Source organism: Nocardia sp. NPDC051833 (genome assembly GCF_040681225.1).
Lineage (GTDB): Bacteria > Actinomycetota > Actinomycetes > Mycobacteriales > Mycobacteriaceae > Nocardia.
This window is the reverse complement of record NZ_JBFAYK010000005.1, coordinates 86,651-198,179: the sequence shown is the minus strand read 5'-3', so window position 1 is coordinate 198,179 and position 111,529 is coordinate 86,651. Positions and strand designations below refer to the sequence as shown.

The following is a 111,529-nucleotide window of genomic DNA, read 5'->3' as shown; positions in this document are numbered from 1 at the left end:
TGGTGACGTTCTCCAGCGCCTGGTGCGCGGTGATCAGCGCGATGGCGCCCGGCGCCTCGTAGATCTCGCGGCTCTTGATGCCGACGAGCCGGTCCTCGACCATGTCGAGGCGGCCGACACCCTGGCGACCGGCGCGGGTGTTCATCTCCTCGATGGCCTGCAGCACGGTGACGGGACGGCCGTCGATGGCGACCGGCACACCCTTGTCGAAGGTGATGATGACCTCGTCGGGCGCCTCGAAGTTCACCGTCGGGTCGGCGGTGTAGTCGTAGACGTCCTTGGTCGGCGCGTTCCACAGATCCTCGAGGAAGCCGGTCTCGACGGCGCGGCCCCACACGTTCTGGTCGATCGAGAACGGCGACTTCTTGGTGACGTTGATCGGCAGGTTGTTCTGCTCGGCGAAGGCGATGGCCTTCTCGCGGGTCCAGGCGTAGTCGCGGACCGGGGCGATGACCTCCAGGTCGGGCGCCAGGGCGCCGATGCCGACCTCGAAGCGGACCTGGTCGTTGCCCTTGCCGGTGCAGCCGTGCGAGACGGTGGTCGCGTTGTGGAACTTCGCGGCCTCGACCAGGTGCTTGACGATCAGCGGGCGGCTGATGGCCGACACCAGCGGGTACTGGCCCATGTACATGGCGTTGGCCTGGATGGTGGGCAGGCAGTACTCGTCGGCGAACTCGTCGCGCGCGTCGACCACGATGGCCTCGACGGCGCCGCAGTCCAGGGCGCGCTGGCGCACCACGTTCATGTCCTCGCCGCCCTGGCCCAGGTCGATGGCCACGGCCACCACCTCGGCACCGGTCTCCTTCGCGATCCAGCTGATGGCGACGGAGGTGTCAAGCCCACCGGAGTAGGCGAGTACGACGCGATCGGACATGTCTGTTGTGCTCCTCGAAGTGTGTACGTGATCTGCACGGGCTGCCTGGAGCAGTATGAATGCTCCGGCCGCCGGTCGGCTCGCGCCGCTGCTGCAAATGATTATGCACGATGATGCAATCTCATTCATACCCGGGGGTAGAGATACCACATACCGCATCGCCCGGCACGGACGAAATCGCCTATCACCTGCGGTGACGCCCGACAGCAACTTGGCAGCAAGCATCGTCTGTGAGACGCTGGTCACATCAGCTACCCATCGGTCGGGGTCGAGGAGTGGACATGCAGCAGCTACGTGATTTCGCCCAGGCGAACTACGACCTGATCGGGGCCGTCGTCATCGGGCTCGGCAATCTGGGGTTGACGGTCGCCAAGACGGTGATCGACCTCGGCACACCGATCCTCCAGGGCTTCTTCGCCTGATCCCCCGCCCGCACCACCCCACCGGGAGCATCCATGGTTGACGCGATCCTGCAGTTCCTGTCCGACCACTACGAATCCGGCGCCACCGCGGGCCTGCACGTCGGTCGCGTGCTGTTCGACCTGAGCGCCCCGCTGGCGCTGGCCATCCTGAACTTCCTCAACTCCTGACCCGCCAGATCAGCGGTCACCGAGCCGCGCGGCGAGCCCCGCGCGCACCCGCGGCCAGTCCTCCGCGGTGATCGAGAACAGCACACTGTCGCGCACGGTGCCGTCCGCGCGCCGGAACTGACGCCGCAGCGTCCCCTCGTAGCGCGCCCCGAGCCGCGCGATCGCCTGCTGCGAACGCTGGTTGCGCACATCGGTCTTCAGCTGCACCCGGCCTACATGGAGCTCGTCGAACGCGTATTCCAGCAGCAGCAGTTTGGCTTCCGGGTTGACCGGACCGCCCCAGACCGACGGCGTGTAGGCGGTGAACCCGATTTCCAGTGCCGCGTCCCGCGGGCGGACGTCCAGGTAGGACGTGACGCCGAGCACCGCTCCCGCCGCTCGATCGCCGATCCCGGTGCGCGCGCGGACGATCCAGACATGCCAGTCGGAATCGGCGTTCAATTCCTGGAGATGATCGGCGAATTCGCTCGCCCCGCGCGGGCGCCAGGGCAGGTGCGCCCAGACCGCGTCCGCGTCGAGGGCGGCGAAGAGTTCACCGGCGTCCGTTGACGGATCGACAGTGGTCAGCCGCACCGTCTCGCCGCTCAACCGGGCGCCGTCGGGCACCGGCCACACCATGTCCGGCCAGGGCTTGTCGTCGGGCCGGGGATCGGGCACGGGCTGGAATCGGACGGTCGCTGGACTCTCGGTCACCTGTGCAATGTAGTGCCCATGTCGGCGGTGTGTGGCACTCTGGGAGAGCACTATTCGGCTCGCCAACGTGAGGACGAACAAGATGCTCCATTACGTCGCGCAGGAATTCTCCACTCTCGGCAACGGCGTGCTCGATGTCGGCCGGGCCGTCGTCGCCCTGGTGCAGAGCATCATCGACGTCGCCACCCCGAACTCACCCGGCGGCGGCGCGGGCGGCGGGCAGTACCCGTTCACCTGATCCGGCGTGGGCTCCCGCCGCTGAGCGCGGCGCGCCGCTAGTCTCGCCGGCATGGCCGCCGACGACGTGCGACTCCACGCGGGCACCACCGGACTGACCATCGCGCCCGGTGACGGCGGCGCGCTGCACAGCCTCACCGTCGACGGGACCGAACTGCTGCGGCAGGACCCGGGGACGGGCTGCTTCGTCATGGCGCCCTGGGCGGGCAGGCTCGGCTACGGCACGTTCACGGTCGGTGACCGGACCTACGAGATGCCGATCAACAATCCGCCGCACAGCATCCACGGCACCGCGCGCGACGGCACGTGGGAGGTCGTGTCCGCCACGGCGACCGAGGCAACGGTGCGGCACCGGTTGACCGACCCGTGGCCGTTCGCGGGCACCGTCACCCAGCGGTTCACCCTCACCGACACCGGCCTCACCCTCGACCTGCGCATCGCCACCGACGCCGATCCCTTTCCCGCCCAGGGCGGCTGGCATCCCTGGTTCCTGCGCGAGGTCCCCGCGGCCACGGGCCCGCTCGCCCTCCATTTCCGGCCGGCCTGGCAGTACGAGCGCGGGCCGGACTACCTGCCCACCGGCCGCCACATCCCGCCGTCGCCCCCGCCGTGGGACGACTGCTTCGCCATGCCCGACGGCGTCACCGCGCGCCTCACCTGGCCAGGTTTCCTGGAATTCACGATCACCAGTCCCGTCACCGATGTCGTCGTCTGGACCCTGCCGGAGGAGTCGCTGTCGGTGGAGGCCCAGTCGGGTCCACCCAACGGCGTGAACACCGATCCCCGGATGGTCACGCCGGACGCGCCGCTGGATATCCGGGTGGACTGGACCTGGCGCCGGCTGACCCGGGACTGACACCGCGACGGGCGGGATAGCGTGGCGGGGTGCCGATCACGCTCGCCCACCCTGTCGCGGTGCTGCCCCTGGCTCGGCGCCTGCCGCTGTCGGCGCTGGTGGCCGGGGCGATCGCGCCCGATGTCGTCTACTACCTGCCGATTCCGCTGGGTGGCGCCGCGACTCATTCGCTCGTCGGGGTGCTGAGCTGGGATCTGGTGATCGGGGTCGGCCTGCTGCTGTGCTTCCGGCTCTCGGCCGGACCGGCCGCCGCGCTCTTCCCGTTCCGTATCGCCCTTCCGGCTCGTGTGCCCGCCGATGGTCTCCGGCGCCTGTGGGTTCCGGTCGTCGCCATCGCCCTGGGCGCCCTGACGCACCTCGCGTGGGACTCCTGCACGCAGACAGCAGGTTTCGTGGTGCGGCACTGGCCGCTGCTGCGCGCCCCGGTGGTCGGGCCGCACACGGTGTACAACGTGATCGGCTACGCCTCGTCGCTGCTCGGTACCGCCGCGCTCGCCCACTACCTGGTTCGCCGCACCAGCCGACGGTCATCGGCGCCGCCGGTCCGGTGGGGTCGCGCGATCCGCACCGGGCTGATCCTCGCACCCGTCCTCGGCGCCGTGCTCGCCATCGACGACCCGGTGACCCGGGCCAGCTCCTACGACCTGGTCCGGCACACGATCGTCGGCGCAGCCCAGGGACTGGGCTGCGCCTGGACGCTCTACGTATTGCTCTGGCAGATCAGGGGTTTCGGCTCATCGCGGCGACCGGATACTGCGGAAAGTCAGGGCGACCACGAAGGTCAGCGCCGCGATGACGGCGGCGGCGCCGAACGCGGCGGTCATCCCGCCGACGAGGGCGTGCGTCGGTGAACCGCCCGCCTCGCGGGCCGCGGTGCCGAAGACCGTGACCAGGACGGCCAGGCCGAGCGCGCCACCGGTCTGCTGCATGGTCTGCAACGCACCACCCGCCGCGCCCGCCTCGTCCGGCGACACCGTGGACATGATGATCACGTTCAGCGGCGAGAACGCCAGGCCGATCCCGCAGCCCATCGCGACCATGGCGACGAACAGCAGCGGGAAATAGCCGCTGTCGGCCGAGAGCCGGGTCAGCAGCGCGAGCCCGGTGGTCATCGCGACGGTGCCGGTCACGGTCACCGGTTTCGGGCCGAAGCGGGCCAGCAACCGGGGAATCAGCCGGATCATCGCGAACATCAGGGCCGCCGTCGGCAGGAACGCGAATCCCGTTGCCAGCGCGCTCATGCCGCGCACATCCTGCAGATACTGGGTCAGGAAGAAGAACATCGACATGCCCGCCATCGGCCCGAGGAACATGTTCAGGTAGGCGGCGGCCCGATTGCGGTCGGCGAACAGATGCAGGGGCAGCAGTGGTTGCGGCGCACGGAGTTCGATCGCCACGAACCCCGCGAGCAGTGCCGCGCCGACCGCCAGGGAGATATCGGTGCCCGGCGCCCCCCAGCCGTCGGCGGCCGCGCTGATGAATCCGTAGACCAGCGCGGCGACACCGGTGGTCGCGGTCACCGCGCCCGGCAGATCGAGGCGGGCGGCGCGACGCGGCGCGTCGGGCAGGTAGCGCAGGGCGAGCGCCAGGATCAGCAGCCCGAACGGCACGTTGATGAACAGCACCGAGCGCCAGCCGACCCATTCGGTCAGCAGTCCGCCGACGATGAGCCCGATCGCGAATCCGGCACTGGACATGCCGGAGAACAGTGCAAGCACACGGATGCGCGCCTTCGGCTCGGTGAACGTCGTCGTCAGCAGCGCGAGGGTATTGGGCGCGGCCATCGCGCCACCGATGCCCTGCAGCACCCGGGCCGCGAGCAGCCAGCCCGCCGAGGGCGCCAGCCCGCCGGCCAGGGAGGCGAGGGTGAACAGTGTCGTGCCCGCGATGAACAGCCGGCGCCTGCCGAACAGGTCGCCGGCGCGGCCACCGAGCAGCAGCAGGCCGCCGAAGACGAGGGTGTAGGAGTTCATCACCCAGGACAGGCCGGTGGCGCTGAACTCCAGGTCGGTCCGGATCCGCGGCAGGGCCACGTTCATCACCGTGACGTCGAGAATGATCATCAGCTGGCAGGTCAGCAAGGTGACCAGGACGACGCCCGGACGGGCGCGCGCTACCTGGGCTTTCGCCGAAAGTGTGGTGGTGGTCAAGTGCGCTCCATCGAGAGGGAAGCTAAACGGATAGAGTCTCCGTTTATGACAGAGCTAGCATAGGGAGAAAGTCTCCGGTTCCGCAAGCCTAAACGGAGACTTCATCCGTTTCCAGTGGAGGACCGAGTGGACGCACCGTCGCGGCCGATGCGCGCCGACGCGCGCCGCAACTACGAACGCATCATCGAATGCGCGCGCGACGCCTTCGCCGAGCACGGCATCGAGGCACCCCTCGACGACATCGCCCGGCGCGCGGGCGTCGGACCCGGCACCCTGTACCGGCACTTCCCGAATCGCACGGCGCTGATGGAGGCGGTCTACCGCGCCAATATCGAAACACTCGCCGCGCGCGCCGCCGAGCTGCGTGAAACCCGCACTCCCCCAGACGCTTTCACCGAGTGGTTCGGCGAACTGGTCTCCTACATCCTGTACCGGCACGGCCTGGCGGCCACCCTCAAGGCCGCGATCGACCGGACCTCCGACGTCTTCGCCGCCTGCTCGACGATGCTCGCCGAGGCGGCCGAGTCCGTCCTGGTCCCCGTCCAGGAAGCCGGGCTCGTGCGCCGTGACGTCACCCCGCGCGACATCCTGCGACTCGGCCACGGCATCGGCGCGGGCTGCCAAGCCGCCCCCGACTCGGCGCCCCTGCTCACCGAGATCGCCCTGACCGGCCTGCGCACCCCACCCACCCCGGCAGGATGACCCCGATGCGGATCAGCGTCACCGGCCACATGAACCTCACCCCCGCCACCGAAACCCTGGTGCGCGAGGCGATCTCGACCCTCCTCGACGACGTCCCCGACCTGGTCGGCATCACCTGCCTGGCCCGCGGCGCGGACTCGATCTTCGCCGAAGCGGTACTGGCGGCAGGCGGACGCCTGGAGGTCGTCCTCCCCTCCCGCGACTACCGCGCGGCCAAGGTGAAGCCCGACCACGCACCCCTGTTCGACGCCCTGCTCGCCCGCGCGAACACAGTGCGCGTGATGGACTTCGACACCGCGGGCAAGGACGCCTACGAGGCCGCCAACGAAGTCCTCGTCACCGACTGCGACCGCCTCGTCGCGGTGTGGGACGGCAACGAGGGCGAACGCGGCGGCACCGCCACCGTCGTCGAATCCGCCCGCGCCCAGGGCATTCCGGTGGACATCGTCTGGCCGGACGGCGCCACCAGGGTGTAACCCGGCTCTATTTGCGCCGGTGGATCAGTGCATGGCGCGGGATGCCCGGGCAGTCGGCCGCCGGGGGCGGCCATCGACCGTCCGGGTCGGCATCAAGGCGAATCCGCTCCGGCACCGAGGTCAGGAGTTGGCGCCGAGAACGAAACTCCGTGGATCAGGCCAATTCCTCGATGCGGGCGGCTAGTTCGGCGCCGGTGAGGGGTTCGCGGGCGATGACGGCGATGGTGTCGTCGCCGGCGATGGTGCCGACGATGAAGGGGAGGGCGGCGCGGTCGAGGGCGCTGGCCAGGAAGTGGGCGGCGCCGGGTGGGGTGCGCAGGACGGCGAGGTTGCCGCTGGCGTCGGTGGAGACCAGCAGGTCGCCGAGGAGTTTGGACAGGCGGCCGGTGCCGCCGGTGACGCCGCGGACGGGGCTGCCGTCCTCGGGGACGACGTAGACGCCCGCGCCACCGTCGGCGGCGCGGAGCTTGACCGCGCCGAGCTCGTCGAGATCACGCGACAGGGTCGCCTGGGTGGTCTCGATGCCCTCGGCGGCCAGCAGGGTCGCGAGTTCGGTTTGGCTGCGGACCGAATGCGCGGACAGCAGCTCGACGATGCGCGATTGGCGGCCGGCGCGGGTGCGGGCGATGGCGGGCGAGCCCTTCTCGGGAGCGCTCATCGACCGACCTCCGCGCCGGCCCCGATTCGCGGTCTCACGCGGCGGCTTTCGCGAGCAGCCAGACCAGCAGCGCCTTCTGGGCGTGCAGCCGGTTCTCGGCCTCGTCCCAGACCACGCTGTGCGGGCCGTCGAGCACCTCGTCGGTGATCTCCTCGCCGCGGTGCGCCGGAAGGCAGTGCATCACAATGGCTTCCGGGTCGGCGGCGGCGAGCAGCGCCGCGTTGAGCTGGAACGGACGGAACGGGCCGATCCGGTCGAGACCGTCGTTCTCCTGCCCCATCGAGGTCCAGGTGTCGGTGACCAGCACATCCGCGCCGGTCGCGCCCGCCACCGGGTCGTTGGTGACCGACACCGTCGCCCCGGTCTCCGCGGCCCGCTTGGCGGCGGCCTCGAGGATCCACGGCAGCGGTTCGAAACCGGCGGGCGCGGCGACGGTCACGTTCATGCCCGCGGTCACCCCGCCCAGCAGCAGGGAGTGCGCCATATTGTTGGCGCCGTCGCCGAAATAGGTGAGGTTCAGCCCGGCGAGGGTGCCCTTGCGCTCACCGATCGTCTGCAGATCGGCGAGCACCTGGCACGGATGGAACTCGTTGGACAGCGCGTTCACCACGGGCACCGTCGCGGTGGCCGACATCTCGTCGAGGCGGGACTGTTCGAAGGTCCGCCAGACGATGGCCTCGACATAGCGCGAGAGCACGCTGCCGGTGTCGCCGAGGGTTTCCTCCCGGCCCAGCTGGGTGTCGCGGCCGTCGACGACGACGGCGTGCCCGCCGAGCTGGGCGATGCCGAGCTCGAACGAGAACCGGGTGCGGGTGGAGTTCTTCTCGAAGATCACCCCGACCCCGCGCGGGCCGTCGAGCGGCCGGTGCGCGAACGGGTTCTGCTTCAGATCCGCGGCGATGGCGAGGATTTCGGCCTGCTCGGCCTGGGTCACATCGTCGTCGCGCAGGAAGTGGCGCAGGGTCACTTGCTGGCTCCCTTCGCATCGGCGGCGGCCTTGTCGAGGATCTCGGGCAGGTCGGCGACGAAGTTGTCGGCCTGGGTTTCGGTGAGCACCAGCGGCGGCGCCAACCGGATCACGTTCGGCTTGGCGGGGTTGATCAGGTAGCCCGCCTCCCGCGCCCGCTCGTCGACATAGGCGGAGATGTCGTTCTTCAGGACGATGCCGATCAGCAGGCCGGCCCCGCGCACATGATCGATCTCGGGGTGCTCGAGCAGCGCGATACCGTCGCTGAGCTTCTTGCCCACCCATTCCACATGGGAGAGCAGATCCTCGGAGTCGATCGTCCGCAGGACCGCCAACGCCGCGGCGGCGCACACCGGGTTGCCACCGAAGGTCGTGCCGTGCAGGCCAGGGGTGAGCAGCTCCGCGGCGCGGCCCTGCGCCAGCACGGCGCCGATCGGCAGACCGCCGCCGAGGCCCTTGGCCAGGGTGATCGCGTCGGGCACGATGCCCGCCGCCTGGTGCGCGAAAAACGTTCCGGTGCGGCCGATTCCGGTCTGCACCTCGTCGAGGATCAGCAGCGCGCCCGCCCGCGAGGTGATCTCGCGCGCCCGGGCCAGGTAGTCGAACGGCGGGACGACCACACCGCTCTCGCCCATCATCGGCTCCAGGAACACCGCGGCGGTGTCGGTGTCGACGACGGCCTCCAGCGCGGCGGCGTCACCGTAGGGCACGTGCACCACGCCGGGCGGCATCGGCTCGAACGGTTCCCGCTTCGAGGGCTGACCGGTGAGCGCGAGCGCGCCCATGGTCCGGCCGTGGAAGGCCTCCTCGGCGGCGACGATCTTGGTCCGGCCGGTCAGCCGGGCCATCTTGAACGCGGCCTCGTTGGCCTCGGTGCCGGAGTTGCAGAAGAACGCCTTGCCCTCGCCGTCACCGAAGTGCGCGAGCAGCTTCTCGGCCAGCTCGATCACCGGCTCGCTGGCATACAGGTTCGACACGTGGCCGAGGGTGCCCAGCTGCTGGGTGACCGCTTCCAGGATGGCGGGGTGGGCGTGGCCGAGGCTGTTCACCGCGATGCCACCGAGGAAGTCGACGTAGCGCTTGCCGTCGGCGTCGTAGAGCACCGCGCCGGCGCCGCGCACCAGCGCGACCTTCGGGGTGCCGTAGTTGTTCATCATCGCGGCCGACCACCGCTGCTGCAGCTTCTCTACTTCACTCATGCGGTCACCATCGTTCCGATTCCTTCTCCGGTGAACAACTCCAGTAGTACCGAATGCGGCACCCTGCCGTCGATCACATGGGCGCTGGGTACCCCACCCCGCACCGCCCGCAGGCACGCTTCCATCTTCGGCACCATGCCCGCATCCAGGCGCGGCAGCAACTCCGCGAGCGCCGTCGCGTCGATCTCGCTGGTCAGCGAGGAACGGTCGGGCCAGTCGGTGTAGAGGCCCTCGACGTCGGTGAGGACGACGAGCTTCTCCGCGCCGATGCCCTCCGCCAGCGCGGCGGCGGCGGTGTCGGCGTTGATGTTGTGCACCACGCCGTCGGCGTCGGGCGCGATGGTGGAGACCACCGGGATGCGCCCGGCGTCGATCAGGTCGAGCACGGCACCGGGATTCACCTCGGTGACATCGCCGACCAGGCCGATGTCGGTGGCGACACCCTCCACCGTGACCGTGCGCCGGGTCGCGGTGAACAGGTGCGCGTCCTCACCGGAGATGCCGACCGCGTACGGGCCGTGCGCGTTGATCAGCCCGACGAGCTCGCGCCCGACCTGGCCGAACAGCACCATCCGCACCACGTCCATCACCTCGGGGGTGGTGACGCGGAAGCCGCCGCGGAACTCGCCCGCCATGCCGAGCTTCGTCAGCATCGCGTTGATCTGCGGGCCACCGCCGTGCACCACCACCGGGTGCACGCCGACGGTGCGCAGGAACGCCATGTCGGCGGCGAAGGCGGCCTTGAGCTCGTCGTCGACCATGGCGTTGCCGCCGTACTTCACGACGACGACCTTGTCGCGGAACTTCTGCAGCCACGGCAGCGCGTCGGCGAGCACGTGCGCCTTGTCCAGCGCCGAGAGGGACTGCACCACACCGCTGCTCATGAGCTGTACGCCGAGTTCTCTTCGACGTAGGCGTGCGAGAGGTCGGTGGTGCGCACCATCGCGGTGCCCGCGCCGACGTTCAGCTCGATCAGCACCGCGATGTCTTCGCCGGACAGGTCGACCTCGCGCGCGCCGGGCGCGCCGACGCTGTCGACACAGACCGGATTGCCGTTGAACGACACCGCGATCCGGTCCGGGTCCAGCGTCACCGGGGCGATGCCGACGGCGGCGAGCACCCGGCCCCAGTTCGGGTCCGAGCCGAACAGCGCGGTCTTGACCAGGCTGTCGCGGGCGACCGCCCTGGCCACGGTCAGCGCCTCGTCCTCGGAGGCCGCGCCGGTGACGGTGATCTGCACCCGCTTGGTGACGCCCTCGGCGTCGGCCATCAGCTGGGCGGCCAGGTCGTCGCACACGGTGAAGACGGCCGCGTCGAGGTCCTCCTGCGACGGGGCGACGCCGCTGGCGCCGTTGGCCAGCAGCAGCACGGTGTCGTTGGTGGAGCAGGAACCGTCGACGTCGAGCCGGTCGAAGGTGTACTTGGTGGCCTGGCGCAGCGCCCGGTCGAGCTGCTCGGGCGTGGCCACCGCGTCGGTAGTGAGCACGACGAGCATGGTGGCCAGCGACGGGGCGAGCATGCCCGCGCCCTTGGCCATGCCGCCGACGTTCCACTTGTCCTCGTGGTGGAACGCCGATTCCTTCGGCACGGTGTCGGTGGTCATGATGGCGTGCGCGGCGTCGGAGCCGCCGGACATGCCGCCGCCCATCTCGTGCACGATCTCGGTGACGGCGGGGATCAGCTTGTCCATCGGCAGCCGGTCACCGATCAGGCCGGTGGAGCAGACCGCGATCTCGCCCGCGCCGGTCTCGGTGCCCCAGTTGCTCAGCGCGGCGGCGAGTTCCTCGGCGGTCCGGTGGGTGTCCTGGAAGCCGCCGGGCCCGGTGCAGGCGTTCGCGCCGCCCGAGTTGAGGATGACCGCGCGCACGCGCCCCGACTTCAGCACCTGCTGCGACCACAGCACCGGCGCGGCCTTGACCTGATTGCTGGTGAACACACCGGCGGCCGCGTATTCGGGGCCCTCGTTGAGGACCAGGGCGAGGTCGGGCTTGCCGCTGGCCTTGATGCCCGCCGCGATACCGGCGGCGCGGAAGCCGAGCGGGGCGGTGACGCCCTGGGTGTGGATCAAGTTGCCGTGGTCCGTCGAGTGCGGATCAGGGGTCGTCACGGTGCCACTCCTACGGTGGAAAGTCCTGCGGTCTCGTCGAATCCGACGGCCAGGTTCATCGATTGCACCGCGGCGCCCGCGGTGCCCTTGGTCAAGTTGTCGATCGCGCCGATCACCACGAGCAGGCCCGCGTCGGTGTCGACGGCGACCTGCAGGGTGATGGCGTTGGAGCCGAGGACCGAACCGGTCTGCGGCAGAACGCCTTCGGGCAGCAGATGCACGAACGGCTCGTCGGCGTAAGCCTTTTCGTAGACGGCACGCGCCTCGGCCGCGTCCACCTTCACCGGGGCGGTGCAGGTCGCGAGGATGCCGCGCGGCATCGGGGCGAGCACGGGAGTGAACGACACCGCGACGTCGACACCGCCCGCCGCCTTCAGGTTCTGCGCGATCTCGGGGGTGTGCCGGTGCGCGCCGGCGATGCCGTAGGCGCGGACACTGCCCATCACCTCGGAACCGAGCAGGCCGACATCGAGCTTGCGGCCGGCACCCGAGGTGCCGCTGACGGCGACCACGTTCACGGTCGGCTCGATGATGCCCGCCGCGATGGCGGGCGCCAGCGCGACGCTGGACACCGTCGGATAGCAGCCGGGCACGGCGATGCGGCGGGCTCCGGTGAGCCGCGCCCGGCCGCCGGGCAGCTCGGGCAGGCCGTAGGGCCAGCTGCCCGCGTGGGCGCTGCCGTAGTACTTCTCCCAGGCGGCGGCGTCGGTGAGCCGGAAGTCGGCACCGCAGTCGATGATCACCGTGGACTCCGGCAGTGCCTGCGCGATGACGGCGGACTGGCCGTGCGGCAGGCCGAGGAAGACGATGTCGTGCCCGGCCAGGACCTCGGGGGTGGTTTCCTGCAGGATCCGGTCGGCCAGCGGCAGCAGATGCGGCTGGAGCGCGCCCAGCGCGGTGCCCGCGTTGGATCCGGCGGTCAGCGCCCCGATCTCGAGGCGCCCGGTTCGGTATTCGGGGTGGGCCAGCAGCAAACGCAACACTTCGCCACCGGCGTATCCACTCGCACCGGCAACCGCCACCCGCAGCGCGGGTCCTCCCGACGAATCAACCATGTGATGATTATGCACGACTATGCAAGCTCATTCATGGGCAGGTGTGGTCGCGAGTGACGCCTTCCCCCCGATCAGGCGTGCTACCAGCGGGAACAGCAGAACCGTCGTCGCGCCCGCGGCGACCAGGACCGAGGCGGTATCCGCCGTCATCAGCTCCGTCGACACGGCCACCTGGGTGACGGCGACGATGATCGGCAGCCCGGTGGCCGCGAACAGGGCGAGCTGGGCCCGCTCGTGCGGTGATTCCAGATTGCGCCCGTGCGGGACGAACCGCTCGCTCAGCCACACCGGCAACCCGCGGGCGACGGCGATCGCCAGCACGAACGACACCCACAGCAGCGGCCTGTTCGCCACGGCCGACAGATCGATGGCCATGCCCGAGACCACGAAGAACACCGGGATCAGCAGCCCGTAGCCGATGGTCTCGAGCTGCTCGTCGACGCGCGGGTGGCCCGCGGCGATGAGCCTGCGCAGCACCATGCCCGCGGCGAAGGCGCCGAGCACCACGTCCAGGTCGAAGCGTTCGGCCACCACCATGAGCACCAGCAGCAACAGGATCGACCCGCGCACCGGCAGCTGGGAGGTGCCGCCGTCCATCCTGGCCAGCGCCGCCCCCAGATCGGGCACGCGGCCGAACAGCCGCACCGGGATCAGCCCGACCAGCAGCGCCGCCAGCACGAACAGCGCGAGCACCACCAGCGCGGCGCCGACATTGTGGCTGCTCAGCAGCACCGACATGGCCACGATCGGGCCGAGTTCGCCGACCGCGCCGTGCGCGAGCACCGCCCGGCCCAGCGCGGTGTCGAGCAGCCCGGCCTGCTTGATGATGGGCAGCAGGGTGCCCAGCGCGGTCGAGGTCATCGCGATCGCGACGGCGATGTGGTTGGTCGCCGATTCGCTGCTCGCCAGCACGCTGACCAGGCCGAACGCGAAGACGAGACCGGCCAGCCACACCAGCCAGGCCACCCGCCCCGACTTGCCGCCGAGCAGTTTCGGGTCCAGTTCGTAGCCCGCGAGCAGGAACAGCATGCCGAGGCCGAGTTCCTTGATGAGGTCGACGCCGCCGTCCGCGGTGGCCCAGCCGAGCGCGAACGGCCCGAGGATCGTGCCCGCCACGAGCAGGATCACCACGTCCGGCACGAAGCCCCGCAGTGCCCGCGACAGCAGCGGCGCCACCACCGCCACGAGCGCGATCCAGAACAGCGAGACGATCGGCGACGGGGCCTCGGCGGCGGCGAGCAGCTCCATGCGCCTCATCGTGGCACAGCGGCCCAGCCGAACCCCGCCACCTCGCTGGGCGTCCGGACGAGAATCGTTGCACCCGCGAGTGTCGATTCGGCGGCGTCCCGTTCGTATAGGAGATGAACCCCCACGAAAGGACGATCATGAAGCAATACCTGTTGTGCATCTATCAGCCCGACGGCCCCGCGCCGTCGGATATCGGCACGATCCTCGACGAGCTGGCCGCGCTGAACGAGGAGATGCGGGCGGCCGGGGCCTGGGTGTTCGCGGTCGGCCTGCACGCGGCGAGCACCGCGACCGTCGTGCGGGCGAAGGAGGGCGAAGTGCTGATCTCCGACGGGCCCTTCGCCGAGGGCACCGAGCACATCGGCGGCTTCACCCTCATCCAGGCGGCCGATCTGGACGAGGCGATGGACTGGGCGGGCAGGCTGGCCGCGGTGCTCACCCTGCCGATCGAGGTGCGGCCGGTGGCGAGCGGCTAGATGGACATCGAGGCGGTCTTCGCGGAGAACTACGGGCGCGCGGTCGCTTCCCTGATCCGCGTCTTCGGTGACATCGGGGTCGCCGAGGACGCGGTGCAGGAGGCCTTCGCCGCCGCGGTCGTGCGCTGGCCGGTCGACGGGGTGCCGCCGAGCCCGGCGGGCTGGATCATCACCACGGCGCGCAACCGCGCGATCGACCGGCTCCGCCGCGAGGCGACCCGGGCCGACCGGCACGCCGAAGCCGCTCTCCTGCACGTGGATCCGGCGGCGCCCACCGACAGCTTCCCCGACGACCGACTGCGCCTGATCTTCACCTGCTGCCATCCGGCACTCGCCCCCACCGCCCGGGTCGCCCTGACGCTACGACTGCTCGGCGGACTCACCACCGCCGAGATCGCCCGGCTGTTCCTCGTCTCCGAATCGGCGATGGCGCAACGGCTCGTGCGCGCCAAGGGCAAGATCCGCGACGCCCGCATCCCCTATCGGGTGCCCGCCGACGCCGAACTGCCCGCGCGGCTGCCCGCCGTGCTCGCGGTCGTGTATCTCGTATTCACCGAAGGCTATTCGGCCACCTCGGGCCCCGACCTGATCCGCGCCGACCTGTGCGCCGAAGCGATCCGGCTGGGTCGCCTGCTCACCGATCTCCTCCCCGGCGAGCCGGAGATCCTGGGCCTGCTCGCCCTCATGCTGTTCACCGAATCCCGCCGAACCGCCCGCACCGACGGCGAGCACCTCATCCCCCTCCCCGACCAGGACCGCACCCGCTGGGACCGCGATCTCATCGACGAGGCCCGATCCCTGCTCCGAGAATGCCTGCGCCGCAACGCCCCCGGCCCCTATCAGCTCCAGGCCGCCATCAACGCCGTCCACGCCGACGCCCCCACCGCAGCCGCCACCGACTGGCCCCAGATCCTCACCCTCTACGACCACCTCTACACCCTCACGCCCACCCCCATCGTCGCCCTCCACCGCACCGTCGCCCTCGCCGAAGTCCACGGTCCCACCGCCGCCCTCGCCGAACTCACCACCATCGACCTCCCCACCCACCACCTCTACCACGCCCTCCGCGCCGACCTCCTCCGCCGCGAAGGCCGCCTCCCTGAAGCCGTCACCGCCTACGACACCGCCCTCCCCCTCACCCCCAACGACATCGAACGCGAATACCTCCGCCACCGAAGAGACTCCCTCCGGCAAGCATGATCACGACCGGTCCGAATCGCCGAAATTCGGGGAATCACCGGGGATTTCGAGCGGCTCGTCGATCGCGGGTCACCCACGCTCGCCAACCTCACATCGGTGCGATACTGGAGTCCGTGGCCGAGGCCTTCCGGCAAGCCGGAGACCAAGACGAGACGCAGTTGTTCATCGAACTCGTCTATCACGGCCTCGGCCGGACCAAAGCGGGCACGACCTGGAAGGAACTCATGGACGCCGATCTCTCGTACTTCCGCGGACCCCTTGCTCAGGCGTTGCGGGAAGAAGGCCGCGACGAAGGTCGTGAGGAAGGGCTGGACGAGGGGCGGGCCAAGGATGTGCTGCTCATCCTTCGACATCGCGGGGTTCATGTTCCGGAGGATGCCGCCGCACGCGTCACCGCATGCCGGGACCAACAGACCTTCGACGTATGGATGCGGCGGGCGCTGGAAGTCTCCACCGTCGAGGCTCTGTTCGACTGAGCGGTCGGTTCGGCCGTCAGCGTAGGTGGGCGGGGTCTATGCCGAGGGTGTCGGCAAGGCCGGTTTCTCCCGTTGGGGTGACGCGGACGGCGCGGCCGGTTCCGGACGGGGTGATCCAGCTCAGGGCGAGCAGGCGGCGGTGCAGGAGGACCGCGGCGGGGCCGCCGAGGTGGGTGCGGCGTTCGGTCCAGTCCAGGCAGGGGCGGGTCAGGGGGCGGCGGGAGCGGGTGAGGGTGGGCTCGTCGATGCCGAGGGTGGTGGTGAGCCAGGTGGTGCCCGCGGGGGTCAGGGTGTGGGCGTTGTCCGGGTCGAGGAGGCCGCGGTGGGCCATGGCGTCGGTGATGGTGACGCCGAGGCGGCCGGCCAGGTGGTTGTAGCAGGTTCGCCCGCGCGCCAGGGCCGCGTCGGCGGTGGCGGCGCGCAGGTTCTTGGGTGGGTTGGGGGTCGGGTCGAGTTCCGCCAGGAGGGTTTCCAGAAGCTGGGCGATCGCGGGGCTCGCCAGTTCGACGTAGCGGTGCCTGCCCTGTTTGCGTTCGGTGATCAAGCCCGCGGCGCACAGGCGGTCCAGGTGGGCCGTCGCGGTGGACGGGGCGACGCCGGTCAGGCGGGCCAGTTCGCCGGCGGTCCAGGCGCGGCCGTCGAGCAGGGCCAGGCACATGTGGGCTCTGGTCCGGTCGGCGAGGACGGCGGCCCAGTCGGCGAGGGCGGCGGCGCGGGCGGGCATCTCCCCATCATGCGACGGTGATTGTTCGGCGGCCACCGAACTGTCGCGGGCCTACCGTCGATGCCGTGATCAGCGATCCCGAGCTCGTCCGCGACCTTCTGCACTCCGCGCCGATGCCGCCGGTGCCCGATGCGCCCGGTCCTGGCATCGCGTGGCTGCGGGCGCACGTCCCCCGGTTCTGTGATGGTCCCGTCCATCGGCGCCGACGGGCAGCGGTACAGCGCGAGTTGGATCGACTCGACCCCGCCGCGCTTCGTGTCGAAGCCACGGCCCGAGCCGGGCAGCCGCTGGCCCATGTCCGGGTACTGCTGAAGGCGATGGAGCTCCCGGAGAGTGCGGTCACGGCGGTGGCCGTCGTCGCGGCTGCCTATCAACCACACGAACCGACCACGCCGGAGACGGACGCGGCGGTGCGTGAACTCGTGGCCTTGTGCGCAGTGCCCGCACGTGTTTCGGGGTGCACGCACGACAGCGCGGATGTGCCGACGGCCGGATCTGACACCGGCATGCACAGCACGCTCGCGGGAGCCCCGCGCCGACCAGCCCGCACCGCCGCCGGCGAAGCGGAGGTCGGTGACCTCGCTACACCGGGCCGGACAGCCGACACCGACCGGCGCACACTGGGCGACGGAACGTCCGCTTCCGAGGACGAGACCACCGACGACGAGCGGATCGCCGCACGGATCTGCCTCCTGGTGCAGGCGTGCGCGGCGACCGGCGAATTGATCGCGGCCGCCCGCGCGGCGAACATCGGCGCCCCCGCCGACCGGCCCGCGCTGATCATGGCGACCGCGCCGCCGCTACGGTCCACCCGGCGTCTCGTCGACGGTGTGGTGACCGAACTGGATCTGCGGCATCCGGGGCTCGGGTTCGGCGCGGGACCGCACCGGTGCCCCGGGCACGAACTCGCGATCGCCCTCGCCGGCGGCGTTCTCGAATCCGACACCCCAGCCACGCTTTCCGAGCCGGGCGGGGAACCGCCGCTGCCCGGATCGGCACCGCGGCCGACGCCGCATATCCCGTCCGGGCCGAGCGGCCGGCCCGCGACCGGTTCGCTGCCGGATCGGCACCTGCGGATCGACCCGACCATGCCACCCGAACCGACACCTCCCGCGCACCCAGGCCGTCAGCCCGGTACTCACCAACCGTCCGAATCACACCGCACAGAGTCGCACCGTGCCGGTAGCCCGCGCCCGGACCCCGGCCCCGTGGGCTCAGGCGGCATCGAGGGCCCGACGAACTATCGCCCGCGCAACCGAAACCTTGTGGATTCGACCGACTTCCACACACTCCACCATGGCGAGCGGCCACTGATTCTGCCCAATGCCTGGGATTTCACCTCCGGTGCGCTGCTCGCAGACGCGGGATTCCCGGCGATCGCCACCACCAGTCTCGGAGTCGCCGCCGCAGCAGGCCTGCCCGACGGAAAGGCGGCGTCGGCGGACGAAACCTTCGCTCTCGCCGCTCGATTGACGCGACTGCCGGTCGCGGTCAGCGTCGATATCGAGGCCGGGTTCGCCGACGACCCCACGGACGTCGCCGACTATGTCGCTCGGCTGGCCGACCTCGGTGTCGCCGGAATCAATATCGAGGACGGCCGCGACAACACGGCCCTGGCCACACCGGAAACGCAGGCCGATCTCATCAACATCATCAAGGCCCACGTTCCACACGTATTCGTCAATGCCCGGGTAGACACGCACTGGTTCGGCATCGACGAGGACTCGACCGTGCACCGGGCCCGGCTGTACGCGGCGGCGGGCGCCGACGGCTTGTTCGTCCCGGGCGTCACCGACCCGGTCACGCTGCGCACCCTCGTCGCCGCGACCCCGCTCCCGCTGAACACGCTGTACACACCGTCGGGCCCCGATACCGACGCCCTCGCCGCGCTGGGTGTGCGCCGGATCAGCACCGGATCAGCCCTGTACCGGGCCGCTCTCGGCGCGGCGGTCGGACTGGCCCGCACCCTCCGGGGCGATCCGGGCGAGTTGTCGGCGCCGCCCGACTACCGGCGCATCCAGGCCCTGCTCGCGGCGGCGAACACCGCCTAGCGCGCGTCAGTCCTTGCGGACCACCCGCTCGCCCGCACCGGGCTTCCACACGGTGATGTCGAGGTGGTCGTCGTCGACCTCGACCGTGGAGGCGCCGGTCAGATCGGCGACGTAGAAGTGGTCGAACTTCTCGCCGCGGATGTCGAAACCGCTGTCGTCGAAGACTTTCTGGGCGAAGCGCGCGTGCACGGCCTCGTCCGGCAGATCGGTGACGGTGCCGAACAGTTTGGCGTCACCGTCGGTGACCTTGGTGTCGACGGTCGCGGTGTGCAGGCAGAAGCGCGGGTCACGGGCGAGGTCATCGAACTTCCTGGTGTTCGGCATGCCGGCCAGGATCAGCATGCCCTCGAAGATCGTCGGCTCGATCGGGCTGATCCGCGGCGACCCGTCGGCGCGGACGGTGCCGAGCAGGCACAGATTGCCGGTTGCCTGGTGCCTGCGCAGGAACAGGGCGGAGATTCGCGGTGCTTCCTCGGTGAACTGGCTCCATGTGGTCATAGTCGAACAGTACGACGCAACCTTGACATCCAGTGTCAAGGTTTCCGGCTAGTCTCGAGAACATGCGAGCGAGCAGGTTGGTGCAGCTGCTGCTCCTGTTGCAGGCCAAGGGCGGGGCGACCGCGACCGAGCTGGCGCGGGAGCTGGAAGTGTCGGTCCGCACCGTGTACCGGGATGTCGAGGCGCTGTCGGCGGCCGGGGTCCCGGTGTACAGCGAGCCGGGGCGCGGCGGCGGCGTGCGGCTGATCGACGGGTACCGCACCCGGCTCACCGGCCTCACCTCCGACGAGGCCGACGCCGTCCTGCTGGCCGGACTGCCCGGCGCGGCCGCCGACCTCGGCCTCGGCACCGTGCTCGCCACCGCCCAGCTCAAGATGCTGGCCGCGCTGCCGCCCGAACTGCGCGGCCGCGCCACCCGCATCGCCGAGCGCGTGCACATCGACATGCCCGGCTGGTTCCACCGCCCGGACGACACCCCCACCCTGGCGGCGGTCGCCGACGCGCTGTGGCACGACCGCAGGCTCGCGATCAGCTACCGGCGCCGCGACAAGACCGTCGAGCGCACTGTCGATCCACTCGGCCTGGTCATGAAGGCGGGCACCTGGTACCTGGTCGCCCGCGAGGGCACCGACATCCGCTCCTACCGGGCAAGCCGTATCACCGCCGCCGAACCCACCGGCGAATCCTTCACCCGCCCAGCCGATTTCGAGCTCACCGCGCACTGGTCGGCCGCGGCCGACGACTTCGCCCGCGCCATCCTGCGGGTCCGGGCGCGGTGCCGGGTCTCGGCCGACCACGTCGGACTGCTGCGCTTGATGAACGACCCGGCCGCCGTCCGCGACGCACTGGCCTCCGCGAGCCCGCCCGACGACACCGGCTGGGTCGACATCACCATCCCCGGCGAGTCCTACGAGATCCTCGCCCACGCCCTGCTCCCCCTCGGCGAACATCTCGAGGTGCTCGACCCACCCGAACTCCGCTCGGCCATGGCCACCACCGCGGCCGCCATGCACGCCCGCTACCACCCGCCGGTCTGACGGCTGTCGCTGCGCTCACCCAGCGCGCGCCGCGTCCGGCCGTGGTGGACGAACCTCAGCGGCGACGGCGGGCTCCGGCCGACGATGACCGGACCCGCCCACGACGACACGGGACCGGTGGCTCACGCGCGCGGCGTCGGTCAGCACGTCCAGTCGAGAACTTCGCCCAGCGCCCGCAGGGAAGCGGAGGCGGGCACCAGCCGGAGGGCGGTGTCCCGCATCGCGACCAGGGGTGCGGCCGACAGCTGACCGATGGTGCCGATGCGGGCCGACCGGGTGGCGATCATCCGGGTCCGGGGACGGCGTTCCCGGTCGTACCGGGCCAGGCCGTCGGGTTCGGCGGCCAGGCGGGCCAGCACCACCGCGTCCTCGAGCGCCTGACACCCGCCCTGGCCGAGATTCGGGGTCATCGCGTGGGCGGCGTCGCCGAGCAGGGCGATCCGGCCCGCGGTGAACGACGGGAGGGCGGGGATGTCGTAGATGTCGTTGTGCAGCACCGTGTTCGGGTCGGCGGCGGCGAGCAGCGCGGGGATCGGGTGATGCCAGCCGGCGAAGCGGTCGCGGACCTCGGCGAAGGTTCCCGGCGCGTGCTCGGGCGCGTTGTAGACCGCGAAGCAGTACACCCGGCCGTCGGCGAGCGGCGCCATGCCGAACCGCGCTCCGCGACCCCAGGTCTCCCCGAACTCGGTCAGCTTCTCCGGGAGTTCGACCACCGCGCGCCAGGCGGTGTACCCGGCGTACCGAGCCCGCACCTCACCGCAGACCGCGCGCCGGACCACGCTGTGCAGGCCGTCCGCACCGACGATCAGATCCGCGGTCGACACCCCCGCGGAGTGCGTCACCGACCCGTCGGGGTCGGCCGACGACACCGCGATACCCGTCCGCACCACATCATCGGGCAGCGCCGCGCGCAGGATCTCGAGCAACGCGGCCCGGTGCACCACCACCGGGGCGCCGAACCGCTCGCGCAGCGTCGCCACATCGGTGCGCGCGAGCCGCCTGCCGCGCGCATCCCGAACCCCGGCCGACGCGTCCTCGACCGCCTGCGCCCGCACCGGGGCCCCGACACCGAGGGCGTCCAGTGCCCGCAAGGCGTTGGACCACAGCGAGATTCCTGATCCGACCTCGGCGAGTTCCGGCGCCCGCTCCAGCACCTCCACCGACCAGCCCCGGCGCGTCAATGCCAGCGCGGTGGCCAGTCCCCCGATTCCGCCACCGACGACGATTGCTGTGGACATCGCGTTCTCCCCTCGTTGCAGATACCAGCCCACCGTACTACTTCTGTAGTGTCGTACACTACTGCTGTAGTGCACTTCACTACAGCAGTAGTATCGCCGTGTGGCCACGAAACGCGAACAGATCCTCGACGCCGCCATCGACGTGCTGGGCACGCGCGGGCCGCGGGCGCTGACCCACCGCGCGGCCGACGACGCGGCCGGTGTCCCCAGCGGGTCGGCCTCCAACTACTTCCGCACCCGCGAGGCACTGCTGATCGGCATCGCCGAACGGCTAGAGGAACGCGACCGCGCCGACTGGGAAACGCTGAACCACCTGCTCGGCCCCGCCACGATCGAGCATCTCGTCGAGGGCCTCGCCCGGTTCGTCCTGCACGCCACCGGCCCCGATCGGGCGCGCACCCTCGCGAGGTTCGCGCTGTTCGGCGAGGCACAGACGATGCCCGCGCTGCACGAGTCGTTGCAGCGCGGGCATCACCGGATCCGGGACTGGGCGATCGAGATGGCGGCGCGGGTCGGGATCGCCCCCGGTGACACGACGATCCTGGTCGACTACCTCGACGGTGTCGTCGCGCACCGGCTCGGCGGCGCGGGAACCGACACCGATCCCCGCGCCGCGATCGGCCGCCTGGTCGGCGCGCTGACCGTCAGCTGACGATCGCGAACAGCACCGCCGCCACCGCGAAACTCACCACGGACAACACGGTTTCGAGCACCGTCCAGGTCTGCAGGGTCTGCTTCACGGTCATGTTGAAGTACTTCGCGATGATCCAGAAGCCGCCGTCGTTGACGTGGCTGGCGATGATCGAGCCCGCCGCGATCGCCATGGCGATCAGCGCGATCGACATCTGCGAGTAGCCCTGATCGGTCACCAGCGGCGCGACGATGCCGCCGGTGGTGACGATGGCGACCGTCGCCGAACCCTGCGCGACCCGCAGACCGCAGCTGATCAGGTACGACAGCACGATCACCGGCAGGCCCGCCGCGGACATGGTGTCGGCGAGTGCGGTGCCGATGCCGGTCGCGGAGATGACCTTGCCGAAGAAGGCGCCCGCGCCGACCACCAGCAGCACCATGCCGACCGGCTTGAGCGATTCGGCGGTGATGGTGCTCAGCTCCTGCACCGACGATCCGCGCCGGATGCCGAGCAGGTAGAACGCCACCAGCACGGTGATGAGCAGCGCGACCGCGGGCGTGCCGAGGAAGGTGAGCACCTGCAGCAGGGCCGAATCCTTGTCCAGCAGTTGATAACCGAAAGTCGCGCCGAGGATCAGTACCAGCGGGATCGCGATGATCGCGCCGATCAGGGCGACCGACGGCGGCGATTTCGTCAGCACCGCCGTGCCACCGGAACCCTCGGCGCTGTCACCGGCGCTCGCCCCGGCGGGCTCGAGCGGCACGAACTCGCTGGGCACGTCGACCTGCACGCGCTTGCCGATCCAGGTACCCCACACGATGCCCGCGGCGATGAATCCCGGGATGCCACAGACGAATCCCATGATGATCAGCCAACCCAGGCTCACCCCGAGCAGACCACCCAGCGCGACCGGACCGGGGTGCGGCGGCAGGAACGCGTGCGTCATCGACAGACCGGCCAGCATCGGCATGGCGTAGAGCACCAGCGAGCGTCCGCCGCGCTTGGCCGCGACATAGACCAGCGGTGCGAGGACGAAGATGCCGATGTCGAAGAACACCGGGATCCCGAAGATGAGGCCGAGCAGGCCCATCGCGACGGGAGCGCCCTTCTCGCCGAAAGTCTTCAGCAGTTTGTCGGTGAGCACGTCGGCGCCGCCGGATCGTTCGAGGATCGCGCCGAGCACGGTGCCGAGACCGATGATCACGGCGATGTGCCCGAGGATTCCGCCGAAGCCGGTTTCCAGCAGTGATTCACCGGCTTTCAGTGGTGTGCCGACGATCTGGGAGACCGGGAGTCCCGCGGCCAGCGCCAGCAACAGACCGGTCAGCAGCAGCGCGACGAACGGCTCCAGTTTGACCTTGATGATGGCGATGAGTAGCACGGCGATCGCGAGACCGCACAGCACCAGCAACCCGGGGGTGGTGGTGCGCAACCAGTCGACAGTGGCGCCCATGGGATACCTCTCAATCAAGCGAATGGACGAAGCGTGCGGCTTGGGAGCCGATATGGGACCAGCGCGAATTCGCGACGTCCAGGGGCGCGACCACCTCGGTGCCCGCGGTGACGGCGATCGCTCCCGCCCGCAGGAACTCGCGGGCATTGTGGGAGTTGACGCCGCCGGAGGGGATCAGGAACACGTGCGGGAAGGGACCGAGCAGGTCCTTCAGATAGGCGGGCCCGAGCGCGCGCGCCGGGAAGATCTTGACCGCGGCCGCGCCCAGCTCGACCGCCGCCAGCACCTCGGACGGGGTGAACGCGCCCATCACGACCGGAATCCCGTGCGCGACAGCGACGTCGGCCACCTCGGGCCGCAGCGCGGGCGTCACCAGGAACTTCGCGCCCGCCTCGATCGCGGCCTCGGCCTGATCGCGCCGGGTCACCGTACCGACGCCGATCACGGCGGCGCTCACCGCCGATGCCTTGCGAACGGCGTCGAGCACGCCGAGGGTGGTGAAGGTGAGCTCGACCGCGCGGATGCCCGCGCCTGCCAGGGCTTCGGCGAGCCCGACCGGGTCGGGGATGTCCGGCGCCCGCACCACGGTGAGCGCGCGGTCGGCGCGGATCACCGCCATCGCCTCGGACGACGAGCTCTGCAGCGGGTTCATCGGGTCTCCTCTCGGGTGGCGTCCAGCCGCAGCGCGCGACCGGCGCGCACGCCGGTCGCGCTGCCGTTCTCCAGCGCGAATTCGCCGTTGACCAGCACGTGCTGGATGCCCTGTGCCTGTTGTCGGGGATCTTCGAAGGTCGCGGTGTCGTGGATCGTCGCCGGATCGAAGACGACCACGTCGGCGGCGTGACCGGGGCGGATCAGGCCGCGCTCGGCCAGCCGCAGCCGGGCGGCGGGCCTGCCGGTGAGGTGGTGCACGCACTCCTCCAGCCCGAGCACGCCCAGGTCGCGGACATAGCGGGACAGGTAGCGCGGGAAGGTGCCCCAGGCGCGCGGATGCGGCCGGGCGCCGACGAGCAGACCGTCGCTGCCGCCCATGTGGCCCGCGTCGACCATGATCGCGCGCACGTTCTCCTCGTGGCCGACGTGCTGCAGGATCGTGGTGGCCAGCTGATCCCGGCACAGCAGCTCGAAGAACACCTCGACCGGCGCCCGGTGCTCCGCGTCGGCGATCTGGGCGACGGTGCGGCCGACGTAGCCCGCCAGCGCGTCGTCGCCGACGCCGCTGATCTGGATGGTCTCCCATTCGACCGTGACCCCGTGACACCCGTCGGAGCCGTTGACGTTCACGTCCGCGGTGATCCTGGCGCGCTCGGCGGCGTCGTCGAGCCGGGCCAGCGCGGCATCCGGTCCGCCCGACATCGCCCAGCTCGGCAGCAGCGCCGAGAGCGTGGTGGAGCCGGGCAGGTACGGGTAGGTGTCGAGGGTGATGTCGCAGCCGTCGGCCCTGGCCTGCGCGACCATCGCGAGGAATTCCGGTGCGCGCCCGCGGTTCACGCCGAAGTTCATGGTGGCGTGGGTCAGGTGCAGCGCGCAGCCGGTGACCTTCGCCAAACCCATCATCTCCGCGTAGGCCTCCAGCGCACCCGCGCCGTAGGAGCGGGTGTGCGGGGCGTAGAAGCCGCCGTAGGAGGCCACGACCGCGCACAGCGCGGCCAGCTCACCGGTGTCGGCGTACATGCCGGGGGTGTAGGTGAGTCCGCTCGACATGCCGACCGCGCCCTCGTCGAGCCCCTGGGCCAGCAGCGCGCACATCCGGTCGATCTCGGCGGTGGTGGCCGGGCGCTGCTCGGTGCCGACGACGAGCAGTCGCAGCGTGCCCTGCGGCACCAGGTAGGCGGCATTGGGCGTGATGCCCTGATCGAGCCGGTCCAGGTACTGCCCGACCGTGCGCCAGGAGAAGTCGAAGCCGGCCGGATTGCCGTTCCAGCCGGCGATCTGCTTGCGTACCACCGCGAGCGCGGCGTCGTCGATCGGCGCGTAGGACAGGCCGTCCTGGCCGATCACCTCGGTGGTGACGCCCTGGGTGATCTTCGGGAAGTGGTCGGGGTGGGTCAGCAGGTGCAGGTCCGAATGCGCGTGCATGTCGATGAAGCCGGGGCTGAGCACCGAACCGGGCTGTGCCGGAACCACTCTCGCGGTGCCGGTGTCGATCGATGCGGGCGCGGCCACCTCGGCGATGCGCCCGCCACGGATCAGGACGTCGCCGCGGACGCGCGGGTCACCGGTGCCGTCGACGATGTCGATGTCGCGAAACAGTAAGTCGGTCATGGTCATCGGTCAGAAGTAGGTGCGGATCAGGTCGACAACGCGCGGGCTCCGTGCCGCCGCGTCGTCGATCACCGGGATGAGGCGCCATTTGTCGAACGCCGTGCACGGGTGCGACAGCCCGAGCCGCACGATGCTGCCGACCGGGAGATCGGCGGCGTCGGCGCCGGGCAGCCGCAGGAAGGTGTGCTGATCGTTGAGCGCGCTGACGTGCGCGCCCGCGGGCAGCGCGCCGCCGACCACCAGCTGCGGCACCGGCAGCCCCTCGTCGAAGGGGAAGTCGCGTTTCCCGCCGTCGAGCAGCGCCAGTTCCGGTTCCGGCCGGGAGACCACGCGGGCCCAGCCGTGCATCGCGGCCCGCAGACCGGGGTCGACGGCGGGCGCGGCCAGCGGCGAGATGCCGGCGTAGAAGCCGTCGTCGTGGACGAGGTAGGCGCCGCTGCGCAGCACGACCGTCGTGCTCGCGTCGGCCAGCCCGGCCAGTTCCGCGACGACGAGTTCGGGATAGGCACTGCCGCCCGCGGTGACGATCGCCGGACCGGCGTAGGCCCCGGCCGCGGCGAGTTCGGTGTGCAGGGCGGCCAGTTCGCCGAGGTAGTCGCGCACGGCCGCGACGCCGGCGCCGCTGCGATCGTGGGCCAGCGCGCCCTCGTACCCGGCGACACCGGCGAGGGCGAGCCGGTCGCTGGCCCGCAGCGCGGCCGCGACGGCGTGACCTTCGGCGCGGGTCCGCGCGCCGGTGCGCCCGTGCGGGCCGCCGAGCTCGACCAGGACCCGGACCCGGGGACCGGGCGGGGTGTCGCGCAGGATCTTGTCCATCAATTCGACGGTGGCGACGCTGTCGGCCCAGCAGAAGAATTCGAATCCGGCATCGCGCGCGGATTCCGCGGCGACCCAGGTCAGGGCGGCCGGATCGACGAGCGCGTTGGCGAGCATGATCCGCCCGACGCCGAACGAACGCGCGACCTGGGCCTGCCAGCCGGTGGCCAGCGTGATCGCCCACGACCCCGCCGTCAGCTGGTCCCGCCAGAGCTGCGGGGACATCGTGGTCTTGCCGTGTGGTGCCAGCGCGACGCCTGCGGCCGCGGTCCAGCCCGCCATCAGCGCGATATTGGCGTCGAGCAGCCCGCGGTCGAGGGTGAGCAGCGGGGTTTCCCACCGGTCCAGTTCCGGTGCGTCCGCGAGATATTCGCGCACGGTCCGGCCCCAGGCCGCGGGCGGCACGCTCTTGTCGCGCGGGCCGATCGCCTCGTCGGCGAGCGCGTCCACGACGGCGTTGTCGATCGTCACAGCATCCCTTTCCGTCGAGCGACCGGGAGTCACCCGGCCGCTCGGTCATATCGGGTAAACATTGCATGATGTGCAACGCTGGTTGCATCTAATGTTTCTGCTCGTTATTGTGCATCCCAGAGGCAGTGACCGCAACCACGAAAGGGCGAAAAAGGTGACCCAGGCAACATCGGTGCCGCCCAGAGCGGTCACCGTCGGCGAGGGACTGGCCGTGCTCGTCGCCCGCCCCGGACCGCTGGAGCAGTCCCCGCACTTCGACCGGAGCGCGGGTGGCGCCGAGGCCAATGTGGCCACCGTGCTCACCCAGCTCGGCGTCGCGGCGGCGTGGCTGTCCCGCGTGGGCGACGACGGCTTCGGGCGCTATCTGGTCGCGCAACTGGCGGCCCAGGGCGTCGAGGTCGGCGCGGTCGCCGTCGACCCGGACCGGCCGACCGGGCTCTACGTCAAGGAACGCGGCAGCGGGTCCGGCGCCGCCCACGACCTGCCCGCGCACGCCAGCCGGATGCACTACTACCGCGCCGGGTCCGCCGCCAGCGCGCTGTCGCCCGCCGATCTCGCGACCAGGACGGCCGCCGCCCTGCTCGACGACACCGACCTGGTGCATTTCACCGGCATCACCCCGGCGCTGTCGGAGTCGGCCAACCAGCTGACCCGCACCCTGCTCGCCCTCCCCCGGCGCGGCCGGCTGGTCAGCTTCGACCTGAACTACCGTCCGGCACTGTGGGGTTCGCGGGTCGACGAGGCGGCCGACGAACTCGCCGCCCATGTCCGCGGCGCCGACGTGGTGCTGCTCGGCGCCGACGAAGCCGAGGAGCTCTTCGGCACCGGCGATCCGGCCGCACTGCGCGCGCTGTTCCCCGAGCCCGCCCAGCTGGTCGTCAAGAACGACAAGCACACCGTCACCGGATTCGACGGCGACACCGTGGTCGAGGTGCCCGCGCTGGCGCTCGAGATCACCGAGCGGATCGGCGCCGGCGACGCCTTCGCCGGCGGCTACCTCGCCGCCCTGCTGCACGACGCCGACCCGCGCACCCGGCTGCGCTACGGCCATCTGTGCGCCGCCGCCGCGCTCACCGCCACCGGCGACGCGGCGAAAATCCCTCCGGTACAGGACATCCGGCGTCTCGCGCAGCTGCCGGACGCGGACTGGGCCGGGCTGCGCTATCCGGACGCACTGGATGGGACGATCAGGCCATGAGTCAAAGCGTGTCGCGCGCCCTGTCCATTCTCATCGCCCTCGGCGAGGACTCGCAGTCCCTCGACGAGCTGGCCGGGCGGCTCGGCGTGCACAAGTCGACCGTGCTGCGCCTGCTGCAGACCATGCAGGCGGAACGATTCGTCGTGCGCGACAACGCCCACCGGTACTCGCTGGGCACCCGCATGTTCGAACTGGCCAGTCACGCGCTGGAGAACCGCGATGTCCGCACCGTCGCCCGACCGCACCTGAGCGCGCTGGGCGCCGCCACCGGGCAGACCGTCCACCTGGCCGCCTACGAGTCCGGCGACGCCGTCTACATCGACAAGGTCGACGCCGAGCAGGCGGTGCGGATGTACTCGCGGATCGGCAGACCCGCGCCGCTGCACTGCACCGCGGTCGGCAAGGTGCTGGTCGCGGCCCTGCCGCGGGCCGAGTGGCGCGCGGTCGCCGCGCGGCTGGACTACCACCCCTTCACCACCCGCACCCTGCGCACGCCCGAGCAGTATCTGGCCGAGCTCGAACTGGTCGCCGCGCAGGGCTTCGCCGAGGACCACGAGGAACACGAGAGCTTCGTCAACTGCATCGGTGTGCCGGTGCGCGACGGGATCGGCGCGGTGGTGGCCGCGGTGTCGGTCTCGGTCCCCGACGTGCTGCTCGACCACGATCAGGTGCTGGCGCTGTTGCCGCAGGTCAGGGCGACCGCCGACGCCATCTCCACCGAACTCGGCTGGGCTCCCCGCCGAGACGTCACCGCGAGGAAAGGCTGAACTCCATGGCTGCCGAGAAGTCCGTCAAGATCGCCGTGCGCACCACCGACGCGCCCGCGCCGGCGCACACCTTCTCCCAGGGCGTGCGCAAGGGCCCGTTCGTGCAGGTCTCGGGCCAGGGACCGGTCGACCCGGCGACCAACGAGTACCTGCACCCCGGCGACGTCGCCGCGCAGACCACCCGCACGTTGATGAACGTCAAGGCGATCGTCGACGCCGCCGGCGCCACCTTCGACGACGTGGTGATGCTGCGCGTCTATCTCACCAAAAGGGAGGATTTCGCGGTGATGAACGAGGCGTATGGTGAATTCGTCACCAAGCACACGACCGGTGACGTGCTGCCTTCCCGCACCACCGTCTTCACCGGCTTGCCGCGCGCGGAGATGCTGGTCGAGATCGACGCCATCGCCGTCGTAACGGACTGAGCCACAACGTTTCCGGTGATGTCTCCGACATCACGCACCACCCCGTGTTGAGATGGGGCTGCCCCTTCCGGGGGGCTGCTCCGCCCGTTCTACCCGAGGATCTGCCATGTTCGCCAAGATCGCCCGCCCGCTCGCCGTCGCCGCCGTCGCCCTCTCCGTCACCGCCGTCGGCGCTGGTACCGCCTCGGCCGCCACCGCCGAGCCCGTCGTCGGCTCGGTCGCCGTCTGCATCGGCATCCCGGTCGGCCCGGTGACCGTCACCTTCTGCATCTAGCGGCCAGCGGCTAGCCGGAGTTACGCAACGCGGTGGCCAGGCCGTTCATGGTGAGCAGGATGCCCCGCTTCACCAGTTCGGAATCGTCACCGCCGCGCAGCCTGCGCAACAGATCCACCTGTAGCTGATTGAGCGGTTCCAGGTAGGGGAAGCGGTTGTGGATCGACTCCGCCAGGGACGGGTTGTCGCTGAGCAGTTCCTCGTGGCCGGTCACGGCCAGGTACATGCGGATGGTGCGGGCGTGCTCGTCGCGGATCATCCCGAAGATCTGCGCGCGCAGCGCCGGGTCCTCGACCAGGTCGGCGTAGCGGGCGGCGATGTCGAGGTCACTCTTGGCCATCACCTGAGCCAGGTTCGACAGCACCGTCCGGAAGAACGGCCAGCGCTGGTAGAGGTCGGTGAGCCGGGCCAGCCGCTGCGGATCGTCGCCGACCCAGTCCGCGAGCGCGGTGCCGGTGCCGTACCAGCCCGGCAGCATGACGCGCGCCTGGCTCCAGGCCATCACCCACGGGATCGCGCGCAGATCCGACACCGAGTTGGTGGGTTTGCGCGAGGCCGGGCGGCTGCCGATATTGAGGTCGCCGACCTCGGCCACTGGGGTGGACTGCCGGAAGTAGGCGACGAAGCCCGGGGTGTCGTGCACCAGGCGCCCGTAGGCCGCGCGGGCCCTGGCGGCGAGCTCGTCGAGCAGCTCGTAGGCCGGTTCGGCGTCCTCGCCCAGTCCTTCCACGTCCAGCAGCGTCGATTCCAGGGTGCCCGCGATCAGCGACTCCAGATTGCGGTGCGCCGCGCCCTGTTCGGAGTACTTCGCGGCGATCACCTCGCCCTGTTCGGTGAGCCGCAGCGAACCCTGCACCGCGCCCGCGGGCTGGGCCAGGATGGCGTCGTAGCTGCGCCCGCCACCGCGGCCGACGGTGCCGCCGCGGCCGTGGAACAGCCGCAACCGGATGCCCGACTTGCGCGCCACCTCGACCAGGTCCAGCTCCGCCCGGTACAGCGCCCAGTTCGCGGCCAGGTACCCGCCGTCCTTGTTGGAGTCGGAGTACCCGAGCATCACCTCCTGCCGCATCCCCGCCGCGGCGACCAGCTCGCGATACACCGGCACGTCCAGCACCGCCGCCAGCGTCGCCGCGCCCGCGCCCAGGTCCTCGATGGTCTCGAACAGCGGCACGATGCCGACCGGGCTGCTCGGCGCGCCCTCGGCGGTACCCGGATCGAGAATGCCCGCTTCCTTGAGCAGCAGCGCGGCCTCGAGCATGTCGCTGACCGAGGTGCACATGCTGATGATGTAGTTCGGGATGGCGGCGGCGCCGAAGGTATCGATCACCTCCTTGCCCGCGCGCAGCACGCCCAGTTCCTTGGCGGCGAGCTCGCTGAGCTGCGCGTGCGGACCGAGCAGCGGTCGGCGGGTGCGCAATTCGTTCGCCAGCAGCTCGACCCGCTCGGCCTCCGACAGGCTCGGGTAGTCGGCGTGCACGCCCGACCAGGCCAGCAGTTCGGTGACGACCTGCTCGTGCACCTCGGAGTTCTGCCGCATGTCCAGGGCCTGCAGGTGGAAGCCGAACGTCTCGATGGCGTGGCGCAGCGCGGCGAGCCGGTCGTCGGCGAGCAGGGCGTCCCCGCCGGCGCGCAGCGAGAGGTCGACCGCGTCGAGATCGTCGAGGACCGCCTGCGGCGTGGCATACGGGACGGCGGGCCCGTCGAGACCGTGCTCCGGCAGGACGCCGAGCGCCCGTACGGCGGTGGCGCTGAGCCGGGCCCGGATCGCGTGCAGCGCACGGCGATACGGCTCGTCGGCGAAGACCGCCGGGTCGGGATAGCCGGCTTCGGCGAGCGCGGCGACCGCGGGGCTCACCTGGACCAGCCGGGCCGACAGCGACAGCGTCTTCTCCAGCTCGACCAGCTCGTCCAGGTACCGGCCGAAGGCGTAGGCGGCGGCCTGCTCGGCGGCGGTGTGCACGACTTCGCCTGTCACATAGGGGTTTCCGTCGCGGTCGCCGCCGATCCACGAGCCGGGGCGCAGGATCGGGCGCGGCAGCAGCTCGACCTCGGGCCAGCGGTACCGCAGCGCGGCGCGCACCTGCGCGTTGATCGCCGGGATGACGTCGTAGAGGGTCAGGTCGTAGTAGCGCAGGCCGACCGAGATCTCGTCCTGGATCCGCAAGCGCGCCAACCGGATCAGCGCGGTGCGCCACAGGGTGAGCACCTCGCGGCGGATCCGCAGTTCGGACTCGTCGAAGCCGGGATCACCGGGTTCGAGCCTGCGCCGCAGCCGCATCAGCTCGGTGATCTTGGCCTGCACGTCGAAGACGGTGCGCCTGCGGGTCTCGGTCGGGTGCGCGGTGATCACCGGGGAGACCAGCGCGTCGGTGAGCAGATCGGCGACCGTCGCGCCGTCGAGGGCGGCCGCGTCGAGCTTGTCGTAGGTGGCGGCCAGCGAGGAGTCCTGCGGCGGCTCCCCCGCCGAGACGTGCGCGGCGCGGCGCCGGTCGCGCTGGATGTCCTCGGCGAGATTGGCCAGCAGCACGAAGTAGCTGAACGCCCGGATCAGCGGAATCGCGATCTCGGTGGGCGTGCCGTCGAGCATGTCGGCGACCGCGCTGCGTTCGACCTCCTCGCGGCGCACCCGGAACGCCTCGGTGCGTACCCGCTCGATCAGGTCGAAGACCTCGGGACCCTCGTGGTCGCGGATGGTGTCACCGAGGATGCCGCCGAGAAACCGGATGTCCTCGCGCAGCGGCCGGGTGGCTTCCTGCTCCTGCACGGTTCGCGATTCGCCCATGGAAAGACAGTATTGCCGCCGTGGCCGTCCCGCGACCCGGCGACGCGCCCCGGCCCGCCACGATGCCCGAGGTCACACCTCCAGCGACCGGATCACCCGCGCCGGGTTGCCCGCCGCGAACACCCGGTCGGGCAGATCGCGGGTGACCACGCTGCCCGCGCCGACCACCACATCGTCGCCGATGGTCACGCCGGGGCACACGATCACCCCGCCGCCGAACCACGCGTTGTTCCCGATCCGGATCGGCGCCGCGGATTCCCACCGCTGCCTGCGCTTCTCGTGATCGTCCATCGGGTGCAGGGCGGTCAGCAGCTGGCAGCGCGGCCCGATCGAGCAGTCGTCGCCGATGACGATCGGCGCGCAGTCGAGCAGGATCGCGTCGTAGTTGAGAAAACTGTTGGACCCGATCTCGACGAGATAGCCGTAGTCGCACTGGAACCGGGGCATGATCCAGGAGCCCTCCCCCACCTTGCCGAGCAGGTCACTCAGCAACTCGGTCCGGCGGTCGGTCTCGTCGGGTCCGGTCCGGTTGAACTCGTCGCAGAGGCGTTGTGCCCGTTGCCGTTCGGCCACCAGCTCGGGATCGCTGTCCTGGTAGAGCTGCCCGCTCAACATCCGCTGTTTCTGCTCGCCCATGACGCCGAGTGTAAGGGCGAACGACGGCGTGCCATTGTGCGTCGACGGGCGGATCGTTAGCGTTGATCAGCATGGTGTCGATGACGCATCTCGCGTCCTTCGCGGGGCTGGCGTTCCTGCTCGTCGTTGTTCCCGGGCCGAGCGTGCTGTTCACGATCAGCCGGGCGCTCACGGTCGGCAGGCGTGCGGCGATACTCACGGTAGTCGGCAATTCGGCCGGGGTGTACGTGCAGGTCATCGCGGTCGCCGTCGGGCTCGGCGCGCTCGTGGCAACCTCGGTGGCGCTGTTCACCGCCGTGAAGCTGATCGGCGCGCTGTATCTGGTCTACCTGGGGGTCCAGGCGATCCGGCACCGGGGCGACCTGGCCGAAGCGCTGCGGCCCGGCCGGCCCGAGTCCGGCTACGCCACCCTCGCGGTGCTGCGCGACGGGTTCGTCGTCGGCTTCGCCAATCCGAAGACCATCGTCTTCCTGGCCGCGCTGTTGCCGCAGTTCGTCGACACCGCCCGCGGTGGGGTGCCGCAGCAGATGCTGGTGCTCGGCATCTGCATCCCGCTGTTCGGGCTGATCTTCGACACGCTGTGGGCGCTGGCGGCGGACTCCGTCCGCGGCTGGCTGGCCCGCACGCCACGGCGGATGGCCGCGGTCGGCGGCACCAGCGGCCTGATGATGATCGGGCTCGGTACGTCGCTGGCCTTCACCGGACGCAAGGACTGACCTCCGGCGATGCCGCGGCAGCACCGCGAAAGTAGGGTCGATGTCGTGACAACAGCGCGCACCCGGCACAACTACACCGGCACCTCGGTCGCCGAACGGCAGATCGAGCGCCGCGCGCTGTTCATCGAGGCCGGGCTGACCGTGTTCGCGGAGAAGTCCTATGCCAACAGTTCGCTGACCGACGTGTGCGCGGCGGCGGGGCTGTCGCGACGGCAGTTCTACGAGCAGTTCGCCGGGCGCGAGGAACTGCTCGTCGCCGTCTACGACGCGGTACAGGGCAGGGCGCGGGACGCGGTCGCCGCGGCGCTGGCGACCGCCGAGACCGACGACCTGCGCGCGCTCATCGACGCCGCGGTCCGCGCCTACACCAGGGCGATCACCGACGATATCCGTTGCGTCACCGTGGCTTTCGTGGAGATCGTCGGGGTGAGCCCGGCGATCGAGGCGCATCGCGCGCAGGTCAGGGACCAGTGGGGCGAGGTGGTCGCCGCGATCGCGCAGGGGCGCGAGGGCGTGCGGACCCCGCCCGGCGGCTGGCGGGTCGCGATGGCCGCCTTCATCGGCGCCGTCAACGGCGCGGTGCACCAGTGGAGCATGGACGACCCGCGGCCACCCGTGGACGAGCTCGTCGATGTCTTCTCCACCCTGCTCAACGCGCTGACCGCCGCGTAGTCCGACCGCCGATTGCGATCTACACCACACCCGTGCCATAGTAGCCGTCATTGAGACGAAGGCGTCTCAATTCACGTGAGGACTGTGCACGATGAGATCTCCCTTCGCTCTGCGATGGATGGCCCTGGTCACCGGCGCGCTCGCGGCCGCGACGGTGCTGGTGGCCGGGCCGGTCGCGGCCGACCCGGCCGCCGTGGCGCCCGCGCCGGTGATTCCCCTCCCGCCCGAACTCGATCCGGGCTTCTACCTGCCGCCCGCCGAGGTCGTGGCGGCCACGGCGCCGGGCGCGATCATCGCCGTCCGGCAGGTGCGCGTCGCCGATTTCGGCCTGCTGCCGATCGACGTCGACGCCTGGCAGGTGTCCTACCGCTCCAACAACAGCCGCGACGAGGCGATCCCGGCGGTCGCCACCGTGATCAAGCCGCGCGGCCAGGCGCCCGCGCCGCGCAAGCTGCTCTCGGTGCAGCTGGCCGAGGACTCCACCGCGGGTTACTGCGCGCCGTCCTATGCGCTGCAACATCTTTCGGTGGCACCGCTCGCGGGTCAGATCGTGGTGCCCGCCGAATTCCTGTTCGCCCAGGCCGCGCTGGCGCAGGGCTGGGCCGTCGTCGTGCCCGATCACCAGGGCCCGAATTCGGCCTACGCGGCCGGACCGCTGGCCGGGCGGATCACCCTCGACGGCATTCGCGCGGCGACCTCGTTCGCGCCGCTCGAGGTGGGACCGACCGCGCCGGTCGGGCTCTACGGCTACTCCGGCGGCTCGATCGCGACCGGTCACGCCGCCGAACTGAAGGCCACCTACGCACCCGAGCTGAACATCGTCGGCGCGGCCGAGGGCGGGGTCGGCGCCGATCTCGGCGCCGCGCTGAGCATGGCGAACAACCAGCTCACCTCAGGCCTGGTCTTCGCGGCCGTCCTCGGCCTGACCCGCGAGTACCCGGACTTCGCCGCCTATCTCGACCAGCGGCTCGATCCGCTCGGCAAGGGCCTGTCCGCGATCAAGTCACCGCTGTGCGTGCAGTACCAGTCGGCCCTGCTGCCGTTCCTGAACCTGACCGGCATGATCGGCTCGGACGGCAACCCCCTGGACGACCCGCCGGTCGCGGCGATGCTCGACGACACCCGCATGGGCAGGGCCACCCCCGACATGCCGATGTTCCTGTGGCATTCCGCGTGGGACGAGATCCTGCCGCTGGGCGCGACCAACACCCTGGTCGACACGTACTGCCGGGACCCGAAGACCTCGCTCACCTACACCCGCGACCACGCCAGTGAGCACGTCGTCGCCGAGGTGGTCGGCGGTCCCGCCGCGCTGCTGTGGCTGAGCGACCGGCTCGACGGCGTCCCCGCCCCGACCGGCTGCACCATCTCCGACGCGGGCACCATGGCCGCCACGCCGGGCGCGCTCGGCTTCCTCGGCGACACCCTGGCGGCGAAGTTCGCCACCCTGTTCGGCATGCCGCTGGGCAGCCGCTGAGCCTGCGGGGTGCGGTCACGACAGACCGCACCCCGCACGAAATCCGCTGCGGCGAACGAGTCTTCGCCTCGAAGCGATCGCCACCCCCGCGCACCGACGAATTCGGTGATACACATTGACGTTCGATGTTGATTTGTATCATACTCGCCGAGTTCGTCGATCATGAGCAGGAGGTGCCCCGGTGACCGACAACGCACGGGCAGCGCTGGAGATTCTTCGCGATGCGGGGCAGTTCAAGTGGTATGTCATTCCGCTCTTACTGCTGGTCATCTACGTCTACTCGGTCGAGGTCGAGCGCCGGAACTGGAACGTGCTGTTCGCCGGCCTGGCGCTGTGGGGCATGGACTGGTTCAACGAGATCTGGAATTCACTGGTCTTCCACGTCACCGACCGGGCGCCGGTGTGGGGCGCGAGCGGGCCGACGGCGTTTCAGATCCTGATCGGGCTCAATATCGAGATCTGCTTCATGTTCGCGATCATGGGCGTCGCGGCGGCGAAGATGCTGCCGCCCAAACAGACCCGGATCTTCGGGCTGCCGAACCGGCCTGTACTCATCGCGGTCAACTCGGCCGCGGCGGTCGGGGTCGAAGTGGTGCTGAACAAGGCGGGCGTGCTCACCTGGGACTGGTCCTGGTGGCAGCCGGGCTTCCCGTTCCTCATCTGGATCATCGGCTACGTGCCGTTCTTCGCGGCCTGCTTCTATGTGCACGACCTGCCCAGTGTGCGGAGTAAGGCACTGGTGGTCGGCACCATCTTCGGTATCGACGCGATCGCCCTGGTCGTCTTCGGTGCGGCGGGGTGGCTGTGAGGCCCGGGCACGCCGTCCGGCGTGGTGCACTGCTCGCGGCGACCGGACTGGTGTTCGCCGCGGTGACAGCACCCTCGGCGACTGTCGCCGACCCGGGCTGTCTGCCGATCGGCACCGTCGGCACGCCCGAGGTGACGGTCGACGACTCCACCGCGGGCCTGGCCGACTTCGCCCCGGCGACGGTCGCCCTGCCCGACCAGGTGTACTTCCGCTCGAGCACCGAGTCGTTCAACCGGCGCTGGACCTTCGCCACCCGCGACGGCGCGGTGTACGTGAAAGAGGCCGCCGCCGTGGGTGGTTGGCGCACCGTCGCGCTGCCGGGCTGTCTGGCGGGCACGATCGCCGGTGTCTCGGCCGACGACGACGAAGTGATGATGATCGACCGCGACGGCCGGTTCATCACCATGGATCACGCGCTCAGCGCGCCCAGGGACTGGAACTGGAGCAGCCGCTACGGCACGCCGCTGTGGACCGGGCCGGGCAATACCCTGCCACCGGGGACGCTCACCTGGTCGTGGTCGGTGCTGTCGCCCAACGACGATCACGTCTGGACCGACACTGCGGGCAACGAGCATCCGGTCGGCGGGGCGAAGGTGTCGCACGTGTTCGCCCTGACCCACGGGGGCCGGCGGATCCAGTACGTCGATCCGTGGCTGCCGGTGGATCACAGCTACGAGATGGGCACCCCACTGGGTGGGCGGTTCCAGGCGGTGGCGCTGTCGACCAGCGCGTCGACTTCGCTGGTGGTCAACCGGTTCGGTGACTTCTACACGCGCCTCTACGATTTCGACATCTCCGGCGCGGACAAGGTGTTCTTCCGCTACTCCTACGAGGACCAGCGGGGGCTGCCCGAGGCGCCGGACATGCTCGCCGAGCGCGTCGACAGCCGCTACGCCGCGATCCAGCTGCCCGCGCCGGACTGGGTCGCCCAGCCGAAGGTGCCCGGCGAGATCACCGACCGCGTCTCCGTCCACCGGACCGCGCCCGGCTCGACCGCCCGCGAGCTGCGGGTGGAGGGCCGCGACGGCGGGCGCACCGGCTTCTGGCGCAAGATGCTCACCGATCCCGCGTGGTCGTTCGTGCCCACCGATCAGCCGCTCACCGGTGCGGCACTGGAGAATTCGCCGAACAGCCGCGCAACGGAAACGCTCGGACCGGCCTCGCCCTACGACTACCTCGGCGCGTCGTCCCAGGGCTGGACCGCCCAGGTGCGCTCCTTCGACCAAGCCGTGTCCCCCACTCCCCTGCGCGTCGACTTCACCGACGGCACCGGCGTCGACCTCATCCTGCACACCGTCGACGGGTTGCGCCAGACCCCGCAGCAGCCCGGCATCACCGGTCAGCCGCGCGTCTTCGACGGCACGATCGAAGTACCCGAGCAGCTGCTGGCCACGCTCGACACCCAGCCGGTCGCGGTGCGCGATTTCATCCGGAACACCCTGGGCGGCAACCGCTTCACGGACACGTCCGTCGAGGTCACCGACCGCGGGTTCCGCCTGGCCCGGTGGGATCTCACCCTGCACCGACGCTGATTGCGGGCACCGGGCGGTGGGTCAGCTCACCTCCCGGTGCCGGGGCTGGACGCGATGCAGCAGGACCTGTTCGAGCAGGGCCACCAGGACATCGCGGACCGAGTCGCGGTCGCGCGCGTCGCAGTCCAGCACGGGGATCCAGTCGTCGAGGCCGAGGGCTTCGCGGACCTCGGTGAGGTCGAAGCGGGTGGCGTCGTCGAAGCGGTTGACCACGACGACGAACGGGGTGTCGTGCTCCTCGAAGTAGTCCAGCACCGGGTAGCAGTCCTCGACCCGGCCGGTGTCGACGACGATGACCGCGCCGAGGGCTCCGTCGACGAGGTCGTCCCAGAGGAACACGAAACGGTCCTGGCCCGGGGTACCGAACAGGTACAGGATCAGCGACTGGTCCAGGGTGATGCGGCCGAAGTCCAGCGCGACCGTGGTGGCGGTCTTCTCGGCGCGGCGGCCCGGGTCGTCGACGCCGATCGACACCTCGGTCATCGACGCCTCCGTCACCAGCGGCTCGATCTCGGAGATGGCGCCGATGAAGGTGGTCTTGCCGACGCCGAAGCCGCCGCTGACCACGATCTTCACCGACGACGGCATCGCCGGTGCGGCGGTACGGAATTCAGAGTGCGCGAACAAGATCCCTGATCCTCTCGATGGCGGCGGTCGACAGTTCCGGGGCGTCGCGGACCGACACGTGGCCCGCCGCGGCCAGGTCGCTGACGATCACCTTGGCGATGCCGACCGGAACCCGCAGGGCGGCACCGATTTCGGCGATGGAGTGCGGTCGCAGGCACAACTGCACGACGGTGCGTTCCTCGAACCGCAGCGGCGCCGACAGCGCGGACGGCGGCGCCTGCACGAGGGTTTCGATGCGCAGCCCGTCCAGCACCGGGACGGTGCGGCCCGCGGTGACCACGAACGGCCGGACGAAGCGATCGTCGACGTCGTCGACGTCGGTGGGCGCCACCGGGACCGGCGGTAGCTCCTCGCGCCAGCCGGTCGGGCGGTTCATCGGGATCATGCGCGGATCGGGCAGCCGGGGACGATCGGGATCTCTCATCTGCGCAACGACTCTCGCAGTTCGCCGATCAGCCGTGGGTCGAGCAGCGAACCCGCGCGTTCGGCCAGCACCGCCATCTCGTAGCCGACCAGGCCGACATCGCAGCCACCGTCGGCGATCACCCCGAGGCAACTGCCGTCACCGAGCGCCGAGACCAGCAGGAATCCGCGCTTCATCTCGATCATGATCAGCTTCAGGCCGTCGAAATCGTAACTGCGCGAAGCACTGCGGGCGAGGCTGGACAGGCCCGACACCATGGCGGCCAACCGGTCGGCGCCGGTGCGGTCCAGGCCGTCGGACATGGCGATGAGCAGCCCGTCGGAGGACACGGCGACGGTGTCGCGCACGCCGTCGGTGTTGCGGACGAAGTTGCCGAGCAGCCAGTTGAAGGTGTGGGGATCGGCGGTCGGTAGATGGGTGGTCACCGGGAGCTCCTGTGGTCGGGTCCGATCGGTCAGTGGGTCGGATCGTGCGGGGTGGTACCGGGTGTGGTGTCGCCGCCGCGTTCGTGGCCGGTGCGGAACGACGAGAGCATGGTGCGCGTCTGGTCGGGGGTCCGTTCGACGACCGGCGGCCGGTCCTCGCGGAGCACCGGTTCCCGGCGCGGACGGTCGGGCGAGCCGGTGATCTTGGCGCGCTTGCTGCGCTTCACCAGGCCGTTGCGGGTGCGTTCGACGGCGGCGGGGCCGGTCGGGTCGACGGCCGCCAGATCGTGCCGGATACCCGGCGTCGGCACGTCGGCGCGCGCGACCTCCGCGGAGTCACCGTGCGCCACGCCGTTGCGGCCGCGGTCGGTGGCAGGAGTTCCCGGTGTCGTGCTGTGGCGCACCGGGTGCGCGCCCGGCGGGTGCACGCCGTTGCGCACCCGATCCGCGCCGGAGGCGCCGTTCGTGCCGAACGACGCCGGTCCCACACCGTTGCGCGCGCCGCTCGGGTCGGCGGATGCCGGTGCTCCGCCGTCGCGTGGGTGATCGCCCGCGCCGGGGATCGCCGGGGCCGGATCGTTCGGTGTGCCGTGGTAGCCGATGGCATTGGTGGTGCTGCTGAGGAACTGCGCGTAGACCGAATCGCCGGGGGCGGCGGTGCCGTTGGGCGGAGCGGAGTCGGGGTTCCGGCTGTGCCGCGATCGGTCGGGTGCGTCGAATCGCCAGTGCTCCGCCAGCGCGTTCGGCGACCGGGAATCGTCCTGCACGACAACGGATCCGGCGACATCCGGCGTGACGGCCGTGCCGTTGCGCCCCGACGGCACGTCCGCGCGGCCGGATTCCGGCGCGCCGGAGCGGTCCCGGGCGGCGGCCGGTTCGACCGGGCGGGCGCTCTCGTCGACGAGAATGCTCGGCGGCAGCAGCAGGCGGGCGACGATGCCGCTGACCGGGGAGGTGTTGAGCTCCACGTCGATGCCGAGGCGGCCGGCCAGCCTGCCGACGACGTAGTGCCCGAGGTAGCGGGTGGAGGCGACGATGAAGTCCTGTTCGCCGCGCAGCCGCGCGTTGGCCTCGGCGAGCTGGTCGGCGGGCATGCCGACGCCGTGGTCGACGACGGCGAGCAGATACCCGCCCGCCACCTTGCGGCCGTAGACCTCGACCTCGAGGTCCGGCGGGGAGAAGGCCAGGCCGTTCTCGATGAGTTCGGCCAGCACGTGGGCGAGTTCGCTGACGACCGCGCCCGCGATCGCGATGTCGTCGACCCGGCGCAGCACCACCCGGCGGTAGTCGTCGACCTCCGACAGGCCGGCCCGGATGACATCGGTGAGCGCGATCGGCTCGGCCCATCGGCGCGGGCTCGCCTCACCGACGAGCACCAGCAGGCTCTCCGCGTTGCGCCGCATGCGGGTAGCCAGATGGTCGAGTTCGAACAGGTTCGACAGCGCCTTCGGGTCGAGTTCCTCGCGCTCGAACTCGCTGATCAGCCCGAGCTGCCTGCGCACCAGGTTCTGGTTGCGGCGGGCCAGGTTGGCCATCGACTCGGTGGTGTTGCGCCGCACCAGCGCCTGCTCGGAGGCCAGGTCGAACGCGGTGGACTGCACCCGGTCCAGCGCACCGGCGACCGCGCCGATCTCGGCGCTGGCGCCCGGCGGCGTGCGCACGGGCGCGGGCGGTTCGGGACGGCTGTCGGCGGACCCGCGCCACGCGGCGATCACCTCGGGCAGCCGGCTCGACGCCACGTCGTCGGCTTCGGCGGCGAGCCGGGCCAGCGGGCGGACGATGGCCCGGATACTCGCGAACACCAGCGCCACCTCGGCGGCGATCGCCAGCAGGGCAGCCAGCGCGAAGCCGGCCAGGATCAGCGCGGCGTCGCGGCGCAGGTCTTCGGCGCGGGCGCGCACGTCGTCGCCGACGGCCTGCTGCACGACGCGCTGTTCGTCGATGACGTCGGTCATCCGCGACCACCACACCGCCGGGTCGACCAGCTGGGTCAGCGGACCCGCCGTGGAGGCGATCGCGACGTTCTCCGATTCGGCTGCCAGCGTGGCACTCTCCCCCGCCATGACCGCGTCGAGCCGGTCCTGCTGGGCGGGCGTGGCATCGCGGTCGAACTGGGTGAGCGCGGCATTGCGGGCGGCGCGGATGTCGAGGAACTGCACGTACTCCCCCGGCCCGAACTCCCCGGCGGCGAACACACCGTTGAGGAAGCCGCGTTCCCGCGCGGTGAACTCCTTGGCGTCACCGAGGGCGTAGAGCGCCTGCAAGCCGTGCCGCACCGCCGGATCGCGAGCCTGGTCCAGGCCGAGCGCCAACCGGTTCATCGCGTCGATGCTGTCGGAATAGAACTGGAAGGCCGCCGGGCGCGAGACCGTGCGGGTATCGATCTGCGAGCGAACGCCGGGCAGCCCGGCCAGATGCCCCAGCGCCGAGCGGACCTCGCCCGCGCCGGGCGGATCGGCCGCGATGATGCCCGCCAGATTCCGCAGCGCCACGTCGGTGCCCGCCCGCTGCTCGGTGAGCGGGGCCAGCAGCCGCTGGTCGCCGCCGAGCAGACCGTTGCTCAGGCCGCGTTCGCGCTGCACCTGGTGCACCAGATCCTGGGCGGCCAGCGCCACCGCGACCGCGTCGACGGTCTCGCCACTGCGTCGGAAGGCGCTGATCTGCCCCGCCATCGTCAGGCCGAGCAGGGCTAGGACCAGCACCAGCGAGACCGCCAGGATCCGGGCGAGCTGCCCGGCGATAGTGCGCGGCCGGATCAGCCTGCCGCCCGCGGCCTGCCGACGGGAATGTGAACGCACCACCTGCTCCTTCGAAACACCGGCGGGTGGATTTCCCGGCGGCCCACTGAAAGTCAGGTGTCAACTTGCACTGCCCGGACGGCAGGGTCAATCCGGGACAGCGTAAGAACGTGTTTCGTGCACTGATCTCAACATGCCGGAAATCAACGGGGCTTTCTGTGTCCGAAAGCTCACAGCCCCCACCGCAATTGCGTGACCGGCCCGTTCGATGCGCGACACATAGCGACTGGTAGCGGCCGTGACGCCGCCCACATTTCCGGCGACGCGTTTCCGGTGCTCGACCGAAAACGCACGCGCGTCAACCGCTCCGAAATGAACGATAGCGAGACGAAATACGAATCCCCGGGTCATTCCGGAATTTCGAGACCGAACGGTGATTACTCGCCGGCGAGAATGCCGAGCACCTGCTCGGAGAAGAAGAACGGCTCCAGCCGCTCCCGGATCAGCCCGGCCAGCACACCGTTGCGCTTGGCCGACTCGATGACGGCGGGACCGTAGCGCAGGATCTCGGTGGCGACGTCCTCGGCGTTCAGGCCGAGTTCGGGCAGCATCGCCGAGAGCGTGTGCTTGCTGTACTTGTCGTAGAACACCTCGACGCACTCGCGCACGAGCATGCCGAAGTATTCCTTCTCCCTGGTCGTCACCGCGATCTCGTAGCAGATCTGGACCAGTTCGTTGAGGTCCTTCTGGGTCAGATACTCCCGCAGGCCGGCCACCGGCTCGTCGGCGTGCAGGTCCCAGAACTCCATGGCCGCCGAGTGCACCGGCGCGTCGCGCAGCATGTCCCGGATGGCGTTGTTGGTGCGCTTGAGCGCGAACAGGGCACCCTTGCCCGCGAGGTCACCGACGAAGGTGCTGTCGGCGACCTTCTTGGCGCGGTTCGCGGCGGACTGGCCCAGCGACATCAGCGAGGAGACGCCGGGGATCTTCTCGGCGCGTTCGCGGTTGGCCTGCATGAAATCGCCGATCAGCTTGTCGACGAAGCGGGCCGCGACGGTGGCCACCAACGGGCTCTCGGTGAGCCGGTCCAGGATGCGCTCCTGGGCCTGGTGCATGCCGAAGATCTTCTCCAGCAGCGCTTCCACCGGCTCCCGGTCGACGACGTCGCCGAGGGTGTACTCGGTATTGGCGGCGATGTGATCGTAGATCGCGTCGGAGAAGATACCGACGGTGTCGGCGATGACGGGGCTGCCGCCGATCCGGTCGAAGACCGTCGCGACGGTCTGCTCGCCTTGCTCGAGCGAGACCACGTCACCGAAGACGATGGTGTCGCCGACGGCCAGCACCGTGGCCACGTCGCGCGCGATCACCTCGGCGAACCGTTCGCCGGTCACCTCGGCGAGCAGGAACTCGACCTGCGCGTCGAGTAGTCGTTCGGCGATCTGGCGCGCCTGTGTCATCGGGTCCACCCATCACGGTCGTTGCATCGGACGGGAGACCTTGCGGCTACTTGTCGTCGGCTCCGGAATCGTTGCGCTGCATCGATTTCCGGATCTGGTCCAGACGCTCGCGCGCGGCTTTCTCCCGCGCCTCCCACTGTTCGTCGGCACTGCGACCCGCGGGGGTCTGCCGGTCGAGCTCACCCATTCCCTGCGCGGTGCCGAAGCGCTGCTCGACCTTATCGCGAACCGCGTCGAATGTCGGCACTCCGGAAGTGGAATACCCGCCGGTCGCAGTGGGTGCGGCCGTTCCGGGCAGGCCATGCGGTACCGGCGGTACCGGCATGGCGCCTCCGACCTGCTCCGATGCGACGGACACCACATCGGCGTCCAGGACATCCGTGTCCAGAGTCACAGGGCCACCGGTCTCGGCATGACCGGTCTCGATCTGGGCGAGCGCGGCGGCGACGGCGCCGAGGCCGGGTCGCCCGGCGACGGCGGCCCGCAGCACCGACACCAGTTCGGCGTCCGGCAGCGCGGCCAGGTGACCGAGGATCTCGCTCGTTTCGCTCATACCGCCAGGCTACGCAGACCGGTGCGACAGGCCCAGGAGATCAGGCCAGGAAGGTGTCGGTCCACGCGACGATGCGCCGGGGCCACGCCGGGCCCAGCGCGTCGATGACGTCGTTGTGGCCCGCGCCGGGGACCACGACCAGTTCCTTCGGCTCCCCGGCCGCGGCGAACAGCCGCTCGGCGTGGCGCAACGGGAGCAGTTCGTCCCGGTCGCCGTGGAACATCAGCACCGGAACGCGGAGTTCGGCGATCCGGCGCAGGCTCGGGTACGCGTTCGGGATCAGCGGCGCGGGCAGGAACGGATAGACCGACCGGGCCGCCGCGCGCATGCTGCTGAAGGTCGACATGAGCAGCAGGCCCGCGGGCGGGTGCTCGGTGGCCAGCTCGAGCAGGACGCCGCCGCCGAGCGACTTACCCAGGTACAGCACCCGCTCCGGGTCGACCCCGGGCTGGTCGAGCAGGGCGGCGCGGACCGCCCTGGCATCGAGATAGGTGCCCTGCTCCCCCGGCGTGCCCGTGCTGTGGCCGAAACCGCGGTAGTCGAAGGCAAGCACGTCGAAACCGGCCCGGACCAGCAGCGCGATAATCGGCACCCGGTCGCCGATGGTGCCCGCGTTGCCGTGCGCGTAGAGGATGTGCCCGCGCGGGCGCTCGGCGCGCACGAACCAGCCGTGCACGTCGACGCCGTCGGCGGTGCGCACGGTGAGGTCGCGGTAGTCGAGGCCGAAGGCGGCGGGGGTCTGGGCGACATGCTTGTCCGGGTGGTAGACCAGCGCGTTCATCACCCGGGTCGCGGGATGGCGGATCACTTGCCGCGGCCCGCCTGGAAACCGAAGTCCCAGTGGTAGAGCCGGGCGATCTCCACGACGCCGCCGCCCGGCTGACCGGCCGGCGGCCGGACGAAGGCGCCCTCGCGCCGGACCACCAGCTCGCCGTTCACGTTCTCCAGCACGGCGAGCACGGCGTCGCGGGAGTTGTCGGCGCAGCCGTCGAGGGTCATCTCGATCGGCGCCGAGTTCACCGGATGCAGGGTGACGGTGGCGTGTACGCCGCGGAAATCGCTCGCACCGTCGTAGATCGAGGCGAACACCAGGATGCGGCGGAAGAACCGGGTGTAGTCCAGATTGATCGAGAGGTTCTCGCCGGTGATGCTGGCGCCGGTGCGGTCGTCCTGGTCCAGGTGGATGAACGGCGGCTCGTACAGCGCGCCGAACCGGCGATCCAGCGCGCGCACCGAGCCGATCGCACCGTTGACCAGCTCGAAGAAGCAGCACAGATCGAGGTCGATGTTCTTGCCGCGCAGCTTGCCGAACAGCCGACCGGAGGCGGCCATCGAGGTCCAGTTGAGGTTGACCCGCATGACGCCACCGGTGGCACCGTGCTTGGTGAGCGAGACCGAAGGCGCTTCCTTGGTGAGCGAGACCTTGGCCTGGTGTACCGGTGGCGCTGTGGGCGGGGCCGAATTCTGCCCTTGCGGCGCGAAGTGCTGCTGACCGGGGTACTGCTGCGGTGCAGCAGGCTGCGGCTGGTTCGGCTCGGCCGGAGCGAACGGCTGCGTCGGCGGCGCGGAGGGCTGCCCGGCCTGCGGGTACGGCGGTGGGGCGGGCGCGAAGTGCGGTGGGGCCGGTTGCGGTCGGGGCGGGGGTGGGGTGGGGGCGTCGTCGACGGTGATGCCGAAGTCGGTGGCCAGGCCGGCGAGGCCGGAGTCGTAGCCCTGGCCGACGGCGCGGAACTTCCACGCGCCCTGGCGGCGGTACAGCTCACCCAGGACGAAGGCGGTCTCGGTGGTGGCCCCGGTGCTGTCGAAGCGGGCGACCTCGGCGCCGGTGGCCGCGTCGAGCACCCGGATGTAGAGACCGTGGAACTGGCCGAAGGTACCGCCGTCGGCGGAGGCGGCGAGCACGATCGTCTCGATCTGCGGCTCCACCTGGACCAGGTTCACCGACAGCGTGTCGACGACGATGTCGCCCTGCTGCTTTCCTTCGTGGCGCACCGCGCCCGACGGGTGCACGGCCTGGTTGTAGAAGACGAAGTCGTCGTCGGAGCGCACCTTCGCGCCGGCCAGCAGCAGCGCGGACGCGTCGGCGTCGGGCACCCCGGCCCCCGACCGCCACCCGAGTTCGACGCGGACGGCCGCAGCGGGGACCGCGACATTGGCGCCTTTCATCATCGACACACCTGCCAACCTAGCCCGCCCACTCGCCCCGCCCAAGCCGCGTGGTCGCGGCGGCGGGGTGAAACACCCGATCTCGGTGACCGGGTCGCGAGTCCTGTTGGACGGTGCCCCGTTCCGGGAAGCAGCGGAGAGGCAGCCGGGCGCCCCTAGCGTCTCGCGAATGAGCAATTCAGTTGTAACGCGGAAGCGGAAGTCGTTGTTGTCGTTGGTATCCGTACCGCTGATGGCCGTCGGGCTGGTGGCGGTGGGGTTGGTCGGGACCGCCGACGCCGCCCCCGGCGGGGGCGCGCCCACCCGGATCGACCTGCAGGGCGCCGCCAATGTCCGGGACCTGGGTGGGTACATCACCTACGACGGGGCGAAGGTCAAGTCCGGCAAGCTCGTTCGGGCCGACGCGCTCGCCAAGCTGACCGATGCCGATCTGCAGAAGCTGACGGCGCTGAAGGTCGGCAAGGTGATCGACTTCCGGACCCCGGCCGAGATCCAGTCGATGGGGGCCGACAAGCTGCCCGCCGGCGCCGCGCTGGTGGCCCGGCCGATCGACGACGGCGGCATGTTCGTGAAGATGTACCAGGCGATCTCGTCCAAGGACCCGGTGCAGCAGCAGAACATGCTGGGCGACGGCAAGGCCGAGCAGATCATGCAGAACGTCTACCTCAACTTCTTCACCCCCGACGCGCTGGGGAAGTTCGGGCAGTCGGTCCGCGATCTCGCGGACACCGGGAACACGACGCTGTACCACTGCACCGCGGGCAAGGACCGGACCGGCTGGCTGTCCTACGTGACGCTGCGCGCCGTCGGCGTGCCGGAATCGGTGGCGCGGCAGGACTACCTGCTGTCGAACCAGTACCGGGCGGCGGCGGACGCCGCGCTGCGGGCCCAGCTGAAGCAGGCGGGCATCATGCAGAACCCGGATCTGCTGATTCCGCTGCAGGAGGTTCGCGACGACTACCTCGAGGTCGCGCTCGCGCAGATCGACGAGAAGTTCGGGGACTTCGGCAAATACCTCACCGACGGACTCGGGCTCGACGGCTGGACCCTGATGAAACTGCGGAAGAACCTGGTGTCCTGACCGGAGGAACGACGAAGGCCGCCCGGCGGGATGCCGGGCGGCCTTCGCGCGGTGGATCAGCCGCGCAGTTCGGCGCCGACCGCGGTGCCCGCCGCGGCGACGGCGGCATCGCGTGCGGCGCTGGCCTCGTCCTCGGTGAGGGTGCGGTCGGTGGCGCGGAAACGCAGGGCGTAGGTGAGGGACTTGCGGCCCGCCCCGGCCTGGGCGCCCTCGTAGACGTCGAACAGCGCGATGTCCTCGAGCAGGTCGCCACCGCCGGTGCGCAGCGCCGCTTCGACGCTCGCGGCGGGCACGGCCTTCTCCACGCTGACCGACACGTCCTGCAGGACGGCGGGGAACGCCGACACCGTGGGCGCCGGACGGGCCTGGGTCAGCGGCAGCGCGTCGAGGTCGAGTTCCAGCGCGCAGGTGCGCGGCGGCAGACCGGCACGCTCGAGCACGGCCGGGTGCAGCTCGCCCGCGTGGCCGACGACGACACCGTCGACGACCAGTTCCGCGCAGCGGCCCGGATGCCACGGCAGGTGCACCGCGGCCCGGCGCTCCACGGTGACACCGGCGGCGTCGGCGACGGCGTCGACCAGCGCGAAGGTGTCGGCGGCCTCGGCCTGGCGGCCGGGGCCCCAGGGGCCGCGCGGGTCACGCTTGCCGCTGAGCACCGCGGCCACGTGCACCGGCTGCGCGGGCAGCGACGCGGTGAGCTCGGCGATCTGCTCGTCGGTGGGGCGCCGGTCCACCGGCAGCGCCTCGACCGCGTGGGTCCCGGCGCCGGGCAGCACGACCTGGGCGATGCCGTAGATCGTGAGGTCGCGGGCGCCGCGGGAGATGTTGCGGGCGGCCACTTCCAGCAGACCGGGCAGCAGGGTGGTCGCCAGCTCGGGCCGCTCGGTGTCGAGCGGGTTCAGCACGCGGGTGGTGTTGCGGCGCGGGTCGCCCGCGTCCAGGCCCCACACGTCGAACACCCCGGCGGGCAGGAACACCGGCGCGGGCACCTCGACGCCACCGGCGAAGGCCAGCGCCCGGCTCACGGCCCTGCGCCGCTTCTGCGCGGCGGTCAGGCCGCGACCGGCGGGCGCGGACGGCAGCACCGACGGGATCTGCTCGAGACCCTCCAGGCGCAGCACCTCCTCGACCAGGTCGGCGGGCTGGGTCAGGTCGGGCCGCCAGCTCGGCGGGGTCACCAGCAGCTGGGTCTTGCCCGCGTCGTTGACCTCGATCTCGACCCCGGCGCCGATCTGGGCGAGCCTGCGCACGGCGGTACCCGCCGGGTAGGTGACGCCGGCGACGCGGTCGGGCAGGTCGATGTCCATCGCGATCGGGGCGACCGGCGCGAGCGGCACCCGGATGTCGGTGAGCGTGGCTTCGATGGTGCCGCCGGTGATCTCGGCCAGCAGCGTCGCCGCCCGGTCGAGCGCGACGATGTTGATCTCCGGGTCGACGACGCGCTCGTAGCGCTTGCCCGCCTCCGAGACCAGCTTGTGCCTGCGCGCCGTGCGGTACACCCGCAGCGGGTTCCAGGTCGCGGCCTCGAGCACCACGTCGGTGGTCTCCGGGCCGACCTCGGTGCTCGCGCCGCCCATCACACCGGCCAGCGAGACGACGCCGGAATCGTCGGCGATCACCACGTCCTCGGCGTCGAGCGTGCGCTCGGTGTCGTCGAGGGTGCGCAGGGTCTCGCCCTTGTGCGCCGAGCGAACGACCAAGCCGCCGTTGAGCTTCGCCGCGTCGAAGGCGTGCAGCGGCTGGCCCAGTTCGAGCATCACGTAGTTGGTGACGTCGACGGCGGGCGAGATCGGGCGCATGCCCGACAGCATCAGCCTGCGCTGCAGCCACAGCGGGCTCACCGCGTTCGGGTCGATCCCGGTGACCCGCCGCGCGCCGAACCGCGTGCACTCGGAGTCGGCCTCGAGCCGCACCGGCCACGCCGTCGCGTCGCCGTCGGGCAGCGTCCGCACGGCGGGGTCGGCGTACTCGAGGTCGAAGCCGCAGGCCAGCTCGCGGGCCAGGCCGCGCACCGAGAAGCAGTAGCCGCGGTCGGGGGTGATGTTGAGCTCGATGATCGTGTCGTCGGTGCCGAGCAGCACGTTCGCGTCGTCACCCGGCTGCGCGGAGCCGGGCTCGAGCACGAGGATGCCGTCGTGATCCTTGCCGATGCCGAGTTCGGCGACCGAGCAGATCATGCCGTTGGAGGTGTGCCCGTAGGTCTTGCGGGAGGAGATCTTGAACCCGCCCGGCAGCTCACCACCGGGCAGCACCACGACCACCAGGTCGCCGACCGCGAAATTGCGGGCGCCACAGACGATCTCCTGCAGCTCGGGGTTGCCGACGTCGACCTTGCAGAAGCGGATCGGCTTCTTGAACTCGGTCAGCTCGGTGATCTCGGCGACCCGGCCGACGACCAGCGGCTTGTCGATGTCACCACCGATCGGCTCGAGCTTGTCGACCTCCTCGACCTCCAGGCCGACCCGGACGAAACCGGCGTCGAGCTCTTCGGCGGACACCGACCATTCCGGGGTGGTGCGCTGCAGGATCTCGGTCAGCCAGGACTGCGCTACTCGCACGTGACTTTTCGCTCTCTCTCAGGACCGGATACCGAAGGGCAGGGTGAACCGCACGTCACCCTCGACGATGTCGCGCATGTCGGGGATGCCGTTGCGGAACTGCAGCGTGCGCTCCATGCCCATGCCGAACGCGAACCCGGAGTACACCTCGGGATCGATGCCGCTGGCGATCAGGACCTTCGGGTTGACCATGCCGCAGCCACCCCACTCGACCCAGCCCGCGCCGCCCTTCTTGTCCGGGAACCACACGTCGACCTCGGCCGAGGGTTCGGTGAACGGGAAGTAGTTGGGGCGCATACGGGTTCGGGTGTCGGGGCCGAACAGCGCGCGCGCGAACGCGTCCAGGGTGCCGCGCAGGTGGGCCATGGTGAGGCCCTTGTCGATGGCCAGACCCTCCACCTGGGAGAACACCGGGGTGTGGGTGGCGTCGAGCTCGTCGGTGCGGAAGGTGCGGCCGGGGCACACGACGTAGATCGGCAGCTCGCGTTCCAGCATCGAACGCACCTGCACCGGGGAGGTGTGCGTGCGCAGCACCTGGCGCGAGCCCTCCGGGGCGATGTGGAAGGTGTCCTGCATGGTGCGCGCCGGGTGATCGGGCAGGAAGTTCAGCGCGTCGAAGTTGAAGTGCTCGGTCTCGACCTCGGGACCCTCCGCGACCTCCCAGCCCATGCCGACGAACACGTCGGCGATCTGCTCGGAGATGACGGTGATGGGGTGGCGGGCGCCGACCGGCTGACGGCGCGCGGGCAGCGTGACGTCGATCTTCTCGGCCACCAGGACGGCCTGATCGCGCTCTTCCAGCAGCGCGGCGCGGCGCGCCTCGAACGCGTCGGACACGCGCTTGCGGGCGACGTTGACCCGCTTGCCCGCGTCGGCCTTCTCGTCCTTGGGCAGCGTACCCAAGCCGCGCTGAGCGAGCGCGATCGGCGACTTACCGCCGATGTACTCGGTCTTGGCGACCGCCAGCGCATCCAGATCAGCCGCAGCGGCGAACGCCTTCTCGGCCTCCGCTGCCGCTGCCGCGAGTGCCTCCTCGGTCAGCAAGGCGTTCTGCTCGACTCCACTGTTGTCGTCGGCCACGATCGTTCGACTCTCCCCTGGGGATCGGTTCACGGGTGCGTCATTGCCTACCCGTATCGGTGCTGCATAAATCCTATGGGATCGGCTTCGCGCGATTCATCCGGATTACCGGCGGCGCGATCGAGACCGTGCTAGTGCCCACCGGAAGGTCCCGATATGGACCTACAAGTCCAGGTCAGATGGCCTTCCCCGGGTCCCGACCAAGATCGGCGACTCGCCGCGAAATCGTGGGAACCGAATCGCTTCGAGTCCCGTCCAACCGTTCATACACATCAGCGTGTTCGACTCGAGAACAGGACGACTCGATGCCGGAACAGACTTGCGATTCGACCCCACCCCCGGGCCCCCGCACCCGCCGGACGGCCCCGGGCAGCGGACTGGCCCTGTGCGGATTGGGCATCCGAGGCCCGCGCCACCGTCCCTTCCCCCGCGCGGCGGGCCCCTGCCCCCAGCGACCGATCGGGCCGCGGGAAACCGAGCCCGGCCATGACGCTCCCGAACCGGAGGACGTCGATTGACATCGCGATGGGAGTTCAGCGTGACCGTGCGATCGTCGCCGACGCCTTCAGTGCTTGTCGTAGAGCGGCAGACAAGCGGTGTCGAGCGACATCGAGAACGGCGCCGACAGCGTGATCGGGGCACCGAAATCACCTTCGACCGGGTCCGGGTATGCGCCGGTACTCGGCCCCCGATACAGCGCCCAGCGGCCGAACCGAGGGTCGATGACGAGCAGAGCGCGCACACCTGCCGCGCCGTACCAGCCGTTCTTGCCGGTGATCTGGTGCGCCTTCTCCGATTTCGATATCACCTCGACGGCCAGCTCCACATCGGCAGGGTCGGCGAGCCACTCATCGTCGGTATCCCAGGAGTCAGGGAGCACGACGAGGTCCGGCGTGCAGTAGTCATCGATATCACCGGGCATGGCGATCGATGTCACCTCATAGGCGGCGAGCCCCTTGGGCATGGCCGACTCGAGTTGGTGCCGAAGTCGGCGGATCGTGCCCGCGTGCTTTCCACGCGGGGTCGGTGACATCACGAGCGCCCCTCCCAGAATCTCGACCCGCAGACCCGTCGCGCGTTCGATCTGCTCGGCGACGCCACGGAGATTGCCGGGACGTGGATGCATCGCGGGAAGGGTCATGCGGTCGCTCCATTCGTGCGGACTGCCGTGCTCAACGATAGCGCGCAGCACCCGCGGTGGACGCGTCACCGCATCCACCGCGGCGGCAGGCACAACCCTTCCGCAATCCCAGCGTGTTCGACTCGAGACAGGACGACGCGATGCAGGAACAGACCCAGGATTCGGCATCACCCAGGGGCCACCGTGGTCGTCTGACCGCGGCAGGCAGCGGCTTTGCCCTGATCGGCCGCCGACACCCTGGTTCCCGGGCTACTAGGTCATGCGACCACCCGGACAATTCCGCCGAGCCGGGAGTCAGTACGCCCGGACGATCAGCAGCGGGCCGACCGGCTTCGCCCGGACGGCGGGCCGAGCCCTGTGTGCCCCGGCTGTATGTGCGGTTCCAGGCTGCGCGGCCGGATCGGTGGGGCCAGTTTCCCGGTGTCTTCGCGCTGGTGGACGGCTTGTCGGCGGCGGGGCGGTTGACGGTCGCGCAGGAGCGGTTCCGCCGCGTCGGCAACGAATGGTTGACCACGCACCTGGTGAATCCCTATGCGCTGCACCGGCACGCCGACAGTCGACGGCTGCACCCGAGGGCGAGGGCCTGGTTCGCGTCGACGGCGGAGGACGCGATCGACCGGGTCGGTGGCTATCTCGACATCCTCGACGCGCACGGGGTCGCGTGGGCCCGGCTGGACACCGATGCTCCGGGCGTCATCGTCTACGACGATCCGCGGCAGGTGGTGGCCGTGCCGGACGGGGCGGCCACCACCGATCGGCGATGACAGGCGGAAACGGCGCTGGTCCGCGCACCGGACGGCACGCGGACCAGCTCCTCGGGATCAGGCCGCCGGGGCCGCGTGCCGGGGCAGGAAGACCGCGATGACGGCCGCGACGGCGACCAGGCCCGCGCCGACCCAGACGGCGGGAACGAGGCCGTCGACGTAGGACTGCGGGTCGGTGTAGGCGCCGTAGGAGGCGAAGACCGAGGCCAGGATGGCGATGCCCATGGCGACGCCGACCTCGCGGACGGTGCTGTTGATACCGGAGGCCATGCCCTGGTCGTCGGGGGCGGCGCTGTCCATCACGATCGTGGAGGACGGGGCGAAGGTCAGGCCCATGCCGATCCCGCCGAGCACGAAGGGCGCGACGAAGTTGATGTAGGGCAGGTCGACGGTGATGATCAGCGCCATCCACGCCAGCGAGAGCGCGAGGCAGACCTGCCCGGCGGCGATGAGGAGCCGGGGTCCGACCCGATCGATCACCAGACCGGCCAGCGGCGCCACGACCATCGGAACCATGGTCCACGGCATCGTGCGTATGCCCGACTCCAGCGGCGAGTAACCCTGCACCACCTGGAAGTACTGGGCCAGCAGGAAGATCGCGCCGAACACCCCGGCGGAGAACGCGAAGGAGACCAGGAAGCTCAGGCTCAGGCCACGGGAGGCGAACATGTGCAGCGGGAGCATCGGATCGGTGGTCCGGTTCTCCCAGACCACGAAGGCGGCGAGCAGCAGACCACCGCCGATCAGCGCGGTGAGCACGGCCGGTGCGGTCCAGCCGTCGTCGGCACCGTGGATGACGCCCCACACCAGGGCCAGCACGCCGCCCGCCGAGAGCACCAGGCCGACGAGATCGAGCTTGCGCGCGGCGCCGAAGGACTCACCGAGCATGCGCGCCGCGAACGGCATCGCCAGCAGGCCGACCGGAACGTTCAGCCAGAAGATCCACTGCCAGTTCAGCCCGTCGACGACCGCGCCGCCGACCACCGGACCGACCGCGATGCCGAGGCCCGCGATCCCGCCCCAGATGCCGATCGCGGCGCTGCGCATCCGCTCGGGGACCGCCGCCGCGAGCAGGGTCAGCGACAACGGCATCACCGCCGCGCCGCCCGCGCCCTGCACGGCGCGCGCCGCGATGAGCATCCACGGCTCGGTGGATATGGCACAGGCCGCCGAGGCGACGACGAACAGCGCGATACCGGCCAGGAAGACCCGGCGCCGGCCGATCCGGTCACCCAGCGCCGACGCCGTCAGCAGCAGCGAGGCGAAGGACAGCGTGTAGGCGTTGACGAACCACTGCAGGTCCGAAAGTGACGCTCCCAGTTCGGTTTTGATCACCGGTAGGGCGTTCGTCACGACGAGGTTGTCCAGCGTCACCATGAACATCGGCACGGCGACCGCGGCGATGACCGCACCGAGCGGCTTGGCCTTCGCGCCCGCGTCGGGCGGCGTCTCGGCGGTGGACGTGCCGCCTGGATCGAGTGTTTGCGTCATCTCTCCGAGCCCCTTGGTTGTTATTCACTGATAACTACGCCCAATGGTTATGCATCGGCTGATAACATGTCAAGTGAAAGGGGACTGACCAGGAGGTGGACAACGGGATGGACGGCACGACCAGAACGCGGATGACCGCGTCGCAGCGCAGCGCCCAGGTGCTCACCGCCGCCGTCCAGGCATTTGCCGAATCCGGTTATGCCGCAACGAAAACCGATGAGATCGCCCGATTGGCCGGGGTATCCCAACCCTATGTGATCCGGCTGTTCGGCACCAAGCAGCAGCTGTTCATCGCCGTCCTGCACGAGGTGTGCGCCCGCATCGAGCAGGTCTTCCGCAGCGCCGAGATCGAGCCGGGCGCCGATACCGCCACCGCGCTGCAGGCACTCGGCAAGGCCTACGAGGTCTTCCTCGAGGAACGCGTCCTCCCGCTCAACCTGCTGCACGGGGCCGCCGCGAGCGCCGATCCCGCGATCGGCGACCACATGCGGGAACGCTTCGGCCGGATCTACCGGCTGGTCGGCGAGCTCACCGGCGCCGACACGACGGAATCACGCCGCTTCGTCGCCAGCGGCATGCTGCTCACGATCATGACGGCGATGCAGGTGGCGGGCGCGGCGGCGATTCCGCTCCCCTGGGCCACCGAAATCCTCGACGACCTGCGCAACAGCGTCGACCCGCACTGCTGAGGCGGTACTAGCGCGCGTGCTGGACGCGCGCGCTCGCGTAGAGGCAGATCGCCGCGGCGGCAGCGAGATTCAGGCTCTCGGCCCGGCCGTGGATGGGAATGCGAATGCGGTGGTCGGCCCGCGCCGCGACGGCGGGGTCGAGGCCGTGGGCCTCGTTGCCGAAGAGCCAGGCGACCGGGCCCGCGAGGATCTCGTCGGCGGAGTCCAGATCGACCTCGCCGTTGGCGGCGGTGGCCAGGATGGTCACGCCCGCCGCGGAGATCGCGTCCAGGGTGGCGTCGATGTCGCGACTGCGCGCGATCGGCACGTGGAACAGGCTGCCCGCGCTGGCGCGGACGCCTTTGCCGTTGTGCGGGTCCACGGTGTCGCCCGCCAGGACCACACCGTCGGCGCCGACCGCGTCGGCGACCCGGATCAGGGTGCCCGCGTTGCCGGGCTCGGCGATCTCGACCGGCACGGCCAGCATCCGCGGCCCGCGGTCGAGGATGTCGGTCAGCGGCACGTCGACGAGGTCGCACACGGCGACCAGGCCGGGCGCGGTGACGGTCTCGCCGAGATGCTCGGCGGCGCGATCACTGACCAGCGTGGTGCGCACGCCGTCGGCGGCGGCACCGGCGATCAGCGCGGTCTCGCGCCCGGCGGCCGCGACCGAATAGAACAGCTCACGGACGCGGCCGGTCTCCAGCGCGGCGGTCACGGCGTTGGCGCCCTCGGCCAGGAACTGGCCGGTCTTGCGGCGCTGCGCGGCGCGCTGGAGCTTGACAGCGGAAACGACCCGCGGATTGCGCTCGGAGAGCGCGTCCACGGGTCGTTCCGACAGATCGCTGTGTGTCGTCAAGCTCAGGCAGCGGTGGCCGGGGCGTTGACGTCGGCGGGCAGCGCGGCCTTGGCGACAGCGACGAGGCCGGCGAAGGCCTCGGCGTCGGAGACGGCGAGCTCGGCCAGGATCTTGCGGTCCACCTCGACACCAGCGGCCTTGAGGCCCTGGATGAAGCGGTTGTAGGTGATGTCGTTCAGACGCGCGGCGGCGTTGATACGAGCGATCCACAGCTTGCGGAAGTCACCCTTGCGCGCCTTGCGGTCGCGGTAGGCGTAGGTCAGCGAGTGGAGCTGCTGTTCCTTGGCCTTGCGGTACAGGCGCGAGCGCTGGCCCCGGTAGCCCTTGGAGGCCTCGAGGATGGAACGGCGCTTCTTCTGAGCGTTGACGGCCCTTTTGACGCGTGCCACTTTTCAGTCCTTGATCATCTGGGGGCGCGACGGCGCCCGAGTTCGGTAGTTGTCGGCGTCCGGTTGTCCCGGCCGCGGAATCGTCAGGTTGCGACGGTCTCAGGCGAGACCGAGCAGCCGCTTCACGCGGGGGGCGTCGACGGCAGCGACGGACTCCGTGCCTTCCAGACGACGAGTCCGGCGGGTGGCCTTGTGCTCCAGGAGGTGGCGACGGTTCGCCTGCTCGCGAAGCAGCTTGCCACTGCCGGTCACCTTGAATCGCTTCTTGGCGCCGCTGTGGGTCTTGTTCTTCGGCATGGATTCCTCTATCTAGTCGTTGAAATCGGTGTTACTGCGGGTCGGCCGGCGCGGCCTGCTCGGCGGGCGCCGGGGTCTCGACCAGCGCAGCCGGCTCGGCACTGGCGGGACCGGTCGGCAACGGACGCGCCGGGGCCGATTCCTGCTGTGCCTTCACCCGCGTCTTCGCGCCCTTGTGGGGAGCGAGGACCATGGTCATGTTGCGGCCGTCCTGCTTGGCCGAGGTCTCGACGAAACCGAGTTCGGCGACGTCGGAGGCCAGACGCTGAAGCAACCGGAAACCGAGCTCGGGTCGCGACTGCTCACGACCACGGAACATGATCGTGACCTTGACCTTGGACCCGGCCTCGAGGAAGCGAACGACGTTGCGCTTCTTGGTCTCGTAGTCGTGGTCGTCGATCTTCGGGCGGAGCTTCTGCTCCTTGATCACGGTCTGGACCTGGTTCTTCCGGGACTCGCGCGCCTTCTGCGCCGTCTCGTACTTGAACTTGCCGTAGTCCATGATCTTGCAGACCGGCGGACGGGCATCGGGTGCCACCTCGACCAGGTCGAGATCGGCTTCGAGCGCGACGCGTAGTGCATCTTCAACACGCACGATCCCAACCTGTTCGCCGCCGGGTCCGATCAGACGAACCTCGGGAACACGGATGCGATCGTTGATGCGGGTCTCAGTGCTGATGGGGCCTCCTAGGTCAAGCGGTGTCGTCATAACGACCGCATGCAATAACTGCAACCCCTGTTTCAACACGAGAGCCCCGCTGCGGTATTTCTCCGCGACGGGGCCCGATGTCGACCGATCGCCCACAGCCGATGCCCTCACGAGCTCGCTGTCGACCCCTGCGTGGCAAGCACACAGGAAACCCGCCACATCGGGCGGGTGACCGGGACCGATTGCCGGAGTACGATTGCTCGTCGGCAACGGTGGGAGTCGGGCTCCACTTATCTGCCCCAGAGCTGCATGACACAACCAGGGGCGGTCGTCAGCGGAAAGTCTAGCATCGCATTCGGCTATCGCCGAATCGGCCTGGCATCGACAGCCCCCATCGGGACCGCTATAGCCTTGTCGGCATGACTGACGAGCTCGATCCCCCCGTGCGCGACCTGGCCGACATCCCCGCCGTCGAAGTTATCAGCCGCGCCGCCGTGATGCTGATGAGTTCGGCCGCGGAGAAGCTGGGGCTGGCCGCCGACGACCCGCACTCCGGGGAGCACGTCGACCTCGACGAGGCCCGCCGGGTGATCACCGCGCTGGCCGGGCTGGTCACCGCGTCGGTGGAGTACCTCGGACCGCACGCGGGCCCGATCCGCGACGGCCTGCAGGCGCTGCAGCGCGCGTTCCGCGAGGCCTCCTCGGTGCCGGACGCCCCGGGCGCAGGGCCGGGCGAGAAGTACACCGGGCCGGTGTACTGAGCCGGTCTCACAGACGAAAAGATCCGCCGGCGCAGCAGCGCCGGCGGATCTTTCTCTACAGAGGCTTACGGGGCCGCTCTCAGACCGCGGGGGTCGTGGTGGGCGGCGTGCCCGGGGTCACGGCAATGGCCGAACCCGAGGCGATCGCGTTGGCGAGAGCGGTGAAGATGCTGGCGAGGCCGGCGCTTCCGGTTTCCATGCTCAGTGGTTCCTTTCGATTCCGCCCGACTCAGGCAGTCGGCTTGGTGGGCGTGTAGGCCAGCGAGGACCCGCCACTGAGGAAAGACAGAATCTGGCCGATGAGCGCCGTGGTGGCTTCATCCATGGGGACGTTCCTTTCGTACTGCACGACACCCGCGATCGCGCCGCCCACGGGCACGAGACACCACTGGATGCCGGTTCGACTGACCGTTACTGTCCGGTATTCCGGCAACGGTGAGGCGAATGCTACCCACAGGTGTTTCACTTTGTCGCGTTTTCGGAAAGTCCCCGCGCGCGAGGTTATCCGGACTCAGCGCAGCGCGGCCGCCTTTCGCGCCAGCCGCTTGGCCGCAGCCGTCTCAGCAGGCGCTTTCTTCGCGGCGGGAGCCGCCTTCGCGGCCGCCTTCTTCGCTGCCTTCTTCGCCGGTGCCGGTGCCGCCAGCACCTCCTTGAGGAACTGTCCGGTGTAGCTGCCCGACACCTGGGCCACGTCCTCCGGCGTGCCCGTCGCGACCACGGTGCCACCACCGGACCCGCCCTCGGGCCCCATGTCGACGACCCAGTCCGAGGTCTTGATGACATCGAGGTTGTGCTCGATGACGATCACCGTGTTGCCCTTGTCGACCAGCCCGTTGATCACCTTGAGCAGCTTGCGGATGTCCTCGAAGTGCAGGCCGGTGGTCGGCTCGTCGAGGATGTAGACGGTGCGCCCCGTCGATCGCTTCTGCAGCTCGGCGGCCAGCTTCACGCGCTGGGCCTCGCCGCCGGACAGGGTCGGCGCGCTCTGGCCGAGCCGCACGTACCCGAGCCCGACCTCGACCAGCGTCTTGAGGTACCGGTGGATCGAGGTGACCGGCTCGAAGAACACCGCGGCCTCGTCGATCGGCATGTCCAGGACCTCGGCGATGGTCTTGCCCTTGTAGTGCACCTCGAGCGTCTCGCGGTTGTAGCGGGCGCCATGGCACACCTCGCACGGGACGTAGACGTCCGGCAGGAAGTTCATCTCGATCTTGAGCGTGCCGTCACCCGAGCACGCCTCGCAGCGGCCGCCCTTGACGTTGAAGGAGAACCGGCCCGGCTGGTACCCGCGGACCTTGGCCTCGGTGGTCGAGGCGAACAGGGTGCGGATCTTGTCGAAGACGCCGGTGTAGGTGGCCGGGTTCGAGCGCGGCGTGCGCCCGATCGGCGACTGGTCGACCTGCACCAGCTTGTCCAGGTGGTCCAGGCCGTTGATCCTGGTGTGCCTGCCTGGCACCTGGCGCGCGCCGTTGAGCTTGTTCGCCAGCACCGTCGCCAGGATGTCGTTGACCAGGGTCGACTTGCCCGAACCGGAGACGCCGGTGACCGAGGTGAGCACGCCGAGCGGGAACGCGACGTCGATGCCCGTCAGATTGTGTTCGGTGGCGCCGACGACGGTCAGCCTGCGCTTCTTGTCGATCGGACGGCGCACCATCGGCACCTCGATCTGCTCCCGGCCGGAAAGGTAAGCGCCGGTGAGTGATTCGGGTTCGGCGAGCAGTTCGGTGTAGGGGCCGCTGTGCACCACCCGGCCACCGTGCTCGCCGGCCAGCGGGCCGATGTCGACGACCCAGTCCGAGGCGCGGATGGTGTCCTCGTCGTGCTCGACCACGATCAGGGTGTTGCCCAGGTTCTTCAGGCGCAGCAGTGTCTCGATGAGCCTGCGGTTGTCGCGCTGGTGCAGGCCGATCGACGGCTCGTCGAGCACGTAGAGCACGCCGACCAGGCCGGACCCGATCTGGGTGGCCAGCCGGATACGCTGCGCCTCACCGCCGGACAGGGTCGCGGCCGCGCGCGAGAGCGTGAGGTACTCCAGACCGACGTCGAGCAGGAAGCCGAGGCGCGCCTGGATCTCCTTGAGCACCTGACCGGCGATCGCGGCCTCGCGCTCCCCCAGCGTCAGCGAGTTCAGGAAGTGCGCGCACTCGCCGATCGACAGGTCGCTGACGTCGGCGATCGACTTGTCGGCGCCGTCGGCGGCCAGCGTGACGGCCAGGATCTCCGGGCGCAGGCGGGCGCCGTGGCACACCGGGCACGGCACGTCGCGCATGTAGCCGTCGTAGTGCTCCTTCATCTGCTCGGACTCGGTGTTGTCCATGCGCCGGTGCAGGAACGGCATCACGCCTTCGAAATCGGCGTAGTAGGAGCGCTTGCGGCCGTACCGGTTGACGTAGGAGACGTGCACCTGGTCGGAACTGCCCTCGAGCACCGCCTTGCGGGCCTTGGCGGGCAGGTTCTGCCACGGGGTGTCCATCGAGAAGCCGATCGACTCGGCCAGGCCCGACAGCAGCCGGTTGAAGTACTCGGCGGTCTGCCCGCGCGACCACGGCGCGATGGCGCCGTCGGCCAGGCTCAGTTCCGGATCGGGGACCACCAGTTCCGGGTCGACCTCCTTGCGGATGCCGAGACCGGTGCAGTCGGGGCAGGCGCCGTAGGGCGAGTTGAACGAGAACGAGCGCGGCTCGAGATCCTCGATGTCGAGCGCGTGGCCGTTCGGGCAGGCCAGGCGCTCGGAGAAGCGGCGTTCCCGGTCGTGCGCGTGTTCGTCGCGGTCGACGAAGTCGAGCACCACGATGCCGTCGGCCAGCCGCAGCGCCGTCTCGATCGAGTCGGTGAGCCGCTGCTTGGACGCGGACTTCACCGCGAGCCGGTCGATGACGACCTCGACGTCGTGCTTCTCCTGCTTCTTCAGCTTCGGCGGATCGGTGAGCGGATACACCACGCCGTCGACCCGCACGCGCGAGTAGCCCTGGGTCTTGAGCTGGTCGAACAGGTCGACGAACTCGCCCTTGCGGGTCCGCACCACCGGCGCGAGGACCTGGAACTTGAGCCCCTCCTCCATCGCCAGCACCTGGTCGACGATCTGCTGCGGCGTCTGCTTGGCGATCAGCTCGCCACACACCGGGCAGTGCGGCGTGCCCGCACGCGCGTAGAGCAGGCGCAGGTAGTCGTAGACCTCGGTGATGGTGCCGACCGTGGACCGCGGGTTGCGGTTGGTCGACTTCTGGTCGATCGACACCGCGGGCGAGAGGCCCTCGATGAAGTCGACATCGGGCTTGTCCATCTGCCCGAGGAACTGGCGCGCGTAGGCCGACAGCGACTCGACGTAGCGGCGCTGCCCCTCGGCGAAGATCGTGTCGAACGCCAGGCTCGACTTCCCGGAACCGGACAGACCGGTGAACACGATCAGGCTGTCACGAGGCAGATCGAGGTCGACACCTTTCAGGTTGTGTTCCCGAGCTCCGCGCACAGTGAGGCGTTCCGCCACCTGGTGAATCCCTTCTCCATCGTCATCCGCCGACCGGACATGAACCCCCGCTCGCCATGCTAGGCCGACCCACCGACAGAAATGCTGGAGCGCTGGCGCGCTCGAGGTCGCGGCCCCTCCTGTCCCGTCGGTCAGGCACCGTTGCTTGCTCCTTCGTCGCCTACGCAACGGCACCTGACCGACGGGACGGCCGCGACGGCCGACTGCGTCGGCCTGCCCCTCCTCGAGGTCGGGGCGTGGTGCCCGAGTTCCCGGTCTGCGCCCACGATTTCAGCCCACGGATTATGTTTGACGGCAGGGGTGGGGGCGATCGACATGATGAAGGAGCCGGCGTGCTCGAGGTGTTCCTGGTCGACGACCACGAGATCGTGCGGCGCGGCCTGATCGATCTGCTCGAAGGTGATCCAGAACTCAGGGTGATCGGCCAGGCCGGTGGCGTGGCCGAGGCGATGGTGCGCATCCGCGAGGCCAGACCCGATGTGGCGGTCCTCGATGTCCGGCTGCCCGACGGCAACGGCATCGAGCTGTGCCGCAACCTGCTCGCCGAGTTCGAGGACCTGCGCTGCCTGATCCTCACCTCGTTCTCCGACGAACACGCCATGCTCGACGCGATCCTGGCCGGTGCCAGCGGTTATGTGGTGAAGAACATCGACGGGATGAAGCTGGCCGACGCGATCAAGCAGGTCGGCGCCGGCCACTCGCTGCTCGACACCCGCGCGGCCGACGCCCTGCGCGCCCGGCTGCGCCGCAGCACCGAGCCCTCCGGCGCGCTCGCCGGGCTCACCGAGCAGGAGCGCCGATTACTCGAGCTGCTCGGCGAGGGACTCACCAACCGGCAGATCGCCGCGCGGATGTTCCTGGCCGAGAAGACGGTGAAGAACTACGTCTCGCGCCTGCTGGCCAAGCTCGGCGTCGAACGCCGCACCCAGGCCGCCGTGCTGGCGACCAAGCTGCGCGAGCCGTAGCGATCAGGCGCGAGCCGTGCGCGTCAAGAAGGGACGACGATCGTCAGGTCGCCGTCGTAGCGGCGGTAGAGCAGGTTGCCGCGGCCGGTGTGGCTGTCGGTGAAGAACAGGTACGGCAGGCCCGCGGTGCACAGCACGTCGGAGGCCTCGTCCTCGGCGTAGACCGGCGCGGCGTCCTGGACGACGCGGACCGGCATGGCGCTGGCGGTCAGCGGCAGCTCGGCCGACTCCCCCGCCGCGGCCGTGTGCCGCTGCCTGGCCAGGCTGACACCGTGCGGATCGGCCCAGGTGACGATCGCGTCCTCGCCCGTCTGGGCATCGGTGAACAGGTAGGCGTCGTAGTCCATCGCGTCCAGCACGGTGCTGGCTTCCAGCGGCGTGCCGGTCATCAGCGCGCAGTCCTTGCGCCGGATGATCGGGCGGGTCTCGGTGATCTGGGCCAGCGGGCGCCGCGCCGGATCCGGCCACGCGCCACGTGCTTCCTTGCCGGCGCGCCGGGCCAGCTGACGATCGAGCCGCTCGGCGGCGAAGGTGACGGCGAAGCCGCCGGGACCGGTGACCTGCACGCGGGTGAGCGTGTCGTTGGTCCGGATGTTGGCCTGCACCAGGGTCGGCTCGTCGGAGCCCTGCGGCGCGGTGACGCGCACGCGGGCCGGACTGTCGAGGTGATGCCTGCGCATGACGCGGGTGATGGCGCGGACCGCGCGGGTGACGTCCTGGGGTGGTACCTCGCCGCAGGTGGTCACCGCGAGCTCCGGGTCCGCGGCGGTCGTCCAGTGCTGGGTAGTCGACAACGAATTCATCTCTTGCCCCACTTCTCGATCCCTATTCCCGGTGCCCTATGCCACCATGGGGGCCCTTGTCGGTGAAGGGCCGAAAGTCCCCACCTTGCGGACTAGACTTTGCGTTCGACGGTTGGGGTGGCGCGGCGAACGGATACGGCGATGACGAATGACGGTCGGGGTGGCCGCTATTCGGTGGGCCGGACGGTCTCCCAGCAGCGACTGCGCGCGCTGCTCGGCGAGGTGGCCGATCGCGTCGAAGTGATGATCGGTTCGCGCGACCGGATGGACGGCCTGGTCGAGGCCATGCTGACCGTCACCGCGGGCCTGGATCTCGACGAGACCCTGCGCACCATCGTGCGCACCGCGATGAACCTGGTCGACGCCCGCTACGGCGCGCTCGCGGTCCGCGGCCACGATCAGCAGGTCTCGCAGTTCATCGACGAGGGCATGCCGGACCAGATCCGCAACCGGATCGGGCGGTTGCCCGCGGGCCACGGCGTGCTCGGCGCGGTGTTCGCGCAGAAGGCGCCGCTGCGCCTGGACGATCTCACCGAGCATTCCTCCTCGATCGGGTTTCCGGCGGGCCACCCGCCGATGCACACGTTTCTCGGTGTGCCGGTACGCATTCGGGACGAGGTCTTCGGCAGTCTCTATCTGACCGAGAAGTCCGACGGCCAGCCGTTCACCGAGGAGGACGAGGTCCTGGTGCTGGCGCTGGCGGCCGCGGCGGGGATCGCGGTGGACAACGCGCGCCTCTACGAACAGGCGCGGACCCGTCAGGCCTGGATCGAGGCGACCCGCGACATCGCCACGGAGTTCCTCGCCGGCACGGAATCGGACCGGGTGCTCGCCCATGTCGTCGACCACGCCCGCGGGCTCACCGGATCACATCAGGCGTTCCTGGCCTCGGTGCCGGTGCCGGACGAATTGCCCGGCGAGATCTCGGAACTGGTGATCACCCAGTGGACCGGTCCCGACGCGGGCCAGGACTGGCAGACCGTCCCGATCGCGGGCACCGCCCTGGGGGACGCGTTCAGCAGGCGCACCCCGCTGCGCTTCGACGACGTCTCGACGGTGCCGCTCGGCGTCGAGTTCCCCGGCGCCGAATTGCCCGGCGCCGGACCGGCGCTCGTCTTGCCGCTGTGCACACCCGATGCCACCCTCGGCGTATTGGTGACGATCCGGCCGCCCGGTTTCGCCCCGTATTCGGACGAGATGCTGGAACTGACGGCGGCCTTCTGCGATCAGGCCGCGCTGGCGGTCCGGCTGGCCGACGCGCAACGGCGGATGCGCGAACTCGACATCGTCGCCGACCGCGACCGCATCGCCCGCGACCTGCACGACCACGTGATCCAGCGGCTGTTCGCCATCGGCCTCACCGTGCAGGCCACCCTACCCAAAGCCGTGGTTCCCGAAGTGCGGCAACGACTCTCGACGGTGATCATGGACCTGCAGGAGGTCGTGCAGGAGATCAGGACCTCCATCTTCGACCTGCACGCCAGCGGCCCCGACCACAGCGCCGGACTCCAGCAGCGGCTCGAGGTGGCGATCCGGCGCCAGACCGCCGACATCGCGTTGCGGGCCACCATCCAGGTGTCGGGACCGCTGTCGGTGCTGGACCCGCAGCTGGCCGATCACGCCGAGGCGGTGGTGCGCGAGGCGGTGAGCAACGCGGTGCGCCACTCCGGCGCCGACACCGTCGCGATCGTCATCGATGTGGCCGACGACCTGACGATCACCGTCACCGACAACGGCTGGGGCATCCCCAACCATGTCATCCGCAGCGGGCTGCGCAATCTGGAGCAGCGCGCGCAGGAGGCGAGCGGGCACTTCGACATCGGGCCGGCGCAGCGCCCCGACGACGACGGCAACCACCCCGAGATGCCGGGCACCCAGCTGCGCTGGGCGGTCCCGCTGCCGCAGGATTCGCCGACCACCGGCGGCTACGCGCTGGCCGGCGGCCCGGACGCGGGCGAGGGCGACTGACCGCTCAGGCGGGCCCGAGGACGACGGCGGCGTTGTTGCCGCCCATTCCCATCGACAGTTTCACCGTCGGCCCGCCGGTCATCGGAGCCGGGCCGTCCAGCAGCCGAGGGTGGGCCGGCGCCACGATCGGCGCCGAGGCGGCGATGCCGCGGTCGTAGGACAGGGCGATGGTGGCGACCTCGACGGCAGCGGCCGCGCCCTGGCAGTGCCCGGTGAGCGGCTTGAGCGCGGTGATCGCGGGGCGGTCGGCGAACACGGTGGTCAGCACGTCGCGTTCGGCGGCGTCGCACTGGCCGGTACCGGTGCCGTGGACGTTGACGTAGTCCACGTCGGCCGCCGCGATCCCGGACACGGCCAGCGCGCGCTCGGTGCAGCCGATCAGCTGGGTGTGGTCGGGGTCGACGGAGACGACATGGAACGCGTCGTTGGTCATCGCGCCGCCGAGGACCCGGGCGTACGGGCTGTCGACGGCGTCGGTGAGCAGCATCGCCACCGAGGCCTCGGCCATCGTGAAACCGAGCGAGCCCTCCTGCAACGGCCTGCACGCGGTGAACGGGTCGGCGGCACCGACCGCGGCACCGAGCCGGACGAAGTGTTCGAGCATCTCCGGGGTCGCCGAGACGTCGGTGGCGACGCACAGCACGTCGTCGACCAGGCCGGCCGCGCGCCACATTTGCGCGGTGAGCAGGGCCGCGGACCCGGTGCTGCAGGCCGCCGAGACATTCATCGCGGGCCCGTGGAAGCCGAATTCCTGCATGATCACCGAGATCGGGGTCGACGGCAGCATCCGCAGGTAGTCGCGGGATCGCCGGTGCCCGTGGTCGGTCAGGTAGAACTCGCGCCAGTCGGCGACGTCACCCAGGGTGAACCCGTGCACGAGACCGACGGTCCGCCCGGCCGCGCGCCAGCCGCGCGCCCGCGCGTCGGCGACGGCCTCGGCGGCCGCCGCGTGCACGGCGCGCCCGAACAGGCCAGCACCGTGGGCGAGATCACCGCCGTCGGGGATCCGGCCGACCCAGGCGTGCTGGTCCCGTTCGGGGCCGTACCCGGGATAGAGCCGGGCCGACGGCTTGCCGCCCAGGACCCCCTGCCACAGCGCTTCACGGCCCCAGCCGAAGGCGGAGACAACACCGATCCCCGCGATCGACATAGAATCGAGACGGTGGACCATGCCGCCAGGACGCATGTCCGGTTTCACATCGCTCCTCGCGGATCTGATCGAGGGTCACCACCATAGTCCTGTTCGCCGTCGCCAGACCAGGTCGAGATCGGGGGTATCGCAGTGGGAGAAACCAATACGGACGCGGCGAGCGCCGAACAGCTCGCCCAGCGGTACCGCTCGCTCGTCGAACACACGCCCGACGCGATCTGCGTGCACGAGGCGGGCACCGTCGTGTTCGCCAACCCGGCCATGGTCCGGCTGCTCGGCGCGGAAACTCCCGATGACCTGCTCGGACAGCCCATCACCCGGTTCGTCCACCCCGAGTCGATTCCCGCCATGCTGGACCGGATCGCCCAGCTGACCGCCGAGGGTGCCGCCTCCCCGCCGACCGAGATGGATCTGGTGCGCTTCGACGGCCGCACGGTGCCGGTGCAGACCGTGTCGGTTCTCACGGCGTGGCAAGACGCACTCGCCTACCAGGTGGTCGTGCACGACCTGACCGCCCAGCGGGCCGCGGAGGCCTCGGCGCGCCGGGCGGAGGCGCATTTCACGACGGTGGTCTCGCAGCTGGAGGAGGGCGTCCTCGTCGTCGACCCGCGCGGCCGCGTCGAGTCGATCAATCCGGCGGGCAGGCGGATCCTCGGCATCGACGACGCGACGCCGGTGATCGGGCACGTCATCGACGAACTGCCGCTCGCCCTGCTCGACCGCAACGGGCAGCCGATGTCCACGGCCCGGCATCCGATGGCGCACACCCTGGCGACCGGTGAGGCCGTCACCCAGTTCATCTTCGGCGTGGAGCGCACCGACGGGCAGCAGGTGTGGCTGTCGTGCAACTGCCGGCTGCTCAACCCCGACACCCCGCATTCCTCCGGCGTGTCCTCCTTCGCCGACATCACCGAGTTCCGCGCCAGCAGGCGCCAGCTCGAGTACCAGGCCACCCACGACGCGCTGACCGGGCTGGCCAATCGCTCGCTGATCCTGTCCCAGCTCGCGGCCGCGCTGGCCGACGAGGACGGCAGCCTGGTCACCACCGTGCTGTTCATCGACCTCGACGGTTTCAAGGCGATCAACGACACCCTCGGCCACGCGATCGGCGACACGGTGCTGCAGATCGTCGCCCAGCGCCTGCAGCGCGCGCTGCGCGCCGAGGACCTGGTCGGCAGGCTCGGCGGCGACGAGTTCCTGGTCCTGCTGTCCGGGCATCCGGACCGCGCCGATCTGCCCGGCCTGATCGAGCGGCTGCGGACCACGATGGCCGAGCCGATCATCGCCCGCGGACACCGGCTGGAGGTGAGCGCCTCGATCGGCATCACCGAGCTGGGACCGCACGAACACCGCACCCCCGAGGCGGTCCTGCACGACGCCGACCTGGCGATGTACCGCGACAAGCCGTCGGGTCATCGTGAGCTCGGTCTCGGTCAGAATCGTCGATCGAACAACACCCACGCGTCCTGACAGACTGGTCGGCGTGATCATCGAACAAGCGGTGCTGCCCGTTCGCCCCGGTCTCGCCGCGGAGTTCGAGGCCGCCTTCGCCGAGGCCGCCCCGATCATCGAGTCGATGCCCGGTTTCGGCGGGCTGTCGCTGTCGCGGTGCGTCGAACGGCCCGACAGCTACCTGCTGCTGGTGCGCTGGGAGCGGCTGACCGACCACACGGAGGGTTTCCGCGGATCGCCGGAATATCAGCGCTGGCGGGCACTGTTGCACCACTTCTACGACCCGTTTCCCGTGGTCGAGCACTTCACGCCGATCGTCGGTGACGATCTGTTCGCCGAGTAGACTCGACAACTCTGTTCTCGCCGGTGACAAAGGAGTCCTGTTTTGCCCGACCGCCTCGCCGATGATCGCGCCGCGGAACAGCAGTACCTCTCGGTGCTCTACGACCGGCTCGACGGCATGCGCGACTACGCGCAGAACCGGCTGAAGACCGTGCTGCTGGAGACCGGCGGCACCCCCCAGGCGCGCAGTGAGCGCGAGTCGTTCACCCAGCTCTACAGCGAGGACCTGGCCAAATACGACGCCGCCGAGCACGGTCTGTGCTTCGGCCGGATCGATCTGGACGGCGACGAGCCCGAGGCCCGCTACATCGGCAGGCTCGGCATCCTCGACGAGGACAACGACTACGAGCCGCTGCTGCTGGACTGGCGCGCGCCACTGGCCCGCCCGTTCTATCTGGCGACCACCGCCAACCCCGAGGACGTGGTCCGGCGCAGGCACATCCGCTCGCGCAACCGCGCGGTCACCGCCATCACCGACGAGTACCTCGACCTGCGCGCCGCCGAGCGCGACGGCGCGGTCGGCACCGACGACGGCGTCGGCGGCGAGAGCGCACTGCTGTCGGCACTCAACGCCGCGCGCACCGGGCACATGAACGACATCGTCGAGACCATCCAGAGCGAGCAGGACGCGATCATCCGCTCCGAGCACAAGAGCGTGCTGGTGGTCCAGGGCGGGCCGGGCACCGGCAAGACCGCGGTCGCGCTGCACCGCGCCGCCTACCTGCTCTACACCTACCGCCAGCAGCTGGCCAAGAGCGGCGTGCTGATCATCGGCCCGAACGCCACCTTCCTCGACTACATCGGTCAGGTGCTGCCCTCACTCGGTGAGACCGGCGTGCTGCTGTCCACCATCGGCGATCTGTACCCGGGGGTGAAGGCCGTGCGCGAGGACACGCTGCGCGCCGGCGAGATCAAGGGCTCCCTCGACATGCTCGAGGTGCTCAAGCAGGCGGTTCGCGACCGCCAGGAGGTGCCGGGCGAGCCGGTGCGGCTCACCTTCGACGGCTACCCGGTGACGCTGGATCGCAAGATCGCGACCAAGGCCCGTGGCCGGGCCAGGTCCTCGCGCCGCCCGCACAATCTGGCCAGGCCGATCTTCGCGTCCTCGGTGATCGACGCGCTCACCGACCAGCTGGCCGCGACCATGGGCGCCGACCTGTCCGGCGGGACCAGCCTGCTCAGCTCGGCCGACCTCACCGAGATCGGCGACGAGATGCGGTCCGACCCGCAGGTCCAGGCCGCGATCAGCGCGCTGTGGCCGATCCTGTCCCCGCAGGAGGTGCTGGCCGATCTGCTGGCCGATCCGGCCCGGCTCGATCGCGCCGCCAAGACCCTCAGCCCCGAGGACCGGGCCGAGCTGGTCCGCACCGACGACGGCATGTTCGGCGCCGCCGACGCGCCGCTGCTCGACGAGCTGGCCGAGCTGCTCGGCGTGGACGACACCGAGGAGCGCGAACGCGCCCGTCGCCGCTGGCGTGCCCAGCTGGCCGAGGCGCAGGACGCCCTCGACATCCTCACCGGCTCCGCGCCACAGGACATCGAGGACGAACTCGACCCCGAGATCCTCATGGCCTACGACCTCATCGACGCCTCCCAGCTGGCCCAGCGCCAGGAATTCGGCAACCGGCAGACCACCGCCGAACGCGCCGCGGGCGACCGCACCTGGACCTACGGGCACGTGATCGTCGACGAGGCGCAGGAGCTGTCGCAGATGGCCTGGCGCATGGTGATGCGGCGCATCCCGAACCGGTGGATCACGGTGGTCGGCGATGTCGCCCAGACCGGCGACCCGGCGGGCGCGTCGTCGTGGCAGCGGGTGCTGGAACCCTATGTGGCGCAACGCTGGAAGCTCACCGAGCTGACCGTCAATTACCGCACCCCCGCCGAGATCATGGCCGTCGCCGCCGACGTGCTGGCCGCCATCGACCCCGGGGTCCAGGTGCCGCGTTCGGTCCGCGAGACCGGCAATCCGCCCCGCGCGCACCGGGTTCGGCCCGCCGAGGTGGCAGGCGAACTGGCGCGTCTGCTCGAGGCCGAGCACGGTCCGGGCACCAGCGCGATCCTCGCGCCCGCCGCGCTCGTCCCCGAACTGTCCCCGCTGGCCGGGGAATCGGTGCAGGTCCTGACCGTGCACGACGCCAAGGGCCTCGAGTTCGACCGCGTGTACCTGGTGGAGCCCCAGGCGATCCTGGACGAATCACCGCGCGGCCTCAACGATCTCTACGTCGCCCTGACCCGTGCGACCCAGCGCCTGGCCGTTGTGCACACCGAGGACCTGCCCGAGGTGCTGTCCGCGCTCGGCTAGGCGGACCGCCGTTCTGTCGGGCGTCGTCGGGGTGGGCGCCGAGGCCGAACCGGCGCGTCTTCAGGCCCTGCCAGGCTCGGCCAGCAGGCCGGTGACCAGCGCATCCAGACCGGTCGCGTACGTGCTCACGGCGTCGAATTCGGTCCAGCGGGAACCGACTTCGGCCAGCCGCGGCATCGTGTCGGGGTCCAGGTTCGCGAAGACCTCGGCGCGATAGGTGGGGCCCTGCGCGGCACGGCGAGCCGACCGGCCGGTGACGATCAGATCGCCCGCGGTGTAGTGCCAGATGGCGCGGTACACGGCCACCGCGCGCTCGATGCCCAGTCCCGCGGCGACGGCGGCGTCGATGATGGTCTCGGGCACCCACAGCGCCGAACGGCCGAACAGATCACCGTTCACCAGCACCTCCACGATCCACGCGTGCGCCGCGAGCGCGTCGTGCATCGCGGTGGCGGCCACCAGGATGCGCTGCCGGGGATCGTCGGGCAGCGCGGGCCAGACGATGCCGTCGGCGTAGTCGTCGAGGAGCAGCCGCAGCAGGTCGTCCTTGTCGCGGACGTGGTGGTAGAGGGCCATCGGAGTGCACTCCAAGGCACCGGCGAGCCTGCGCATGGTCAGTTTCTCGACGCCGTCGGCCTCGATCACCGCGTGCGCGGCGGCGACGATGTCGGCGCGGGACAGGCGCGCGGGCCTGCCGGTGCGCGCTGGCTGCGAGGACGGAGTCGGCATAGGTCCATCTTGACCCATCCGGCGGCGTGGGTATGGACACGGGGCCGCCGCTGCGGTTAGTTTTTATACATGTATAAAAACACCTCGCCGCCGCATCCCCGCGCCGTGCTCACCGCCGTGGGTGTCGCGCAGTTCATGGTCGCCCTCGATATGGCCGTGGTGAACGTCGCGCTGCCCGCCATCGGGGACACGCTCGGCTTCGCGCCGCTCGACCTGGCCTGGGTGGTGCACATGTACGCCTTGACGTTCGGCGGATTCCTCCTGCTCGGCGGCAGAGCGGGCGATCTGTACGGCCGACGCAGGTTGTTCACCGTCGGGCTGATCGCCTTCGGGATCGCCTCGTTGGCCGGCGGACTCGCACAGGCGCCGTGGCAGCTGGTGGCCGCGCGTGCCGGGCAGGGCATCGCCGCCGCCGCGGTGGCCCCGGCTGCCCTGGCGACCCTCACCACGGCGTTTCCCGAAGGACCCGCGCGAATCCGGGCGCTCGGCGTGTGGGGCGGAGTCAACGCGGCGGGCGGCGCGCTGGGCGTCCTCGTCGGCGGCCTGCTCACCGAGTACGCCGACTGGCGCTGGGTGATGCTGATCAACCTGCCGATCGTCGCGGTCGCGCTGCTCGCCACGGCCGCCGGTGTGCCCGCCGACCGGCCGCCGAACGCGGCCGATCGGCTCGATATCGTCGGCGCGGTGCTGGCGACCGGCGGCGTCGGCTTGCTCGCCACCGGCATCATTCGCACCGATCGGCACGGATGGATCTCCGCCGAGACCGGCGCGACGCTGGCCGCGGCCGCGGCGCTGCTGATCGGCTTCGTCGTCGTGGAACGGCGAGTTCGCCACCCGCTGGTGCGGGTCGGGCTGCTGCGTAACCGGTGGGTGCTCGGTGGCAATCTGTTCGTCCTGTGCGCCGCCGCAGGCCAGTTCTCGGCGTTCTACCTGGTCTCGCTGTACATGCAGCGCGTCCTGGGCATGAGCGCGGGCGCCACCGGCGCGGCCTTCGTCCCGTTCTCGCTGTGCGTCATCGCCGGCACGGTGGTCGCGACCCGGATCGGGACCCATCGATCCCCGCGCCCGCTCCTGATCGGCGGCGCGCTGCTGACCGCGACGGGGATCGGCTGGTTCGCGTCGATCAGCCCCGACGGCGGTTTCCTCGCCGATGTCCTCGGCCCCTCGATCATCGGCGGTTTCGGGCTCGGCCTGTGCCTGGCGCCGGTCGCCGCGGCCGCCGTCACCGCCGTCGCGCCGGGCGAGGCCGGGATGGCCTCCGGCGTGTTCAACAGCGCCCGCCAGCTCGGCGGCAGCGTCGGCGTCGCGGCGCTGGCGACCTTCGCCGCCGCCCGGTCCGGTGCGGGCACCGATCCGGCGGCACTCACCAGCGGCTACGCCTTCGCGCTCGGAATCGGCGCCCTGCTGTTCGTCGCGGCGGCCGCGATCGCCGCCCTCGTTCTCCCCGGCTCCGCCCGCACGAAAACCCCTGTCCGCGAGGACCTTCCCGCGGCAGCACAGTGAAAGGAACACCGATGTCCCCCATCGATCTGTTCGACCGCGCCCTGCGCTTCCGGCCCGAAGGCACCGTCGAATCGGGCGAGCGCCGGATGGCCGCCGACGACGGCGGCTGGCAGCTGGCCGCCTTCCACGTCGAGTCCGACGCCGACGTCCACGCCGACCACTGGGAGATGCATCCCGCCGGCGACGAGGCGGTGTGCTGTCTGCGCGGCGCGCTGCGCCTGTACCTGCGCCCCGCGGAACCGGGCGCACCGGAGACCGCCGTGCGGCTGACGGCGGGCACCGCGTTCCTGGTGCCGCGGCACCACTGGCATCGCATCGAACTCGACGAGCCGTCCGACATCATGTCGATCGGATTGCGCGGCGGCACAAGGCAGGAGCCGGTCCAGCGCTGACGCCGTAAACACTCGGGGGCGCTGCCGAAGCAGCGCCCCCGAGTGTGGGATCGAGCGGGACTAGCGAACGGTGTGCACGATCAGCACGTCCGAGCGCGACTTGCGGGCCACGTCCGAGGGCACCGAGCCGAGCAGGCGGCCGGCCAGGGTGTTCAGGCCCCGGTTACCGACGACCAGCAGATCGGCCTTGGTCTCGTTGACCAGGTCGAGCAGCGAATCGACCGGCTCGCCGACGATGGCGCGCTCGACGATGTTCTTCGCGCCGGCGGCCACCGCCTTCTCCCGGGCTACGTGCAGGATCTCGTTGGTCGGCGCCGAGCCACGCACCTGGTAGGCCTCGTCCTTGAGCACGTCGGCCGCGGCGGCGACGTCGCGATCGTCGGTCGGGAAGTAGGCACAGGCCAGCACGAGAGTCGCGTCCGCGTCGCCGGCGAGCGCTGCGGCCTTCTCCACGGCGACGTACGACGAGTCCGAGCCATCAGTACCGACGACAATGGTCCGGTAGGCGGTCATCTCTCCTCCAACTTGGTCGGTGCCAGCACCGACCAACCCGGGAATCGAGCGTCAGCGCGGCAATTGGGTCGACCCTAACGCCAAAACAGGCCGATTTATCGACAAATCGCAACAGATCACATCGGGAGTGTTGGCGCCGGTGGGCGCCGTGCCGGTGGCCTTCGCGACAGTGGCGAAGAGTCACCTGCGGCGATCAGACCGCGACTCGGGAAAACTGTGGTCTATCACAAGACAATCAACGTGCCTGCGCGGCTGGGACTTTGCTCACATCAGCCGGAAAAGCTGGGCAGCCCGCAGGCGGCGCTTCCGGTACCGGTGGACGGCGCGACCGTCACCGTGGCGGGGACTATCCACCGGGTGCTGATCCCGGCGACTTTCGCCGTCACTTCGTGCGTTCCGGCGGCGGCGGGTCGCCAGGTCGTGGTGGTGGTGCCGATGGCGGGCACCTCGACGGTGCCGATCACCGCGCCGTTGTCGTAGAAGGTCACGTCGGCGCCGGAGTCACTGCTGCTGTACCCGACGACACCGACCGCGGTGACCGTGTACGAGCAGCCGGCTGTGTGATCGGAGCCCGCGACCGCGACGTGCTGGGTCGCGTCGGCGTGCGCGAACGGCGCGATCAGCGCGGCCGTGGCCAGGACCGTGGCGATTCCGGAGCCGGCCAGACCGAGCCGGGTGGTCCGGCGGAAAGTTGTTGTCACCGTTGATGTCCTCACTCTCTCGCGGCAGCGATCGCCGCGAATGCGGTGAGACTATCGACGGACAGCACCGTTCCCAGTCGAAACAACGATATTTCACATACCCGAATTCTGGGGTCTCGACACCTGTCAGCGCGGTGCGCTCGCCGCGCTCGCCTGCGCTTTACGCGCGTATTCCCACGGCGACATCCCGATCTCGGCGGTGAATTCCCTACTGAAATGTGCCTGATCGAAATAGCCGAGGTCGGCGGCCAGCGTCGCCAGATCCGGCTTGTCGCCGCGCGCCAGCAGATCGGCGGCATCCTGCAACCGGAATCGGCACAGCACCCATTTCGGCCCGGCCCCGACATAGCGGCGAAACAACCGCTGCAACGTCCGGATGGGAACCGCGAAGCGCTCGGTCACCTGGTCGACCCGGGTGAGCACGGGATCGGCCGCCATCGCGGTGACGATGCGCGAGACCAGCGCGTAGTGCGGATCGTCCGCGCGGCCCCGCCCGGCGAAGAAATCCTCGACGATCGACACCCGCGCCGCGTCGGACGGCTCGGCCAGCACCCGGTCGGCCAGGCCGGCGGCGGCGGGCAGCACCTCGGCCAGCGGTGCCGAATCATCGCGCAGCGCACCGACATCCCCGCCGGTGAAGGCGCCGAACCCACCGGGCCGGAACCGGAGACCGAACGTCTCGCCCTCGCCGTCGAGCTCGCGCACGTATTTCGTGGTACTCACCCCGTTGACGAATCCGCCGGTGCGCAGGCTGCTGCGCTCGAAGGTGACATTCACACACGGGAACGACAGCACCTCGGCGCGATAGGCCGGTTTTCCGCGCAGATCCCAGCGCACGACCCAGTACCGATCGGCGAACTCGGCCAGCGCGGGGCCGACCGCCAGCCGGTCCAGCGATCGATGTCGGGCCTGCTCCCCCGGATGCAGAATGCCCTTCACATCGGCCGGGTCCGGTGCCGTCATCGGATCTGTCGCTTTCTTACAAGATCGGCCGACGCCGCCCGACCAGGATCGAGGACATGACCAATCCCGTTGCGCCCATTCCGGAGGGCTACCACTCCATCACCTGTTTCCTGGCCGTGCCGGACGCCAACGCGGCCATCGATTTCTACACCGAGGTGTTCGGCGCGAAGCTGCTCAGCCGGGCCGACCTGCCCGACGGGCAGGCCGCCCACGCCGAGCTGCTGATCGGCGATTCGACCCTGCAGCTCGGCATGCCCATCCCCGACAACAACGTGCGCGCACCGCTGGACTGGGTACACACCTCGATCGTGCACTACTGCCCCGACGTCGACGCCGTGGTCGCCCGCGCGGTCGCCCACGGTGCCCGCACCGCCGAGGAGCCGCAGACCTTCGTCAACGGCGAGCGCTTCGGTGTGGTCATCGACCCGTTCGGCCACCGCTGGGCGGTGCTCACCCGGGTCGAGGAGATGTCGCGTGAGGAAGCCGACCGCCGGATCGCCGCCTGGATGGCGGAATCCGCGTAGCGGCCCGCGCCGCGGGACCTGGCTGGGCGGCATGCTCAGCTCAGGCCCGCGGCGTCCATGCCGCGGAGTTCCTTCTTCAGATCGGCGATCTCGTCGCGCAGGCGCCCCGCCAGCTCGAACTGGAGCTCGCGGGCGGCGTTCATCATCTGGTCGGTGAGGGAGGCGACCAGATCCGCCAGCTCGGCGCGCGGCATGGACTTCACATCGCGTTCGGCGTAGATGCCCGCGCTCACCGCGCGGCCCGGCTCGCCCTGGGCACGCCTGCCGCGGCTGACATTGCGGCCCGAGCCACCGACGGCGACCTCGTCGTCGGCCTCCAGGTACACCTGGTCCAGGATGTCGGCGATCTTCTTGCGCAACGGCTGCGGATCGATGCCGTTGGCCGTGTTGTAGGCGACCTGCTTGGCACGGCGGCGATCGGTCTCGTCGATCGCGTGCCGCATCGAGTCGGTGATCTTGTCCGCGTACATGTGCACTTCGCCGGACACGTTGCGCGCCGCGCGGCCGATGGTCTGGATGAGGCTGGTGCTCGACCGCAGGAAGCCCTCCTTGTCGGCGTCGAGAATCGCCACCAGCGACACCTCGGGCAGGTCGAGACCCTCGCGCAGCAGGTTGATGCCGACCAGCACGTCGTACTCGCCCAGGCGCAGCTGCCGCAGCAGCTCCACCCGGCGCAGGGTGTCGATCTCGGAGTGCAGGTAGCGCACCCGCACGCCGAGGCCGAGCAGGTAGTCGGTGAGGTCCTCGGCCATCTTCTTGGTGAGGGTGGTGACCAGCACGCGTTCGTCGCGCTCGGTGCGCTGACGGATCTCGTGCACCAGATCGTCGATCTGGCCCTTGGTCGGCTTCACCACCACCTGTGGGTCGACCAGACCGGTCGGGCGGATGACCTGCTCGACGACCTCGCCACCCACCTGACCCAGCTCGTACGGACCCGGTGTCGCCGACAGGTACACCGCCTGACCGATCCGGTCGGCGAACTCCTCCCAGGTCAGCGGGCGGTTGTCGACCGCGGACGGTAACCGGAAACCGAACTCGACCAGGTTGCGCTTGCGCGACATGTCGCCTTCGAACATGCCGCCGATCTGCGGCACCGTGACATGCGACTCGTCGATGACGAGCAGGAAGTCGTCGGGGAAGTAGTCCAGCAGGGTGGCGGGCGCCGAGCCGGCCGGGCGGCCATCGATGTGACGCGAGTAGTTCTCGATGCCCGAGCAGAACCCGACCTGGCGGATCATCTCGAGGTCGTACTCGGTGCGCATGCGCAACCGCTGCGCCTCGAGCAGCTTGCCCTGCTTCTCCAATTCGGCCAGCCGCTCGGCCAATTCGGCCTCGATATCGGCGACCGCGCGCTCCATCCGCTCCGGCCCGGCGACGTAGTGGGTGGCGGGGAAGATGCGCAGCGAGTCGACCTGGCGCACCACGTCACCGGTGAGCGGGTGCAGGTAGTACAGCGCCTCGATCTCGTCACCGAAGAACTCGATGCGGACCGCCAGCTCCTCGTAGGACGGGATGATCTCGACGGTGTCGCCGCGCACCCGGAACGAGCCGCGGGTGAACGCCATGTCGTTGCGGGTGTACTGCACGTCGACGAGCAGGCGCAGCAGCGCGTCGCGGTCGATCTCGCCACCGACCTCGAGCTGCACCGAGCGGTCCAGGTAGGACTGCGGGGTGCCGAGGCCGTAGATGCACGACACCGAGGCGACCACGACCACGTCGCGCCGCGAGAGCAGGCTCGAGGTCGCCGAGTGCCGCAGGCGCTCGACGTCGTCGTTGATCGAGCTGTCCTTCTCGATGTAGGTGTCGGTCTGGGCGATGTACGCCTCGGGCTGGTAGTAGTCGTAGTAGGAGACGAAGTACTCGACCGCGTTGTGCGGCAACATCTCCCGCAGCTCGTTGGCCAGCTGCGCGGCGAGGGTCTTGTTGGGCGCCATCACCAGCGTGGGCCGCTGCAGCTTCTCGATCAGCCACGCGGTGGTCGCCGATTTACCGGTGCCGGTGGCACCGAGCAGGACGACGTCCTTCTCCCCCGCGGTGATCCGCCGCTCCAGCTCGGCGATGGCGGCGGGCTGGTCGCCGGCAGGCCGGTGCTCGCTGACCACCTCGAACTGCCCGCCCGCACGCTCGATGGTGCCGACGGGGCGGTGCTCGGAATGAGCCAGCGGGTGCCCCCGCTCCTCGTACCCTTCCGTCGGGATCTCGGTTGCGAATGCCATGTCCACCAGGTTAGGCCCGACCACCGACAAGTCGCGCGGACAGCCCGCTCACCGGCGCCGATCCGGCGACACACCCGCGCCACGCCGGGCCGCCGCCCGCCGCCCCGGTGTCGTTCGGATGAACTTCTGCTCATCGAGAAATCCGCTCACCTGCGCGAACGCCGCGCCACTCGGCGCACCGCAGCATCGTGGCGACCACGCGCCCGCGACCACATCGCCTGGTCGGGCCAGTGCCCGCGATCGACCGGCGGCGGCCCGGCTACTTCGGAGCATACCGGCGTGATGTCCGAAAAGTCCCATGTCCCAAGGGTATTCACAGCGCTGTGGTCCAGCAGACACGGTGCGCGAGGCGCATCCGGGCGTACCCTGAGCTGATCATCGGCACGTGGTGAAGGACAAGGCCATGAGCGCACTGCTTCCTCTGCTCGTCGCGGCTCCGGCGGTCACCGGATTCGCGGGATACTTCGCACGGGAGATCCGCGGCCCGCAGCCGCCCCCGGTACCGACTCCCACCACGCCACCGCCGGGCCGCCCCCGGATCGAGTTCTTCGACGTGGCCGAACTCACCAGCACCGACGCCAAGGGCTATATCCGGCCCGTCGACCGGTACGAGGTGCAGCCGTGGGGCATGTACCTCGCCCGCACCGTCGACCGGCCGCGCGGCCGCTACGAGGAGTCCTGGCTGCTGCCGGGACCCGCCGTGCGCGCCACCATCGAGCACGACCGCCCCGGCCACCACCGCAGCCACGACTACGTCCTCGACATCGTCGAATTCGTCCAGGTCGGCCCCAAGCGCTGGAAGGCCACCGACTACTTCCTCGACGTCGCCGTGCGCCGCGGCCGGTCGGCCACCCTGCGCGGCGCGAGCGAGCTGCTGGCCGCGCACGCCGCAGGCCACGTGGACACCGCGCAGGCCGATCGCGCCTTCGAACGGGCCGCGGCCGTCCTCGACGGCCTCGCCGCCAACGACCACGACGTCGAGCAGTGGCTGCGCTCGCGGGAGATCACCCTGACCTGGATGTGAGCGCGGCGGGCCGGTCACCGGTAGATTTTCCGGTCATGACGCAGGCATCCACCGTGCACGTGCACCCGCCCAAGATCGAATACTTCGATGTCGCGGCGCGGACGAACACCGATCCGAAGGGATTCGTCCGGCCGGTGGAGGTCTACCGGGAGGAACCGTGGGGCCTCTACATGGGCAGGCACTCCGACCATCCGAACTTCCACTACCTGGAGTCGTGGGTGCTGCCCGAGCTGTCGCTGCGGGCGACGAAGTTCCACCACAACCCGGGCGTGGAACGCTGGCAGGACATCTACGTCGACGTCGGGTCGTTCACCAGGGAGTCGGCCACGCTGTGGAAGTCGGTCGACCACTACCTGGATCTACTGGTGCGCACCGGCCGGGAGGTCGAACTGGTCGACATCGACGAACTGCTGGCCGCGCACGCCGATGGCCTGCTCGGCGCGGCGGACTGCCAGGCCGCGATCGAGCACGCGACCGCGGCGATCGACGGGATGGCCGCGCACGGGCACTCGCTCGAGGCCTGGCTGGCCACCCGGGGTATGACGCTGACCTGGCGCTGAAATAACGACACCGCCGGCGACCCTCGGTAGCGAGGTCGCCGGCGGTGTCGTCGTTCGGAGCGGGATCAGCCGGCCGACAGGCTCGGGAACAGATCCGCCAGACCGCCGCCGCAGCCCGCGCTGCCGGTCGCCGGCGCCTGGGCCACGGTGACGGTGATCGAATCACTGATCAGCAGCTGGCGCGCCTCGAGCTTGTGCTGACCCGCCGTGGTGGGCTTCCAGGTGGTGCTCACCGTGCCCGAGAGCAGCGACGGCGACACCGTGGCGATGTCGACACCGTTGTCGGTGAACTTCACCGAGGTCAGCCGGTCGACCTCGACGCTGGCGGTCAGCTTGTAGCTACAGCCGACCTTGTGGTCGCTGCCCGCCACCGTGACGTTGCCGACCCAGGCGGAGGCCTGCGGGGCGGCCAGCACGATACTGGCGGCGACGGCGCCGAATGCGGTGACGCCGAAGCCCGCACGGCCGAACTGACGGTGATGTGTTGTCATACGCGCTACAACTTCCCTGTGAACCGAGTCACCGGCTGGTGACTCGGCACAATGTACCCAGCGCGCGACACCCCTCGGCCGCTTTTTGAAACATTGATGTTTAACAGATTGGTCTCGGTCAGACGCGCGCGCGAGCCCAGTCGGTGACCACCGGATACACCGCGTCGAACCACGGTTCCTGCACCGCGTAGTACGCCTGGGCGGCCGCCTCTCCGGCCTTGCCCGCCGCCGCCTGCTCGGCCTCGCGCTTGATCACCAGGTACGCCGCGCGCGCGTCCTCGTCGGCGCGCAGCCAGTCCCGCAGCTCGAGGGCGAACCGCTGGCCGGGCGAATCCTGCACGCGCAGATGGATGTTCGCGGGGCGGGCGGGATCGGCATTGCCGTGCAGGCGCTTGCCCCAGCGGGCCAGGTCGGTGCCGTCGGGATCACCGGGGGTCGGCTTCGGGTTGTCGTGGGTGACTCCGGGCGCGGGCGGGAACCCGGCCCCGGCGAGCGCGTCGGCCAGCGACTCGGCGGTGGCCAGGTCGGCCACCGTCACCTGGATGTCGATGACGTCCTTCGCGGGCAGGCCGTGCACCGCGGTGGACCCGATGTGGTCGATCCGCACCGCCGACGCGCCACACGCCAGGTGCAGCCGCGCGATGATCCGGCGGGCCTGCGCGGCCCAGTCCGGGTCGGCGGGCACCAGCCGATACGCGGCCTCGGCGCGGATGCCCTCGCGCTGATTGCGCTCGAACGGCACCAGCCGCTCGGTCCACAGCGCGCGCACCCGGTCCTCGACGATCTCCGGGGCGCCGTTGTTGTCGAGCCACACGTCGGCGACCGCGTGCCGCTGCTCGTCGGTGGCCTGGGCGGCGATCCTGGTGCGCGCGTCGGCCTCGGCCACGCCACGCTGCTCGACCAGCCTGCGCAGCCGGGTCTCGACCTCGGCGCCGACCACCAGGACCAGCTGCATAAGCGGGGCCAGCCCGTTCTCGACGAGCAGCGGAATGTCCTGCACGACGATCGCCTGCGCGGGCGCGGCACCGATCAGCTCCGCGGTCCGCGCGCCGACCAGCGGATGGGTGATCGCGTTGAGCTTGCCCCTGGACTCGTCGTCGGCGAAGGCGACCGCGGCCAGCGCGGGCCGGTCGAGACTGCCGTCGGCGGCGAGGATGTCCGGCCCGAACGCCTCGACCAGCGCGGACAGTCCCGGCGTGCCGGGGGCGACGACCTCGCGGGCGATCGCGTCGGAGTCGATCAGCACCCCCCCGCATTCGACCAGGGTCCGCGCCACTGTGGATTTACCCGCTCCCATGCCTCCGGTGAGGCCGATCCGCAACATGGGGCCCAGTCTCGCAGACGCCGCGCCGCCCGGTCCGCGCCATCGGATTCTTTCCGACACGCCCATGCGCCGACCGGCGCAAATCCGGGGTCGGGCGAGTCGCGTGGATTAATGTTCGCGCTGGCGAGAATGCCGACAGCAGCTACCGAAGGATGAGCATGGGCACCACAGACCACCGGACGGCTCGCCACCGCCTGGGAATGCCCGGCGGTGTGCATTGCATCGAACACCCCGCTGTCGCGGCGACTCTCGCCGAATACCGCCGATCGTGGTTCACCGCCCTGATCTCCCCCGCCCGGCACAGCTTCGCCGCGATGCGCAAACGTCCCAGCATGGCCGCCGCCGCGGGCTACTGGGTCCCCGCCGCCGCGAGCTGACTTCCCGCGACCGCGCGCAACGGGCCCGGCGACGAATCGCCGGGCCCGCGCCGTGTCACACCCCGACCGGACCGCTCGGCGCGCGTCTGCCGCCCGGCTGCTGCGTCGGCATCGCGTTCGGCGGCACCGGGTAGGGCGCGCCCTGACCGAGGGTGCCCGCCGCGATGTTCGGCCCGCACTGCGCGACCGCCGCGTCCGCCTTGGGTCGCGGGTCGGGCAGCACCGGCCTGGCGGCGTTCGGCGCGGCCGCGAAATCGAAGGTCGAGGTCATGTCCCCGGTGACGCCGCGCCGCCACGCGGTCAGGTTCGGCACGTCGACCCCGAACCTGGTTTCCAGCAGCCGCAGCTGCGAGGTGTGGTCGAAGGTCTGCGAGGCGACCAGCCCGCCGCGGCTGTAGGGCGAGACGACCAGACAGGGCACCCGGTAGCCGAGACCGATCGGCCCGGCGATCCCACCCGCGGCGGGCACCCGGTCCAGCGGCACGGTCAGGAACTCCCCCGCCGTGCCCGGCTGCGGGGTCGGCGGAACGACGTGGTCGAAGAAGCCACCGTTCTCGTCGTAGCTGATGATCAGCGCGGTCTTCTCCCACACCGCCGGGTTCGAGGTGAGGATGTCGAGCAGCTGCACGATCCCGACCGCGCCGAAGGCGGCGGGCAGGGCCGGATGCTCGCAGTGCAGCACCGACGGCACCACCCAGGACACGGCGGGCAGGGTGTCGTTCGCGACGTCGGCCTGGAAGTCGTTGGGGTACACCGGCGCGATGCCCCGCCGGGCCAGCTCGGAGTTCGGGTCGGCGGCCTGGGTGAAGCAGCCCATCATGCCGTCGAGGATCATCGAGGACGCCGGACCGACATCGCGGTTGCTGTAGATCTTCCAGCTCACGCCCGCCTCGGACAGGTTCTCCGGGTAGGTGCGCCAGCTGTAGACGTTCTTCGGGATCAGCAACGGCGTCTCCACCAGCGGACCACCGGCCAGCCCGTCGGGATCGATGGTGGCGCTGACCCAGTACAGCCGGTTGGGATCGGTCGGGCCGAGCACCGAGCAGTGGTAGTTGTCGCAGAGCGTGAACGCCTGCGCGAGCTCGGTGTGGATCGGAATGTCTTCCGGCAGGTAGTAACCCATCGCCGCGGGCGCGTTGGCGGGCCCGACCGAGGCCACCGACATCGGCATCCAGCCGTCGTTGCGCCCGTCGTTGAACGCCTTGTGCATGCCCGGCCAGGTGTGGTCTGGGTCGTTGATGCACTCACCGTCCAGGGTGGCGCCGCGGGTGGTGTCGAGCCGGAAGGGCTCGACGAAACCGTCCGCGGTGGGCCCGATTCCGGGCGACCAGCCGTACTGACGCCACGCCGCCGACTCCTCGCCGAAGCCGCGCACCCCCGACAGCGTGCCGAAATAGTGGTCGAAGGACCGGTTCTCCTGCATGAGCAGGACGAAATGCTCGATGTCGCCGAGCCCGCCCATTCCGGCCGGATCGGCGGCGAAGGCGCGGTCGATGATCGGATTCGCCCAGGTGGCAAGCGTTCCCACAGCGCCGGCGGCCATCGCTTTGGCGAGGAACTGACGCCGGTTGAGGCCGGCGAAGGGACCAGAACTCATGTCGATGGAGCACCTTTCCCGAAGGGGGGATGGAGCGATCGGCGCCGACACTACTCCACCCGACCTGGGAAAAGGCCGAAGGCCCCGGTCCGTGTGGACCAGGGCCTTCGGTACTGCTCTACCCGAATCAGGCGTTGCCGGAGAGCTTCTCCCGCAGAGCCGCGAGCTGGGCGTCGCTGGCGAGCGAACCACCGGCGGACTCGGCCGGGCCGGAGGTGGCCTGCGAGCCGCTCTCGGAGGAGTAGTTGCCCGAGGTGGCACCGCCGTTGGCGGCCTCGGCGGCAGCGTCGGCTGCCATCTTCTCCATCTGAGCGGTGTGCATCTTGTGGCGACGCTCGGCCTCGGCGTAGCGGCCTTCCCACTCTTCACGCTGCTTGTCGAAGCCCTCGAGCCATTCGTTGGTCTCGGGATCGAAGCCCTCGGGGAAGATGTAGTTGCCCGCATCGTCGTAGCTGTCGGCCATGCCGTACTTCGACGGGTCGAACTCGGCGTGGTAGTCCTCGTTCGCCTGCTTCAGCGACAGCGAGATCCGGCGACGCTCCAGGTCGATGTCGATGACCTTGACCATCGCGTCGTCGCCGACGGCAACGACCTGGTCCGGGACCTCGACGTGGCGCTCGGCCAGCTCGGAGATGTGCACCAGGCCCTCGATGCCCTCTTCGACGCGCACGAACGCACCGAACGGAACCAGCTTGGTGACCTTGCCCGGCACGATCTGACCGATCGCGTGGGTGCGGGCGAACTGACGCCACGGGTCTTCCTGGGTGGCCTTGAGCGACAGGGAGACGCGCTCGCGGTCCAGGTCGACGTCGAGAACCTCGACGGTGACCTCGTTGCCGACCTCGACGACCTCGGACGGGTGGTCGATGTGCTTCCAGGACAGCTCGGAGACGTGCACCAGGCCGTCGACGCCACCCAGGTCCACGAAGGCACCGAAGTTGACGATCGAGGAGACCACACCCTTGCGGACCTGGCCCTTCTGCAGCTGGTGCAGGAACTCGCTGCGGACCTCGGACTGGGTCTGCTCGAGCCAGGCGCGACGCGACAGGACCACGTTGTTGCGGTTCTTGTCGAGCTCGATGATCTTGGCCTCGATCTCCTTGCCGACGTACGGCTGGAGGTCGCGGACACGACGCATCTCGACGAGCGAGGCGGGCAGGAAGCCACGGAGGCCGATGTCGAGGATCAGGCCGCCCTTGACGACCTCGATGACGGTGCCCTTGACGGCCTCGTCCTTCTCCTTGAGCTCCTCGATCGTGCCCCACGCGCGCTCGTACTGCGCCCGCTTCTTCGACAGGATCAGGCGGCCTTCCTTGTCCTCCTTGGTGAGAACCAGGGCCTCGACCTCATCGCCCACGGAAACGACCTCATTGGGGTCGACATCGTGCTTGATGGAGAGTTCGCGGGAGGGGATGACGCCTTCGGTCTTGTAACCGATGTCGAGCAGGACCTCGTCACGATCGACCTTGACGATGGTTCCCTCGACGATGTCGCCATCGTTGAAGTACTTGATCGTGGCGTCGATGGCGGCGAGGAAATCCTCGGCGGAGCCGATGTCGTTGACGGCTACCTGCGGCGAGGTGACGGTGGTGGGCATATGTGGATTTGCTCCGGACGGATTGTGGTCGGTTGCGGACATTGGAACTTTCGGTACGCTGCGAGATCACCGCGACGAGGCGACGAAGGATACCGGGTAAGTATCGCACGGACCGCCACACTTGCTGGTGATCGAACTCAGCACGGGCGACTCCGTCATCGGATACCGTACGCATTCAACCCCGGCGCACAGCGCTCCTCGAAAGACACTCGCGTGCCTCAGCGTACGCGACCCCTGTCCAGCCGGGCAAACCACCCCCTCCACCCCGCGGATACCCTGATCGCCGTGTCGGACGACGAACGCCATGCGCAGGCCAACGCGCTGCTGGGAACCACCGCGACCACCCGGACCAAGATCGGTTCGGCGGACAGCGAACGCGCGAGCAGGCGCTGGTGGGACGCCGACGCCGACCAGTATCACCAGACCCACGCCGACTTCCTCGGCGTCGATTCCCCCGAGGGCGAGTTCGTCTGGTGCCCGGAGGGCCTGCACGAGGGCGATATGGGCTTCCTCGGCGAGCTGAGCGGCAAGACCGTGCTGGAGATCGGCTGTGGTTCCGCGCCGTGTTCGCGCTGGCTGGCGGGCCAGGGCGCCTATCCGGTCGGCCTCGATCTGTCGATGGGCATGCTCGAGCGGGGCGTGGCGGCGATGGCGCGGGGTGGGCCGCGGGTGCCGCTGGTCCAGGCCGGCGCCGAGGCGCTGCCGTTCGCCGACGCCTCCTTCGACCTGGCCTGTTCGGCCTTCGGCGGGGTCCCGTTCGTCGCCGATTCCGCGCTGGTGATGCGGGAGGTCGCCCGGGTGCTGCGGCCGGGTGGGCGCTGGGTGTTCTCGGTGAACCACCCGATGCGCTGGATCTTCCCCGACGATCCCGGCGCGGACGGCCTGGTCGCGCGCATCCCCTATTTCGACCGGACGCCGTATGTCGAGGTCGACGGCGACGGGGTGCCGACCTATGTCGAGCACCATCGCACCATCGGTGATCGGGTCAGGGAGATCGTCGGCGCCGGCCTGACCCTGCTCGACATCGTCGAACCCGACTGGCCGGAGTGGCTGGACCGGGAGTGGGGTCAGTGGTCGCCGCTGCGCGGGGAGATCTTCCCCGGCACCGCCATCTTCGTCACCGAGAAGCCGGGCGCCTAGAACTCGGGCAGCGCCGCGAAGCCGGGGTCGACCCGCACGTTGGGCACGGTCTCGGCGATCCAGCGGCGGGCCCTGGTCAGGGCGTGCTCGGGGAACACGGCGTCGAAGCGGACGTCGTCGGACAGGAGATAGGGCAGGCGCCCGCGCAATCCCGGCGCGTACGGGTGCGGCGGGCACATCTCGGCGCGGTGGACCTGCGCGCCGATCGAGGATTCCCGCAGCCCGGGCACCCCGGTCTCCGGACAGATGATCTGGAACACCGCGGAGCACCGGTCCTTGGGCACCACGATCGACGCGGCGAAGACGAGCTCGCCGCGCGGCCCCGGCAACTGTGTCTTCTCCACCCGCAGCAGCGCGGGCAACTGGTCGACCCAGACCACGAACGCCTCGATCAGACAGCCGGTGCGGGCGTGGTGCTCGGCCAGCCGCCTGCGCAGCCGCGGCAGATCGTGCAGCCGGGCGGGCAGGTCGGGCGCGCCGTCGACATAGGTCAACGCGACGACATCACGAGTGGCCGGATTCCCCCAGGTCGTGTTGTCCAACTGCTGCATTCCAGGAATGTCGAACGAGATGGGCACCGGGACAACTTACCGGCGCGGACGAGTTCGGTTGTCCCCGTGCGCGGTAGAACGTGCCGCTCAGGCGGAAATACGTGCTTCGACCAAGTCGACCAGCCAGGATTGGTGACCGATCACCACCGCGCGGCTGCGCGGGGTGGCCAGCACGGGCGCCAGCGCGGTCCGGAACGCCTCGGCGGTGGCGCGGTCGTCGAAATCGAGGTCGACGAGGACGCGGGCCGGGTCGCCCTCGACGCGGCCGACGCGGTAGGTGCGCACGCCGTGCTCGGCTCGGAAGCGTTCGTACTGGTCGAAGGCCGCCTTCCAGGTGTCGTAGTCACGCACGGTGTTGTCGATGTGCAGGGTGGTGGTCATGGTCGCCTCCGTTGCTCGATGGAATACATCGAGTGTCGGCCCGATCGATGCCCCGCCGACATCCCTGATGCTGGGGGTTTTCGCCGTAGACTGAGCCGGTGCCGAGCGCCTTGGCCGACCGGGTGAGCCGGCTGTGCCGTGCCGATCACTCCGCCAAACGACTGCGCGAGCTCGTGTTGGCCGAGATACGGCTGTCGATGCCGTTCACCGGCCATGTCTTCGCGCTCACCGACCCGGTCACCGCGGTCGCGACGGCCCCGCTCGCCGATGTGCCCGGCCTCGATCTGGCGCGCCTGCCGGACCTGATCCGGGCCCGCTATCTCACCCCGCTCAATCGCTGGGACACCCTGCGCGGCACCGGCGCCCACTCCCTGCTCGAGGCCACCGACGGGGAACCCGACCGCTCGCTGCTGTGGCGCACCGCCCAGCGGGCCCTGGGCGTCACCGACTCGGCCACCGTCACCTTCGCCGATCGCTACGGCTGCTGGGGATTCCTGGAATTGCTCCGGGTCGACGAATCACCGTTCACCAGAGGCGAACTCGCCGCCCTCACGGCACTCACGCCCGCGATGTCGACCGCGCTGCGCGCCACGGTCGGCGCCGGGTTCGTCGAATCCGACGCGCAACTGCCACCGCTGGGTCCCGCGGTCGTCCTGCTCGACGACGACCTGCGCGTGCGCTCGCAAACCGCGGCCGCCGCCGCGTCGCTGCTGCGCCTGCTCCCGCCCGACGAACCCGTCCCGCCGGTCCCCGCCTCGGTCTACAACGCGGGCGCCGCGCTGCTCGCCGCCGAGGCGGGCACCCCGATCGGCCCCGCCTCGGCCCGCATCCACCTGGGCGGCAACCGCTGGCTCACCGTGAAGGCCGACCGTCTCGGCGACCACGACATCGCCGTCGCCCTGGAACCGAGCACCGCCACCGAACGCCTGGACCTGTTCACCCGCGCCAACGGCCTGTCCACTCGCGAATCCCAGGTCCTCACCCTGCTGGCCACCGGCCTGGACTCCCGCGAACTGGCCGCCGAACTCGTCCTCTCCGAACACACCGTCAACGACCACGTCAAAGCCATCCTCGCCAAGTCCGCCACCCGCACCCGCCAACGCCTGCTCACCCGCGTCCTCGGCATCACCTGACGCGGGCGCTACTTCGATCGGGGCTTGCGGCCCGCCTGGTCGAGGGCGAGGCGGAGGGCGTATTCGATCTGGGAGTTGACGCTGCGCAGGTCGTCGGCCGCCCACTTGGCGATGGCCTCGTGGACGGCCGGGTCGAGCCGCAGCAGGACCTTCTTGGGTTCCTTCTTCGGCACCGTCATCGCGGTCAGGCGTAGAGGGATCCGGTGTTCACGACCGGCTGGGTGGCGCGGTCACCGCAGAGGACGACGAGCAGGTTCGAGACCATGGCGGCCTTGCGTTCCTCGTCGAGTTCCACGGTGCCCGCCGCGGCGAGGCGGTCCAGCGCCAGGCCGACCATGCCGACCGCGCCCTCCACGATCTGGGTGCGCGCGGCGACCACCTGGGCGGCCTGCTGGCGGACCAGCATGGCCTGGGCGATCTCGGGCGCGTAGGCCAGATGGGTGATCCGGGCCTCGATGACCTCGATGCCGGCGGTGAGAGTGCGCGCGCGCAGTTCCTCGGTGAGCTCCTCGGCCACCTCGGCGCCGTCGCGCAGGCTGGTCCGCGCGTCGTCGTGGGCGTCGTAGGGGTGGGTGGTGGCGAGGTGGCGCACCGCCGCCTCGGACTGGGTCTCGACGTACTCCTCGTAGTCGTCGACCGCGAACGCCGCCTTGAAGCTGTCGACCACCTTGTAGACGACGACCGCCGCGATCTCGACCGGATTGCCGTCGGCGTCGTTGACCTTCAGCTTCTGTGTCTCGAAGTTGCGCACCCGCAACGAGATCGACTTGCGGTCGGTCAGCGGGAGCACCGAGAAGAACCCGGGGTCCGACACCGAGCCGACGTAGCGGCCGAAGAAGGTGACGACCTTCGCCTCGTTCGGATTGACGATGATCAACCCGGTGGCGAGCACCGCCAGCACCAGCACGATGACGGCCGCGGCGGCCGCGCCCACCCAGGCCGGCGCCCCGCCGTCGTGCTGGGTGGCGGCGATGAACGCGAAAACGGCGGCGGCGCCGAACACCAGGGTGAGCACCAGCCACCCCAGCAAGACGACGAATCCGTTGACGCGGAATGCGGACCGCAGCTCCATGACATCCTCCCGATATCTGAGTGATATCACCAAGATAGTAGAGATCGGTCGGATCGACAAGCGTCGGAATCCCTACGCGGGCGCGATATTGCGGTTGAAACGGAACATGTTGCGCGGGTCGTAGGCCGCCTTGGCCGTGACCAGCCGGGCGTAGGTGTCCGAGGTGTAGCCCGCCACGGTCTGCGCCGCGTCCGCGGCGGCACCCGCGCCGTAGAGGAAGTTCAGGCTGTGCCCGATCGTCCACGGCGCCAGCGCTTCCCGGACCGCCGCCAGGCCGGCGGGTGCGGTGTCGCCCGCCGCGCCGGTGATCACCCGGACGACGAACTCCGCGTCGCGGTGGTCCACCGACGACGCGTCGCCGTGCCGCAACGCCCCGCCCAGGTGCCGGATGTCGACGACGGCGTCGACCGGGCCACCGGGGGCGGTCAGCGCACGCAATGCCGCGATGCCCTCGCCGGTCAGCTCGGACAGCAGCGCGTTGGTGGCGGCGTAGGCGTGCGGGAAGTCCGGGTCGCTGTGGATGGTGTGCGACTCGGTGTACGGCATGACACGCAGGTCGTCGCGCAGCCGCTCGCCGATCGCGCGCAGGGGCGCGACGAGCCGTTCGCCTTCCTCGGCGGGGCCGTCGAAGGCGATCCGGATCGAGGCGACGTGCCTGCCGCGCATCGGTTCCGGCACCGGTGGGATGTCCGGGAAGGTGACCACCGCGATCGTCGAGGTGAGGGTGTCGGGCAGCGTCGCGGTCCATCGCCGCCAGGTGTCGAGCGCCGGGTCGACCAGCGGGGTGTCGAAGATCAGCTGGCCGCCGTACACCTCGGTCACGGGCACCAGCGCGAGCTCCAGTGCGGTGACCACACCGAAGTTGCCGCCGGAGCCGAGCACCGCGCCGAACAGCTCGTCGGCGGGGGTGAGCGTGCGCATCCGCCCGTCGGCGGTCACCAGGTCGATCGAGCGCACATGGTCTGCGGCATAACCGAATTCGCGGGCCAGCAATCCGAGCCCACCGCCGAGCACGTACCCGACGACGCCCACCGAGGGCGAGGAACCGTTGAGCGGCGCCAGCCCGTGCGCGGCCGCCGCCTCGACCAGGACACCGGCCCGCACCCCGGCGCCGATCCGCGCGGTGCGCGTGCGCGCGTCGACGGTGATGGCGTCCATCCGGCGGGTCGTGATGAGCACGCCGTGGTCGGCCGCCACCGAGAGCCCGTGCCCGGTCGCCTGTACGGCGACCGGAAGTCGGTGCCGGGCGGCGTATTCCACGGCGGCGCGGACGTCCTCGGCATGCACCGCGCCGACGACCAGGGCGGGACGGTGGGTGTAGGCGGTCTGGAACCCGGCCACCTCCTCGGCGTAGCCGGGGTCGGCCGGGGTGAACACCGGGCCGGTGAAGCGGAGGGAATCGAGGGTCTGCGCTGCGTTCTCGGTCATACCTTCGACTGTGCCGCCGCGCCGTCGAGAAGTACAACAGATAGTCTTTCTCGCCTCGATAACTACTGGTTATGGGAAACGCTAGAATCCCGGCATGGAACTGCGGCAGCTGCGGTATTTCGTCACCGTCGTCGACGAGGGCGGGTTCACGCGCGCGGCCGAGCGCCTGCACCTGACACAGCCGGGACTGAGCGCGCAGATCAGGCAGCTGGAACGCGAGCTGGGGCAGCCACTGCTGGTCCGGGGCACCCGCTCGGTGACACCCACCGAGGTCGGGTCCGCCGTGCTCGGGCACGCGCGGGCCGCACTGGCGGCGGCCGACCGGATCGGCGAGACCGTGCAGGAATTCACCGGGCTGCTGCGCGGGCACGTGCGGCTGGGGGTGATCTCCGGTGCGGCCACCGAGGAGTTCGATGTCGCCGGAGTGCTCGCCGACTTCCACGACGATCACCCGCGGGTGGGGATCAGCCTCACCGAGAACACCGCCGAGCGGATGCTGGCCGCGATCGAGTGCGGCGAGCTGGATCTCGCGATCGTCGGATTGACCGGCGCCGCACCGGGTCCCGGCGTCGGCCTCGAGGTGATCCTCGAGACACCGGTGGTCGCCGCCGTCGCGCTCGACGCACCGGTCGATCCCGCCGAGTCGGCCGGCACGATCACCCTGGCGGCGTTGACCGATCGACAGCTCATCTGCCTGCCCACCGGGACCGGGCTGCGCGGCGTCTTCGAACGCTCCTGTGCCGCTGCCGGTTTCACGCCACAGGTCGCGTTCGAGGCCGCCGCTCCCCCGCTCCTGCTGCGCCTGGCCGCGCGGGGTCTCGGCACCGCGGTCGTGCCCGCGCTCACCCCGGCCGAGGCCGCCGCGTTCGGCGTGCGCGCCCTGGCCATCGTCGAGCCGCGCATCCACGGCCGCCTCGCGATCGCCTGGCGCACCGACCGTCCCGGCAGTCCCGCGGCCACCGTGCTGCTCGGCCAGCTGCGCATCGCGCTCGGGAGCCGTGCCCGTGGGTGATATCGGCACTACTCGAGCACCCGCGCGAACCCCAGCGCGCGAGGCCGACACCCCCGTCGCCCGGTGTACTCAGCGCCGACGGGCGGTCGCCGACGCGCAGGCTTCGGCGTAGCCGCGTACCAGGGGGCGGGTGTCGTCACGGCGCCAGGCCAGAGCGAGTTCACACGGGCCGAGGCCGGTCACCGGCCTGGTCACGACGCCGTCGTGGGCGACGAGCGGGGCGTTGCCGGTGGCGAGCAGCACCACGCCGTCACCGTTGACCAGGGCTTCGTAGGTCTCCTCGGTACTGGAGACCTCGGCGCCGATGCGCGCAGGCCGACCGCCGCGCGCGTCGACGGCCAGCCAGTAGTCACGCAGCGCGCCCGCGGTGGCGGGCAGCGCGAGGAAGGGTTCGTCGAGGAGGTCGGCGAAGGCGATGGTGGCGCGACCGGCGAGACGATGGGTGTCCGGCAGGGCGACGAGGCGGGGTTCGGTGGCGACGACCAGCCAGCGGTAACGCTCACTGTCGGCCAGCGGGAGCCAGACATAGGCGACATCGGCGGACCCGTCGGCCAGACCGGCGGTCGGATCGTCCCAGCCGACTTGGCGCAGCACGGGTTTCGCGTCGGGGAAGGCGGCGGCGAACCGGGAACGCACGGCGGGCAGGATGCCCCGGCCGGGACTGGTGCTGATCCCGATCGACAGTTCCGCCTGCTGGGCGGCCTTCGCCGACGCCACCGCGGCCGCGGCCGCCTCCCACGCGGCCAGCACCCGACGGGCCTGCGGCAACAGCGCCGCCCCGACCGGGGTCAGCGCCACCGAGCGCGAGTCCCGCACGAACAGTGCCGCGCCGAGCTGACTCTCCAGCTTGCGGATCTGTTTGCTCAGGGCGGGCTGGGAGACGTAGAGCCCGTCGGCGGCCGCCGTGAAGTTCAGCGATTCGGCCACCGCGACGAAATAGCGCAGCTCGCGCCCGTGCACGTCCATAACCACTGGTTATCACAGCGGGTATTGGACGGCCGCGCGCCGCGACGGAAGTATCGGCGGCACATCAGGAATCGATCGAGGAGACCCAGATGAGCAACCCCCAGATCTGGCTGGTCACCGGTGCGAGCAGCGGCTTCGGCCGGGCCATCGCGGAGGCGGCGATCGCGGCGGGCGACACCGTCGTCGCCGTGGCCCGCCGCACCGCGCCGCTGGACGATCTGGTCGCCGCGCACCCCGATCAGCTCGAAGCGATCGCCCTCGACGTCACCGATACCGCACGCATCGACGCGGTCGTGGCCGATGTGGTCGCCCGGTACGGGCGGATCGACGTACTCGTCAACAACGCGGGCCGCACCCAGGTGGGCGCGGTCGAGGAGACCACCGACGCCGAACTGCGTGACCTGTTCGACCTGCACGTCTTCGGCCCCGCCGCCCTCACCCGCGCCGTCCTCCCGCACCTGCGCGCGCAGCGCGGTGGCGCGATCGTGCAGATGAGCAGCTTCGGCGGGCAGCTGTCCTTCGCGGGCTTCGCCGCCTACAGCGCGACGAAGTTCGCGCTCGAGGGCCTGTCGGAGGCGCTGGCCGACGAAGTTGCCCCGTTCGGCATCAAGGTACTGATCGTGGAGCCCGGCGGCTTCCGCACCGGACTCATGAGCCCCGGCGCCGCGACCCTCAGCACGGAGACCGACGCCTACGCCGATACCGTCGGCCCGACCCGTCGCATGGTCGAGACCAGCGATGGACTCCAGCCCGGCGATCCGGCCAAGGCCGCCGCCGCCATCCGCGCGGCACTGGCCGCGGACAAGACGCCGCTGCGGCTGCCGCTGGGCAACGACGCGGTCGACGCCATCCTCGGCCATCTCGACTCGGTGCGCACCGAGCTGCTGGAGTGGGAAACCACCGCCCGCGGAACCGATTTCGACGACCACTGACCGCGAACGGCCCGGACCGCGGTCACGGTCCGGGCCGGCGGGCGTCACGCCGCGATCGGGTCGGCCTGCGGCGCACCGCGATCCGGCGTCGATCGGCGACCGGCCACCTCGCGCAGCACGAGGTAGATCGGGAAGGCGATGGGCGACAACAGGATCGTGCCGACCAGCAGCGGAGCCATCAGCAGCGGAGGGATGTCGCGCGCGCGGCTGTCGAGGTAGATCCAACGGCCGAGGAACAGGTCCCAGGCGATGATCTGCGCCCACAGGGCCGTCAGCACGGCAGGGTCGGCGACGGCGTCGGTGATCGCGGCCAGCGACGGGGAGCTCACCAGCGACCACATCGCGCCGAGGACCGGGACCGCGACGATCGCCCAGACGACCAGCGGCACCAGCGTGATCCACGGCGAGCCGATGATCGCGCGGGTCCGGCGCCAGGTGGGCGCCAGGATCATCAGCGCCCAGAACGGGACGGTGACGAAGAAGGACAGGTCGAACAGCGTGCTCATGCGGGGACTGCCTTTCGGACGCCGATCGCGCTCGCGATCGAGATCAGGGTGCCGAGAACGACGCCGGTGAGGATCGCGGCGGCCACGGTCAGGGTGGTCTGGTCGGGGTGGATGAGCGGTTGACCGCGCAGCGCCTGCCAGGTGACCAGCGCGAGCACCGCGGCGTAGCCGGCGGCCATCGTGACGACCAGGCCGAGGCGCACCCGCAGCACCCGCAGCAGCGGGATCCGGGGCGCGAGCAGCACCAGCAGCGCGGCGAACAGCGGCACCGCCTGCAGGGCGTGCATGCCGACGAAGTGCGGGATGCGCAGGTCGCCGTCGGTGGTGCTCCAGCCGGTCAGCGGCATTCCCGGGGTGCCGTCGGGCGCGCCGACGGTGTGCGCGCCCGCGATGCCGTCGACCCCGGATTCACGGCCCGGCATGAGATTGCCCAGCGCCAGGCCGACCAGGGTGATGGCCAGCCCGAGCCGGATCGACCAGGTGATCGCGGCGTCCCCGATCCAGCTCAGCGAGAGCTGCACGGCGACGACCATGGTGGCCAGGAAGAGCACGATGATGGTGCTGCCCATGGTGATCCACAGGACGGCGTCGACGGTGGTCGTCATGTTGTAGTGACTGCGGTTGCCCCGGATGACCTGCCCGAAGATGACCAGCTGCTCGATCGCCCCGGCGACCACGATCACCGTCGCCATCGCCCCGGTGAGCCGGGAGGCCTTGGGCCGCAACGAGATCAGCCAGGCCAGCGCCAGGCAGTAGAACACGAACGAGATCGCGAACTTGCCCGGCTTGAACCAGGCGGTCGACCCGGCGATCACCCGGTCGTCGACCACCATGCCGACCACCGCGACCACGGCGAGCACGGCGTTGACGGCGGCGAAATACAGCAGTGGACGGTGCAGTGGGGCGCGGCGGCGGGGCAGCGAGTCGACGGTCTGGACGGACATGGCGCATCTCCCAGTGATAGATAGTTTTACTATCCGTTATGGATAGTTAGACTATCCGCAAGCCGGGCAGTCGGCAAGGGGGCCGAATGACAACGGAGGTAGCGGTGCGAATCTCGGAGTTGAGCGAGCGCAGCGGCATCGCGGTGGCGACGATCAAGTACTACCTGCGGGAGGGGCTGCTGCCCGCGGGCGCGCGCACCAGCCCCAACCAGGCCAGTTACGGAGAGGAACACCTGCGCAGGCTGCGGCTGGTGCGCGCGCTGATCGAGGTGGGCGGACTACCGGTGGCGACGGTGGGCGATGTGCTCGCCGCCGTCGACTCCCCCGATCTGCCGCTGTTCAGCCTGCTCGGCGTGGTTCAAGGCAGCATGTCCGCCCCCGCGCCCGCCGCGCCCGAGGCCGACTGGGACCGCGCGTACGAGACCGTGCGCGCGGAGATGGACCGGCGCGGCTGGGACACGAAACCGAGCCCGGAGGCGATCGACACGCTCACCTCGGTGCTGGTGCGCCTGGCCCAGCTCGGCTACACGGACTGGGGCACCACGGCCCTGCCCAACTATTTCGACGGTGCGCGAGTGATCGCGGAGACCGATGTGGCGACGGCGTTGGCCGCCGGCGGGCGCGAGGACATCGTCGACGCGGTGGTGGTGCTGACCGTCCTCGGCGACACCGCCCTGGCCGCGATCCGCCGCATCGCCCAAGCGCAGGTATCCCTGGAACGACTGACCGTCGACGAATGAGAAACGGCCCCGCGGACAGTCCGCGGGGCCGTTCGCTCACCACCTCAGAGCAGGCGCGACAGGAACGCCTTGGTGCGCTCGTGCTGCGGGTTCGCCAGCAGTTCACGTGGCGGACCCGATTCCACGACGACGCCGCCGTCCATGAACACCAGTTCGTCGGCGACCTCGCGGGCGAAGCCCATCTCGTGGGTCACCACCAGCATGGTCATGCCCGAATCGGCGAGCTCGCGCATGACGGTGAGCACCTCGCCGACCAGCTCGGGGTCCAGTGCCGAGGTGGGCTCGTCGAACAGCATCAGCTTGGGATCCATCGCCAGCGCCCGCGCGATCGCCACCCGCTGCTGCTGACCGCCGGAGAGCTGCGCCGGATAGGCGTTGCGCTTGGCGGCCAGGCCGACCCGGTCGAGCAGTTCCTCGGCCCTGGCGATCGCGTCGGCCTTGCGGATCCCGCGCACCTGGGTGGGCGCCTCGATCACGTTCTCCAGCGCGGTCCGGTGCGGGAACAGGTTGAAATGCTGGAACACCATGCCGATGTCGCGTCGCTGGATCGCGGCATCGCGCGGATGCATCTCGTAGAGCTTGCCGTTCTTCTCCCGGTAGCCGACGAGCTCGCCGTCGACGTAGAGCCGGCCCGCGTTCACCTGTTCGAGGTGGTTGATGCAGCGCAGGAAGGTCGACTTGCCCGAGCCGGATGGCCCGACCAGGGTCAGCACCTTGCCGCGCTGCACCTCGAGCGAGACGCCCTTGAGCACCTTCAGCGCGCCGAAGTTCTTGCACACCCGGTCGGCGAGCACCATCGGCGGCGTCGTCACTGCTGGTTCGCTCATTTCGCCTTCACCGCCGCCTGCGCCGTGGCCAGTTCCTCGAGCTGCTTGGCCGTCAGCTGCCGGGTGGCACCGCGCGAGTAGTAGCGCTCCAAGTAGTACTGCCCGACCATGAGGATGCTGGTGATCGCCAGGTACCAGGTGGCACAGACGAGCAGCAGCGGGATCGGCTGGAAGTTCACGCCGTAGATGTCACGGGCGCGACCGAACAGGTCGGTGCTGAGCGGGATGGCCGTGACCAGCGAGGTGGTCTTGAGCATGCCGATCAGCTCGTTGCCGGTGGGCGGGATGATCACCCGCATCGCCTGGGGCAGCACCGTGCGGCGCATCGTCTGCGTCCACGACATGCCCAGCGCCACCGAGGCCTCGCGCTGCCCCTCGCCGACGGAGTTGATACCCGCGCGCACGATCTCGGCCATGTAGGCGGCCTCGTTGAGACCCAGGCCGATCACCGCGAACAGGAACGCCGCCTGCAGATGCTGCACGTCCAGGTGGAAGAACTGCGGGCCGAACGGCACGCCGAGGTCGATCTGCTTGTAGAGCGAGGGCACCAGACCCCAGAACACCAACTGCACGAAGACCGGGGTGCCGCGGAAGATCCACAGGTAGACCCACGCGGTGGTGCGCAGCACCGGGTTCGGCGACAGCCGCATGACCGCCAGCACGGTGCCCAGGCCCACCGCGATCGCCATCGCGAGCACGGTGAGTTCCAGGGTCACCAGCGCGCCCGCGGTGATCCGGCTGTCGAACAGGTACTTGGCGTAGGTGTCCCACCGGTAGGCGGGGTTCGTGGCCGCGCCGTAGGCGAACAATCCCACCAGGATCAGGATGATTGCCGCCGCGATCCAGCGGCCCGGCCTGCGCAGCGGGACCGCTTTGATCGGTTCGGGTTCGGTGCCCGGTCCGGGCACCTCCGCCGTGTCGTTGCGCTCGGTCACGTCAGCTCACAGCGCCGTTGATCACCGAGGTCTTGATCTGACCGTCCTGGACGCCCCAGTTGGTGGTGATCTCGCCGTACTTGCCGTTGTCGATCAGGTGCTGCAGCGCCTTCTGCAGGGACACCGCCAGCGGCGAGCCCTTCTGCACGGCCCAGCCGTAGGGCGCGGAATCGAACAGCGGGCCCGCGGCCTCGATCTTGCCGCCGCTCTGCTTGATCGCGTACGCGGTCACCGGGGAGTCGGCCGACATCGCGTCGACCTGGCCCAGCACCAGCGCGTTGGTCGCGGCGCTCTGCTCGTCGAAGGCCTTCATATCGATGGCCGGCTTGCCCTCGGCGACACACTTGGCGCTCTTGGCGGGAATCTCGTCGGTGTGCTCGACCGTAGTGGACTGTACGGCGACTTTCTTGCCGCACGCATTGTTCGGATCGATGGCTTTACCGGTTTGCTGGGCCCACTGGATGCCCGCGGAGAAATAGGTCGTGAAATCGACCTGCTGTTCGCGTTCGCGCGAATCGGTGATCGAGGACATACCCACGTCGTAGGTGCCCGCCTGAATCGCGGGAATGATCTTCTCGAACGAGGATTCGACGTAGTCGACCTTCAGCCCGAGGGTGGTCGCGACGGCGTCGAGGAGGTCGACGTCGAAGCCGACGATCTTGCCGCTGGCGTCCTTGTACTCGTTCGGCTGGTACGGCACGTTGACGCCGACCACCAGCTTGCCTGCCTGCTTCACCTTGTCGGGAACGGCCGCGGCGAGCGCGTCGACCTTCTCCACCGACACCTTGGTCACCTCGGCGGTCTCACCCTCGGTGTTGTCGGCACAGCCGGCCAGCACCAGAGCACCGGCGGCCGCGGTACACAACAGGCGCGCGGCGCTGCGGCCGAGAACAATACGAACAGACAAAGGAGCCTCCACATTTCACGTCGACGCCGGCCACGTGTCAGCGCCTGTTTGGCAATGTATGCGAACCGGACACAGCGTGGTGCGACAGTAACCGAAGATTAATCAGCCAATGTGAAAGGGGTCCCTTCACCTCCGGTGCACGCGCGCTCTGACCTGCTCGGTGAATTCGCTGGTGGAAGCCAGCCCACCCAGATCCGCGGTCGCGATTCCGGCCGCCAGGGTGGCCGCGACAGCCCGGTTGATCCGCTCCGCCGCGTCATGCAGCGCGCGGTCGTCGTCGCGAACGGCCAACCACCGCAACAGCATCGCCGCCGACAGTTGCAGCGCCGCCGGGTTGGCGCGATTGCGGCCGGCCAACCCGGGCGCGGCGCCGTGCACGGCCTGGGCCATCGCCTTGGTGTCGGAGCAGTTCAGCGACGCGGCCATGCCGAGCGAGCCGGCCAGCTCGCCCGCGAGGTCGGAGAGGATGTCACCGAACAGGTTCTCGGTGACGATCACGTCGTAGGCCCCCGGCGCGCGGACCAGGTGCGCGGCCATCGCGTCGACGTGCTCGTCGTCGACCCGCACGTCCGGATACTGCGCGGCCACCTCGTAGCAGACGTCGCGGAACAGCCCGGTCGTCATCGGCAGCACGTTCGCCTTGTGCACCACCGTGACCCGCTTGCGCCTGCCCTGGGCCAGCCGCAGCGCCTGGTGCGCGATCCGCTCGCACGCCTGCCGGGTGATCACCGCGACCGCCATCGCCACGTCCGGGGTCGGGCGGAACTCCCCCGATCCGGCGAACATGTTGCGATCGGCGTAGAAGCCCTCACTGTTCTCGCGCACGATCACCAGGTCGATGTCGGGCGCGCTCGCCCGCACCCCGGCGAACGCGGCCGCGGGCCGGATATTGGCGTAGAGACCGAGCCGCTTGCGGATGGTGCCACCCGGCGCCACCCGCATGTCCGTGGGATAGGACGCGTTGTCGTGCGGGCCGAGGATCCACGCGTCGAGGTCCTCGAGCGCGACCAGTGTCTGCTCGGGCAGCGGGTCGGCGTAGGCGGCGATGGCGTCGTGCCCCATCAGCAGCGGCACCCACTCCACCGGGCCGAGCCCGGCCGCGCCGATCGCCTCGTCGACGACCGCCCGCGTCGCGGCGACCACCTCGGGGCCGATTCCGTCTCCGTCGATCACACCGAGCCGCAGGCTCGCCTTCGCACCGTTCACCCGTCCATCCTCGCGCCTGAGGGGACCGAGTCGGCCACGGGGACACGCGGGAGCGACTACTTTCTGCAGATCATGGTGCAGTCGGTGGAGTTGCTCCTGGACGAACACGGCGAGGCCGAGGTCCGGCGACAGTGGGCGGTGCTGGCCGAGGCGGGGATCGGCAGCCCGCGGGGCGCGACCCACCGGCCGCACGTCACGGTCGCCGTGGCTCGCGAGATCTGGCCCCGGATCGACCACGCGCTGGCCAGGATCGAGTTCCGGCCGCTGCCGATCCGGCTGGGCGGGCTGCTCGTCTTCGGCGCCCGCAGGCCGATCCTGGTGCGGCCCGTCGTGGTCACCGAGGAGTTGCTGGCGCTGCAACGCCGGGTCCACCACCTGGTGCGACCGTGCCCCGGCATCCCCGCGACGATGGCGCCGGACGCCTGGACACCGCACGTCACGCTGGCCCGGCGGGTGCCGCCGGAGCGGCTCGGCGCCGCGATCGGCGCGGTGGCCACCGACCACGACTTTTCCACCGTTGTGGTGGGCATTCGCCGCTGGGACGGGGACGCGCGGCAGGAGCGCCTCGTGGTCGGTGGAAGATAGAGGGACGCCACGGCGTTACAGCCGAGGACACCGACAAGGAAGGGACGTCATGGCCACCCAGACGCTGACCCAGCAGAACTTCGACGAAGTAATCACCGGAAACGACGTGGTCCTCGTCGATTTCTGGGCTTCCTGGTGCGGACCGTGCCGCAGCTTCGCGCCGACCTACGAGGCCTCCTCCGACAAGCACACCGATGTGGTGTACGGCAAGGTCGACACCGAGGCCGAGCAGGGACTCGCGGCCGCCGCGAACATCCAGTCCATCCCGACCATCATGGCCTTCCGCGAGGGCGTGCTCGTGTTCGCCCAGCCGGGCGCGCTGCCGCCTGCCGCGCTCGAGGACCTGGTGACCCAGGTCAAGGGCCTGGACATGGACGAGGTGCGCAAGCAGATCGCCGAGCAGGCCACTCCCGCCGAATAGGCACCCGAAACGCGAAGGGTCCGTTCACCTTTGGTGAGGTGAACGGACCCTTGCGTGCTTTTCGGCTCAGCCGGCGAGCAGGTTGAGCCCCGCGATCATGGCGCGGACGCTCGACTCGGCGGCGTCGGCGCGCATGGCCGCGGCCCAGCCGCGCTTGCCGTTGAATTCGCACAGCACGAAGGTCGCGATGCCCTCGGCGGTGCGGCGCTGGTGGAACTGCAGGATCTCGAGGGGGTAGCCCTCGTCGTAGAGCGCCGAGGTCATGGCGGCGACCGGGCTACCGGCGGCGATGACAGTGCGCAGGTGGTCGGCGAATTCCAGCGTCGCGGTGAAATCCGTTCCGGAACAGGTGAATTCGCGCAGGGTGATCGGCCCCTCGATCCGGGTGTACCGGTCGAGGAACTCGGTGGGAGTCAGGTTGTCGGTCTCGGCGCGCAGCCCCTTGGGGGCGGCGTCGAACAGGGCACGGTCCAGTGTCAGCAGTGTCATTGCAGGTGAGGTCTTCCCGAAGATCGTCTTCGTTGGCAGGTGGGACCAGCAGAACAATGAAAATCAGCCCGCAGCGAGGGGGCCGGTCCGAATCAGACCCCGCTACGGCGGGTTACTACGAGAAGAATCTGCCGTGTGGCTGCCTGCGCGGTCTGCGCAGCAGCGACCGCGCGGTCGCGGTCAGCGACAAGCAGCGCGGCGAAGCGGTCGGCGGGATTCGGCACGGGATCGAGGATAGGGCGATCGTCGCGAAACCGCAACTTACTTCCGGCCCCGCCGTGTCTACTCGTGAGTACCATCACCGCAGCTCAGCGCGCACGCGCTCGGCGCCGGGTACGGTGGTCGCATGGGTACGGTCTTCGCGATGACGATCCCCGGGCTGGCGATCCTGCTGATCCTGCTGGCGCTACTCGAGGTGGTCGTCAACCGGCTCACCGGGACGCGTTTTCTGCCGTGGACGCGCAAGCGCAGCGGGCCCGCGGTGGCGGCGACCGGCTTCGAGCACCTGACCGCGATGTTCCAGGGGTCCAAGCACCACGAGTTCGAGCAGCGGCAGAGCACCCTGATGCACCGGGAGACGCCGTCCGACGGTGCGCCGCCGCGGGATCAGGTGGATCTCAACGGCGGGTCGGCGACCCTTGTCGCTCGCGGCAAGTGAGCCGTATCCGCTAGTCCCCCAGCGGTTTCCGGTCCTCGGCCAGCCGCTCGACCGCGGCGAGCGCCCGCGCGGAACCGTCCACGTCGACCTGCAGGCGCAGCCCATCAGGGCGCCGGCTGGTGCGCAGCACGACCTTGTCGCCCGTCATCACCGGGCCGACGTGCTCCACGATCGCCCGGTACGGCAGCTCGTGACGGTCGGGGTGGGCGGCGAGCGCCTCCTCCACGGCCTCCCAGTAGACGGCGTTGTTGACGTGGCCCAGCCGGTCCACATCGGTCACCCGCAGCGGGAACGGCACCGCCTCACCCTCCGGCCCGTCGAGCTCGGTGAGGGCCGCGCGCCAGCGCAGCCGGTGCTCGGTGGTGCTGGCCAGCATCGGCGCCATGAACGCGTCGCTCATCCGGGCGGGCCGCCCGGCCACCGGGTCGATGTGGATCAGGAAGGCGGCGGCCTCGATGTGCCCGCCGCGTTCGCCCTTCAGCTGAATTCGCATGTCGCACCAGCGATTCGACAGCGCGTCGGCCCACCGGCGCAGCTGCACGCGGTCGCCGAACTCGATCGGCTCGTAGACGTCGATCACGGTGCGCCGCACGATCCACGCCTGGTGGGTGTCGCCGTCCTCGACCGCGTCCAGGTGATCGAAGCCGATGTCCTGCAGATAGCGGGCCACCGCGTCGAGCCGCAGCCGGTCCTGCCCGTCGGTATCGCCGAGGCGCACCGGCCACGAGGCCGCGAAGGCCTGCTCGAGGTCCGGGCAGGAGGGCAGGGGTGTCGCGATGACATCGGCGGTCATACCGCCGATGCTGCCACACCCGGCGCGCGAAACGATGACGCATCTCCGGCCGGGCCGGGACTAGCCGCCCTCGGCGGCCTGCCTGATTCCGTCGACGTGGCCCGCCCACATCGCGCGGGCGTGCTCGGCCTCGGCCGGACTCGCGTTGTTGTCCTGGCTCAGCGTCAGATGGGTGCCGGTCGCGCTGCCGGACAGCTCGTAGGTGAGCGTGTGATAGTTCTCGGGCCGGTCGGGTGCGCCGCTGAGCGGGCTGTAATGGGTAAGTCGCAGCAGCCGGCCGGGCTCGACCGCCAGGATCTCCCCCTTGTCCTCGTAGGCGGTGCCCTCGTACTCGCCCGTCCAGGTGATCGGGCTCCCCGGCAGCCAGTCGGTCGACACCTCGGCCCCGAACATGAACCGGCGGATCTGCGCCGGATCGGTCAGCACGGCCCAGACCCGCTCCGGTGACGCGGTGATCTCGGTGTCGGCGGTGGCCACGAATCCGGTCATGACTCTCAACTCCTTCGGTCGACACCCACCACGCTACGACCGCGCGGTCCCGAAGTCTTGGACGAAGGCGACACCCGCCGTCCAGGTGTACTCGTACTCCGGCACCGCGAACCCGGCGTCGAAATGCCCGATCCTGGCGTCGGTGCGTCGCCAGCCGCGATGCTCGTAGAAGGCGATGGCCGCGCTGTTCTCGCGCAGTACTTCCAGGTAGACCTGGCGATCGGGGAACTCACGCGCCGCCCAGGCCAGTCCGGCCTCGATCAGTCCGGTGCCGATCCCCCGGCCGAGCTGACCCGGCCGGGCGTGCAGGTTGTCCAGGAGTACCCGGCCATCCGGCATCGGCCGAAGGTAGACGAAGCCGAGGAGTTCGCCGTCCTCCTCGGCCACCAGGAACCCCGGCATGCGCGCGCCGACCAGGATCGACCGCCACCGCGCGGCCAGGTCGGCGGGCATCGGCCCGGCCAGATACGCCGCGGGCAGTATCCCGGCATAGGCGACCCGCCAGCTCGCGGCGTGCAGGGCGGCGACGGCCGTCGCGTCGGCGACTCCCCCGGGTCGGATCAGCATCCGGCCATTGTGCCGACCGGATCGGCGACGGCGCCACCGCAAAACTCCGCCGTGGCGCCGCGCCGGGGTGAGCGAGGTCAGTGGGCGGCCGCGTCCCAGCTCCGGCCAGTGCCGACCGACACGGTCAGCGGCACCGAGAGCTCGATGGCGGATGACATCTGTTCGCGGGCAAGGGCTTCCAGTGCCTCGCGCTCGCCCTCGGCGACCTCGAAGACGAGTTCGTCGTGGATCTGCAGCAGCATCCGCGAGCGCAGGCCCGCCGCGCGGATCGCGGTCTGCACATTGATCATCGCGACCTTGATGATGTCGGCCGCGGTGCCCTGGATCGGCGCGTTGAGCGCCATCCGCTCGGCGGCCTCGCGGCGCTGGCGGTTGCTGGAATCCAGGTCGGGGAGGTAGCGGCGGCGGCCGAACAGGGTCTGGGTGTAGCCGACCTTGCGGGCCTCGTCGACGACCTCGGACAGGTAGTCGCGGATGCCGCCGAAGCGGTCGAAGTACACGTCCATCTGTTCCTTGGCCTCGGCGGTGCTGATCTTCAGCTGGGCCGAGAGGCCGTAGGAGCTCAGGCCGTAGGCCAGACCGTAGGACATCGCCTTGATCCGGCGGCGCATCTCCGGGTTCACCTCCGACAGCGGGATGTCGAAGGCCTTCGACGCCACGAAGGTGTGCAGGTCCTCGCCGGAGTTGAACGCCTCGATCAGGCCCTCGTCACCGGACAGGTGCGCCATGATCCGCATCTCGATCTGGCTGTAGTCGGCCGTCATCAGCTCGGCGTAGCCCGGACCGACGACGAAGGTGTCGCGGATCTGGCGGCCGGTGTCGGTGCGGATCGGGATGTTCTGCAGGTTCGGCTCGGTCGAGGAGAGCCTGCCGGTGGCGGCGATGGTCTGGTTGAAGGTGGTGTGCACGCGGCCGTCGTCGGCGACCGACTTGAGCAGGCCGTCGACGGTGACCTTGAGCCTGGTCGCGTCGCGATGGGCCAGCAGATGCTCCAGGAACGCGTGGCCGGTCTTCTCGAACAGCGACTCCAGCGCGTCGGCGTCGGTGGTGTAGCCGGTCTTGGTGCGCTTGGTCTTGGGCATGTCGAGCTCGTCGAACAGCACCACCTGCAGCTGCTTGGGCGAACCGAGGTTGATCTGCTTGCCGATCACCTCGTAGGCGGAGTTGGCCGCCTCGGTGACCCGGTCGGCGAACTGGCGCTGCAGCGATTCGAGCTGGTCGACGTCGACGGCGATACCCGCCTCCTCGAGCGTGCCGAGCACACCGAGCAGCGGCAGTTCCATCTCCTCGAGCAGCGCGGTCGACTCGATCTGCGCCAGTTCCTGGTCGAGCGCCTCGGCGAGGTCGGCGACCGCGCGGGCGCGCAGCATCTCCTCGCGGGCGATGTCGGCGGCGACGGTGTCCTCGTCGTCGAGCAGCGAGAGCTGGCCCGAGTCGCCGGTCTCGGCGCGCAGTTCGCGCTTGAGGTAGCGCAGGGACAGATCGTCGAGGTTGAAGCTGCGCTGACCGGGGCGGACCAGGTAGGCCGCCAGGGCGGTGTCGCTGGTGAGCCCGGCCAGGGTGAGACCGCGCCCGCGCAGCGCGTGCTCGGCGGCCTTGGCCTCGTGCAGCGCCTTGGGGACGGCCGGGTCGGCCAGCCAGGCGCCCAGCGCGGCCTCGTCCTCGGTGCTCAGCGCGGTGAGGTCGAGGTAGCCGCCCTCGCCGTCGGCGGCGGCGATGGCCAGCGCGCGGGCGTCGCCGTGCACCGGGGTACCCGTGCCGACGATCGAGAGACCGTGGCGGACACCGGCTTTCGCGTGCTCGGCCAGCCAGTCGGCGACCTCGCCCCGCTCCAGCGCGGCGCCGCTGATCTCGAAGCCCGATTCGGCCTCGGGCTCCGCGGAGCCCAGGGTCTCGAACAGCCGGTCGCGCAGCACCCGGAATTCCAGGTCGTCGAAGAGCTGGTGGATCTTCTCCCGATCCCACGGCGCCTGCGCCAGCTGGTCGGGGGTGTAGGGCAGCGGCACCTCGCGCACCATCTCGGTGAGCTGGCGGTTGAGCACCACGCTCGACAGGTTCGCCCGCAGCGAGTCGCCGACCTTGCCCTTCACCTGGTCGACCTTGTCCACCAGGGTGCCCAGGTCGCCGTATTCGCGGATCCACTTGGCCGCGGTCTTCTCGCCGACGCCGGGGATGCCGGGCAGATTGTCGCTCGGGTCGCCGCGCAGGGCCGCGTAGTCGGGGTACTGGGCCGGGGTAAGGCCGTACTTGGCCTCCACCTCCGCCGGGGTGAAGCGGGTGAGGTCGGAGACGCCCTTGCGCGGGTACAGCACCGTGACGTCGTCGTTGACCAGCTGGATCGCGTCGCGGTCACCGGTGACGATGAAGACCCGGTAGCCCTGGGCGACGGCCTGGGTGGTGAGCGTGGCGATCACGTCGTCGGCCTCGTAGCCGTCGATCGCCATCACCGGGATGCCGAGCGCGCCGAGGACGTCCTTGGTGAGCTCGACCTGACCGCGGAACTCGTCGGGCGTCGCGCTGCGGTTGGCCTTGTACTCCGGGTACGCCTCGGTGCGGAAGGTCTTGCGGGACACGTCGAATGCCGCGGCCACGTGACTGGGCTTCTCGTCGCGCAGCAGATTGATCAGCATCGAGGTGAAGCCGTACACCGCGTTGGTGGTCTGCCCGGTGACGGTCTTGAAGTTCTCCGCCGGTAGCGCGAAGAACGCGCGATAGGCCAGCGAGTGCCCGTCCAGGAGCAGCAGCGTCGGCCGCTCACCCCCGGAGGCGGTGGTCGTTGTCGATGCCTGAGCAGTCGTCGGTGAACTCACCCGGATGAGTGTAGGGACCACCACCGACACCCCCGAACCCCGCCGCGCCGGTCGGGGCCCACCGCACCGACGAAACCGGCCCCCGCCACGCTCGTGGAGCGGGACGGGGGCCGGTTTCGCGCGGTCGACAACTCAGTCGTGACCCAGGTAGGCCGACATGACGGCGGGGTCGGTGAGCAGGGCCGAACCCGCGCCGGTCTTGGTGACCTCGCCGGTCTCCAGGATGTAGGCGCGGTCGCTGCGGGTCAGCGCCTGCTGGGCGTTCTGCTCGACGAGCAGGACCGTGGTGCCCTGGCGGTTGATCTCGCTGATGATCTTGAAGATCTGCTGGATCACCATGGGCGCCAGACCCATCGACGGTTCGTCGAGCAGCAGCAGCTTCGGCCGGGCCATCAGGGCGCGGCCGATGGCCAGCATCTGCTGCTCACCGCCGGAGAGGGTGCCACCGACCTGCTTGCGTCGCTCGGCCAGCCGCGGGAACAGCTCGAAGATCCAGTCCAGCGTCTGCTGGTACTCGGCCTTCTGCTCGAACGGCCTGCCGTAGCAGCCCATGTCGAGGTTCTCGGCCACCGTCATGCCGGGGAACACCCCGCGGCCTTCCGGCGCCTGGATCAGGCCCTGGACCACCCGGTCGTGGGCCTTCATCGTGGTGATGTCGGTGCCCTCGAACAGGATCCGGCCCGAGGTGAGCGGCAGCAGGCCCGACAGCGCGCGCATGGTGGTGGTCTTGCCTGCGCCGTTGGCACCGAGCAGCGTCACCAGCTCACCCTGCTGGACCGACAGCGAGATCCCGTGCAGCGCTTCGATTCTGCCGTAGTTCACGACCATGTCGCGCACCTCGAGCAGCGGCACCGGCTGCTCGGGGGCGGCCGCCGGCTCCTCCTGCGCCGCCGCCACCACGGTGGCCGGGGCCTGGGTGGGCGCGGCTGCGGCCGCGGCGGCGGCGCCTGCCTCGTCGCGGACCTCCTCGATGGTGTCCGCGTCGGGCACACCGAGGTAGGCGGCGATGACGGCCGGGTCCTCGCGGACCTCGGCGGGCAGGCCGTCGGCGATCTTGCGGCCGAACTCGAGCACGACGATCCGGTCGGTCACGCCCATCACCAGGCGCATGTCGTGCTCGATCAGCAGGACGGTGTAGCCGTCGTCGCGGATCTTGCGGATCAGCTCCATCAGCGCCGACTTTTCGCTGGGGTTGAATCCGGCGGCGGGCTCGTCCAGGCACAGCAGCTTGGGCTCGGTCGCCAGCGCTCGCGCGATCTCGAGCCGGCGCTGGTCGCCGTAGGAGAGATTGCGTGCCTTCTCCACCGCGCGCGGCGCGATGCCGACGAACTCGAGCAGCGCCATGCCGCGCTCGATCGCGTCGCGCTCCTCCCGGCGATGCTTCGGCGTGCGGAACACCGCGCCGGGCACCGAGGTGCTGTGCCGGGCGTCGGTGCCGACGACCACGTTCTCCAGCGCCGTCATCTCACCGAAGAGCCGCACGTTCTGGAACGTGCGCGCGATGCCCAAGCGGGTGATCTCGTTGCGCTTGGTCTTGGCCAGCGGCCGCCCGTCGAAGTGCACGCTGCCGCCGGCCGGCTTGTAGACACCGGTGATCGCGTTGAAGCAGGTGGTCTTGCCCGCGCCGTTGGGGCCGATCAGGCCGAGGATCTCGCCGCGGCGGATCTCGAAGCTGACGCTGTCGAGCGCGGTCAGACCGCCGAACTTCACCGTCAGACCGTCGGTGCGCAGCAACGGCTCGCCCACCGCGGTCTCGATGTCGCGGTGCGGGGCGACCACATCGGCCACGGTCTCCGCGTCGCCGAGGGCGGGCAGCACCGCGGTGACGTCGACCTCGCCGACCGGTTCGATCTCCGGCGGGGGCTTGTACCCGGCCGACATGTCCTCGTTGTCGTACAGCGCGTCTCCCGCGCCCGGCCCGGTCATCGCCCTGCTCCGATCGGTTCGGCCGCCGGCTTGCGCACGACCGCCTGGTACACCTGTCTGCCGTAGGTGAGCAGTTTCTGCCGCACCGGGAACAGACCCTGTGGCCGCAGAATCATCATCACCACCAGCGCGATGCCGAAGTAGAGGTACTTCAGGTCACCGAGATTCTGCGCGCCGCCCTTGCGGTAGAGCAGCACACTGCCCAGCAGCAGCAGGCCGAAGATCACCGCGAGGATCGTCACGGTGATCACCCCGCGCCGAACCCAGACCCCCAGCGCGTCACGGCGCCACCGCCACAGCAGCCACAGCCCGACCAGCAGCGCGACGTCGAGACCGAGCAGCAGATAGCCGGTCGACTCGCTCGACACCAGCTGCACCGACTGCAAGCGCATCGGCAGGTAGGCGATCAGGAACGCGCCGACGATCACGCCGAGCTTGTTGCCCGAACCACCGAGCACCACCGCGCACAGGAACAGCATCGACAGGATGATGTCGAACTGCTTGGGATTCACGTAGGTGACCTGACCGGCGTACATCGCGCCGGACAGACCGCCGACGGAGGCACCGATCACGAACGCCCACAACTTGAACTTGAAGGTCGGCACGCCCATGATCTCGGCGGCGTCCTCGTCCTCGCGGATCGCGACCCAGGAGCGGCCGACCCGGCTGCGCTCGAGGTTGCCGATGACCAGCAGGACCACGACGACCAGCGCCATGCCGAGCCAGAACCACCAGGTGCCGTTGTTGGCGCGCTCGAGCGGATTCGAGCTGTCGGGGTCGCCGAGGTTGCCCGGGGAGAAGTAGCCACCGGGGTGGGCCTCGGATTCGCCGACCTGCGGATAGGCGATCTTGGACAGGCCGAGGCTGCCGTTGGTCAGTTCCTCGAGGTTGTCGGCCATCAGGCGGACGATCTCACCGAAGCCCAGCGTCACGATCGCGAGGTAGTCACCGCGCAGGCGCAGCGTCGGCGCGCCGAGCACGAGACCGGCGAACGCGGTCAGCGCGACCGCGATCGGCAGGCAGGCCAGCCACGCCCAGCTGGGGTTGAGCCAGCCGCCGTCGGTCTGGTTCCACGGACTGTTCGGGCTGGTCAGCAGGCCGACCGTATAGGCGCCGACGGCGTAGAAGCCGACATAGCCGAGGTCGAGCAGACCGGCCTGGCCGACGACCACGTTCAGGCCGATGGCGATCAGCGCGTACATGGCGAACTGCGCCATCACACCGCCGAAACTCACGCCGGGGGTGTCGATCAGCGGGGGCGGGTACAGCGGCAGGATCGCCAGCGCGGCGATGACCGGCACGCCGACGGCCCACTGGCCCGGCCGGGACAGCCCGTCCCACCAGTCGCGGATCGAGTCGCCGAGGCCGCGCCGATCCTGGGCAGGCACCGGGGTTTTCGTCAGGTCGGTCATGCGCGCGCCCTCCCCAGGCTCTCGCCGAGGATGCCGGTCGGCCGGAACATCAGCACCGTCACCAGCAGGACGAAGGCGACCACGTCACGCCATTCGTTGCCGAACAGGATCTGGCCGTACTGCTCGGCGACGCCGAGGATCATGCCGCCGAGCAGCGCGCCGCGCAGGTTGCCGATACCACCGAGCACCGCGGCGCTGAACGCCTTGATACCGAGGATGAAGCCGCCGGAGAAGATGATGCCGGTCGGGATGTAGAGGGTGTACAGCATCGCGGCCGCGCCGGCCAGCAGGCCGCCGATGAGGAACGTGAGCACGATGACCCGTTCTCGCGAGACGCCCATCAGGGTCGCGGTGTCGGGGTCCTGGGCGACCGCGCGGATGGCGCGGCCGAACTTGGTGCGGTTGATGACGATCTCGGTGGTGATCGCGAGCACGATGGCCGCGGCGATGATCACCAGCGCCACATTGGTGACCTGCGCGCCGAGGAAGGTGAACTGCACCTTCGGCTCCACCAGCCGGATGCCGGTCTGGGCGTTGGAGCCGCCGAGGCCGGGCCTGAGCTTGGGCAGGATGTAGTGGACGAACTCCTGGATCACGAACGACATGCCGATCGCGGTGATCAGGAAGGCCAGTGGTTTGGCTCCGCGCTTGCGCAGCGGCCGGTAGGCGACTCGTTCCAGACCGACCGCGGCGATTCCCGAGACCAGCATGCCGAACAGCATCGCCAGGCCGAGATAGACCACCGTGAGCAGGACGCCCTGGGAGTACGCGTTGCCGCTGGGGGCGAAGCCGAGCAGCTCCAGTCCCACATAGGTGCCGAACATGCCGAGCATGAAGATCTCGGAATGGGCGAAGTTGATCAGTCTCAGCACGCCGTAGACCAGCGTGTAGCCGACCGCGACCAACGCGTAGATCGACCCGTAGGTGAGACCGTCCACGGTCAATCGCCAGAACTGGTCGATCACCCCGGAGACGTTGAAATCGATGGACCCCTCGGCCAACAGGGTCACACCGAGCGAAGCCGCTGATGTCATGATTTCTCTCGCGTCAGGCGAGCGGTGGGGGGGGGGGGGGGGGGGCGGCGCCCCCCCCCCCCCCCCGGGGGGGGGGGGGGGGGGGGCCGGCCGACCGCCCGGGGCGAGGGGCG

The 111,529-nt window shown here is 70.1% G+C and carries 112 protein-coding genes and 1 pseudogene (1 of these 113 only partly in view); 45 read left to right on the top strand and 68 right to left on the bottom strand.

Annotated elements, in window-relative coordinates:
* Positions 1–874: the 5' portion of an argininosuccinate synthase gene (locus AB0L91_RS31750; RefSeq protein WP_355281740.1), read on the bottom strand. It extends 329 nt beyond the left edge of the window; 874 of the gene's 1,203 nt are visible here — the first part of the coding sequence; its start codon is at positions 872–874; its stop codon lies off the left edge, out of view.
* Between the two features lie 281 nt (positions 875–1,155).
* On the opposite strand from AB0L91_RS31750, the gene AB0L91_RS31745 reads away from it, so the two are divergent.
* Both AB0L91_RS31745 and AB0L91_RS31740 read left to right on the top strand, forming a co-directional pair.
* The gene (locus tag AB0L91_RS31745; protein WP_218718162.1) at positions 1,156–1,296 is read left to right on the top strand and encodes a hypothetical protein; all 141 of its coding nucleotides are present in this window, start codon (positions 1,156–1,158) and stop codon (positions 1,294–1,296) included.
* Positions 1,297–1,329: 33 nt separating this feature from the next.
* Positions 1,330–1,464 carry a hypothetical protein gene (locus tag AB0L91_RS31740; RefSeq protein WP_355281738.1) on the top strand — a complete coding sequence of 45 codons (135 nt, stop codon included), beginning with the start codon at positions 1,330–1,332 and terminating at the stop codon, positions 1,462–1,464.
* A 9-nt stretch (positions 1,465–1,473) separates the two neighbouring features.
* On the opposite strand, the gene AB0L91_RS31735 is transcribed toward AB0L91_RS31740, so the two are convergent.
* The gene (locus tag AB0L91_RS31735; RefSeq protein ID WP_365016248.1) at positions 1,474–2,157 is read right to left on the bottom strand and encodes a GNAT family protein; all 684 of its coding nucleotides are present in this window, start codon (positions 2,155–2,157) and stop codon (positions 1,474–1,476) included.
* Positions 2,158–2,239: 82 nt separating this feature from the next.
* Here AB0L91_RS31735 and AB0L91_RS31730 point away from each other — a divergent pair, with 82 nt between their 5' ends.
* The 3 genes from AB0L91_RS31730 to AB0L91_RS31720 are packed head-to-tail and all read left to right on the top strand — an operon-like array spanning position 2,240 to position 4,101.
* Positions 2,240–2,395, top strand: coding sequence for a hypothetical protein (locus AB0L91_RS31730; protein WP_355281733.1), 156 nt, complete (start codon positions 2,240–2,242; stop codon positions 2,393–2,395).
* A gap of 51 nt (positions 2,396–2,446) precedes the next feature.
* Positions 2,447–3,250 carry an aldose 1-epimerase gene (locus AB0L91_RS31725; protein ID WP_365016246.1) on the top strand — a complete coding sequence of 268 codons (804 nt, stop codon included), beginning with the start codon at positions 2,447–2,449 and terminating at the stop codon, positions 3,248–3,250.
* A gap of 29 nt (positions 3,251–3,279) precedes the next feature.
* The gene (locus AB0L91_RS31720) at positions 3,280–4,101 is read left to right on the top strand and encodes a DUF4184 family protein (RefSeq protein ID WP_365016245.1); all 822 of its coding nucleotides are present in this window, start codon (positions 3,280–3,282) and stop codon (positions 4,099–4,101) included.
* On the opposite strand, the gene AB0L91_RS31715 is transcribed toward AB0L91_RS31720, so the two are convergent.
* Positions 3,985–5,400 (bottom strand): MFS transporter, encoded by a 1,416-nt coding sequence (locus AB0L91_RS31715; RefSeq protein ID WP_365016244.1) that lies wholly within the window; start codon positions 5,398–5,400, stop codon positions 3,985–3,987. The two genes, AB0L91_RS31720 and AB0L91_RS31715, sit on opposite strands and share 117 nt — an antisense overlap.
* Before the next feature lie 147 nt (positions 5,401–5,547).
* On the opposite strand from AB0L91_RS31715, the gene AB0L91_RS31710 reads away from it, so the two are divergent.
* The gene (locus AB0L91_RS31710; RefSeq protein WP_365016310.1) at positions 5,548–6,102 is read left to right on the top strand and encodes a helix-turn-helix domain-containing protein; all 555 of its coding nucleotides are present in this window, start codon (positions 5,548–5,550) and stop codon (positions 6,100–6,102) included.
* 5 nt (positions 6,103–6,107) lie between these two features.
* Positions 6,108–6,578: a hypothetical protein gene (locus AB0L91_RS31705; protein WP_365016243.1), complete on the top strand. Its 471-nt coding sequence runs from the start codon at positions 6,108–6,110 to the stop codon at positions 6,576–6,578.
* Between the two features lie 154 nt (positions 6,579–6,732).
* On the opposite strand, the gene AB0L91_RS31700 is transcribed toward AB0L91_RS31705, so the two are convergent.
* The 7 genes from AB0L91_RS31700 to AB0L91_RS31670 are packed head-to-tail and all read right to left on the bottom strand — an operon-like array spanning position 6,733 to position 13,812.
* Positions 6,733–7,236, bottom strand: a complete 504-nt coding sequence (locus AB0L91_RS31700) for an arginine repressor (protein WP_218718167.1) — start codon at positions 7,234–7,236, stop codon at positions 6,733–6,735.
* Between the two features lie 34 nt (positions 7,237–7,270).
* Positions 7,271–8,203 (bottom strand): ornithine carbamoyltransferase, encoded by a 933-nt coding sequence (gene argF, locus AB0L91_RS31695; RefSeq protein WP_365016241.1) that lies wholly within the window; start codon positions 8,201–8,203, stop codon positions 7,271–7,273.
* On the bottom strand, positions 8,200–9,402 hold the full coding sequence (locus tag AB0L91_RS31690; RefSeq protein WP_365016240.1) for an acetylornithine transaminase: 1,203 nt from the start codon (positions 9,400–9,402) through the stop codon (positions 8,200–8,202). Before AB0L91_RS31690 ends, argF begins: the two co-directional genes overlap by 4 nt.
* Positions 9,399–10,286, bottom strand: coding sequence for an acetylglutamate kinase (argB, locus tag AB0L91_RS31685; protein WP_365016238.1), 888 nt, complete (start codon positions 10,284–10,286; stop codon positions 9,399–9,401). The genes AB0L91_RS31690 and argB overlap by 4 nt, the downstream gene beginning before the upstream one ends.
* Positions 10,283–11,509 carry a bifunctional glutamate N-acetyltransferase/amino-acid acetyltransferase ArgJ gene (gene argJ / locus AB0L91_RS31680; RefSeq protein ID WP_365016236.1) on the bottom strand — a complete coding sequence of 409 codons (1,227 nt, stop codon included), beginning with the start codon at positions 11,507–11,509 and terminating at the stop codon, positions 10,283–10,285. The genes argB and argJ overlap by 4 nt, the downstream gene beginning before the upstream one ends.
* Positions 11,506–12,564 (bottom strand): N-acetyl-gamma-glutamyl-phosphate reductase, encoded by a 1,059-nt coding sequence (argC, locus tag AB0L91_RS31675; protein ID WP_365016234.1) that lies wholly within the window; start codon positions 12,562–12,564, stop codon positions 11,506–11,508. The genes argJ and argC overlap by 4 nt, the downstream gene beginning before the upstream one ends.
* Positions 12,565–12,591: 27 nt before the next feature.
* Positions 12,592–13,812, bottom strand: coding sequence for a cation:proton antiporter (locus tag AB0L91_RS31670; RefSeq protein WP_365016232.1), 1,221 nt, complete (start codon positions 13,810–13,812; stop codon positions 12,592–12,594).
* Between the two features lie 137 nt (positions 13,813–13,949).
* Here AB0L91_RS31670 and AB0L91_RS31665 point away from each other — a divergent pair, with 137 nt between their 5' ends.
* From AB0L91_RS31665 to AB0L91_RS31655, 3 genes are all read left to right on the top strand, one after another.
* Positions 13,950–14,288, top strand: coding sequence for a YciI family protein (locus AB0L91_RS31665; RefSeq protein ID WP_365016230.1), 339 nt, complete (start codon positions 13,950–13,952; stop codon positions 14,286–14,288).
* Positions 14,289–15,488 carry an RNA polymerase sigma factor gene (locus AB0L91_RS31660; RefSeq protein WP_365016229.1) on the top strand — a complete coding sequence of 400 codons (1,200 nt, stop codon included), beginning with the start codon at positions 14,289–14,291 and terminating at the stop codon, positions 15,486–15,488.
* A 113-nt stretch (positions 15,489–15,601) separates the two neighbouring features.
* Complete coding sequence (locus AB0L91_RS31655) at positions 15,602–15,964, top strand: hypothetical protein (protein WP_365016227.1); 363 nt, start codon at positions 15,602–15,604, stop codon at positions 15,962–15,964.
* A 16-nt stretch (positions 15,965–15,980) separates the two neighbouring features.
* On the opposite strand, the gene AB0L91_RS31650 is transcribed toward AB0L91_RS31655, so the two are convergent.
* Positions 15,981–16,688 carry a helix-turn-helix domain-containing protein gene (locus AB0L91_RS31650; protein WP_365016225.1) on the bottom strand — a complete coding sequence of 236 codons (708 nt, stop codon included), beginning with the start codon at positions 16,686–16,688 and terminating at the stop codon, positions 15,981–15,983.
* Positions 16,689–16,753: 65 nt separating this feature from the next.
* Here AB0L91_RS31650 and AB0L91_RS31645 point away from each other — a divergent pair, with 65 nt between their 5' ends.
* Positions 16,754–18,739, top strand: a complete 1,986-nt coding sequence (locus AB0L91_RS31645) for an isocitrate lyase/phosphoenolpyruvate mutase family protein (RefSeq protein WP_365016223.1) — start codon at positions 16,754–16,756, stop codon at positions 18,737–18,739.
* Positions 18,740–18,745: 6 nt separating this feature from the next.
* On the opposite strand, the gene AB0L91_RS31640 is transcribed toward AB0L91_RS31645, so the two are convergent.
* A complete protein-coding gene (locus AB0L91_RS31640; RefSeq protein WP_365016222.1) occupies positions 18,746–19,237 on the bottom strand; it encodes a pyridoxamine 5'-phosphate oxidase family protein in 492 nt (163 codons plus the stop codon).
* A 62-nt stretch (positions 19,238–19,299) separates the two neighbouring features.
* Between AB0L91_RS31640 and AB0L91_RS31635 the strand changes: the two genes are divergently transcribed.
* Positions 19,300–20,274, top strand: a complete 975-nt coding sequence (locus AB0L91_RS31635) for a YafY family protein (RefSeq protein WP_365016220.1) — start codon at positions 19,300–19,302, stop codon at positions 20,272–20,274.
* 140 nt (positions 20,275–20,414) lie between these two features.
* Here the strand turns inward: AB0L91_RS31635 and AB0L91_RS31630 are convergent, their stop codons facing one another.
* Positions 20,415–21,512: an FAD-dependent oxidoreductase gene (locus tag AB0L91_RS31630; protein WP_365016218.1), complete on the bottom strand. Its 1,098-nt coding sequence runs from the start codon at positions 21,510–21,512 to the stop codon at positions 20,415–20,417.
* Positions 21,513–21,612: 100 nt separating this feature from the next.
* Here AB0L91_RS31630 and AB0L91_RS31625 point away from each other — a divergent pair, with 100 nt between their 5' ends.
* Positions 21,613–22,164: a TetR family transcriptional regulator gene (locus tag AB0L91_RS31625; RefSeq protein WP_365016217.1), complete on the top strand. Its 552-nt coding sequence runs from the start codon at positions 21,613–21,615 to the stop codon at positions 22,162–22,164.
* Here the strand turns inward: AB0L91_RS31625 and AB0L91_RS31620 are convergent.
* From AB0L91_RS31620 to AB0L91_RS31605, 4 genes are read right to left on the bottom strand one after another with little or no spacing between them, the layout of a single operon-like run.
* The gene (locus AB0L91_RS31620) at positions 22,157–23,599 is read right to left on the bottom strand and encodes a gluconate:H+ symporter (protein ID WP_365016215.1); all 1,443 of its coding nucleotides are present in this window, start codon (positions 23,597–23,599) and stop codon (positions 22,157–22,159) included. The genes AB0L91_RS31625 and AB0L91_RS31620 overlap by 8 nt on opposite strands.
* A gap of 10 nt (positions 23,600–23,609) precedes the next feature.
* Positions 23,610–24,251 carry a bifunctional 4-hydroxy-2-oxoglutarate aldolase/2-dehydro-3-deoxy-phosphogluconate aldolase gene (locus AB0L91_RS31615; protein ID WP_357350465.1) on the bottom strand — a complete coding sequence of 214 codons (642 nt, stop codon included), beginning with the start codon at positions 24,249–24,251 and terminating at the stop codon, positions 23,610–23,612.
* Entirely contained in the window at positions 24,248–25,864 is a 1,617-nt protein-coding gene (locus tag AB0L91_RS31610; protein ID WP_365016213.1) for a D-aminoacylase, read from the bottom strand. The genes AB0L91_RS31615 and AB0L91_RS31610 overlap by 4 nt, the downstream gene beginning before the upstream one ends.
* A 9-nt stretch (positions 25,865–25,873) precedes the next feature.
* Complete coding sequence (locus AB0L91_RS31605) at positions 25,874–27,151, bottom strand: amino acid deaminase (protein ID WP_365016212.1); 1,278 nt, start codon at positions 27,149–27,151, stop codon at positions 25,874–25,876.
* A gap of 154 nt (positions 27,152–27,305) precedes the next feature.
* Between AB0L91_RS31605 and AB0L91_RS31600 the strand changes: the two genes are divergently transcribed.
* From AB0L91_RS31600 to AB0L91_RS31585, 4 genes are all read left to right on the top strand, one after another.
* On the top strand, positions 27,306–28,349 hold the full coding sequence (locus AB0L91_RS31600; protein ID WP_357350459.1) for a sugar kinase: 1,044 nt from the start codon (positions 27,306–27,308) through the stop codon (positions 28,347–28,349).
* The gene (locus AB0L91_RS31595) at positions 28,346–29,116 is read left to right on the top strand and encodes an IclR family transcriptional regulator (RefSeq protein ID WP_357350457.1); all 771 of its coding nucleotides are present in this window, start codon (positions 28,346–28,348) and stop codon (positions 29,114–29,116) included. The genes AB0L91_RS31600 and AB0L91_RS31595 overlap by 4 nt, the downstream gene beginning before the upstream one ends.
* 5 nt (positions 29,117–29,121) lie before the next feature.
* Entirely contained in the window at positions 29,122–29,541 is a 420-nt protein-coding gene (locus AB0L91_RS31590; protein ID WP_355281657.1) for a RidA family protein, read from the top strand.
* A 106-nt stretch (positions 29,542–29,647) separates the two neighbouring features.
* Positions 29,648–29,815: a hypothetical protein gene (locus AB0L91_RS31585; protein ID WP_355281655.1), complete on the top strand. Its 168-nt coding sequence runs from the start codon at positions 29,648–29,650 to the stop codon at positions 29,813–29,815.
* 10 nt (positions 29,816–29,825) lie between these two features.
* Here AB0L91_RS31585 and ppc read toward each other — a convergent pair whose 3' ends face one another.
* Positions 29,826–32,597 carry a phosphoenolpyruvate carboxylase gene (ppc, locus tag AB0L91_RS31580; protein WP_365016209.1) on the bottom strand — a complete coding sequence of 924 codons (2,772 nt, stop codon included), beginning with the start codon at positions 32,595–32,597 and terminating at the stop codon, positions 29,826–29,828.
* Between the two features lie 72 nt (positions 32,598–32,669).
* Positions 32,670–33,233 (bottom strand): sugar O-acetyltransferase, encoded by a 564-nt coding sequence (locus AB0L91_RS31575; protein WP_365016207.1) that lies wholly within the window; start codon positions 33,231–33,233, stop codon positions 32,670–32,672.
* An 80-nt stretch (positions 33,234–33,313) separates the two neighbouring features.
* Here AB0L91_RS31575 and AB0L91_RS31570 point away from each other — a divergent pair, with 80 nt between their 5' ends.
* The 5 genes from AB0L91_RS31570 (at position 33,314) to AB0L91_RS31550 (ending at position 38,438) form a co-directional block, all read left to right on the top strand.
* A complete protein-coding gene (locus tag AB0L91_RS31570; protein WP_365016206.1) occupies positions 33,314–33,949 on the top strand; it encodes a LysE family translocator in 636 nt (211 codons plus the stop codon).
* A gap of 45 nt (positions 33,950–33,994) precedes the next feature.
* A complete protein-coding gene (locus AB0L91_RS31565; protein WP_365016205.1) occupies positions 33,995–34,621 on the top strand; it encodes a TetR/AcrR family transcriptional regulator in 627 nt (208 codons plus the stop codon).
* Between the two features lie 91 nt (positions 34,622–34,712).
* Positions 34,713–36,098: a lipase family protein gene (locus AB0L91_RS31560; protein WP_365016204.1), complete on the top strand. Its 1,386-nt coding sequence runs from the start codon at positions 34,713–34,715 to the stop codon at positions 36,096–36,098.
* A gap of 181 nt (positions 36,099–36,279) precedes the next feature.
* Entirely contained in the window at positions 36,280–36,906 is a 627-nt protein-coding gene (locus AB0L91_RS31555) for a hypothetical protein (RefSeq protein ID WP_365016202.1), read from the top strand.
* A complete protein-coding gene (locus tag AB0L91_RS31550) occupies positions 36,897–38,438 on the top strand; it encodes a hypothetical protein (RefSeq protein ID WP_365016200.1) in 1,542 nt (513 codons plus the stop codon). The genes AB0L91_RS31555 and AB0L91_RS31550 overlap by 10 nt, the downstream gene beginning before the upstream one ends.
* Before the next feature lie 21 nt (positions 38,439–38,459).
* Here the strand turns inward: AB0L91_RS31550 and AB0L91_RS31545 are convergent, their stop codons facing one another.
* The 8 genes from AB0L91_RS31545 to AB0L91_RS31510 all read right to left on the bottom strand — a co-directional run bounded on the left by AB0L91_RS31545 (position 38,460) and on the right by AB0L91_RS31510 (position 46,834).
* A complete protein-coding gene (locus tag AB0L91_RS31545) occupies positions 38,460–39,026 on the bottom strand; it encodes an ATP/GTP-binding protein (RefSeq protein ID WP_355281844.1) in 567 nt (188 codons plus the stop codon).
* Positions 39,027–39,048: 22 nt separating this feature from the next.
* Complete coding sequence (locus AB0L91_RS31540; protein WP_357350442.1) at positions 39,049–39,489, bottom strand: DUF742 domain-containing protein; 441 nt, start codon at positions 39,487–39,489, stop codon at positions 39,049–39,051.
* Positions 39,486–39,914 (bottom strand): roadblock/LC7 domain-containing protein, encoded by a 429-nt coding sequence (locus AB0L91_RS31535; protein WP_355281632.1) that lies wholly within the window; start codon positions 39,912–39,914, stop codon positions 39,486–39,488. The genes AB0L91_RS31540 and AB0L91_RS31535 overlap by 4 nt, the downstream gene beginning before the upstream one ends.
* A gap of 29 nt (positions 39,915–39,943) precedes the next feature.
* The gene (locus tag AB0L91_RS31530) at positions 39,944–42,712 is read right to left on the bottom strand and encodes a nitrate- and nitrite sensing domain-containing protein (protein ID WP_365016198.1); all 2,769 of its coding nucleotides are present in this window, start codon (positions 42,710–42,712) and stop codon (positions 39,944–39,946) included.
* 377 nt (positions 42,713–43,089) lie between these two features.
* Positions 43,090–44,112 carry a hypothetical protein gene (locus AB0L91_RS31525; protein WP_365016196.1) on the bottom strand — a complete coding sequence of 341 codons (1,023 nt, stop codon included), beginning with the start codon at positions 44,110–44,112 and terminating at the stop codon, positions 43,090–43,092.
* 46 nt (positions 44,113–44,158) lie between these two features.
* Complete coding sequence (locus AB0L91_RS31520) at positions 44,159–44,665, bottom strand: hypothetical protein (protein ID WP_365016195.1); 507 nt, start codon at positions 44,663–44,665, stop codon at positions 44,159–44,161.
* 40 nt (positions 44,666–44,705) lie between these two features.
* Positions 44,706–45,473, bottom strand: coding sequence for an alpha/beta fold hydrolase (locus AB0L91_RS31515; protein ID WP_365016193.1), 768 nt, complete (start codon positions 45,471–45,473; stop codon positions 44,706–44,708).
* Positions 45,470–46,834, bottom strand: a complete 1,365-nt coding sequence (locus AB0L91_RS31510; protein WP_365016307.1) for a TerD family protein — start codon at positions 46,832–46,834, stop codon at positions 45,470–45,472. Before AB0L91_RS31510 ends, AB0L91_RS31515 begins: the two co-directional genes overlap by 4 nt.
* A gap of 205 nt (positions 46,835–47,039) precedes the next feature.
* Between AB0L91_RS31510 and AB0L91_RS31505 the strand changes: the two genes are divergently transcribed.
* Positions 47,040–47,912 carry a tyrosine-protein phosphatase gene (locus tag AB0L91_RS31505; RefSeq protein WP_365016191.1) on the top strand — a complete coding sequence of 291 codons (873 nt, stop codon included), beginning with the start codon at positions 47,040–47,042 and terminating at the stop codon, positions 47,910–47,912.
* A gap of 56 nt (positions 47,913–47,968) precedes the next feature.
* Here AB0L91_RS31505 and pheT read toward each other — a convergent pair whose 3' ends face one another.
* The 3 genes from pheT to AB0L91_RS31490 all read right to left on the bottom strand — a co-directional run bounded on the left by pheT (position 47,969) and on the right by AB0L91_RS31490 (position 52,784).
* Positions 47,969–50,470: a phenylalanine--tRNA ligase subunit beta gene (gene pheT, locus AB0L91_RS31500; protein ID WP_365016189.1), complete on the bottom strand. Its 2,502-nt coding sequence runs from the start codon at positions 50,468–50,470 to the stop codon at positions 47,969–47,971.
* A gap of 18 nt (positions 50,471–50,488) precedes the next feature.
* A complete protein-coding gene (pheS, locus tag AB0L91_RS31495) occupies positions 50,489–51,550 on the bottom strand; it encodes a phenylalanine--tRNA ligase subunit alpha (RefSeq protein ID WP_355281614.1) in 1,062 nt (353 codons plus the stop codon).
* 565 nt (positions 51,551–52,115) lie between these two features.
* Positions 52,116–52,784 (bottom strand): Uma2 family endonuclease, encoded by a 669-nt coding sequence (locus tag AB0L91_RS31490; RefSeq protein ID WP_365016187.1) that lies wholly within the window; start codon positions 52,782–52,784, stop codon positions 52,116–52,118.
* Positions 52,785–53,050: 266 nt separating this feature from the next.
* On the opposite strand from AB0L91_RS31490, the gene AB0L91_RS31485 reads away from it, so the two are divergent.
* Complete coding sequence (locus AB0L91_RS31485) at positions 53,051–53,455, top strand: hypothetical protein (RefSeq protein WP_365016185.1); 405 nt, start codon at positions 53,051–53,053, stop codon at positions 53,453–53,455.
* 57 nt (positions 53,456–53,512) lie between these two features.
* Here the strand turns inward: AB0L91_RS31485 and AB0L91_RS31480 are convergent, their stop codons facing one another.
* A complete protein-coding gene (locus tag AB0L91_RS31480) occupies positions 53,513–54,946 on the bottom strand; it encodes an MFS transporter (protein WP_365016184.1) in 1,434 nt (477 codons plus the stop codon).
* Positions 54,947–55,077: 131 nt separating this feature from the next.
* Here AB0L91_RS31480 and AB0L91_RS31475 point away from each other — a divergent pair, with 131 nt between their 5' ends.
* A complete protein-coding gene (locus AB0L91_RS31475; protein WP_365016182.1) occupies positions 55,078–55,635 on the top strand; it encodes a TetR/AcrR family transcriptional regulator in 558 nt (185 codons plus the stop codon).
* A 7-nt stretch (positions 55,636–55,642) separates the two neighbouring features.
* Here the strand turns inward: AB0L91_RS31475 and AB0L91_RS31470 are convergent, their stop codons facing one another.
* The 4 genes from AB0L91_RS31470 to infC all read right to left on the bottom strand — a co-directional run bounded on the left by AB0L91_RS31470 (position 55,643) and on the right by infC (position 57,868).
* Positions 55,643–56,440, bottom strand: a complete 798-nt coding sequence (locus AB0L91_RS31470; protein ID WP_365016180.1) for an RNA methyltransferase — start codon at positions 56,438–56,440, stop codon at positions 55,643–55,645.
* A 35-nt stretch (positions 56,441–56,475) separates the two neighbouring features.
* Positions 56,476–56,862: a 50S ribosomal protein L20 gene (rplT, locus tag AB0L91_RS31465; RefSeq protein WP_019046423.1), complete on the bottom strand. Its 387-nt coding sequence runs from the start codon at positions 56,860–56,862 to the stop codon at positions 56,476–56,478.
* Between the two features lie 99 nt (positions 56,863–56,961).
* Positions 56,962–57,159, bottom strand: coding sequence for a 50S ribosomal protein L35 (gene rpmI / locus AB0L91_RS31460; protein ID WP_218716546.1), 198 nt, complete (start codon positions 57,157–57,159; stop codon positions 56,962–56,964).
* 31 nt (positions 57,160–57,190) lie between these two features.
* The gene (gene infC, locus AB0L91_RS31455) at positions 57,191–57,868 is read right to left on the bottom strand and encodes a translation initiation factor IF-3 (RefSeq protein WP_355281839.1); all 678 of its coding nucleotides are present in this window, start codon (positions 57,866–57,868) and stop codon (positions 57,191–57,193) included.
* A 359-nt stretch (positions 57,869–58,227) separates the two neighbouring features.
* On the opposite strand from infC, the gene AB0L91_RS31450 reads away from it, so the two are divergent.
* The gene (locus AB0L91_RS31450; RefSeq protein WP_355281600.1) at positions 58,228–58,569 is read left to right on the top strand and encodes a DUF1844 domain-containing protein; all 342 of its coding nucleotides are present in this window, start codon (positions 58,228–58,230) and stop codon (positions 58,567–58,569) included.
* A 511-nt stretch (positions 58,570–59,080) separates the two neighbouring features.
* Here AB0L91_RS31450 and uvrA read toward each other — a convergent pair.
* Positions 59,081–62,056 (bottom strand): excinuclease ABC subunit UvrA, encoded by a 2,976-nt coding sequence (gene uvrA, locus AB0L91_RS31445; RefSeq protein WP_365016177.1) that lies wholly within the window; start codon positions 62,054–62,056, stop codon positions 59,081–59,083.
* 332 nt (positions 62,057–62,388) lie between these two features.
* Here uvrA and AB0L91_RS31440 point away from each other — a divergent pair, with 332 nt between their 5' ends.
* Positions 62,389–63,021 carry a response regulator transcription factor gene (locus AB0L91_RS31440; protein ID WP_110040453.1) on the top strand — a complete coding sequence of 211 codons (633 nt, stop codon included), beginning with the start codon at positions 62,389–62,391 and terminating at the stop codon, positions 63,019–63,021.
* A 23-nt stretch (positions 63,022–63,044) separates the two neighbouring features.
* On the opposite strand, the gene AB0L91_RS31435 is transcribed toward AB0L91_RS31440, so the two are convergent.
* Positions 63,045–63,824, bottom strand: coding sequence for a hypothetical protein (locus AB0L91_RS31435; RefSeq protein WP_357350415.1), 780 nt, complete (start codon positions 63,822–63,824; stop codon positions 63,045–63,047).
* A gap of 141 nt (positions 63,825–63,965) precedes the next feature.
* Here AB0L91_RS31435 and AB0L91_RS31430 point away from each other — a divergent pair, with 141 nt between their 5' ends.
* On the top strand, positions 63,966–65,792 hold the full coding sequence (locus tag AB0L91_RS31430) for a GAF domain-containing protein (protein ID WP_355281590.1): 1,827 nt from the start codon (positions 63,966–63,968) through the stop codon (positions 65,790–65,792).
* A 4-nt stretch (positions 65,793–65,796) separates the two neighbouring features.
* On the opposite strand, the gene AB0L91_RS31425 is transcribed toward AB0L91_RS31430, so the two are convergent.
* Positions 65,797–66,942, bottom strand: a complete 1,146-nt coding sequence (locus AB0L91_RS31425; protein WP_365016174.1) for a beta-ketoacyl synthase N-terminal-like domain-containing protein — start codon at positions 66,940–66,942, stop codon at positions 65,797–65,799.
* Positions 66,943–67,074: 132 nt separating this feature from the next.
* Between AB0L91_RS31425 and AB0L91_RS31420 the strand changes: the two genes are divergently transcribed.
* From AB0L91_RS31420 to AB0L91_RS31410, 3 genes are read left to right on the top strand one after another with little or no spacing between them, the layout of a single operon-like run.
* Entirely contained in the window at positions 67,075–68,412 is a 1,338-nt protein-coding gene (locus AB0L91_RS31420) for a diguanylate cyclase (protein WP_365016171.1), read from the top strand.
* Between the two features lie 13 nt (positions 68,413–68,425).
* Positions 68,426–68,737, top strand: coding sequence for an antibiotic biosynthesis monooxygenase (locus tag AB0L91_RS31415; RefSeq protein WP_365016169.1), 312 nt, complete (start codon positions 68,426–68,428; stop codon positions 68,735–68,737).
* Positions 68,738–68,779: 42 nt separating this feature from the next.
* Positions 68,780–71,041, top strand: a complete 2,262-nt coding sequence (locus AB0L91_RS31410; protein ID WP_365016167.1) for a 3'-5' exonuclease — start codon at positions 68,780–68,782, stop codon at positions 71,039–71,041.
* A 60-nt stretch (positions 71,042–71,101) separates the two neighbouring features.
* Here the strand turns inward: AB0L91_RS31410 and AB0L91_RS31405 are convergent, their stop codons facing one another.
* Complete coding sequence (locus tag AB0L91_RS31405; RefSeq protein ID WP_365016165.1) at positions 71,102–71,770, bottom strand: TetR/AcrR family transcriptional regulator C-terminal domain-containing protein; 669 nt, start codon at positions 71,768–71,770, stop codon at positions 71,102–71,104.
* Between the two features lie 69 nt (positions 71,771–71,839).
* On the opposite strand from AB0L91_RS31405, the gene AB0L91_RS31400 reads away from it, so the two are divergent.
* Entirely contained in the window at positions 71,840–73,273 is a 1,434-nt protein-coding gene (locus tag AB0L91_RS31400) for an MFS transporter (protein ID WP_365016163.1), read from the top strand.
* An 11-nt stretch (positions 73,274–73,284) separates the two neighbouring features.
* A complete protein-coding gene (locus AB0L91_RS31395) occupies positions 73,285–73,665 on the top strand; it encodes a cupin (protein WP_365016161.1) in 381 nt (126 codons plus the stop codon).
* 60 nt (positions 73,666–73,725) lie between these two features.
* Here AB0L91_RS31395 and AB0L91_RS31390 read toward each other — a convergent pair whose 3' ends face one another.
* From AB0L91_RS31390 to AB0L91_RS31380, 3 genes are all read right to left on the bottom strand, one after another.
* Entirely contained in the window at positions 73,726–74,178 is a 453-nt protein-coding gene (locus AB0L91_RS31390; RefSeq protein ID WP_355281567.1) for a universal stress protein, read from the bottom strand.
* Positions 74,179–74,447: 269 nt separating this feature from the next.
* Positions 74,448–74,879 (bottom strand): hypothetical protein, encoded by a 432-nt coding sequence (locus AB0L91_RS31385; RefSeq protein ID WP_365016158.1) that lies wholly within the window; start codon positions 74,877–74,879, stop codon positions 74,448–74,450.
* A 126-nt stretch (positions 74,880–75,005) separates the two neighbouring features.
* Positions 75,006–75,842: a helix-turn-helix domain-containing protein gene (locus AB0L91_RS31380; protein ID WP_365016156.1), complete on the bottom strand. Its 837-nt coding sequence runs from the start codon at positions 75,840–75,842 to the stop codon at positions 75,006–75,008.
* Between the two features lie 56 nt (positions 75,843–75,898).
* Here AB0L91_RS31380 and AB0L91_RS31375 point away from each other — a divergent pair, with 56 nt between their 5' ends.
* Positions 75,899–76,366: a VOC family protein gene (locus tag AB0L91_RS31375; protein ID WP_355281559.1), complete on the top strand. Its 468-nt coding sequence runs from the start codon at positions 75,899–75,901 to the stop codon at positions 76,364–76,366.
* 35 nt (positions 76,367–76,401) lie between these two features.
* Here AB0L91_RS31375 and uvrB read toward each other — a convergent pair whose 3' ends face one another.
* Positions 76,402–78,582, bottom strand: a complete 2,181-nt coding sequence (uvrB, locus tag AB0L91_RS31370; protein WP_365016154.1) for an excinuclease ABC subunit UvrB — start codon at positions 78,580–78,582, stop codon at positions 76,402–76,404.
* Positions 78,583–78,985: 403 nt separating this feature from the next.
* On the opposite strand from uvrB, the gene AB0L91_RS31365 reads away from it, so the two are divergent.
* Positions 78,986–79,606 carry a hypothetical protein gene (locus AB0L91_RS31365; protein ID WP_357350394.1) on the top strand — a complete coding sequence of 207 codons (621 nt, stop codon included), beginning with the start codon at positions 78,986–78,988 and terminating at the stop codon, positions 79,604–79,606.
* 35 nt (positions 79,607–79,641) lie between these two features.
* On the top strand, positions 79,642–80,166 hold the full coding sequence (locus tag AB0L91_RS31360) for a DUF402 domain-containing protein (RefSeq protein WP_357350392.1): 525 nt from the start codon (positions 79,642–79,644) through the stop codon (positions 80,164–80,166).
* A gap of 65 nt (positions 80,167–80,231) precedes the next feature.
* Here AB0L91_RS31360 and AB0L91_RS31355 read toward each other — a convergent pair whose 3' ends face one another.
* Both AB0L91_RS31355 and coaE read right to left on the bottom strand, forming a co-directional pair.
* Positions 80,232–80,657: a hypothetical protein gene (locus AB0L91_RS31355; RefSeq protein WP_357350390.1), complete on the bottom strand. Its 426-nt coding sequence runs from the start codon at positions 80,655–80,657 to the stop codon at positions 80,232–80,234.
* Positions 80,658–80,775: 118 nt separating this feature from the next.
* Positions 80,776–81,981, bottom strand: a complete 1,206-nt coding sequence (gene coaE, locus AB0L91_RS31350; RefSeq protein ID WP_365016152.1) for a dephospho-CoA kinase — start codon at positions 81,979–81,981, stop codon at positions 80,776–80,778.
* A 158-nt stretch (positions 81,982–82,139) separates the two neighbouring features.
* Here coaE and AB0L91_RS31345 point away from each other — a divergent pair, with 158 nt between their 5' ends.
* Positions 82,140–82,358, top strand: a complete 219-nt coding sequence (locus tag AB0L91_RS31345) for a hypothetical protein (RefSeq protein ID WP_218716679.1) — start codon at positions 82,140–82,142, stop codon at positions 82,356–82,358.
* A gap of 55 nt (positions 82,359–82,413) precedes the next feature.
* On the opposite strand, the gene AB0L91_RS31340 is transcribed toward AB0L91_RS31345, so the two are convergent.
* Together AB0L91_RS31340 and rpsA are read right to left on the bottom strand one after the other, a co-directional pair.
* Positions 82,414–83,955 carry an alkaline phosphatase family protein gene (locus AB0L91_RS31340; RefSeq protein ID WP_365016150.1) on the bottom strand — a complete coding sequence of 514 codons (1,542 nt, stop codon included), beginning with the start codon at positions 83,953–83,955 and terminating at the stop codon, positions 82,414–82,416.
* Positions 83,956–84,082: 127 nt separating this feature from the next.
* Positions 84,083–85,552, bottom strand: coding sequence for a 30S ribosomal protein S1 (gene rpsA, locus AB0L91_RS31335; RefSeq protein ID WP_355284686.1), 1,470 nt, complete (start codon positions 85,550–85,552; stop codon positions 84,083–84,085).
* Between the two features lie 285 nt (positions 85,553–85,837).
* Here rpsA and AB0L91_RS31330 point away from each other — a divergent pair, with 285 nt between their 5' ends.
* On the top strand, positions 85,838–86,692 hold the full coding sequence (locus AB0L91_RS31330; RefSeq protein WP_355284688.1) for a class I SAM-dependent methyltransferase: 855 nt from the start codon (positions 85,838–85,840) through the stop codon (positions 86,690–86,692).
* Here the strand turns inward: AB0L91_RS31330 and AB0L91_RS31325 are convergent.
* The gene (locus tag AB0L91_RS31325) at positions 86,689–87,243 is read right to left on the bottom strand and encodes a hypothetical protein (RefSeq protein WP_357350383.1); all 555 of its coding nucleotides are present in this window, start codon (positions 87,241–87,243) and stop codon (positions 86,689–86,691) included. The two genes, AB0L91_RS31330 and AB0L91_RS31325, sit on opposite strands and share 4 nt — an antisense overlap.
* Positions 87,244–87,330: 87 nt before the next feature.
* Positions 87,331–87,624: a hypothetical protein gene (locus tag AB0L91_RS31320; protein ID WP_365016147.1), complete on the bottom strand. Its 294-nt coding sequence runs from the start codon at positions 87,622–87,624 to the stop codon at positions 87,331–87,333.
* Positions 87,625–87,722: 98 nt separating this feature from the next.
* Here AB0L91_RS31320 and AB0L91_RS31315 point away from each other — a divergent pair, with 98 nt between their 5' ends.
* Positions 87,723–88,757: a helix-turn-helix transcriptional regulator gene (locus AB0L91_RS31315; protein ID WP_365016145.1), complete on the top strand. Its 1,035-nt coding sequence runs from the start codon at positions 87,723–87,725 to the stop codon at positions 88,755–88,757.
* Positions 88,758–88,765: 8 nt separating this feature from the next.
* On the opposite strand, the gene AB0L91_RS31310 is transcribed toward AB0L91_RS31315, so the two are convergent.
* The 3 genes from AB0L91_RS31310 to AB0L91_RS31300 all read right to left on the bottom strand — a co-directional run bounded on the left by AB0L91_RS31310 (position 88,766) and on the right by AB0L91_RS31300 (position 91,257).
* Positions 88,766–88,936, bottom strand: a complete 171-nt coding sequence (locus AB0L91_RS31310) for a hypothetical protein (RefSeq protein ID WP_355284699.1) — start codon at positions 88,934–88,936, stop codon at positions 88,766–88,768.
* 5 nt (positions 88,937–88,941) lie between these two features.
* Entirely contained in the window at positions 88,942–89,829 is an 888-nt protein-coding gene (locus AB0L91_RS31305; protein WP_365016143.1) for an SPFH domain-containing protein, read from the bottom strand.
* 72 nt (positions 89,830–89,901) lie between these two features.
* Complete coding sequence (locus AB0L91_RS31300) at positions 89,902–91,257, bottom strand: FAD-binding oxidoreductase (RefSeq protein ID WP_365016141.1); 1,356 nt, start codon at positions 91,255–91,257, stop codon at positions 89,902–89,904.
* A gap of 94 nt (positions 91,258–91,351) precedes the next feature.
* Between AB0L91_RS31300 and AB0L91_RS31295 the strand changes: the two genes are divergently transcribed.
* The gene (locus AB0L91_RS31295; RefSeq protein WP_365016140.1) at positions 91,352–92,269 is read left to right on the top strand and encodes a LysR family transcriptional regulator; all 918 of its coding nucleotides are present in this window, start codon (positions 91,352–91,354) and stop codon (positions 92,267–92,269) included.
* A gap of 69 nt (positions 92,270–92,338) precedes the next feature.
* Here AB0L91_RS31295 and AB0L91_RS31290 read toward each other — a convergent pair whose 3' ends face one another.
* Entirely contained in the window at positions 92,339–93,235 is an 897-nt protein-coding gene (locus tag AB0L91_RS31290; RefSeq protein ID WP_365016138.1) for a LysR substrate-binding domain-containing protein, read from the bottom strand.
* Between the two features lie 89 nt (positions 93,236–93,324).
* Here AB0L91_RS31290 and AB0L91_RS31285 point away from each other — a divergent pair, with 89 nt between their 5' ends.
* A complete protein-coding gene (locus AB0L91_RS31285) occupies positions 93,325–94,167 on the top strand; it encodes an oxidoreductase (protein WP_365016137.1) in 843 nt (280 codons plus the stop codon).
* Between the two features lie 44 nt (positions 94,168–94,211).
* Here AB0L91_RS31285 and AB0L91_RS31280 read toward each other — a convergent pair whose 3' ends face one another.
* Together AB0L91_RS31280 and AB0L91_RS31275 are read right to left on the bottom strand one after the other, a co-directional pair.
* Positions 94,212–94,673 carry an ABA4-like family protein gene (locus tag AB0L91_RS31280; RefSeq protein ID WP_365016135.1) on the bottom strand — a complete coding sequence of 154 codons (462 nt, stop codon included), beginning with the start codon at positions 94,671–94,673 and terminating at the stop codon, positions 94,212–94,214.
* The gene (locus AB0L91_RS31275) at positions 94,670–95,617 is read right to left on the bottom strand and encodes a hypothetical protein (protein WP_365016133.1); all 948 of its coding nucleotides are present in this window, start codon (positions 95,615–95,617) and stop codon (positions 94,670–94,672) included. The genes AB0L91_RS31280 and AB0L91_RS31275 overlap by 4 nt, the downstream gene beginning before the upstream one ends.
* A gap of 86 nt (positions 95,618–95,703) precedes the next feature.
* Here AB0L91_RS31275 and AB0L91_RS31270 point away from each other — a divergent pair, with 86 nt between their 5' ends.
* On the top strand, positions 95,704–96,357 hold the full coding sequence (locus AB0L91_RS31270) for a MerR family transcriptional regulator (RefSeq protein WP_365016131.1): 654 nt from the start codon (positions 95,704–95,706) through the stop codon (positions 96,355–96,357).
* A gap of 44 nt (positions 96,358–96,401) precedes the next feature.
* On the opposite strand, the gene AB0L91_RS31265 is transcribed toward AB0L91_RS31270, so the two are convergent.
* The 4 genes from AB0L91_RS31265 to AB0L91_RS31250 form a co-directional block, all read right to left on the bottom strand.
* The gene (locus AB0L91_RS31265; RefSeq protein ID WP_355284750.1) at positions 96,402–97,154 is read right to left on the bottom strand and encodes an amino acid ABC transporter ATP-binding protein; all 753 of its coding nucleotides are present in this window, start codon (positions 97,152–97,154) and stop codon (positions 96,402–96,404) included.
* Positions 97,155–97,180: 26 nt separating this feature from the next.
* Entirely contained in the window at positions 97,181–98,119 is a 939-nt protein-coding gene (locus AB0L91_RS31260; RefSeq protein WP_365016129.1) for an amino acid ABC transporter permease, read from the bottom strand.
* Position 98,120: 1 nt separating this feature from the next.
* Complete coding sequence (locus AB0L91_RS31255) at positions 98,121–99,026, bottom strand: ABC transporter substrate-binding protein (RefSeq protein WP_365016127.1); 906 nt, start codon at positions 99,024–99,026, stop codon at positions 98,121–98,123.
* Positions 99,027–99,152: 126 nt separating this feature from the next.
* Positions 99,153–100,232, bottom strand: a complete 1,080-nt coding sequence (locus AB0L91_RS31250) for an isocitrate/isopropylmalate family dehydrogenase (RefSeq protein ID WP_365016125.1) — start codon at positions 100,230–100,232, stop codon at positions 99,153–99,155.
* An 84-nt stretch (positions 100,233–100,316) separates the two neighbouring features.
* Between AB0L91_RS31250 and AB0L91_RS31245 the strand changes: the two genes are divergently transcribed.
* Both AB0L91_RS31245 and trxA read left to right on the top strand, forming a co-directional pair.
* On the top strand, positions 100,317–100,817 hold the full coding sequence (locus AB0L91_RS31245) for a 2'-5' RNA ligase family protein (RefSeq protein ID WP_365016123.1): 501 nt from the start codon (positions 100,317–100,319) through the stop codon (positions 100,815–100,817).
* A gap of 49 nt (positions 100,818–100,866) precedes the next feature.
* A complete protein-coding gene (gene trxA / locus AB0L91_RS31240; RefSeq protein WP_355284728.1) occupies positions 100,867–101,238 on the top strand; it encodes a thioredoxin in 372 nt (123 codons plus the stop codon).
* Between the two features lie 66 nt (positions 101,239–101,304).
* On the opposite strand, the gene AB0L91_RS31235 is transcribed toward trxA, so the two are convergent.
* The gene (locus tag AB0L91_RS31235; RefSeq protein ID WP_355284731.1) at positions 101,305–101,727 is read right to left on the bottom strand and encodes a 2-keto-3-deoxygluconate kinase; all 423 of its coding nucleotides are present in this window, start codon (positions 101,725–101,727) and stop codon (positions 101,305–101,307) included.
* A gap of 346 nt (positions 101,728–102,073) precedes the next feature.
* Here AB0L91_RS31235 and AB0L91_RS31230 point away from each other — a divergent pair, with 346 nt between their 5' ends.
* A complete protein-coding gene (locus AB0L91_RS31230; RefSeq protein ID WP_355284734.1) occupies positions 102,074–102,385 on the top strand; it encodes a DUF6191 domain-containing protein in 312 nt (103 codons plus the stop codon).
* A 10-nt stretch (positions 102,386–102,395) separates the two neighbouring features.
* Here AB0L91_RS31230 and AB0L91_RS31225 read toward each other — a convergent pair whose 3' ends face one another.
* The 8 genes and pseudogenes from AB0L91_RS31225 to AB0L91_RS31190 all read right to left on the bottom strand — a co-directional run bounded on the left by AB0L91_RS31225 (position 102,396) and on the right by AB0L91_RS31190 (position 111,416).
* A complete protein-coding gene (locus AB0L91_RS31225; RefSeq protein WP_365016120.1) occupies positions 102,396–103,178 on the bottom strand; it encodes an acyl-ACP thioesterase domain-containing protein in 783 nt (260 codons plus the stop codon).
* Between the two features lie 60 nt (positions 103,179–103,238).
* Positions 103,239–103,667, bottom strand: coding sequence for an SRPBCC domain-containing protein (locus AB0L91_RS31220; protein ID WP_357350354.1), 429 nt, complete (start codon positions 103,665–103,667; stop codon positions 103,239–103,241).
* Positions 103,668–103,700: 33 nt separating this feature from the next.
* Positions 103,701–104,234 carry a GNAT family N-acetyltransferase gene (locus AB0L91_RS31215; RefSeq protein ID WP_365016117.1) on the bottom strand — a complete coding sequence of 178 codons (534 nt, stop codon included), beginning with the start codon at positions 104,232–104,234 and terminating at the stop codon, positions 103,701–103,703.
* A 77-nt stretch (positions 104,235–104,311) separates the two neighbouring features.
* Positions 104,312–107,044, bottom strand: coding sequence for a DNA polymerase I (polA, locus tag AB0L91_RS31210; protein ID WP_365016115.1), 2,733 nt, complete (start codon positions 107,042–107,044; stop codon positions 104,312–104,314).
* Between the two features lie 132 nt (positions 107,045–107,176).
* Entirely contained in the window at positions 107,177–107,872 is a 696-nt protein-coding gene (locus tag AB0L91_RS31205; RefSeq protein WP_357350566.1) for an ABC transporter ATP-binding protein, read from the bottom strand.
* Between the two features lie 153 nt (positions 107,873–108,025).
* Positions 108,026–108,970 (bottom strand): annotated as a pseudogene (locus AB0L91_RS31200) (ABC transporter ATP-binding protein); the annotation flags it as partial.
* A complete protein-coding gene (locus AB0L91_RS31195) occupies positions 108,967–110,382 on the bottom strand; it encodes a branched-chain amino acid ABC transporter permease (RefSeq protein ID WP_365016113.1) in 1,416 nt (471 codons plus the stop codon). The pseudogene AB0L91_RS31200 and the gene AB0L91_RS31195, both read right to left, overlap by 4 nt.
* Positions 110,379–111,416: a branched-chain amino acid ABC transporter permease gene (locus tag AB0L91_RS31190; protein WP_357350348.1), complete on the bottom strand. Its 1,038-nt coding sequence runs from the start codon at positions 111,414–111,416 to the stop codon at positions 110,379–110,381. The genes AB0L91_RS31195 and AB0L91_RS31190 overlap by 4 nt, the downstream gene beginning before the upstream one ends.
* Positions 111,417–111,529 lie beyond the last annotated feature (113 nt).

What these genes read in the sequence shown, in the direction of transcription:
- AB0L91_RS31745 (WP_218718162.1), top strand. Translation starts at nt 1,156, where the DNA reads ATGCAGCAGCTACGTGATTTCGCCCAGGCGAACTACGACCTGATCGGG.
- AB0L91_RS31740 (WP_355281738.1), top strand. Translation starts at nt 1,330, where the DNA reads ATGGTTGACGCGATCCTGCAGTTCCTGTCCGACCACTACGAATCCGGC.
- AB0L91_RS31730 (WP_355281733.1), top strand. Translation starts at nt 2,240, where the DNA reads ATGCTCCATTACGTCGCGCAGGAATTCTCCACTCTCGGCAACGGCGTG.
- AB0L91_RS31725 (WP_365016246.1), top strand. Translation starts at nt 2,447, where the DNA reads ATGGCCGCCGACGACGTGCGACTCCACGCGGGCACCACCGGACTGACC.
- AB0L91_RS31710 (WP_365016310.1), top strand. Translation starts at nt 5,548, where the DNA reads ATGCGCGCCGACGCGCGCCGCAACTACGAACGCATCATCGAATGCGCG.
- AB0L91_RS31705 (WP_365016243.1), top strand. Translation starts at nt 6,108, where the DNA reads ATGCGGATCAGCGTCACCGGCCACATGAACCTCACCCCCGCCACCGAA.
- AB0L91_RS31700 (WP_218718167.1), bottom strand. Translation starts at nt 7,236, where the DNA reads ATGAGCGCTCCCGAGAAGGGCTCGCCCGCCATCGCCCGCACCCGCGCC.
- AB0L91_RS31690 (WP_365016240.1), bottom strand. Translation starts at nt 9,402, where the DNA reads ATGAGTGAAGTAGAGAAGCTGCAGCAGCGGTGGTCGGCCGCGATGATG.
- argB (WP_365016238.1), bottom strand. Translation starts at nt 10,286, where the DNA reads ATGAGCAGCGGTGTGGTGCAGTCCCTCTCGGCGCTGGACAAGGCGCAC.
- argC (WP_365016234.1), bottom strand. Translation starts at nt 12,564, where the DNA reads ATGGTTGATTCGTCGGGAGGACCCGCGCTGCGGGTGGCGGTTGCCGGT.
- AB0L91_RS31670 (WP_365016232.1), bottom strand. Translation starts at nt 13,812, where the DNA reads ATGGAGCTGCTCGCCGCCGCCGAGGCCCCGTCGCCGATCGTCTCGCTG.
- AB0L91_RS31665 (WP_365016230.1), top strand. Translation starts at nt 13,950, where the DNA reads ATGAAGCAATACCTGTTGTGCATCTATCAGCCCGACGGCCCCGCGCCG.
- AB0L91_RS31660 (WP_365016229.1), top strand. Translation starts at nt 14,289, where the DNA reads ATGGACATCGAGGCGGTCTTCGCGGAGAACTACGGGCGCGCGGTCGCT.
- AB0L91_RS31650 (WP_365016225.1), bottom strand. Translation starts at nt 16,688, where the DNA reads ATGCCCGCCCGCGCCGCCGCCCTCGCCGACTGGGCCGCCGTCCTCGCC.
- AB0L91_RS31640 (WP_365016222.1), bottom strand. Translation starts at nt 19,237, where the DNA reads ATGACCACATGGAGCCAGTTCACCGAGGAAGCACCGCGAATCTCCGCC.
- AB0L91_RS31635 (WP_365016220.1), top strand. Translation starts at nt 19,300, where the DNA reads ATGCGAGCGAGCAGGTTGGTGCAGCTGCTGCTCCTGTTGCAGGCCAAG.
- AB0L91_RS31630 (WP_365016218.1), bottom strand. Translation starts at nt 21,512, where the DNA reads ATGTCCACAGCAATCGTCGTCGGTGGCGGAATCGGGGGACTGGCCACC.
- AB0L91_RS31620 (WP_365016215.1), bottom strand. Translation starts at nt 23,599, where the DNA reads ATGGGCGCCACTGTCGACTGGTTGCGCACCACCACCCCCGGGTTGCTG.
- AB0L91_RS31615 (WP_357350465.1), bottom strand. Translation starts at nt 24,251, where the DNA reads ATGAACCCGCTGCAGAGCTCGTCGTCCGAGGCGATGGCGGTGATCCGC.
- AB0L91_RS31610 (WP_365016213.1), bottom strand. Translation starts at nt 25,864, where the DNA reads ATGACCGACTTACTGTTTCGCGACATCGACATCGTCGACGGCACCGGT.
- AB0L91_RS31595 (WP_357350457.1), top strand. Translation starts at nt 28,346, where the DNA reads ATGAGTCAAAGCGTGTCGCGCGCCCTGTCCATTCTCATCGCCCTCGGC.
- AB0L91_RS31590 (WP_355281657.1), top strand. Translation starts at nt 29,122, where the DNA reads ATGGCTGCCGAGAAGTCCGTCAAGATCGCCGTGCGCACCACCGACGCG.
- AB0L91_RS31585 (WP_355281655.1), top strand. Translation starts at nt 29,648, where the DNA reads ATGTTCGCCAAGATCGCCCGCCCGCTCGCCGTCGCCGCCGTCGCCCTC.
- ppc (WP_365016209.1), bottom strand. Translation starts at nt 32,597, where the DNA reads ATGGGCGAATCGCGAACCGTGCAGGAGCAGGAAGCCACCCGGCCGCTG.
- AB0L91_RS31575 (WP_365016207.1), bottom strand. Translation starts at nt 33,233, where the DNA reads ATGGGCGAGCAGAAACAGCGGATGTTGAGCGGGCAGCTCTACCAGGAC.
- AB0L91_RS31570 (WP_365016206.1), top strand. Translation starts at nt 33,314, where the DNA reads ATGACGCATCTCGCGTCCTTCGCGGGGCTGGCGTTCCTGCTCGTCGTT.
- AB0L91_RS31560 (WP_365016204.1), top strand. Translation starts at nt 34,713, where the DNA reads ATGAGATCTCCCTTCGCTCTGCGATGGATGGCCCTGGTCACCGGCGCG.
- AB0L91_RS31545 (WP_355281844.1), bottom strand. Translation starts at nt 39,026, where the DNA reads ATGCCGTCGTCGGTGAAGATCGTGGTCAGCGGCGGCTTCGGCGTCGGC.
- AB0L91_RS31540 (WP_357350442.1), bottom strand. Translation starts at nt 39,489, where the DNA reads ATGAGAGATCCCGATCGTCCCCGGCTGCCCGATCCGCGCATGATCCCG.
- AB0L91_RS31525 (WP_365016196.1), bottom strand. Translation starts at nt 44,112, where the DNA reads ATGACACAGGCGCGCCAGATCGCCGAACGACTACTCGACGCGCAGGTC.
- AB0L91_RS31520 (WP_365016195.1), bottom strand. Translation starts at nt 44,665, where the DNA reads ATGAGCGAAACGAGCGAGATCCTCGGTCACCTGGCCGCGCTGCCGGAC.
- AB0L91_RS31510 (WP_365016307.1), bottom strand. Translation starts at nt 46,834, where the DNA reads ATGATGAAAGGCGCCAATGTCGCGGTCCCCGCTGCGGCCGTCCGCGTC.
- AB0L91_RS31480 (WP_365016184.1), bottom strand. Translation starts at nt 54,946, where the DNA reads ATGACGCAAACACTCGATCCAGGCGGCACGTCCACCGCCGAGACGCCG.
- AB0L91_RS31475 (WP_365016182.1), top strand. Translation starts at nt 55,078, where the DNA reads ATGACCGCGTCGCAGCGCAGCGCCCAGGTGCTCACCGCCGCCGTCCAG.
- rpmI (WP_218716546.1), bottom strand. Translation starts at nt 57,159, where the DNA reads ATGCCGAAGAACAAGACCCACAGCGGCGCCAAGAAGCGATTCAAGGTG.
- infC (WP_355281839.1), bottom strand. Translation starts at nt 57,868, where the DNA reads ATGACGACACCGCTTGACCTAGGAGGCCCCATCAGCACTGAGACCCGC.
- AB0L91_RS31450 (WP_355281600.1), top strand. Translation starts at nt 58,228, where the DNA reads ATGACTGACGAGCTCGATCCCCCCGTGCGCGACCTGGCCGACATCCCC.
- AB0L91_RS31435 (WP_357350415.1), bottom strand. Translation starts at nt 63,824, where the DNA reads ATGAATTCGTTGTCGACTACCCAGCACTGGACGACCGCCGCGGACCCG.
- AB0L91_RS31430 (WP_355281590.1), top strand. Translation starts at nt 63,966, where the DNA reads ATGACGAATGACGGTCGGGGTGGCCGCTATTCGGTGGGCCGGACGGTC.
- AB0L91_RS31425 (WP_365016174.1), bottom strand. Translation starts at nt 66,942, where the DNA reads ATGTCGATCGCGGGGATCGGTGTTGTCTCCGCCTTCGGCTGGGGCCGT.
- AB0L91_RS31405 (WP_365016165.1), bottom strand. Translation starts at nt 71,770, where the DNA reads ATGCCGACTCCGTCCTCGCAGCCAGCGCGCACCGGCAGGCCCGCGCGC.
- AB0L91_RS31400 (WP_365016163.1), top strand. Translation starts at nt 71,840, where the DNA reads ATGTATAAAAACACCTCGCCGCCGCATCCCCGCGCCGTGCTCACCGCC.
- AB0L91_RS31395 (WP_365016161.1), top strand. Translation starts at nt 73,285, where the DNA reads ATGTCCCCCATCGATCTGTTCGACCGCGCCCTGCGCTTCCGGCCCGAA.
- AB0L91_RS31390 (WP_355281567.1), bottom strand. Translation starts at nt 74,178, where the DNA reads ATGACCGCCTACCGGACCATTGTCGTCGGTACTGATGGCTCGGACTCG.
- AB0L91_RS31380 (WP_365016156.1), bottom strand. Translation starts at nt 75,842, where the DNA reads ATGACGGCACCGGACCCGGCCGATGTGAAGGGCATTCTGCATCCGGGG.
- AB0L91_RS31375 (WP_355281559.1), top strand. Translation starts at nt 75,899, where the DNA reads ATGACCAATCCCGTTGCGCCCATTCCGGAGGGCTACCACTCCATCACC.
- uvrB (WP_365016154.1), bottom strand. Translation starts at nt 78,582, where the DNA reads ATGGCATTCGCAACCGAGATCCCGACGGAAGGGTACGAGGAGCGGGGG.
- AB0L91_RS31365 (WP_357350394.1), top strand. Translation starts at nt 78,986, where the DNA reads ATGAGCGCACTGCTTCCTCTGCTCGTCGCGGCTCCGGCGGTCACCGGA.
- AB0L91_RS31360 (WP_357350392.1), top strand. Translation starts at nt 79,642, where the DNA reads ATGACGCAGGCATCCACCGTGCACGTGCACCCGCCCAAGATCGAATAC.
- AB0L91_RS31355 (WP_357350390.1), bottom strand. Translation starts at nt 80,657, where the DNA reads ATGACAACACATCACCGTCAGTTCGGCCGTGCGGGCTTCGGCGTCACC.
- coaE (WP_365016152.1), bottom strand. Translation starts at nt 81,981, where the DNA reads ATGTTGCGGATCGGCCTCACCGGAGGCATGGGAGCGGGTAAATCCACA.
- AB0L91_RS31345 (WP_218716679.1), top strand. Translation starts at nt 82,140, where the DNA reads ATGGGCACCACAGACCACCGGACGGCTCGCCACCGCCTGGGAATGCCC.
- AB0L91_RS31340 (WP_365016150.1), bottom strand. Translation starts at nt 83,955, where the DNA reads ATGAGTTCTGGTCCCTTCGCCGGCCTCAACCGGCGTCAGTTCCTCGCC.
- rpsA (WP_355284686.1), bottom strand. Translation starts at nt 85,552, where the DNA reads ATGCCCACCACCGTCACCTCGCCGCAGGTAGCCGTCAACGACATCGGC.
- AB0L91_RS31325 (WP_357350383.1), bottom strand. Translation starts at nt 87,243, where the DNA reads ATGCAGCAGTTGGACAACACGACCTGGGGGAATCCGGCCACTCGTGAT.
- AB0L91_RS31320 (WP_365016147.1), bottom strand. Translation starts at nt 87,624, where the DNA reads ATGACCACCACCCTGCACATCGACAACACCGTGCGTGACTACGACACC.
- AB0L91_RS31310 (WP_355284699.1), bottom strand. Translation starts at nt 88,936, where the DNA reads ATGACGGTGCCGAAGAAGGAACCCAAGAAGGTCCTGCTGCGGCTCGAC.
- AB0L91_RS31305 (WP_365016143.1), bottom strand. Translation starts at nt 89,829, where the DNA reads ATGGAGCTGCGGTCCGCATTCCGCGTCAACGGATTCGTCGTCTTGCTG.
- AB0L91_RS31300 (WP_365016141.1), bottom strand. Translation starts at nt 91,257, where the DNA reads ATGACCGAGAACGCAGCGCAGACCCTCGATTCCCTCCGCTTCACCGGC.
- AB0L91_RS31295 (WP_365016140.1), top strand. Translation starts at nt 91,352, where the DNA reads ATGGAACTGCGGCAGCTGCGGTATTTCGTCACCGTCGTCGACGAGGGC.
- AB0L91_RS31290 (WP_365016138.1), bottom strand. Translation starts at nt 93,235, where the DNA reads ATGGACGTGCACGGGCGCGAGCTGCGCTATTTCGTCGCGGTGGCCGAA.
- AB0L91_RS31285 (WP_365016137.1), top strand. Translation starts at nt 93,325, where the DNA reads ATGAGCAACCCCCAGATCTGGCTGGTCACCGGTGCGAGCAGCGGCTTC.
- AB0L91_RS31280 (WP_365016135.1), bottom strand. Translation starts at nt 94,673, where the DNA reads ATGAGCACGCTGTTCGACCTGTCCTTCTTCGTCACCGTCCCGTTCTGG.
- AB0L91_RS31275 (WP_365016133.1), bottom strand. Translation starts at nt 95,617, where the DNA reads ATGTCCGTCCAGACCGTCGACTCGCTGCCCCGCCGCCGCGCCCCACTG.
- AB0L91_RS31270 (WP_365016131.1), top strand. Translation starts at nt 95,704, where the DNA reads ATGACAACGGAGGTAGCGGTGCGAATCTCGGAGTTGAGCGAGCGCAGC.
- AB0L91_RS31265 (WP_355284750.1), bottom strand. Translation starts at nt 97,154, where the DNA reads ATGGTGCTCGCCGACCGGGTGTGCAAGAACTTCGGCGCGCTGAAGGTG.
- trxA (WP_355284728.1), top strand. Translation starts at nt 100,867, where the DNA reads ATGGCCACCCAGACGCTGACCCAGCAGAACTTCGACGAAGTAATCACC.
- AB0L91_RS31235 (WP_355284731.1), bottom strand. Translation starts at nt 101,727, where the DNA reads ATGACACTGCTGACACTGGACCGTGCCCTGTTCGACGCCGCCCCCAAG.
- AB0L91_RS31230 (WP_355284734.1), top strand. Translation starts at nt 102,074, where the DNA reads ATGGGTACGGTCTTCGCGATGACGATCCCCGGGCTGGCGATCCTGCTG.
- AB0L91_RS31225 (WP_365016120.1), bottom strand. Translation starts at nt 103,178, where the DNA reads ATGACCGCCGATGTCATCGCGACACCCCTGCCCTCCTGCCCGGACCTC.
- AB0L91_RS31220 (WP_357350354.1), bottom strand. Translation starts at nt 103,667, where the DNA reads ATGACCGGATTCGTGGCCACCGCCGACACCGAGATCACCGCGTCACCG.
- AB0L91_RS31215 (WP_365016117.1), bottom strand. Translation starts at nt 104,234, where the DNA reads ATGCTGATCCGACCCGGGGGAGTCGCCGACGCGACGGCCGTCGCCGCC.
- AB0L91_RS31205 (WP_357350566.1), bottom strand. Translation starts at nt 107,872, where the DNA reads ATGGTCGTGAACTACGGCAGAATCGAAGCGCTGCACGGGATCTCGCTG.
- AB0L91_RS31195 (WP_365016113.1), bottom strand. Translation starts at nt 110,382, where the DNA reads ATGACCGACCTGACGAAAACCCCGGTGCCTGCCCAGGATCGGCGCGGC.
- AB0L91_RS31190 (WP_357350348.1), bottom strand. Translation starts at nt 111,416, where the DNA reads ATGACATCAGCGGCTTCGCTCGGTGTGACCCTGTTGGCCGAGGGGTCC.